This is a genomic window from Streptomyces sp. NPDC058650 (genome assembly GCF_042717315.1).
Lineage (GTDB): Bacteria > Actinomycetota > Actinomycetes > Streptomycetales > Streptomycetaceae > Streptomyces.
Genome location: NZ_JBHXRL010000001.1, coordinates 618,166 through 705,994, shown reverse-complemented (window position 1 = coordinate 705,994; position 87,829 = coordinate 618,166). Strand labels below are relative to the sequence as shown.

The following is an 87,829-nucleotide window of genomic DNA, read 5'->3' as shown; positions in this document are numbered from 1 at the left end:
CCGCCACGGTCGTCACGGTTGAAGCCACCCGACGGACGGTCGTCACGACGGAAGCCACCCGAGGACGGACGGTCGTTGTCGCGACGGAAGCCACCGGACGGGCGGTCGTTGTCGCGACGGAAGCCGCCACGGTCGCCACCGCGGTCGCCGCCACGGTCACGGCGCTCGAAGTTGCCGCGATCGTCGCGGAACGCCGGGCGCTCCTCACGGCGCTGCTCCTCGGCGCGAGCGACACGCTCGGCCTCGACGGCAGCGGCCGCGACCTCGGCCTCGGCGGCCTCGGTCACCTCGGCGACAGCGGCCTCCGGGTCCTCGCCGCGCTCACGGGCGGCGCGGGCCACCAGACGGTCGGCCTCCTCGCGGAGCTCGACCGCGCGGCGCTGGAGGCGCTCCAGCTGCTTGGTCAGGTCGACGACCTCGCGCTCGGCCTGCTTGGCCGAGTTGTTCGCGGAGTCGGCCTGGACCTCGGTCAGCGAACGGGCGCCGGTGATCTCGGCGACCTCGGGGTCGAAGGCGCCGCCACCGCCGACGAGGTGACGCGAGGCGTCGACGCCCGCGTCCTCCATCAGCCGGAAGATCTGACGGCGCTGGTGCGGCAGGGCCAGGGAAACCACGACACCGGAGCGGCCGGCACGGGCGGTACGGCCCGAGCGGTGCAGGTAGTCCTTGTGGTCGCCGGCCGGGTCCACGTTGAGGACCAGGTCGATGCCGTCGACGTGGATGCCTCGGGCGGCGACGTCGGTCGCCACGAGGGCGTTGACGTAGCCCTTCTTGAAGTCCTCCAGGACGCGGGTACGGGCGCCCTGCGTCATGCCGCCGTGCAGCGCGTCGGCCTTCACGCCGGAGTCGCACAGCTGCTCGGCGATGCGGTCGGCGCCCAGCTGGGTGCGGACGAAGATGATCGTGCGGCCCTTGCGGGCGGCGATCGCCGCGGTGACCGGGGCCTTGTCCTTCGGCTTCACGACGAGGACGTGGTGGGTCATGGTCGTGACGTTGCCCTGCGCGCTGTCGACCTCGTGCGTGACGGGGTCGGTCAGGTAGCGCTTGACCAGGGTGCCGATCTCGTTCTCCATGGTGGCGGAGAAGAGCATGCGCTGGCCGCCGCCGGGGATCTGGTCGAGCAGCTCGGTGACCTCGGGCAGGAAGCCCAGGTCGGCCATCTGGTCGGCCTCGTCGAGGACGGCGATCTTGACCTGCTCCAGGGAGCAGGCGCCGCGGTTGATGATGTCGCGCAGACGGCCCGGGGTGGCGACGAGGACGTCGACGCCGCGCTCCAGGGCGTAGATCTGGTTGCCCATCGACGTACCGCCGCAGACGACCTTCATCTTGAGGCCGAGCACGTCGCCGTACGGCTGGAGGGCGTCCGCGACCTGCATCGCGAGCTCACGCGTCGGCGTGAGGATGATGCCGCGGGGCTTCTTCTTCTCGGTGTGACCCTCGGCCAGGCCGGCGAGCAGCGGCAGACCGAACGAGAGGGTCTTGCCGGAGCCGGTACGGCCACGGCCGAGGATGTCCTTGCCGGCCAGGGCGTCCGGGATGGTCGCGGCCTGGATCGGGAAGGGGGTCGAGACGCCGTTCTGCGCGAGCTTGCGCACGACGCCCTCGGGCAGACCGAGGTCGCTGAAGGTGATCGTGGGCTCGGCGGGCTCCTCGTCGGCCTCGGCGGAGTCCTCGATGTCGTCGGCGTCGTCGGCGTAGGCGACGTCGTCGAAGTCGGCGGTGGTGTCGTCGGTGTCGACGACGGCCTCGGCGGGGGCCGCAGCCTCGGTGAAGACGGTCTCGGTGGCCTCTACGGCCTCGACGATCTCGTCGTTCTCGGGCATGACGGCGTGGTCAGAACTGAAAATGGACATGCGAAATGCGAAACCTTCCGGAGTCTCGGCACGCGCCCGTCAACTCCGTGAATTCGCAAATCGACCGCCTCAATGCGGTCAGCCACGGCTAGGGAGAGTACGCGCCACACGGCGCTCTTCTGTGTCGGCGCCGGGCAATGGGATCAAACGATCTACTACCATACGCACCCTCCCCCGCCTATGGCAAACCGGACTCGGTCACACCGGTCCGACCTGCGGAGATGCCGCCGGCTCCGAGGGCGCTCCCGGCCCGTCCGCCGCCCCCATCGCACCCAGCTGGGTCTCGGGTCCGGGGGTCGGCGGATCGGTCGGATTCGAGGTCGGCTCCGGCGTCGGTTCCGGGGTGGGCTCCGGGGTCGGCTCCGGCGTCGGGGGCTCGGTCGGGTTCGGGGTCGGCTCCGGCGTCGGCGTCACCGCGCCGCCACCCGGGCCACCGGCCCCGCCGCCGTCGCCACCGCTCCCCGCGCCGCCGTCACCGCTGCCGCCGCCGCTGCCGCCGCTCGCACCGTTCCCGCCGCTCCCCCCGGCCGTGCCGTTCCCGCCGTTCCCGCCGCTCCCGCCGTCGACAGGGCCCCCACCCGAGCCCTGCTGACCGCCTGCGGCGCCACCGGCTCCGCCGCCCGTCTGCCCGGGCTTCGGGGACACGCCGATACCGGCAGGGCCCTCCGAGGGCAGCGACACGCCCGGCGAGGGCTTCGCGGAGGCCGTCGGCGAACCGCTCGGCACCGCGGACTTCCCGCCGCCGTCCGCGTCGGGCCCGCCCTTCTCCGGGCTCCCGTCCCAGGAACCGCCGCCCCCGTCCTGGAGTCCGCCGCCGCCGGCGGCCTCGGCCGCCACACCGCGCTTCCCCCCGGACGCGCCGGGCGTCGGCTTCGCCTCCTCGTCACTCACGCTCATACAGCCGCTCAGACCGGCGCAGGCCGCGACGGCCAGCGCGGCGGCGGCCCATCTCACACGGGTGGGCAAACGGGTGGGCAAATGGCGCACGGGGGCACCTCCAGGGACACAACAGGCAGGAACGGAACGCGTTGCCCTGCCCAACTCCCTTTTGCGCGCAAGGGACACGCCTCGGCTCAGCCGTAGCCCAGCGCGTGCAGCCTCTCGTCGTCGATGCCGAAGTGGTGGGCGATCTCGTGGACCACCGTGATCTCGGTCTCCGCGACCACGTCCGCGCGTGACTCGCACATCCGCAGCGTCGGCCCCCGGTAGATCGTGATCCGGTCCGGCAGCACCCCGGCGTACCACTCGCCGCGCTCCGTCAGCGGCGTCCCCTCGTAGAGCCCGAGCAGCTCGGGATCGTCCGGGGCGGGTTCGTCCTCCACGAACACCGCGACGTTGTCCATCAGCCGGGCGAGTTCCGGTGGGATCCGGTCCAGGGCCTCGGCGACAAGTTCCTCGAACTCCTCGCGCGTCATCTCCAGCACGCGCCCATTGTCCCCCCGTCAGAGGGACTCGCCGGGGGTACGCGGAAACCGTTTTGGCGATCGCGGCCGACATCCCATATGCTTCTCACGTCCCCGACGCGCTGAGAAGCGCCCCGGCGGGCCCTTAGCCCTCATCGTCTAGTGGCCCAGGACGCCGCCCTTTCAAGGCGGTAGCACGGGTTCGAATCCCGTTGGGGGTACGCAGTAACGTGTGCGAGACTTGTCTCGCACATTGCAAGGCTCTGTGGAGCAGTTGGTTAGCTCGCCACCCTGTCAAGGTGGAGGTCGCGGGTTCAAGTCCCGTCAGAGTCGCTGAAGCTGGAAACAGCTTCGTGGCTGGGTAGCTCAGTTGGTACGAGCGATCGCCTGAAAAGCGATAGGTCGCCGGTTCGACCCCGGCCCCAGCCACAAACAGAAGGCCCCGTTCGAAAGAACGGGGCCTTCGTCGTTTCCCCGCACGCACGCGCACTCCCGGACACCGGACACCCGAGTACGGGGAAGGGGCCCGCGCCCCTTCCCCGCGTACGGTCACACCTCCTCGCGCTCCCCCGTACGGCTCCCCCGCCGGCCCCGCACCACGAGCGCCACCGCCACCACGGCCACCACCGCGACGAGCAGCGCCCAGTCCGGCACCGCGCGTCCCAGCTCGGCCACCCGCTCCTCCACCGCGAACGACTCGTCCACCGAGAGCAGCCCCGGCAGCGCGGTCGTCCCGTCGAAGACCAGGAAGAGCGTGCCGAGGGCGATGAAGAACAGGCCCGAGAGGACCGAGGTCGAGTGGAGCGTGAGGGGGCCCACCCGGAGCGGCCGGCCACGCAGCCAGCGCCGCCCGCCCAGGTCGTACCGCTCCCAGAGCAGCGCGAGGACGAACAGCGGGACCGCCATGCCCAGCGCGTACACCGCGAGGAGCAGACCGCCGTACGCCGGGCTGCCGCTCAGCGCCGCCACCGTCAGGACACTGCCCAGGATCGGACCCGCGCAGAAGCCCGCGAGGCCGTAGACCAGCCCGAGGGCGTAGACGGACAGCGCCGACGTGGGCCGGATGCGGCCGCTCGCCTCGGCGATGCGGCGGGAGGCGAAGCCCAGGCCGAGGATCTGGAGGACGCCGAGCCCGATGATCAGCCAGCCGCCGACGGTCACCAGGAGGTCGCGGTTGCCGTAGAAGAACCGGCCCGCGAGGGATCCGGCCGCGCCCAGCGGGACGAGGGTGGTGGCCAGGCCCGCGTAGAGGATCCCGGTCCTCGCCACCAGCTTCGCGCGCGTGTCGATCGAGTACGCGAAGAAGGCCGGCAGGAGCAGGGCGCTGCACGGGCTGAGGAGGGCGAGCAGGCCGCCGAGGAAGGCGGCGAAGTACCCGATGCCGGAGGTCACTGCCCGGCCTTCGCGGGCTTTGCCGCCGCCTTCGCCGCCGCCTCGATGGCCTCGGTGAAGGTCTCCAGGGGCTGCGCTCCCGCGATCGGACGGCCGTTGACGAGGAAGGACGGGGTGGAGGTCGCGCCGAGCGCGTACCCCTGCTCCTGGTCCTTGCGGACGGCCTCGCGGGCCGCCGTCCCGTCGGTGTCCTTCGCGAACCGGGCCGCGTCGGGGACGCCGGCCTCCTTCGCGAGGGCCGCGAGCCGGTCCTTCCCGAAGCCCTTCTCCTTGGCCCCCTCGGCGTACGCGGCCTTGTGGAACTCCCAGAACCGGCCCTGTCGCCCGGCCGCCCAGGAGGCGCGGGCGACGGCCTCCGACTCCTCGCCGAAGATCGGGAAGTTCCGCCACTCGATGCGCAGGGTGCCCTCGTCCACGTACTTCTTCACGAGGACCGGCTCGGTGTCCCGGGCGAACTTCCCGCAGTAGCCGCACTTGAAGTCGGCGTACTCGATGAGGACGACGGGCGCGTCGGCCCGGCCCAGGGCGAGCTTGTCGGCGGCGTCGCGGCGCGCGTACGCCTCCAGCTCGGGATAGACGCCGGCGGACGGGTCGGCGGAGACCTCGGCGACGGCGGACGAGCCGCCCGCGCCGCCGGCGGACGGCGCGGTGGCGGTGTACGAGACGACGCCGAGCAGCACGGCGGCGGCCGCCACCCCGGAGACGATCACGATCGGCTTGGACTTGGACATGCGGAAGCGCTCCTGAGGAGGAAAGGGAGAAGGAGAAGGACGGCGGAGTGCGGCCGTCCGTCTACACCCTCATCAGGGTCGACAGCTCCACCGGTGTCGGCGCCACGCGCTCGGGCGGCTCCCGGCCCGGCGCCGTCCCCCGCCCCTCCGGCTCCCCGTGCCGGACCGCGCACGGCGTCCGGTCGGCGGCCAGCGCGGGCAGCAGCTCCGCGAAGCCGTTGGCCCGCGGCGGTACGACGGGACCCGGGGCGCCGGTGTCGGCGGCGTGGCCCGGGTCGCAGCCCGGCACGACGGCGACCGCGACGGCCTGGGCCCCGGGCGGCGCGGCAGAAGCGGACACCGTCACCGTCCCGCACACCAGCAGGCACAGCACCAGACCCGCCAGCGCCGCGAAGGCCGCCGGCGCGCGGGTGGTGCGGAACATGGCGATACCTCTCGGGTCCGGTCGACGTGCCCGAAATAGTACGCACCCCCCACCCGGAAATCGGTTCGCCGCTTCTCGTCCGCAGGTGCGATCCTGGGATCCGTATGTCTACTTCCTTCGCCGCCCTCCAGTCCGTCCTGGCCGAGGTCTCGCTGCGGGACTCCCACCGGCTCGGCCGCCGTCTCGAAGGCGCCCGCCGCATCCGTAAGCCCGAGGCCCGTGAGGCCGTCCTGGACGAGATCGCCGCCGAGGCGGCCAAGGCCAAGGAGCGCGTCGACGGGCGCGCCTCTCGCGTGCCCGCGATCACGTACCCCGAACAGCTGCCCGTCTCGCAGAAGAAGGACGAGATCCTGGAGGCGATACGCGACCACCAGGTCGTGATCGTCGCCGGTGAGACGGGTTCCGGTAAGACCACCCAGATCCCGAAGATCCTCCTGGAGCTCGGCCGCGGCGTCCGGGGCATGATCGGGCACACGCAGCCCCGCCGGATCGCCGCCCGCACGGTCGCCGAGCGGGTCGCCGAGGAGCTGCGGACCCCGCTCGGCGAGGCCGTCGGCTGGAAGGTCCGCTTCACCGACCAGGTGAGCCCGGACGCGACCTTCGTGAAGCTGATGACGGACGGCATCCTGCTCGCCGAGGTCCAGACGGACCGCGAGCTGCGCGCCTACGACACGATCATCATCGACGAGGCCCACGAGCGGTCCCTCAACATCGACTTCCTGCTCGGCTACCTGGCCCAGCTGCTCCCGAAGCGCCCCGACCTCAAGGTCGTCATCACCTCCGCGACGATCGACCCGGAGCGTTTCTCCCGCCACTTCGGCGACGCCCCGATCGTCGAGGTCAGCGGACGTACGTACCCGGTCGAGGTCCGCTACCGGCCCCTCCTCGAGGAGGACTCCGAAGAGTCGGACCGGGACCAGATCACCGCGATCTGCGACGCCGTGGACGAGCTCCAGTCCGAGGGCCCGGGTGACGTCCTCGTCTTCCTCTCCGGTGAGCGCGAGATCCGGGACACCGCGGACGCGCTCCTGAAGCGGAACCTCCGGAACACCGAGGTCCTCCCCCTCTACGCCCGCCTGAGCCACGCCGAGCAGCACCGCGTGTTCCAGGCCCACTCCGGCCGCCGGATCGTGCTCGCCACGAACGTCGCCGAGACCTCCCTGACCGTCCCCGGCATCAAGTACGTGATCGATCCGGGCACCGCCCGCATCTCGCGCTACTCGCACCGCACCAAGGTCCAGCGCCTGCCGATCGAGGCGGTCAGCCAGGCCAGCGCCAACCAGCGCAAGGGCCGCTGCGGCCGTACGTCGGACGGCATCTGCATCCGCCTCTACTCGGAGGACGACTTCCTGTCGCGTCCGGAGTTCACGGACGCCGAGATCCTCCGTACGAACCTGGCCTCCGTCATCCTCCAGATGACCGCGGCGGGCCTCGGCGACATCGAGAAGTTCCCCTTCATCGACCCGCCGGACCACCGCAACATCCGGGACGGCGTGCAGCTCCTCCAGGAACTCGGCGCCATCGATCCGGCCGAGAAGGATCCGAAGAAGCGGCTCACCCCGCAGGGCCGGAAGCTCGCCCAGCTGCCCGTGGACCCGCGGCTCGCCCGCATGGTCCTGGAGGCGGACAAGAACGGCTGTGTCCGCGAGGTCATGGTGATCGCGGCGGCGCTCTCCATCCAGGACCCGCGCGAGCGGCCGTCCGAGAAGCAGACGCAGGCCGATCAGCAGCACGCCCGCTTCAAGGACGAGGCGAGTGACTTCTCCGCCTACCTGAACCTGTGGCGGTACGTCCGCGAGCAGCAGAAGGAGCGGGGATCCAGCTCCTTCCGCCGGATGTGCAAGCAGGAGTACCTGAACTTCCTGCGCATCCGCGAGTGGCAGGACATCTATACGCAGCTGCGGACCGTCGCGAAGCAGCTGGGCATCCATGTCAACGAGGAGGACGCGCCGGAGCAGTCCGTCCACGTCTCCCTCCTCGCCGGCCTGCTCTCGCACATCGGTCTGAAGGACGTCAAGGAGGGGGCGAAGAACGACTACCTCGGCGCCCGCAGCGCCAAGTTCGCGCTCTTCCCCGGTTCCGCGCTCTTCAAGAAGCCCCCGCGCTTCGTCATGTCGGCCGAGCTCGTGGAGACCTCGCGCCTCTGGGCCCGGGTGAACGCCCGGATCGAGCCCGAGTGGATCGAGCCGCTCGCCGAGCACCTGACGAAGAAGACGTACAGCGAGCCGCACTGGGAGAAGGACCAGGCGGCCGTGATGGCCTTCGAGAAGGTGACGCTGTACGGCGTGCCGATCGTCGTCGACCGCAAGGTGAACTACGGCCGGATCGACCCGGAGGTCTCCCGCGACCTGTTCATCCGGAACGCGCTGGTCGAGGGCGACTGGCGCACCCACCACAAGTTCTTCGCCGACAACCGCAAGCTCCTCACCGAGGTCGAGGAGCTGGAGCACCGCGCCCGGCGCCGGGACATCCTCGTCGACGACGAGACGCTCTTCGACTTCTACGACAAGCGCGTCCCCGAGCACGTCGTGTCCGGCGCCCACTTCGACTCCTGGTGGAAGCACAAGCTCCACGAAGGAGGCGCTGCGGCGGAGTTCCTGGACTTCGAGCGCGAGATGCTCATCAACGAGAAGGCCGCCGGGGTCACCAAGGACGACTACCCGGACTCCTGGCGGCAGGGCCCACTGAAGTTCCGGGTGACGTACCAGTTCGAGCCGGGCGCGGACGCCGACGGCGTGACCGTCCACGTCCCGCTCCAGGTGCTCAATCAGGTGACGGACGAGGGCTTCGAGTGGCAGATCCCGGGTCTGCGCGGCGAGGTCGTCACCGAGCTGATCCGCTCCCTGCCCAAGCCGATCCGCCGCCACTACGTGCCCGCGCCGAACTTCGCGACCCGCTTCCTGGACGCGGTCGTCCCGGTGCAGGAGCCGCTGGCGGGCGCGCTCGCCCGCGAGCTCCAGCGGATGGTCGGCGTCCCGGTCACCGCCGAGGACTTCGACTGGGCGAAGGTGCCCGAGCACCTCAAGGTCACGTTCCGGATCGTCGACGAGCGGCGCCGCAAGCTCGCCGAGGACAAGGACCTGGAGACGCTGCGCCTCCAGCTGCGCCCCAAGGCCCGTAAGGCCCTCTCGCAGGCCGCCGCGGCGGCGACGGCCGGCCCGGACGGCTCCGGGCCCTCCCTGGAGCGCACGGGGCTCACGGAGTGGACGATCGGGACGCTCACGAAGGTCTTCGAGACCAAGCGGGGCGGCCAGCCGGTCAAGGCGTACCCGGCGCTGGTGGACGAGGGCGCGACCGTCGCCGTACGGCTCTTCGACACGGAGGCCGAGCAGGCTCTGGCGATGTGGCGGGGCACCCGGAAGCTGATCATGCTGAACATCCCGGTGAACCCGGCGAAGTTCGCCTCGGACAAGCTGACCAACCAGCAGAAGCTGGCCCTGTCCTCGAACCCGCACGGCTCGATCCAGGCCCTCTTCGACGACTGTGCCACCGCCGCGGCCGACAAGCTGATCGCCGACCACGGCGGCCCGGCCTGGGACGAGGAGTCCTTCCGGAAGCTGTACGACAAGGTCCGCGCGGACCTGGTGGACACGACGGTACGGACGGTGGGCCAGGTCCAGCAGATCCTGGCGGCCTGGCAGGCCTGCCAGCGCCGGCTCAAGTCCACCAACAGCCTGGCCCTGATCAACAACCTGACCGACGTGCGCGAGCAGCTGGCCTGGCTGATGCCGGCGGGCTTCGTCACCCGGACGGGGCTCAAGCGGCTCCCGGACCTGATGCGCTATCTGGTGGCGGTGGACCGGCGGCTCCAGCAGATGGCGACCGGCGTCCAGCGGGACACCACCCGCATGGAGAAGGTCCACGAGATGCTCGACGAGTACGCGTGGCTGCTCGAACAGCTCCCGAAGGGCCGCCCGGTGCCGACGGAGGTCACCGACATCCGCTGGATGATCGAGGAGCTGCGGGTGAGCTACTTCGCGCACGCGCTGGGCACGGCGTACCCGGTCTCGGACAAGCGGATCGTGAAGGCGATCGACGCCGCGGCGCCCTGACCGCCGGCGAGTCCGGCGGTGAGTCCGGCGGCGGACCGGCGGTGAGTTCGACCAGACCGCTGACCTGCTGTACAGTCTTCCTCGCAGCCACTTACGAGGGGCTGCGAGCAAGGACCTGTGGAGCAGTTGGTTAGCTCGCCACCCTGTCAAGGTGGAGGTCGCGGGTTCAAGTCCCGTCAGGTTCGCTTTCCCGAAGGCCCGCATCGCGAGATGCGGGCCTTCGTTGTGTTCCCGTGTATTGACGGCGCGGGGCGCCCGCCGGTACCCCGGAGTCAGGGAATCGGGGGACCGCAGCGGAGGGGGTCGCACATGGCAGCGGCGTCGGCGGCACGACACGACACGCGAGCGCTGCTGCGCGCCCATCTGGCGGCCGCTTCCCGGTACGGACACCTCACCCGCCACTGCGTGGTCTGCCATCGCCTCCAGCGGCTCGTCATGGAGTTCCCGGAGCCCGAGGGGCCGGAGCCGACGGCAGAGGACGAAAGTCCCACCGACCCGTGACCAACGGCGGCTTGGAAGCGATCCCCGAAGTGGCAGGCTGTTGATTGGCAAGGCTTCACCAGTGTGACGGGTGTCACCGAAGGAGTTTCAAGAACCCCTTCACTTACACCCCTCCTACACCAGCCCGATTTAATATGTGCAATTGCACCACCTCCCGCAGAGTGGCGCCAGGCACAAAAAAGATCGCGCCAGACCCGGCGGAGTCCAGCGCGATCGTTGACGAAGGCCTGTTGGGGCAGGATTCCGTCGGCAGTACTAGGGGTGGGCGACCGGATTGGGGGATCCGGACAGGCCCGGTGTTACAGGGTGCTGCGGGGTGTTGAGCGAGCCTCAGGCCTCGCTGCGCTGCTGCGGAATACCCGCGAGCAGAGCGCGAACCTCGGCCTCGCGGTAACGACGGTGCCCACCCAGGGTGCGGATGGACGTGAGCTTGCCCGCCTTCGCCCAACGGGTCACCGTCTTCGGGTCCACACGGAACATCGTGGCAACCTCGGCAGGGGTCAGCAGCGGCTCGGCATCAGGGGTGCGAGCGGTCATGAGCGGCCTCCTCGGGAGAACCGAACCAATCTCGGTTCTTTCCTCTAAATTCTGCACCTTGACCCGCCTTGCCCGAAATGGCAGAAGCGGGCCGAGTCGGTTATAGGACGAACGGCTTGTCCTCGGCACTACAACTACACCATCCGTCCAGCCACGTCGGCCAAACCGATGGAATTGCCCTCGCAGGTGTTCATCAGCGGCGGAAGTCGATGGACCATGCCATAACGGACAGTCACGCGTCTGTGACGATCAGTCACAGGGCGATCAGGAGTCCTCAGACCCCCCATAGAGTGCAATGCTGAGCGTTCCGCCCATACTTGGACGGAAGGAACCCTCCCCGGACTCCTTGTCCTATTTTGGCACGAGGATGGGTGATGGACGCAAGGGTGCGTTAAGTGCTGTCCGTCACGCTTGAGCCAAAGGCCCGGATCAGGACCAACGTCCTCGACCTCCCCGTGCCGAAAGACCCCGGCGCGCGGAGCGCGCCGAGAAGCCCCCGGAGCCGTCGGGTCCGGATGCCTGAAGATCATTTACCCCAGCCGGACATGTCTTGTCGATGGCGACCTGACGAAGATGCCCGACTGATGTCAGTTCGCGCCCCGCAGGTCCCTGACGACCCGCCAGCGCTCCGCGAGCCGCCCGTACACCTCACCGGCCCGCTCGCCGTCCCCCGCCCTGAGCGCCGCGATCCCCTCCGCCATCTCCGCCGCCGACCGCTCCGCCGCCAGCCACTCCTCCGCGACCGCGTGCACCAGGCCACCGAAGTCCAGCTCCACGAGCGCCCGCGGATGGAACTCCTCCAGCCAGCGGCCCACGTCCACCAGGCCCTCCGTCATCGGGCCCTCCTCGATCGACTCCCGCAGGGCCCGCAGCGCCCGCGCGAGCCGCCGCCGCGCCTGCGCCATCGTCGTCCGGTAGCGCAGCACCGGCGCTGCCTCGGGGCCGCCCGGCTCGTACCGCCGGTCCTCGTCCCCGAAGAGCGCGAACCAGCGCAGCGGCACCTGCCAGACCGCCGTACGGATCCACGGCCGCGCGTCGGGGTTCCTGCTCAGCCACCGTTCGTAGTCGCCGGCGATCTGAGACCGCACCACCGGCGGCAGCATGGCGTCGAGCACCGGCCCCGGGTAGCCGTCGGCCATCAGCTCCTCGACGGCCAGCCAGCTCCGCAGCCGGGTCCGCCACGGACAGATCACCACCACCCCGTCCAGGTGTGCGACGAAGGCCTCCGCGCTCTCCTGGACCGGCACCGGCACCGGGGGCGTCGGCAGCAGGTCGGCGAGCGAGCGCCGCAGCTCCTCCTGCGCCCCGGGAGTGCGCGGCCGGCGGGCGTACCGGGACCAGTGGCTCCGCTCCGGCTCGGGGAACGCGGCCAGCGGCTCGTAGACCCGCAGATAGGACGCGTAGGGGACGAGGACCGAGGAGGCGACCGTCATGCCGCGAATCCTTCCACGGAGGTACTCCGGGAGGGGGTGATCCCGAAGGACAGGGGGTGATCCTGAGCACTGCGGCCGATCTACGCACAGGTAGCACTTACTCTCTTGCCGAACTGGTCCTCCCCCACCCGCAGGGAGGGCCGCAACCGCCGCCTCGTACTTGGGAGTCACCACCGTGACCGATGTGACCGGCGCTCCTGTCGTTCCCGCAGACGTGCTGCACACCCTGTTCCACTCGGAGCAGGGTGGCCACGAGCAAGTCGTGCTCTGCCAGGACCGCGCCACCGGCCTCAAGGCCGTCATCGCCATCCACTCCACCGCCCTGGGCCCGGCCCTCGGCGGGACCCGCTTCTACCCGTACGCCACCGAGGCCGAGGCGATCGCCGACGCGCTCAACCTCTCGCGCGGCATGTCGTACAAGAACGCCATGGCCGGCCTCGACCACGGCGGCGGCAAGGCCGTCATCATCGGGGACCCCGAGAAGATCGAGCCGAGTCAGAAAACAGCGCTGCTGCTCGCCTACGGGCGCATGGTGGCCTCCCTCGGCGGCCGCTACGTGACGGCCTGCGACGTCGGCACCTACGTGGCCGACATGGACGTCGTCGCCCGCGAGAACCGGTGGACCACCGGCCGGTCCCCCGAGAACGGCGGCGCCGGCGACTCCTCGGTCCTCACCGCCTTCGGCGTCTTCCAGGGCATGCGCGCCTCCGCGCAGACCCTGTGGGGCGACCCGACGCTGCGCGGCCGCAAGGTCGGCGTCGCGGGCGTCGGCAAGGTCGGCCACTACCTCGTCGAGCACCTCCTGGAGGACGGCGCCGAGGTCGTCGTCACCGACGTGCGCGAGGAGTCGGTCCGCCGGATCACCGACAAGCACCCGCAGGTCTCCGTCGTCGCCGACACCGACGCGCTGATCCGTGTCGAGGGCCTGGACGTCTACGCGCCCTGCGCGCTCGGCGGCGCCCTGAACGACGAGACCGTGCCCGTGCTCACCGCGAAGATCGTCTGCGGCGCGGCCAACAACCAGCTCGCGCACCCCGGTGTCGAGAAGGACCTGTCGGACCGCGGGATCCTCTACGCGCCCGACTACGTGGTCAACGCCGGTGGCGTGATCCAGGTCGCCGACGAGCTGCACGGCTTCGACTTCGACCGCTGCAAGGCGAAGGCCACGAAGATCTTCGACACCACGCTGGCCATATTCGCACGTGCGAATGCGGACGGAATTCCGCCGGCCGCGGCGGCCGACCGGATCGCCGAGCAGCGGATGGCGGAGGCCCGACGGGGCTGAGCCCCGGCCCGGCCGCACGGAGGATCGGCCCGCCGTCGGCGAGACTTCGCTCACGCCGCTCGGCGGGTCGGGCCTCCAGAAGAGGTTAAAATCGCGATTGACCAGCGAGGAAAGGGCGCCTCGCGGGTTCTGTACCGAGGTATGTGATGCGCACGGCGTACCGTAGAGCCGAGGAAACAGGTACCGTTGAAGCCCTACGGGCCGGTCTCTCTGTCGAGAGCCCGTTCCGAATCATGAACGCGTGTCAAGACTCTGGGGTCATCGAGCCCCGTCACCGAGGGGGTCGAGCCATGGGGCGCGGCCGGGCAAAGGCCAAGCAGACCAAGGTCGCCCGCCAGCTGAAGTACAGCAGCGGCGGGACTGACCTGTCGCGTCTGGCCAATGAGCTGGGCGCTTCGACTTCGAACCAGCCGCCGAATGGCGAGCCGTTCGAGGACGACGACGAGGAAGACGACCCGTACGCGCAGTACGCGTCTCTCTACGACGACGAGGACGAGGACGAGGACGACGAGTCCGGTCCATCGTCCCCACGTCGCGCTTGACCTTCTGAATCACCGAAACCCGGTCCGGTTACACCCGGCCGGGTTTCCGTGCTGTCCTGCTCCGCACGGGCGTACGGACCGGATGTACGGACCGGATGTCCGGATGTACGGACATACGACAGAGGCCCGGCAGCACCCCCTGAGGGGTGCTGCCGGGCCTCTGTCCACTTCCTACTTGGCGTAGTCCCCGACCAGCTCCGCGCCCGTCGTGTGCGCGCCGCGCTCGGTGATCTCGCCCGCGACCCAGGCCTCGACCCCGCGGTCCGCGAGGGTCGTCAGGGCCACGTCCACAGAGTCGGCCGGCACGACGGCCATCATGCCGACGCCCATGTTCAGGGTCTTCTCCAGCTCCAGGCGCTCCACCTGACCGGCCTTGCCGACCAGGTCGAAGATCGCGCCGGGGGTCCAGGTGGAGCGGTCGACCGTGGCGTGCAGGCCGTCCGGGATCACCCGGGCCAGGTTGGCGGCGAGACCGCCGCCCGTGATGTGGCTGTACGCGTGGACGTCCGTGGTCCGGGTGAGGGCCAGGCAGTCCAGCGAGTAGATCTTGGTGGGCTCCAGGAGCTCCTCGCCGAGGGTCCGGCCGAGCTCCTCGACCCGCTGGTCCAGGGTCATGCCGGCGCGGTCGAAGACCACGTGCCGGACGAGCGAGTACCCGTTGGAGTGAAGACCCGAGGAGGCCATGGCGATGACCGCGTCCCCCGTACGGATGCGATCGGCGCCGAGGAGGCGGTCGTGCTCCACGACACCCGTGCCGGCGCCGGCGACGTCGAAGTCGTCCGGGCCGAGGAGGCCCGGGTGCTCCGCGGTCTCGCCGCCGACCAGGGCGCAGCCGGCGAGGACGCAGCCCTCGGCGATGCCCTTGACGATGGCGGCGACCCGCTCGGGGTGGACCTTGCCGACGCAGATGTAGTCGGTCATGAAGAGCGGCTCGGCGCCGCAGACGACGATGTCGTCCATGACCATCGCGACCAGGTCGTGGCCGATCGTGTCGTACACGCCCATCTGGCGGGCGATGTCGACCTTCGTGCCGACGCCGTCGGTCGCCGAGGCGAGCAGCGGACGCTCGTAGCGCTTGAGGGCGGAGGCGTCGAAGAGACCGGCGAAGCCGCCCAGGCCCCCAAGGCCCGCGACTTCCGCGCGCTGCGTCTTCTTCACCCACTCCTTCATGAGCTCGACGGCGCGGTCGCCCGCCTCGATGTCGACGCCCGCGCTCGCGTAGCTGGCGCCGCTTCCGGCACTGGTGGACTCAGACATGCTGAAGAACTTTCGTGTCGTACTGCGGGGTGTGCAGCGGGGTCTTACGGGCGGCGCAGGGCGTCGGAGGCCGCGGTGGCGGCCGGTCCCGCGGCCAGCTCGGTCTCCAGGAGCTGCTTGCCGAGGAGCTCGGGGTCCGGGAGCTCCATCGGGTACTCGCCGTCGAAGCAGGCACGGCAGAGGTTCGGCTTCTGGATCGTGGTCGCCTCGATCATCCCCTCCAGGGAGATGTACGAGAGCGAGTCCGCACCGAGCGACTTGCCGATCTCGTCGATCGACATGCCGTTGGCGATCAGCTCCGCGCGGGTGGCGAAGTCGATGCCGAAGAAGCAGGGCCACTTCACCGGCGGCGAGGAGATCCGGATGTGGATCTCGGCCGCGCCGGCCTCGCGGAGCATCCGGACGAGAGCGCGCTGGGTGTTGCCGCGGACGATCGAGTCGTCGACGACCACCAGGCGCTTGCCCTTGATGACTTCCTTGAGCGGGTTCAGCTTCAGCCGGATGCCGAGCTGGCGGATGGTCTGGGAGGGCTGGATGAAGGTGCGCCCGACGTAGGCGTTCTTCACCAGGCCCGCGCCGAAGGGGATGCCCGAGGCCTCGGCGTAGCCGATGGCGGCCGGGGTACCGGACTCCGGAGTCGCTATCACCAGGTCGGCGTCGACCGGCGCCTCCTTCGCGAGGCGGCGGCCCATCTCCACGCGGGAGAGGTAGACGTTCCGCCCGGCGATGTCGGTGTCGGGGCGAGCCAGGTACACGTACTCGAAGACGCAGCCCTTGGGCTTCGCTTCCGCGAATCGCGAGGTACGGATGCCGTTCTCGTCGATCGCGATCATCTCGCCCGGCTCGACCTCGCGGACGTAGCTGGCGCCGCAGATGTCGAGGGCGGCGGACTCGGAGGCGACCACCCAGCCGCGCTCCAGCCGGCCGAGGACCAGCGGGCGGATGCCCTGCGGGTCACGGGCCGCGTAGAGCGTGTGCTCGTCCATGAAGACGAGGGAGAAGGCGCCCCGGACATCGGGAAGGACCTTGGCGGCACCCTCCTCGATGGTGAGCGGCTTGCCCTCGTCGTCGACCTGGGCGGCGAGGAGCGCCGTCAGCAGGTCGGTGTCGTTGGTGGCCGCGACACGAGTGGAGCGGCCTTCCTTCTTGGGCAGGTCGGCGACCATTTCGGCAAGCTGCGCCGTGTTCACCAGGTTGCCGTTGTGGCCGAGCGCGATCGAGCCGTGGGCGGTCGCCCTGAACGTCGGCTGCGCGTTCTCCCACACGGACGCCCCGGTGGTCGAGTAGCGGGCGTGACCGACCGCGATATGACCTTGGAGGGAACCGAGAGAGGTCTCGTCGAAGACCTGGGACACGAGGCCCATGTCCTTGAAGACGAGGATCTGGGAGCCATTGCTCACCGCGATACCCGCGGATTCCTGGCCCCGATGCTGGAGGGCGTAGAGCCCGAAGTACGTGAGCTTTGCGACCTCTTCACCCGGAGCCCAGACACCGAAGACGCCACAAGCGTCCTGGGGGCCTTTCTCTCCGGGGAGCAAGTCGTGATTGAGTCGACCGTCACCACGTGGCACGTTTCCGAGTGTAGACGGGCTCGCCCACTGGTCCGAATTGAAGAAAAGCGGGCCCTGTGCCACTCGTGCGATCGCACGAAATGATCATCTCCGACTTGGAGGGGCCTACAAGGCAGGCGCGGGAAGGGATTCCGCCTCCGGGCCCCCCATGAGCAGACGCTCGTACCAGCCTTCGAAGGCCCCCGCGATGTGACGGAGTGCACCTCTTTTTTGGGCTCGGTCCACCTCCGGGGCGCCCGAGCCGGGCTCACCCGCTGGTCCCCGGGGGAGGGACGGGCTGCTCCCCTACGGGGTGGCCGTGGCCGTGAGGCCCTCGCCCGAGGCGTCGGTGAGGGTCAGGGTGCGGTGGTCGAGGCGGTAGGTGAGCGGGCCGTCGAGGAGCTCGTACAGCTTCGTCTCCAGCTCCATCTCCGCGCTCGCGCACATCATGCGGGTGGTCGCCGCCGGTCCCTCGACCGTGAGGGTGGTGCCGTCGACGCGGGCGGTGGCGGCGAAGTTGTTGCAGCCCAGATTGCCGGCGACCCGGCCGTCCTCGCCGAGCGTGAAGCGCGCCTTGCTCCCGCTGCCGGCGGGCAGCGAGGCGGCCGTGTCGCCGGAGACGAGGGAGTCGACCTTCCAGGTGGTGCCGCGCAGCGGGGCGCCCGGCTCCGAGGCCAGTTCGAGGTCGTTCCGGCCGTCGGCCGACACGAGGGTGAACCGTCCCCCCTTGATCGTGCCCGTGAGCGGGTCCGAGAAGGCCTTGAGCAGCTCCCGCTCGAAGCGCTCCCGGTCGCCGGGACAGCCGATCGCGGTGATCTCCTCCGGGGTGACGGTGAGGATGTCGCCGTTCACCTCGGCGGTGGCGCCGAAGTGGTTGCAGCCGGTGTTGCCCCGGGCGCGGCCGTCCTCCGTGAACGCGATGCGCGCGTCGGCGGGGGCGGTGGACCTGCGCCCGTCGACCGTCACGGCCTTGATCGACCAGTGCGTCCCGCCGACGGGCAGGCCGACACCGACGGTCCCGGCCGGCGCGGCGCCGGGACCCCGCTCGGTGCCGCAGGCGGTGGCAGTGGCGGTGAGGAGCAGGAGCGGGACCAGGGCGGCGAGGGCGCGTGGCTTCGGCATGGAGATGGGACGGGCCGGCCCCCGCGTCGGTTCCCTAGGACAGGACCGGCAGTACGTCGCTCAGGTCGGCGCGTTCGCCGCTCGCGCTCACGCGGGCCGCCTCCTTCTCCGTCGCCCACTCCGCGCGCCCGGTCGCGAGCCTGATCCAGGTCAGCGGGTCCGTCTCGACGACGTTGGGCGGGGTGCCCCGGGTGTGCCGGGGGCCCTCCACGCACTGCACGACCGCGTACGGCGGGATCCGCACCTCGACGGCGCCGCCGGGGGCCTTCGCCGCGAGGGCGTCGGCGAGCAGCCGGACGCAGGCGGCGAGGGCCTGCCGGTCGTACGGGATGGCGGCGCCGGTCGCCGCGTTCAGGTCGTCGGTGTGGACGACCATCTCGACGGTCCGGGTCACGAGGAAGTCGGCGAGGGTCATGGCGCCCAGGCGGGTCCGGACGAGCCGCTCGTCGGCGGCGCCCGCGACCCGCTCCTCGTACCGCGCGGCCGTCCGCGCGTACAGGCCCGCCAGGTCGGCCGTGTCGATCGCCCGGGTGTCCTCGTCGATGCCCGCGGCGGCCGTGGCGGTGGCCAGGGGCCAGTCGAGGAGGGTGAGTTCCCGCTTCGCCGGCTCGGGCTCGTCGAGGTTCCGCGCGACCGCTCCCACGGCCATCGTCACGTGGGCCGCCAGCTCCCGTACGGTCCACTCCCCCAGCCGGGTCGGCCTGGCGAGCTGCTCGGGCGTGAGCGCCGCCACCCCGTCCCGTACGTTCCCGAACTGGGCGAGCACGGCGGCCCGGGTCTTGGCGGAGTCGTAGCTGCGGGTGCGCTTCTTGGCCGGTGGCATGGGGGCGAGGGTAGCCGGAGACTGAAAGGGAGGGAGGGCTTCCCGCACACACCTCCACGCGCACGAGAGGGGTCGAGCAGCCATGGCTGAGCACCCTGACATCGCCTTGGTCCGCCAGGGCTTCGAGGCCTGGACCCGAGGGGACATGGAGACCGTCGGCACCCTGATGACGGCCGACTGTACGCACCACTCCCCCGGCAACAGCCAGATCTCCGGGCACTTCAAGGGCCGGGACAACATCCTCGCCATGTACGGAAAGATGTTCGAGCTCACCGGCGGCAAGATGCAGGTGAAGCTGGACAGCATCTCCGTCGACGGCCGCGGCCACGCGGTGGCGTCGAACAAGTTCTTCGCCGAGCGCGGTGACCGGGGCATCGAGATGAAGGGCGCGCTGATCTTCACGATCATGGGTGGCAAGATCACCGACATCGACGAGTGCGTCGAGGACATCGAGCAGTCCGACGCCTTCTGGGGTCAGGCGGAGGGCTGAGACTCCGCGACGGGCGCTGCCTCGAAGGTCGCACCGCTCGCCGGTACGCCGATCCCGGTCCAGGTGAACGGGACGCCCAGGCCCGTGTCCAGGTCCGGGCCGTCCATCAGCTGGAAGTGCACGTGGGGCTCGGTGGAGTTGCCCGAGTTGCCGCACCGGGCGAGTTCCTGGCCGGCGACGACCCGGTCGCCCGCCCGCACGGCCAGCGAGCCGCGCCGCAGGTGCGCGTACATCGCGTACGTACCGTCGCCGAGGTCGAGGACGACGTGGTTGCCGGTCACGCGGCGGGCGCCGGCGAGCGCGCGGACGGAGGACTCGATCAGGATCAGGTAGAGCAGCGCGGGCAGCGAGTTGCGGCTGAGGTGGTCGCGCTGGCCGTCCTCGGCGTGGACGACGGTCGCGTCGGCCACGGCGAGGAGGGGCGCGTCGAAGGCGGGGAAGTCCCGGTTGCCGCGGACCAGGGGCCAGAGCCAGGCGAAGGAGGGGCGCGGACGCTTCTCGTCCTCCTCCACGATGTCGATGGCGTACGTCTGGCCGAGGCGGTGCGTGCCGTGGCTCGGCGTCCGGTCGGCCGGGCTGTTGAGGGCCGACCAGAGGCCGGTGACCGGCGGGCCCACCTCGACCGTCTCCCGAGGTCGCGCCGCGAGCCGGCGGCGGGCGGTCGCGGAGATCGCGAGCCCGAGTCCGACGGCGGCGATCGCCGGCAGCCAGCCCGCCCAGTACGGGTAGGGCGGCTCGACGGCCACCGAGGCGAGCGCCTGCACGATGAACAGCAGCCAGAGTGCGCGGTGCAGCACGGTCATGGACTTGCGCGAAAGCATGGACGTTCCCCCTGGGTTCCCCTGTGTCGGTCCCGGTCCCGGGTCTCGGTCTCGGTCTTTACGGGCGGGCTGCGGTGAGCATCACCAGGAGCGGGACGACCCGCGCCCCGGGCACCTCGTAGCGGCCCCGGCCCGTCGTGTGGAGCCAGCCGGCGCCGGTGAGCTGCTTCAGGTGGTGGTAGATCTGGCCGGTCGTGCCGATCTCCGCCAGTTCCGCCAGCTCGGCTGCGGTGCGGCGGCCACCGAGGATCTCCCGCAGCAGCCGGAGCCGTACCGGATGACCGAGCGCCGCGAAGGAGTCGGCGGTCTCGGCCCACTCCTCGTCGAGCAGCCGCTCGGTGAGCGCGCCGAACTGCCACTCGTACCGCTCCTCGGTCGGCAGCCGGACCGAACCCGTGAACAGCACACCGCCGTCGGCGCCCTGCTCGCCCGCCTCGGCGAGCTCCGCCTTGAACCCCTCCAGGGCCCAGAGCGCGCTCTCCGTGGACGCGCGGCGGTCGGGTGCGGGGCGCTCGGCGCCCTCCAGGGCGGCCATGCGCCGTTCGAGTGCGGCGACCCGCTCTTCCAGCTCCATGACTCGGAGATTACGTAATTACGTAATCCCTTGCAAGCGGGAAACGGGAAAACCCCCGCCCGGAAGGGGCGGAGGTTTTCTCGGAAAGCGTCGGATCAGGCCAGCAGGGCCGGGATCGTCGCCTCGTGGGCCGTGCGCAGCTCCTCCAGGGAGAGCGCGAACTCGCCCTGGACGTCCACGACGTCACCGTCGACGACACCGATCCGGGTCGCCGGCAGACCCCGCGCACCGCACATGTCGGTGAAGCGGAGCTCCTCGCTGCGCGGGACGGCGACGACCGCACGGCCCGCCGACTCGCTGAAGAGGAAGGTGAAGGCGTCCAGGCCCTCCGGGACGACCAGACGCGCGCCGTTCCCGCCGCGCAGGCAGGACTCGACGACCGCCTGCACGAGACCGCCGTCGGACAGGTCGTGCGCCGCGTCGATCATGCCGTCGCGGGAGGCCGAGATCAGGATGTCGCCGAGCAGCTTCTCCCGGTCGAGGTCCACGGCCGGCGGCATGCCGCCGAGGTGCTGGTGGATCACCTCGGACCAGGCCGAGCCGCCGAACTCCTCACGCGTGTCGCCGAGCAGGTAGAGGAGCTGGCCCTCTTCCGCGAAGGCGATCGGCGTACGGCGGTTGACGTCGTCGATCACACCGAGCACGGCCACGACCGGCGTCGGGTGGATCGCGGTCTCGCCCGTCTGGTTGTAGAGCGAGACGTTTCCACCGGTGACCGGCGTGCCGAGCTGGAGGCAGCCGTCCGCGAGACCACGGGTGGCCTCGGCGAACTGCCACATGACAGCCGGGTCCTCGGGCGAACCGAAGTTCAGGCAGTCCGAGATGGCGAGCGGCTTGGCACCGGACGCGGCGACGTTGCGGTACGCCTCCGCCAGCGCGAGCTGCGCACCCGTGTACGGGTCGAGCTTCGCGTACCGGCCGTTGCCGTCGGTCGCCATGGCCACGCCGAGGTTGGTCTCCTCGTCGATACGGACCATGCCCGCGTCCTCGGGCTGCGCCAGGACCGTATTGCCCTGCACGAACCGGTCGTACTGGTCCGTGATCCAGGACTTCGAGGCCTGGTTCGGGGAGGAGACGAGCTTCAGGACCTGGTCCTTCAGCGCGGCGCCGTCCTGCGGCCGGGGCAGCTTGCCGGCGTCGTCGGCCTGGAGCGCGTCCTGCCACTCCGGGCGGGCGTACGGCCGGTGGTACGTCGGGCCCTCGTGGGCGACGGAGCGCGGCGGCACGTCGACGATCTGCTCGCCGTGCCAGAAGATCTCCAGGCGCTCGCCCTCGGTCACCTCACCGATGACGGTGGCGATGACGTCCCACTTCTCGCAGATCTCCAGGAAGCGGTCGACGTGCTGCGGCTCGACGATCGCGCACATGCGCTCCTGCGACTCGCTCATGAGGATTTCCTCGGGCGAGAGCGTCGCGTCGCGCAGGTGGACCTTCTCGAGGTCGACGTGCATGCCACCGGAGCCGGCCGAGGCCAGCTCGGACGTGGCGCAGGAGAGCCCGGCGCCGCCGAGGTCCTGGATGCCCGCGACCAGCTTCTCCTTGAAGATCTCCAGGGTGCACTCGATGAGGAGCTTCTCCTGGAAGGGGTCGCCGACCTGCACGGCGGGGCGCTTCGTCGGCTTCGAGTCGTCGAAGGTCTCCGAGGCCAGCACGGACACGCCACCGATGCCGTCGCCACCCGTGCGGGCGCCGTACAGGATCACCTTGTTGCCCGGGCCGGAGGCCTTGGCGAGGTGGATGTCCTCGTGCCTCATCACGCCGATGCAGCCGGCGTTGACCAGCGGGTTGCCCTGGTAGCAGGAGTCGAAGACGACCTCGCCGCCGATGTTCGGCAGGCCCAGGCAGTTGCCGTAGCCGCCGATGCCCGCGACGACACCGGGCAGCACGCGCTTGGTGTCGGGGTGGTCGGCCGCGCCGAAGCGCAGCGGGTCGACGACCGCGACCGGGCGGGCGCCCATGGCGAGGATGTCGCGGACGATGCCGCCGACGCCGGTGGCCGCGCCCTGGTAGGGCTCGATGTACGAGGGGTGGTTGTGCGACTCGACCTTGAAGGTGACCGCGTAGCCCTGGCCCACGTCGACGACGCCGGCGTTCTCGCCGATGCCGACGAGCATGGCGTCGTTCTCCGGGACCTTCTCGCCGAACTGCTTCAGGTGGACCTTGCTGCTCTTGTAGGAGCAGTGCTCGGACCACATGACGGAGTACATGGCGAGCTCGGCGCCGGTGGGACGGCGGCCCAGGATCTCGCGGATGCGCGCGTACTCGTCCTCCTTGAGGCCGAGCTCCTTCCAGGGCTGCTCGCTGTCCGGCGTCTCGCTCGCGTGCTTGACGGTGTCGAAAGCTCGGGGGTACGGGGGTCGCCCCCCGGAAGAAGGCAGCATCAGGCGTTGACCAGCTTCTTGAGGATCGAGGTGAAGAAACCGAGGCCGTCCGTCTTGCCGGTGCCGACCAGCGGCTCGACGGCGTGCTCCGGGTGCGGCATGAGGCCGACCACGTTGCCCGCGGCGTTGGTGATGCCCGCGATGTCGCGCAGCGAGCCGTTGGGGTTCACGTCCAGGTAGCGGAAGGCCACCCGCCCCTCGGCCTCGAGCTCGTCGAGCGTGCGCTCGTCGGCGACGTACCGGCCGTCCATGTTCTTGAGCGGGACCTCGATCTCCTGGCCCCGCTCGTAGTCGGACGTCCAGGCGGTCTCCGCGTTCTCCACCCGCAGCTTCTGGTCGCGGCAGATGAAGTGGAGGTGGTTGTTGCGCAGCATCGCGCCCGGCAGCAGATGGGCCTCGGTGAGGATCTGGAAGCCGTTGCAGATGCCGAGGACGGGCATGCCCGCCTTGGCCTGCTCGATGATGCTCTCCATCACCGGCGAGAAGCGGGAGATGGCTCCGGCCCGCAGGTAGTCGCCGTAGGAGAAACCGCCGGCCAGAACCACGGCGTCGACCTGCTTGAGGTCCTTGTCGCGGTGCCAGAGCGAGACGGGCTCGGCGCCCGCGAGGCGGGCGGCGCGCAGCGCGTCCTGGTCGTCGAGCGTTCCGGGGAACGTGACGACGCCGATGCGTGCGGTCACGACTCGACCTTCACGACGAAGTCTTCGATCACGGTGTTGGCAAGGAAGGTTTCGGCCATCTCATGGATGCGGGCGAGGGCGGCGTCGTCGACCGGCCCCTCCACCTCCAGCTCGAAGCGCTTCCCCTGACGGACGTCGGCGATTCCGGCGAATCCCAGGCGAGGCAGTGCACGCTGCACCGCCTGCCCCTGAGGGTCCAGAATCTCCGGCTTGAGCATGACGTCGACTACGACGCGTGCCACTGGCACTCCCGGTGGTGTGTTGCGTGGGCGGTTCCCTCAGCGTACCTGCCTCCAAATTCTACGCGGGTAGAGATCTGAAGGATCCTCCAAAGAGATCCACCAAAGACCCGTGAACGGACCGCCAACGGACCGCGAACACCACCCACCGCCCCACGCACACTCGCGCGCAAATTTCCAGCGAAATATCGCGGCCCCCAATCCGCCGGGACACGCTGAAACAATTGCCGGGGCTTCACAATGCGACGTCTACCGCTGTACAAAGGAATACAGAGGAAAGCAGCATTGTCCCGGCACAGTCGAACGGTCGGCATCGTCGCACGTCAGAGACGTCACAAGCGTCGTTCCGACCCCGGCGGCCGCAGGAAAGGACCGATATCCGTGGCTCAGCGTGTGGTGGTCACTCTCTCCGATGACATCGACGGCGGAGAAGCTGCTGAGACGGTCGCGTTCGCCCTCGACGGGAAGACGTACGAGATCGACCTGAATGCTGCCAATGCAAAGAAACTCCGCAAGACCCTCGCCCCCTACCTCGCCGCCGGCCGCAAGCAGCCGGCCGGAGCGAAGGGCGGGACGAAGGAGCGAGCGGGCGTCGAGACCTACACCCGGACCGCGCTCGCGCCCGACCCTGCGGCGGTCCGCGCCTGGGCGCAGTCCAACAAGATGGACGTGCCCGCGAGGGGCCGGATCCCGAAGAAGGTCTACGAGGCCTTCCACGCCGCGAGCTGACGCGCGGGGGCGGATTTGCATTCCACCCCCCATGATCCGCTAGAGTCTGGAACACGCCGAGGGGCGAGGCCGCAGGGCCGAACCTCACGCAGCGTGCGGGTGTAGTTCAGTAGTAGAACATCCCCCTTCCAGGGGGAAGGCGCAGTGTGCAATTCCTGTCACCCGCTCTGCATCGCATTACCAAGCACTCCGGTGCATCAGGTAGAGTGGTGCTCGCGCCGCCCAGTGAAAGCTGGTCGGAGGCATGCGGACGTGGCTCAGTTGGTAGAGCATCACCTTGCCAAGGTGAGGGTCGCGAGTTCGAATCTCGTCGTCCGCTCAGGAAGTCGAAGGCCCCGGTTCTCAGGAACCGGGGCCTTCGTCGTGTCCCCATGCCCTCGCTTCCCCGTGGCCCCCGTGGCGCCTGCTGCTCCCCATGACATTTGTCAGAAGCCGCGATGACAGCGCGCACTGCCGGCCGGCCCCGGCCGCCGGGAGCCTGGACACATGACCAACGCGATCGAAGCGGAAGGCCTGCGCCGCGGCTACTCCGGCGGCTTCGAGGCCGTGCGCGGCATCTCCTTCACCGTCCCCCAGGGCGAGATCTTCGCCCTCCTCGGCACCAACGGCGCCGGCAAGACCTCCACCGTCGAACTCCTGGAGGGCCTCGCCGCCCCCAGCGCCGGAACCGCCCGCGTCCTCGGCCACGACCCGTACCGCGAACGGGCCGCCGTCCGGCCCCGCATCGGGGTGATGCTCCAGGAAGGCGGCTTCCCCAGCGATCTGACCGTGGCCGAAACCGTACGGATGTGGGCGGGCTGCACCAGCGGCGCCCGACCCGCCGGCGAGGCACTGGAGGCCGTCGGACTCGGCTCCCGCGAACGGGTCCGGATCAAGCAGCTCTCCGGCGGCGAGCGGCGGCGCCTCGACCTCGCCCTCGCGCTCCTCGGCCGCCCCGAGGTCCTCTTCCTCGACGAGCCGACCACCGGACTCGACGCGGAAGGGCGGCACGACACCTGGGAACTGGTGCGGGCGCTGCGCGACGAGGGGACGACCGTGCTCCTCACCACGCACTACCTGGAGGAGGCCGAGTCCCTGGCCGACCGGCTCGCGATCATGCACCAGGGGCGGATCGTGCTCTCCGGCACCCCGGCCGAGGTCACCGCCGCCCGGCCCGCCCGGATCCGCTTCACCCTCCCCGAGGGAGTCGAGCCCGCCCGGCTGCCGCTCACGCTGAAGGCCGCCGCCCAGGGCCCGCGCGTGGAGATCCGTACGCACGCGTTGCAGGACGCGCTCGGCGAACTCCTCGGCTGGGCCCGCGAGGCGGGCGTACGGCTCCACGGGCTCGACGCCCGCTCGGCCACCCTCGAAGAGGCGTTCCTGGAGATCGCCTCCCGCACCGACGCCCTGGACGTGGACCGGGACGTGGACCTGGAGACCGCCCGATGAACGCGACCGCACGCCGGATGACCTCGCTGGGACGGGCCGAGCTCACCCTCCTCGGGCGGAACAAGAACAATCTCTTCATCGCCCTCCTCATGCCGCTGATGATGATCTTCGTACTGCGGTCCTCGCTCGGGCAGATGAGTTCGGACGAGCTGCCCGGCGGTATGGCGGGAACCACCGTCATCGGCGGGACGGGGCTGGTCCTCGTCCTCGTCGTCTACATGGGCCTCGTCTCCGCCCTCGTGGCCCGCCGCGAGGAACTCGTCCTCAAGCGGCTGCGCACGGGCGAGGCGACCGACCTGGAGATCCTCGGCGGCGCCGCGCTCCCGTCCGCCGCCATCGCGCTCATCCAGTGCGCCGTCCTCACGGTCGGCGGCGCCCTCGTCCTCGACGTCCCCGCGCCCCAGCGGCCGGACCTGCTCGTGCTCGGCCTGCTCGCCGCGATCCTGCTGCTCGCCGGACTGGCGGCCGCGACCACCGCCATCACGCGGAACGTCGAGAGCGCGGGCCTCACCACCCTGCCGTTCTTCCTGATCTCGGCCATGGGCTCGGGGCTGATGGTCCCGCTCGACGTCCTTCCGGACCTGGCCGCGAACATCGCCCGACTGCTGCCGTTCAGCGGAGTCATGGAGTTCGTCCGGGCCGGGTGGCTCGGCGTCGGCGACACCAAGGACCTCATGACCGCCGCTCTCACCACGCTGGCCTGGGGCGCCCTCACCGTGTTTGCTGTCCGCAGGTGGTTCCGCTGGGAACCCCGCAGGTGAATGAGGGACCGAAGGGAGTCCGGGCGCGTGTCCAGGCTGACGGGGTGGTGGACCCGGCGCGGCAGTGCGGCCAAGGTCGAGCTGTACACACGGTGGAGCTTCCACTTCTTCATGGTGATCGAGATCGCCGCCATCGGTCTGGTACCGGTCTCGAACGCCCGGTACAACCCGCTCGTCACCCCCCTCGGGCTCATGCTGACGCTGCTGGTCTGCGCGCACGCCGTGCTGAACGCCGTGCTCTCCTCACGCGCCCTGGACTGGGCCCTGGACCGGCGTGACCGGCCGGTGAGGCTCGCGACCGCGTTGACCCTCCTGACCGCCGTCGGTTCTCTGGCGGTGATCGCGCTGCGGGCCACCGGCGTGCTGGACGACCCCTCGATCGTCGCCGCCGTCGTCACCGGCCTGGTCACCTTCACCATGAGCGGCCTCGTGCTCTGCGTGCGCCGGCCCCGGCGCATGCTGTACGTCGTCCCGGCCGCCGGGCTCGCGACCGGCACCGCGGTCGTGGCGATGGGCATCCACCCGGGCGAAGGCCTCGGCTACGCGATCGGGATCACCCTGAGCGGTGGCGGGCTCGCCGCCGCCTGCGGCTTCTCCGCCTGGCTGATGAAGATCGTCTGGGAGCTGGAGCGCTCCCGGGACGTGCAGGCCCGGCTCGCCGTCGCCGAGGAGCGGCTGCGGTTCGGGCGGGACCTGCACGACATCCTCGGCCGGAACCTCTCGGTGATCGCCCTCAAGAGCGAGCTCGCCGTGCAGCTCGCCCGGCGGGAACGGCCTGAGGCCGTCGACCAGATGATCGAGGTGCAGCGCATCGCCCGGGAGTCCCAGCGGGAAGTGCGGGACGTCGTACGCGGCTACCGCGAGGCGGACCTGCGGGTGGAGCTGGAGGGCGCGCGGGGCGTCCTCGACGCGGCCGGGATCGACTGCGCCGTCGACTCCCCCTTCGCCTCCCCCTTCGCCTCCTCCGGCGGTTCCTCCGGCCGCTCCTCCCGGCTCGTGCTGCCCGGCGAGGTGCAGTCGGCGCTCGGATGGGTGGTCCGGGAGGCCACGACGAACGTACTGAGGCACGGGGACGCGCGGCGCTGCGCGATCGCCGTCCGCGAGAAGGAGGGTGCGGTGCTGCTGACGGTGGAGAACGACGGGGCGGGAAGCCCTTCCGGACCCGGCGGCCCGCCCGGTTCGGGGCTCGCCGGGCTTCGCGAGCGGCTCGCGGCCGTCGGCGGGACCCTGGAGGCCGGGCCCGGCGACGGCGGTACGTTCCGGGTGACGGCCCGGGTGCCCGTGCCCCGTACGGAGGTGACCGGGTGACCCCGCCCGTACGTCTCCTGCTCGCCGACGACGAGCATCTGATCCGCGGCGCTCTCGCCGCGCTGCTCGGCCTGGAGGACGACCTCGTCGTCGTCGCCGAGGCCGCGACCGGGCCCGAGGCGCTCGCCATGGCCCGCGCCCACCAACCCGACGTCGCCGTGCTCGATCTGCAGATGCCGGGCGCGGACGGTGTGACGGTCGCCACGGTCCTGCGGGACGAACTGCCCGGCTGCCGCACCATGATCGTGACCGGTCACGGCCGTCCGGGGCACCTCAAGCGGGCCCTCTCCGCCGGCGTCCGGGGCTTCGTCCCGAAGACCGTCAGCGCCCAGCGGCTCGCCGAGATCATCCGTACCGTGCACGCCGGAAACCGTTACGTGGACCCGGAGTTGGCGTCCGACGCGATCGCCGCGGGGGACTCGCCGCTGACCGCCCGGGAGGCCGAGGTCCTCGAACTCTCCGCCGACGGGGCGCCCGTCGCGGAGATCGCCCGGCGCGCCTCGCTCTCCCCCGGAACCGTCCGGAACTACCTCTCCTCGGCCGCCGCCAAGCTCGGCGCCGAGAACCGTCACACGGCGGTGCGTCTCGCGCAGGCGAAAGGATGGGTATAGTTGGCTCCGCGCTACGGCGCATGCGGACGTGGCTCAGTTGGTAGAGCATCACCTTGCCAAGGTGAGGGTCGCGAGTTCGAATCTCGTCGTCCGCTCCATGAAGAAGCCCCCCGGTCGATCCGACCGGGGGGCTTTCTCGTGCCTCGGGACCTCTAGAAGCCGTCGGACCAGGCCTTGCCGGTCAGCAGCTCGTACGCCTCCAGGTACTTGGCGCGCGTCGCGTCGACGATCTCCTGCGGGAGCGGCGGCGGCGGCGTCTCGCTCTTGCGGTCCCAGCCCGAGGCCGGGGACGTCAGCCAGTTCCGCACGAACTGCTTGTCGTACGAGGGCTGGGCGCGGCCCGGCTGCCACTGGGCGGCCGGCCAGAAGCGCGAGGAGTCCGGGGTGAGGACCTCGTCGGCGATGACGAGACGGTCGCCGTCCGGGGTGCTCTCGAAGCCGAACTCGAACTTGGTGTCGGCCAGGATGATCCCGCGCTCGCGGGCGATGTCCCGGGCCCGGGAGTACACGGCGAGGGTCGTCTGGCGCAGCAGCGCGGCCGTCTCGGGGCCGACCTGGCGGGCGACCTCCTCGTACGAGACGTTCTCGTCGTGGTCGCCGACAGCGGCCTTGGTGGCCGGGGTGAAGATCGGGGCGGGCAGCTCGGAGCCGTCGCTGAGGCCCTCGGGGAGCGCGAGGCCGCAGACCGTGCGGTCCGCGTCGTACTCGACGAGGCCGGAGCCCGTGAGGTAGCCGCGGGCGACGCACTCGACCGGGACCATGTTCAGCGACTTGCAGACCGTGGTGCGGCCGGCCCAGTCGGCGGGGGCGCCGGCCGGGAGCTCGGTGGAGAGGACGTGGTGCGGGACCAGGTCGGAGAGCCGGTCGAACCACCACAGGGAGAGCTGGGTGAGGACCCGGCCCTTGTCGGGGATCTCGGTCGGCAGGACCCAGTCGTACGCGGACAGACGGTCGCTCGCCACCATGACGAGGTCCCCTGCCTCGTTCCGGTACAGGTCGCGGACCTTGCCCGTGTGGAGATGGGTGAGGCCCGGGACCTGGACAGGTTCGGGCTTTTCTACGAATCCGGACACGGTTCCTCCGCGTAGGTTGATCCAGGAGCGTGTCCGATTCTCTCGCACATCCGGAGGGACCCGGCCGCCAGGCCCTGTGACTCCCCGCTCAGTCCCTCTTGCAGATCCGGTCGAGGAGGTTCGCGGTGGCGCGCTGGACCCGGGCGTCGACATGGCCCGGCCGGTCGAGCGCCGGAGACCAGGCGAAGGTGCCGGAGGCGAAGACCCAGGCACCGGACGGCGCCTTGTAGAGCGAGGTCTCCTGGTGGCGGACCGCTCCGTCGCCGTCCCGGTAGGGCGAGTGGGCCAGCAGGATGCGGCCCTGGTGCTCGGGGAGCGCGGTGCGCGGGAAGTAGCGGTCGGCCTCGCCCGCGACCAGGCCGGGGAGCTCGTCGCCGTCGCCGGCGCCGGTGGCCTCCCAGAGCCAGTGCTCGGCGTTCCGTACGACCATCGGGTGCGGTTCGGGCACCCGGCCCGCGTACTGGATGCCGAGGAGCCGCTGCTCGGGCCGGTCGACCTCGCGCCAGAGGGCGGGGCGGCCCGGGCCGCGCCGCTTGCGGCAGGTGAGGAGGCGGTCCGGCACCCCCGACGGCGACGGGCCCAACTCCACCTGCCAGTACATGGTGTTGGCGGAGAGGAAGACGAGGGACGTGCCCTGGTCGCGGGCGAGTTCGGCGGTGCGGCGCATCGGCGCCGACCAGTACTCGTCGTGGCCGGGGAAGACCAGGCCCCGGTAGCGGCTGGGGTCGACCCGGCCCGCGTGCAGGTCGCGGGTCTCCGCGTAGGCGAGGTCGTAGCCGTACCGCTCGGCCCAGCGGATGAAGTCGTAGGCGTGGCCGACGTGGAGGGGCAGGCCCGCGCCCGCGTAGGGGCGGTCGAAGGAGACGGTGACGGCCGCGTCCTCCTCGCCGAGCAGCCGGCCCTCCTCGTCCCAGGCGTGGTAGAGGCTGGCGCCGGTGCGGCCGTCCTCCGGATAGAGGTTGTACGCCTGCCAGGTCACGTCCGGGAGGACGAGGAGCAGGTCCGCCGGGTGGCTGTCCCGGACCGTGAAGGGGATGTGGGAGCGGTAGCCGTCGGCGGTGGTGAGGACGGCGACGTACGCGCCGATCGTCCAGTACGTCGGGACCTGGAGCCGCCAGGACTGCCACCAGTGGTGACAGGAGACCGTGCGGTCGGCGGTGAGCGGGGCGGGCTGGACGATCCCCGAGAGCCGCGGGCTCGTGGTGATCTTCGCGGCGCCGTCGCCGCCGTAGTGGCCGATCCGGTAGACGTCGACCAGGAACTGCTGCGGCGGGTCCACGGTGATGTGGAAGTCGATCGACTCGCCCGGCGCGACGGCCCCGGTCGAGGCGAAGCCCTTGATCTGCCGCCGGACGTCGTCGGCCGTGCGCGGGCCGCCGCTGCCGCCGCGGGCCAGGATCTCGTCCGCGTACCAGGGGACCATCTGGCCCGTGTCGTCGAAGTAGTTCTCCGAACCGCGGAGCCAGGGCAGCGGGCCCTGTCCGAAGGGATCGCTCACGGCGTGCGCCAGCGCGCCGGACTCCCACCGTCTGATCTGCTCGGCCCCCATGCTGCGCCCCTCCCTCGACTCCCCCGGTCGGCTGGTCAGTGCCTCTGGTTCTTGCCTTTGTCAGTGACGGTCTCCAGCACATCACATAACGCACGCACTCCGTCACCGTTCGTCGTGAATTGACGAGAGTGGAAGCCGGGGCTCCGGGTCGAGTGGTTCCGATGCGGCTCCGGGAGCGGTGTCCGGGGTGGTTCTGGGGGCGCGTCCGGGGGCGCGTCCCGGGGGCGCGTCCCGGGGGCGCTTCCCGGCGCTCCAGGGGCGCTTCCGGGGCGCGTTCAGACCAGGCGCACGGGCTTCTCCGGGCGGACTCCCGTGCGGGCGAGCCAGGCGCGCAGGGGCTCCGGGTCGCCGTCCTCGACGAGGGCGAGGACCCGGGGGCCGAGGTCCGCCGCGCGCTCGCCCCCGACGAGGAGGGCGGGGCCGTCGAGCCAGTCGAGGCCGGGGACGGCCTCCGCGGTGTCGACGGCCGCGCAGCAGACCATCGCGGTCACGTGGTCGGCGAGCAGGTCGCGGCCGGAACGGGGCGGCTGGAGCGGGAAGAGCGGCAGGGGCCCGTCCGGGCCGCTGACGACCGCGTGCGGGGTCTTGGCGCTCGGGGCCGTCGCCGCCGCCTTCGCCGCCTCGGCGGCGCCGGCGGCCGCGCGGGCCTCCCGGGCGGCCTCCTCCCGCGCGAGGAGCGCGCTGAGCGCGGCGGCGAGGGCGTCGGCGGCGGGGTTGGCGTGCGGCTCGTCGTCGAGGTCGTGGAGTGCTTGGAGGTCGTGCTCGGTCTCGGGGGCGTGGCCGGTCTCGGGGGCGTGCCTGGTCTCGGGGGCGTCGCTGGGCTCGGGGGCGTCGCTGGTCTCGCGGGCGTGCCTGGGCTCGGGGGCGCCGCTGATCCCGGGGGCGTGCCCCGTCTCGGGGGCGTGCCCGGCTTCGAGGGCGTGCCCAGGCTCGGCGTCGTGCCCCGTCTCGAGGGCGTGCCCCGTCTCGAGGGCGTGTCCGGCTTCGAGGGTGTGCCCGGGCTCGGGGGCGTGGTCGGGCCCGGGGTTCGCGAGCGGCGGCGTGGGGGGCTGCGGGGCGGACAGATGGGCCATCACGCGGGTCAGCGTCGGGCCGTCGGAGGCGGACGGGGACCCGGCGGCCGCGGCGGCGACGCCCAGCCGGTCGAGGACCTCGTGCAGCCGGGCCGCGTCCGTACGCCACTTCCGGTCGACGACCTCTTCCGGGTACTGGCTCCACTCCACCGGCGACCAGTCGGGGCCGGGCTCGGCCGGGCCGCCGTGGAAGAGGCGGGCGGCGAGCAGCGAGGCCGCCTCGTCGACCGTGCCCGGCTCCTCCAGGAGGTCGCAGGCCGGCCGCTCGCCGAGCCGGGAGGAGAAACCGTCCGCGAGCCGGTCGCGGCGGGAGAGCTCGGTCAGGGCGGAGACCACGCCCGCGTCGAGCTTGGCGGGCCAGCGGCCCATGCGCCAGGCGGGCAGCGCGACCCGGGTCAGGAGCCGGTCCCAGCCCGCGTAGGCCAGGCCGACCTGCTCCTGGGCGACGATCCGTACGCCGTAGTCCACGTTCTGCGCGCGCTCCGAACCGGCGGCGGCGACACCGCGCTCCATCTCGGCGACGTGCCCTCGGCAGGCGCGCAGCAGGACGCGGGCGACCTGCCCGACGCCGTGGGCGCCGAGTCGGCGGAGGGGGTCGAGCCCGGCGTTCTCGGGGACGGCGACGGCGGCGTCGAGGCCGCGGACGAAGCGGCGGGCGGCGGCTATGTCGGGGTGGGCGGCCGGTCCCGTACCGGCGACGACCGGGGCGAGGACCGCACGGAGCTCGGCGACCCGCATCCACCAGAGGAAGGGCGAGCCTATGACGAGGACGGGTGCCGCTCCGGCGTCGGACGTCCCGCCTCCGTGAGGGCCTCCGTGCTTGCGGTGGGCCCGGTGGGTGCGGTCCTCCAGCCAGCTGTCGCAGTCCGGCGTCAGGGCTATCGCGGAGGGGGCGGGGACGTCGAGCCGGTCGGCCAGGTCCCGCACGAGCCGGTACAGATCGGGGGCCCCGGCCTCGGAGAGCTCCACGGTGGGCGTGGCGGCCGGCCGGGCGCGGGCGACGACGAGGGCGACGGCCGTGGCGGCGAGGGCGACGAGGACCGCGAGGACGGTCACCACCCAGCGGGCGGTGTCCCAGCCGGTCCCGGTGAAGTGGCCGGTGACGCCGCCCGCGTACAGGACGACGGCCACCGCGGCGGGGAGCACGGCGACGCCGAGCGCCCTGCCTCGGACACGGAGGACGGCGAGGGCCCGGGAGCGCGCGGCGCGCGCACCCCACTCCTCGCCGACAACGGCACCGGTACCGGACACGCCGTCCATCACCCCCTCCTGCCCATGTCGGGACTGCCCCTATCGGGACTGCCTGTGCCTGTGGCGGTGTTGCTCACTCCCCCACTGTGGCACCCGCCCCTGACATCGCAATGCCGGTGGGCCAAGTGCCGGAACGCCTCCGCCGCACCCTAGTTGGGGTGGTGGCGGGCGTCATCCGGATGGCCGAGCCGTCACTCGATGGAATGGCTTTGGGCAAAGGTGATGGCGCTCGTGCGGCCGTACGGTTCACCGCACGGCCGCACGAAAGAACGGCGTGTCGCCGCGGGGGAATCAGGCCTCGGCGGCCTTCCGCGCGATGTCCGTACGGTGCTGCGAGCCGTCGAGCCGGATACGGCCGACCGCCGCGTACGCGCGCTCGCGGGCCTGCGCCAGGTCCGTTCCGGTGGCGGTGACCGAGAGGACCCGGCCGCCCGCGCTGACGATCGCGTCACCGTCCCGCTTCGTCCCCGCGTGGAGGACGTACGCGTGGGGGGCGTCCTGCTCCGCGATCGCGTCCAGACCCTCGATGGGGTCGCCGGTGCGCGGGGTCTCCGGGTAGTTGTGGGAGGCGACGACCACGGTGACCGCGGCGTCGTCGCTCCAGCTCAGCGGCGCCTGCTCCTCCAGGGTGCCGTTGGCGGAGTGCAGCAGGACGCCCGCGAGCGGGGTCTTCAGCCGGGCCAGGACGACCTGGGTCTCGGGGTCGCCGAAGCGCGCGTTGAACTCGATGACCCGGACACCGCGGCCGGTGATCGCCAGACCCGCGTACAGCAGGCCGGAGAACGGCGTGCCGCGGCGGCGCAGTTCGTCGACCGTGGGCTGGAGGACGCTGCCCATGACCTCGTCGACGAGCTTGGGGTCGGCCCAGGGCAGCGGCGAGTAGGCGCCCATGCCGCCGGTGTTCGGGCCCTCGTCGCCGTCGAGCGCGCGCTTGAAGTCCTGCGCGGGCCGGAGCGGGAGGACGGTGACACCGTCGGTGATCGCGAAGAGGGAGACCTCGGGGCCGTCGAGGTACTCCTCGATGACGACGCGGTCGCAGGCGAGGGCGTGCGCCCGGGCCTTCTCGACGTCCTCGGTGACCACGACGCCCTTGCCGGCGGCGAGGCCGTCGTCCTTGACGACGTACGGAGCGCCGAAGGCGTCGAGCGCCTCGTCGATCTCCTCGGGGGTGGTGCAGACGTAGCTGCGGGCGGTGGGCACGCCGGCGCCGGCCATGACGTCCTTGGCGAAGGCCTTGGAGCCCTCCAGCCGCGCCGCCTCCTGGGACGGGCCGAAGGCCGGGATGCCGGCCGCGCGGACGGCGTCGGCGACACCGGCGACCAGCGGGGCCTCCGGGCCGACGACGACCAGTTCGGCGCCGAGCTCGGTGGCGAGGCGCGCGACGGCTTCGCCGTCCAGCTGGTCGACGGGGTGCAGCTCGGCGACCTCCGCGATTCCGGCGTTGCCGGGCGCGCAGTGCAGAGCGGTGACGTCGGGATCGAGGGAGAGAGAGCGGCACAGGGCGTGTTCGCGGGCGCCGCCGCCGATGACGAGGACCTTCACGCCAGCCAGAGTAGCCCGCCGGCCGGGATGCCCCTTGTGCGGGCCACCGAGCGAGACAGCCCTAGTCGTTCGTGTATTCCTCCACAACGGTGGCTCCGAGCTCGCGCACGATCAGGTCGTGGCCGGAGAGGGCGGAGTCGACGAGGTCGGGATCGTCCTCCTCCGGCACGTCGTCCTCGGGCGCCACGGGCTGCGGCGCGGGCGGCGCGTACGCGGGCTCGGGGGCGTGCGCGGGAGCGGGGGCGAAACCGGGGGCGGACGCCTGCGGGAAGGCGGGACCCGGGGCGGGCCGGTCCTGTACGGGTGCGGGCTGCGGGGCCTGCTGGAAGGCGGGCGCGGGGGCCTGCGGCCGGCCGCCGCCGAAGTTGGCCGCGGCGGGCGGCGGATTGGCACCGCCCGAGGGGTCGATGATCGCCTCGACCCTCCACTGCACGTTGAACTGCTCGGAGAGGGCCTGCTTCAGGACCTCCTCGCTGCCGCTGCTCGCGAAGTTGTCGCGGGCGCCGGCGTTGAGGAAGCCGAGCTGGAGGGTGGTGCCGTCGAAGCCGGCCACCTGCGCGTTCTGGCTGAGCAGGATCCAGGTGAAGCGGCGCTTGTTCTTGACGGCTTCGAGGATCTGCGGCCAGAGGTTCCGCACCTGCGCCGTGTCTCCGCCACCGCCGCCGCCCGCGGGAGCCGGGGCCTGCGGCGCGGGCTGCGCCTGTACGGGGGCGGGGGCTGCCGGTGCCGGTGCCTGAGCTGTCGGGGCTGCCGGGGCTGCCGCACCGGGCCATGCGCCGGGCGCACCGCTGCCGGGGGCCGCGGCCCCGGGCCAGGCGCCGGGCTTGGACGCGGGGGGCTGGGCCTGCACGGGGGCGGCGGGAGCGGCGGGGACGGGTTCAGGCGCGGGGGCGACCTGTGCGGGCTGCACGGGCTGCATGCGCTGCGCGGGCGCCGGGGCGGGTGCGAGCGGGGGCGGGGCCATCGGGGTGTGGGCGTCGGGCCCGGGCACGTACCCCATGGCGGGCGTGGGCGGCGCTGGCGTGTAGACGGCCCCGGCCCCGACTCCGGCGCCGGACGCGGCCCCGCGCTCCAGCCGGTCGAGCCGCGCCTGGATGGAACGCTCGTCGTCGAAGGCGGCGGGCAGCAGCACGCGCGCGCAGATCAGTTCCAGCTGGAGCCGGGGCGAGGTGGCGCCGCGCATCTCGGTCAGGCCGGTGTTGACCAGGTCGGCGGCCCTGCTGAGCTCGGCGGCGCCGAAGACGGAGGCCTGGGCCTGCATGCGCTCGATGACGTCGACCGGGGCGTCGATGAGCCCCTTCTCGGCGGCGTCCGGCACGGCGGCCAGGATCACCAGGTCGCGCAGCCGCTCCAGGAGGTCGGCGACGAACCGCCGGGGGTCGTTGCCGCCCTCGATGACCCGGTCGACGACCTCGAACGCGGCGGCGCCGTCGCCGGCCGCGAAGGCGTCCACCACCGAATCGAGCAGGGACCCGTCCGTGTAGCCGAGGAGAGAGGTCGCCATGGCGTACGTCACACCGTCGTCGGCGGCACTGGCGAGCAGCTGGTCCATGACGGACATCGAGTCACGCACGGAGCCGGCGCCGGCGCGCACGACGAGCGGCAGCACGCCGTCCTCGACGGAAGCGCCCTCCTGCCCGCAGACCTGGCCCAGGTACTCCCGCAGGGTGCCGGGCGGCACGAGCCGGAAGGGGTAGTGGTGGGTCCGCGACCGGATGGTCCCGATGACCTTCTCGGGCTCGGTCGTGGCGAAGATGAACTTGAGGTGCTCCGGCGGCTCCTCGACCACCTTCAGGAGGGCGTTGAAGCCCGCCGAGGTGACCATGTGCGCCTCGTCGATGATGTAGATCTTGTACCGGCTGGACGCGGGCCCGAAGAAGGCCTTCTCCCGCAGGTCACGGGCGTCGTCCACACCACCGTGGGACGCGGCGTCGATCTCGATGACGTCGATCGACCCCGGTCCGTTCCGCGCGAGGTCGCGGCAGGACTGGCACACGCCGCAGGGCGTCGGTGTCGGACCCTGCTCGCAGTTCAGGCACCGGGCCAGAATCCGCGCACTGGTCGTCTTTCCGCAGCCGCGGGGCCCGCTGAACAGGTACGCGTGATTGACCCGGTTGTTCCGCAGGGCCTGCTGCAACGGGTCGGTGACATGCTCCTGCCCGATGACCTCGGCGAAGGACTCGGGGCGATAGCGGCGGTACAGCGCGAGAGACGACACGTATACGAGGTTATAGGCGTCCACCGACAACCCGGGAAAAACCACCGGGCGGGACCCTGCCGCCACCACCTCCGGCACCCGGCGGAATCCACCGCGCCCGGGAACGCAAGCGCCCCCCACGCACCCGCCAGAGCCAACTTACCCTTGCTGCCTTCCGGCCCTGGGGGAGTTCAGTCAGATAGCGCCGCGTGAGGGGCTCCGCCCAGCGTACCCGATCCCGGCAGCCCCACGCCCCACCCCCCCTCACACGCGCCCCGAGCCCCTCGAAACCTCCCTCGGGCCGTCCCGGGGAACCACCCTCGGCACCTCCCTCAGCACCTCCCTCGGCACCTCCCTAGAAACCACCCTGGAATCCCCCTCGACCACCCCTGACCACCCATGACCTCGCCTCGACCGCTCCACGACCTCCCCGCCCCTCCCGCCGCCTCTCCCGCCGCCTCCCCCTCTGCCTCTCCTCTGCTCACCTCGGGAGGGCCTCCCTCAGACCTCCGCCGGACCGCCGCCGGACCGCCGCCCCGACCGCTCATCACCCTCTCGTCGACCCGTGGCCGATCCCTGATCGAATCGAGTGATCGAATCGAGTTCGCGAGCACCCTCCTCGGTCATGTAATGTTCCGAGCGGAGGATTCGCCTAGAGGCCTAGGGCGCACGCTTGGAAAGCGTGTTGGGGGCAACCCCTCACGAGTTCGAATCTCGTATCCTCCGCCAGCTCAGAGGGCCGGATCGCGTCAGCGATCCGGCCCTCTGGCGTTGCTCCGCCGCGGGTTCCGTCTCATTCTCACGCGGACGACAGCCGCACAGGGCGGCTCGACGGCGCATACTGGTCGCAATGACAAAGCCAGCAGCACCGAAGCGCTACTTGCCGACCAGTCCCTTCAAGGCCCCGGTCGCCCCTCCGCCCAAGGAGTTCGCCGTGGGCGACCAGGTCACACACGACATGTACGGTCTCGGCCGAGTGATCGGCATCGAGGACGGAGTCGCAGCACTTGTCGACTTCGGCTCGCTGCAGGAGCGGATCCTGAGCCCGTACACCAAGATGAGCAAGCTGTAGGACCGCTGTGTCGACCACGGCACGGCACCCCCAGAGGGCCGGACCGCACCAGCGGTCCGGCCCTCTGGCATTTCCTGCGCCGCCCCGGAGGAGCTACACGGGGCAGGGGCGGTACTCGAGGCTGAGCTCACGGTCGACGGCGTGGCTCGTCCGCATGGAGGCGTCGATGACCTGCTGCCAGGAGCCGTACTTGGCGTACAGCTGATCAGCGTTCGGGCCGAGCGGGTTGCCGTACTTGGCGAGGTTCCGCTCCTCCAGGATGCGGACCTCCTCCGGGCTCATGCCCGCGCGAGTGATCTCCTTCGCCTGGTTCCGCATGTCGACCAGCTCCCTGGCGATCTCCTCGTCGGTGAAGCCCGCCTCACGCATGTTGGCCTCGGTACGGTGCATGTCCTCCAGGAGCCCGTGGTACCGCATCCGCGTCCGCTGGGCCTCGACCTTCTCGTCCATCGGCAGGACACGGATCCGGCACACGACGGGGTCCGTGCTGGGACAGGCGTCGTCGGCGGAGACCGGCCGGGCGAGCGGGGCGGTGATGATCGACCCGCACGACTCCGCCGCCGTGGCGACGGTGGTGCCGGCCGTGCCCAGGAGTGCTACCGCGGCCATGAACGGGAGCAGCGCGCGGCGCACGATGAGGGAAGAGGAGGGGGAGGAAGGGGAGGAAGGGGAAGGAAGGTGCATGCGCGCCACCCTGGCGAGGGCGCCGCACCCCTTCACGCAGGCGCACCGGTGATCACTCCTACGGGGACCCCGGATATCCGGGCGACCCCTCGCCCTACTTGTTCCGGCTCGCCCGCATGCCCGAAATCCGGCATTCACTCGCCGAACCCCGCCGCATCGAGGCCACGCTGCCGCGCGCGGACGACGCTCCGGGAGCCGTTCTCGTCCTCGTCATGCGCGGCGTCCCGGCCGAGGGGGCACCAGGACCAGCCGCGCAGCAAGCTCCCGCCCCCACCTCCCCGTACAGGCTCCGGCGGATCGGCAGGACGTCTCTAGGACTCGCGCACGACACGGTGGCGGAGGAGGACGGAACGGCCGTCGAACGTCCGGGTCTCCACCGGCTCCAGCTGGGTACGGCGCTCCGCGGGGCGGAAGGCCGGGGTACCGCCGCCGAGGAGCACGGGGTGGACGACCACCCGGTACTCGTCGACGGCGCCGTGCGCGCCGAGGTGGGCGGCCAGCTCGGCGCCGCCGAACAACACCAGGTTCTTGCCGGCCTCCGCGAGCGCCGTCAGCTCCTCGGCGACGTTCTCGGAGACGACGGTGGTGTTCCAGCCGAGGTCCTGGCCGGCGAGGGTCCGGGAGACCACGACCTTCGGGGCCTCACGCCAGACCGGCGCGAAGGCCAGGTCGTGCGGGTCCTGCGAGTACTGCTCGGCGTTCGGCCAGAAGCCGGACATCAGGTCCCAGACCTTGCGGCCGTAGAGGAAGACGGTGTCACCACCGGTCAGCTCGCCGGTGTAGGCGGAGAGCTCGGCGCCCATGGCCGGCCAGTCGAACTCGCCCTTCGGCCCGGCGATGAAGCCGTCGAGGGACTGGTGCACGAAGTGGATGATCCGGCCCATGAGGTCCTGCCTTCAGGTGACGCGCGCACCGCCCCTGCGGCCCGCTCTCGCCCTGTGGTCGATGCCGGCCGACGCCGCTCGACATCGGAGACGGGCTTCCGGCCGACTTTTTCCGACCCACCCGAGAGCAGCCCACCGGACCTCATCGTCTGGCGACGAAGGTGCTCGTGCGGCCAGGTTCCGGCGCGGACAGTTCCTGGCCACCGGATCGGCGAACGGCACGCCGGTAGCCGCCGGGCGCCGAGCCGTGGACGCGCTTGAAGGCAGCGGAGAAGGCGAACTCGGTGCCGTACCCGACCTGTTCGGCCACGGTACGGAGCGAGGCGTCCGTCGTCCGGAGCAGCCGCTCGGCGAGGGTCATGCGCCACCAGGTGAGGTACGCGAGGGGCGGACGCCCGACGAGTGCCGCGAAGCGGCGGGCGAACGGGGCCCGCGAGAGCCCGGCCTCCGCCGCGAGGCGCTGCACCGTCCAGGCGACGCCCGGTGACCGGTGCATCGCGTGCAGCGCGGCCGTGACCGCCGGGTCGCCGAGCGCGGCGGCCCAGCCGGAGGTCCCGGGCCCGACCTGGGCGGCCTGTTCGGCGAACCAGATGCGGAGGATGTAGAGGAGCAGCGTGTCCAGGAGGGCGGGCACGGCCGCGTCCGTCCCCAGCCCGGGCCGCCGCAGTTCGGCGGCGAGCAGCTCCACGGCCGCGGCCAGTTCGGGCGGGCGACCGGGCCGGGCGGCCGGCAGATGGATCAGGTCGGGAAGGCCGTGCAGCAAGGGGTGCGTACGGGAGGGGTCGAGCTGGTACGTGCCGCAGAGCAGCGCCGTGACGGGGCCGCCGAGGCCGGTGGGGTCGACGCGGTCGGACACGTAGGGGGAGGTCGAGGGGGTGGGGGCGCAGCCCTCGCCGGCCGTGGTGGTGCCACCGCCGAAGGTCTCGCGGTACGCGTCCCCCGAGGCGCGGCAGTCGGCGAGGAGATGACCGGTGCCGTGCGGCAGGAACACGACGTCGCCGACGGCCAGTTCGAGGTCGCCGGCGCTGGGCGACCGCAGCACGCAGGTGCCCTCCAGGACGACCTGGAACCCGGCCGATCCCGGCACGGTGGCGAAACGCTGCGCCCAGGGAGCGTGCCAGCGGACGGAGGCGGACCGGGGGCGGCCGGACCGCATCACGGCGATCACATCGCTCAGGACATCCATGGGTGGAGCCTAGCGAGACGCATGCGTATGAAGCAGGTGTCCAGACACATGGATCGTCTCGGTCCCCGCTCCTAGATTCACCCCATGACGACATCGAAGACATCGAAAACATCGACGACATCGCAGCCGCTGATGAAGGCCGCTCGAATCCACCAGTACGGCGACGCCTCCACGATCCGCTACGAGGACGCCCCTCGCCCCAGCCCGGCCGCGGACGAGGTGCTCGTACGGGTCGCGGCGACCTCCTTCAACCCGACCGAGACGGCCCTGCGCGGGGGCCTGCTGCACGGCTTCCTGCCGGTGGACCTGCCGTTCACGCTCGGCTGGGACGTGGCGGGGATCGTCACGGAAGTGGGGGCGGGCGTACGGGACTTCGCGATCGGCGACGGGGTCGTGGGCCGGCTGGACGGCGGGGCCGGGGCCGAGTACGTGGCGGCGCCGGCGAGGCTGCTGGCGGCCGCGCCGACATCCGTACCGCTCGCACACGCCGCCGCCCTGCCGGTGGCCGGCCTCACGGCGTGGCAGGCGGTCTTCGAGCACGGGCGGGTGCGGGAGGGGCTGCGGGTCCTCGTGAACGGCGCGGGCGGCGGAGTCGGCGGCTTCGTCACCCAACTCGCGTCCCACGCGGGCGCGGACGTCACGGCCACGGCGAGCGCGCGCAGCGCGGCGACGGTGCGGCGACAGGGGGCGCGGCGGGTCGTCGACTACACGACGACCCCACTGCCGGAGGGCCTCCGGTCCCCGGTCGACCTGCTGCTGAACCTGGTCCCGATGCCGCCGGAAGAGGCCGCGACACTGCCCCGCCTTGTCCGCCCGGGCGGCCACATCGTCTCGATAGCGACCCCGATCCCGGCGGACACGGGCAGGTCGGTGACGTCCCAGCACATGGTGGCCAGGAACGACGTGAAGCAACTGGAGGAACTGATCGCCCTGGTGGACGGCGGCGCGGTGACCTTGGACATCACCGAGACGCGCCCACTGGAGCAGGTGGCGGACGTCCACAGGTCGAGCGAGGTCGGGGGCGTGCGGGGGAAGGTGCTGCTGGTGCCGTGAGGGGTTCGTTCACCGGTTAGAGGGGTGATGCGCGGGAGGGACGTTCCTGCGGTCACCGGTGTGTAGTGATGCCGATACTTTCTGTGATGACCGATCCGGTTCGACCAAACAGGGGTTATCCATGAGGAAGTTGGCGACTGCGGTGGTGGCTGCGGGGCTGTTCTTTGGGGGGATGGGGGTGGCGGTTGCGGACTCGTGGCACGAGCTGAAGATGACCACGACGGGCGCCGAGTTCAAGGGTTCCTACATGTGGGAGCCCCAGCTCCAGAAGCACGGCGGGCTTCGCGTGAAGGGAAAGCTGAAGGACGTCATTGGGAACGACGGCCACAACGTCTACATCTACTCGAAGGTCCAGGGATACCCCTGGATCCGCACCAAGGGCGTCCAGAAGAAGACCGTTGACATCAACAAGGTCTTCTTCGACAGCGCGCTGCTGGTCACGCACCTCGTAGAGGTGCAGGTATGCCGCGACCGTGGATCCTTGCGGCCGGACAACTGCTCAGAGCTTCGAAAGTTCGAGCGCTAACAGTCGACGGTCCTGGGAGCCGTCGACCGGCGGCTCCCATCCACAGGGAGAGCGCACCACGATGGACGTCATCCTCCGCGCCGAGGGCGTGGATCTCTTCTACGGCACTCATCAGGCTGTCAGCAGTGCCGACTTCACGCTCAAGCGCGGCGAAGTGGCCGCCATCACGGGCAGTAGCGGATCTGGTAAGTCTTCCCTGCTGTACTGCCTCGCCGGGGTTCTCCCGCCTTCCAACGGCACAGTGTCCTTCGACGGGGTTCAACTCGCATCTCTCCCTGACGGAGAACTGAGCGCCTTGCGTCGTACGCGCTTGGGATTCGTCTTCCAGTACGGGGAGCTGTTGCCGGAGCTGACCGCCGAGGAGAACGCTGCCCTTCCCCTCCGGCTCGCGGGGATCAGCAAGACGCATGCCCATGCAATGGCTGGCCAAGTACTGGGCCGGCTCGGCATGGGCGACCTGGTACGACGCAGGACCTCCAAGCTGTCAGGTGGGCAGAGTCAGCGTGTGGCAGTGGCGCGGGCTCTAGTCCACCGACCGGATGTCGTGTTCGCGGACGAGCCGACCGGAGCCCTCGACAGTGCCAACGCAGCCGCTGTACTGAAGGAATTCCTCCATTTGGCACGCAGGCAGAAGACGGCCGTAGTCATCGTCACTCACGATTCCGAAGTCGCCGCAAAGGCCGACACGCAGTACACGATGTCGGACGGCGTCTTGGATCAGCGGGTGGCAGTGTGAATGCATTCGTCCTCGGGATGCACCTGCTGTGGGGAACTGATCGCAGGGGGCGGGTCCGCTTCCTGCTAATGACGCTCGGTTCCTCTCTCGGAGTGGCCTGTCTTGCCGCCGTTCTCACCATTCCGTCGATCCTTGCCGCGCACGACGCTCGCACTGCCGCCCGGGAAACCAGAATCGGTGAAGCCGGTAGTTTCGTTCACCTTGAGCGCAAGGATCCGTACGGCACGCAACCACTCCGCCGGGTCTTCGTCGCCCGAACAAATGCAGGACCAGCGCCTGTCCCCCCAGGCGTCGGCAGGCTCCCTGAAGCCGGCGAGGCCGTCGTGTCGCCCCGGCTGCGCGACATCCTCGTGGCCAACCCCAAGGCGACTGGCCTCGTGCCAGGACGTGTCACCAGCACAATCGGGTCGGAAGGACTGGGCAGCCCCGACGATCTGTACGCGTACATCGGCACAACACCTGCTGAGCTGTCCGGCGCGATCCCGCTAGACGGATTCGGCAGCGAGCACTCCTCACAAAGAATCATCGAGTCCTCGACCCTCAACATCCTGCGATTCACCCTCGGGTGCATCGTCCTGCTTCCGCTCGTCATCTTTCTCTCGGTCTGCGCACGGCTCTCCGGAGAATCTCGCGCCCGCCGTCTCGCCGCCCTTCGGCTCATTGGGCTCAGCGTGAAGGACACGCTGCGGGTCAACGCAGGGGAAAGCGTGGTCGCCGCGTTCGTGGGGTCCATGCTGGGGGTCGTCGGATATCTCGGCGTGAACGAGGTCATGGCACGGGTCGGGTTGCCGGGGCTGCATTGGTATGCGGCCGACGGGCGGCCCGAGGTTTCCACGGTTGCCTGGTGTCTGCTCGGTTGTCCGGCGCTCGCGTGGGTCGTGGGGCAGTTCAGCGCGCGACGAGCCGCCCTGTCGCCGATCAGCGTCCGTCGGACCGGGGAGCGCAAACCACCGAGGATCTACGGGACATTGCTGCTGATCCCAGGGCTCGGCGTCATCGGCGGGTACTGCGTGCTCAGTGTCATGGGGCGCGACCCCTCCGGGGGTTCTGCCAGTTCCCTGCTCGTTCCTGCCGCCGTGTTGTTGACGGGTGCCGGTCTCGTCTTCGGTTTGGCTCCGATTACTGCGTGGCTCGCGCGACGGCTGGCCGGGGTGGCGAAGTCACTGCCTGTGGCATTGGCGATGCGGCGTACGGAGGTCGATCCCGGGTCTTCCTTGCGGGTGGCGACCGGGCTCGTCCTGCTCGTGTTCGGAGCCTCGCTCACGCAGGGCGTGCTCGTCGAACTTGATCAAGTCAGTCGGCGCACGGCTCCGGTCCAGGAGTACAACATCAGCTTGAGTGAGCTCGGGCCTGCGCAGCGCCAGGCGTTAGCGAAAGTGCCGGGCGTGCGGACGGCACTGGTCTCGTACAGCTCCTGGGATCCGCTTGATGGGAGCGATGTCCCACACGCCAACCTTGTGGCCGCCACCTGCGCACAGCTCGCCGCGTACACAGAGCGCTCCACAGGTTGCGTGGACGGCAGGATCATGCAACTACGTGATGATCGCTCGACGTTCGAATACGACCCGAAGCCGGGAGAGCGCTACCCCTTTGCTTTGAAGGGAGGCCGGAAGGCGATGCTCACTGTGCCCCCCAAGCGGGTCGACGTGCACCCTTGGGACATCTCCGTCTTCGATTCGGGCGTGCTCCTCGTACCGCCCTCCCTCCTGCCCCCCAATCTGGCCGACGCCGACGGCACCCTCACCCTCGTCAGCGACTCCGACCCCGCCACCATCCGTTCCGTGCTCGACGGTGTCGGGGCCATCGCGCCCACCGCGTCCGTCGATCCCGTCGGGATCGTGATCGATTCGCTGGCGCAGCTCGCTGTGATTCGGAGTCTGCTGGGCGTCGGGATGGTGTTGGGGCTGGTCATCGGGGTTGCCGCGTTCGTCGTGTCCGTTGCCGATCGGGCGATGGAGCGGCGGGCTCAGGTGACCGCGCTCGCGTTGTTGGGGGCTCGGGCCGGGACCTTGCGGGTGGTGCAGGTCTTGCAGGTCGGGTTGCCGCTGGTCGTGGGGTTGGGGGCGGCGATCGTCACCGGGTGGCTCGCCGAGTCCAGCTATCTGATCACCGGGGGCGGCGCGGTCCACTGGGACTGGGAAGGGCTGCCGCTGCTCTTCGCCTGTGCCCTGGGCGTGCTGTGCGCCGCCGCCCTCGCCTCCGTACCCATGGTCCGGCGGCACATCGATCCCGAGCACATTCGGCGGGATTGATCTTGACGTCGGCGATGAGTTCCGGGTGACGTGGGGGTCGTACCTTCAGTTGCCCGCCTCACCCAGGAGATCGCCGTGGCCGAGAACAGCACCCCCAAGGGTCCCGCCAGCTACTTCCCCTCCATCGAGAAGAAGTACGGGCGGCCGGTCTCCGAGTGGCAGGAGATCATCCGTACCTCGCCGCTCACCAAGCACATGGAGCTCGTCTCCTGGCTCAAGGCCGAGCACGGGCTCGGGCACGGGCATGCCAATGCCCTCGTCGCCCACACCTTGGCCGAGGGCAAGTAGGGCTCAGGCCGCCAGGTCGTGGGCCGTGCGGCGGTGGACCCGCGGGGCCAGGGTCAGCGTGGCCACCGCGGCCGCCGAGCCCGCCACCAGGGCCGTCCACCACAGGGCGCCCGGGCCCAGGGTCGTGTAGGCGGCGACGCCCACGGTGAGGGCCGCGAAGCGGGCCACGCCCCAGGTCCAGCTGAAGGCGCCCTGGTAGCGGCCCCGGGCGTGCGCCGGGGCGAGGTTGGCGACGACTCCGGCGGCGATGCCGGCGACCACGACCTCGCCGAGGGACCAGACCACGACCGACACCGTGTAGCCGACGATCCCGTCGGCCAGGCCGGTGAGCGCGACGCCCACGGCGATCAGCAAACTGCCCGCGCTCTGCACCACGAGCTGCGGCAGCTTGGCCAGCCGGGCGGTCGCGAAGGGCTGGAGGGCCACCACGAGGACCGCGTTGACCGCCGCCATCGACCCGTACACCGCCGGGGAGAGGCCGCTGTCGCGGATCGCGAGCGGCAGGGCGACCTCGGTCAGCGAGTACACGAAGAGCTGGATGCCGAAGAGCGGGAGGAGGAGCAGGGCCAGGCGGTCGCGGAGGATCACGCCGTAGCCGATCCCGTCCTTCGGCTCGCCTTCCGTCTCTGGGGCCTTCGTGCGTGCCGGGTCCTTCAGGCGCGTCGCCACGACCACCGCGTACAGCAGCATCGAACCCGCGTCCACCGCGAACAGCAGCCAGTAGCCGTGGGCGGCGAGGAAGCCGCCCAGGACGCCCGCGACGGCGGTGCCGATGTTCACGCCCCAGCCGAACAGGGCGTACGCGCGCTGGCGGCGTTCGCTGTCGACCGCGTCGGCCAGCAGCGCGTACGCCGCCGGCGACACCGTGCTGCCCGCCGTGCTGATCAGCAGCGACGCCGCCGCCATCGTCCACACCCCGGGCGCCAGGAACAGCGCGCCCTGCGCCGCCGCCGCGCCGATCAGGCCGATCAGCATCGTCGGCCGGCGGCCGATGCGGTCGGCGAGGATGCCGCCGACGGCGGGGCCGATGAGGTTGCCCGCGCCGAGCGCGCCGAGGACGTACGAGGTGTCGGTGCCGGTCACTCCGCGCGAGGCGAGGAAGAAGACCAGGAACGGGGTGACGAGGTAGCCGAGGCGGTTGACGATCGTTCCGGCGAAGATCGTCCAGACGACGGGCGGGAGACCGCGGAAGGTGGAGGGCATGAGGGGAGCTTGGCGGTACTTGCGACTCCCTCTCCAATGATTAAGCTCAGGCCGAATCCATTCGATCCTTCATTCTTTCGATCCTTCGATCCTTCGGATCCTTCACGATGACCAGGGCGGTAACTCCATGGAATCCGGGCTCCGTTTCTCCGCCGCCGACCTCGCCCAGACCCGCTTCGCCGTCTCCCCCATGTGGGAGGTCGTCACCAGCTTCCGCCTGCTCGCCCGGAACTCCGACACCTCCCCCCACCGCCGCTGGGCCGCCCAGGTCCGCCCACGCCTCCTCCGGGCCGGACTCGGCCGCGGCTGGCTCGCCGCCCTCGTCCCCGCCCACGGCTACCTCGCCGACTTCCTCAACCCCACCCCCACCGGCCCCTTCCCCACCCTCGACGCCGAGCTCGACGCCGTCCGCCGCACCCCTCCCGGGCAGGTACGCGACGACCTCCGGCGCCTCGGGGCGGAAGGCGGCGACGAGCCCCGGCGGCGGCTGCTGCACGAGGCTCCCGAAGCCGCTCTCCGCAAGGTCGCCGACGAGGTCGACACGTACTGGGAGATCGCCCTCGCGCCCTACTGGGCCCGCATCCAGAAGCTCCTGGAGGCCGACGTCTTCCACCGGGCCCGCCAGGTCGCCGAGCACGGTTCGGCCAGGGTCCTGAGCGAGCTGCACGAGACCGTACGGTGGGACGACGGCACCCTGCGGCTCGTACGCCGCCACTGCGCGCTCACCCGCGACCAGTCCGGCTCCGGGCTGCTGCTCATCCCCTCCGCCTTCGCCTGGCCCCAGGTCCTCACCCGGTCCGTCCACCCCGACCCGCCCCAACTCGCCTACCCCGCCCGGGGAATCGGCACCCTGTGGGAACCCCGTACGACCGGCGCCACGGACGCCGTCGCCGCCGTCCTCGGCCGCTCCCGCACCCTGCTGCTCACCGAGCTCGACACCCCGGCCTCCACCACCCAACTCGCCACGCACTGCGGCCTGTCCGCCGCCGGCGTCTCCCAGCACCTCATCGCCCTGCGGAACGCCGGCCTCGTCACCGCCCACCGCAGCGGGCGCTCCGTCCTCTACGCCCGCACCGCCGTCGCCGACCAGCTCCTCCATCCGTAGCGGGGTCGGGGAGGATTCGGGGATGACTGGTTCTTTGGGGTTCCGCTGGTCCGATTCTTTGGGGTTCCGCTGGTCCGAGCGGGTCGTCGTGCGCGACCACGTGCGGCTGTCCTGTCGCGACTGGGGCGGCTCCGGGCCCGACGTACTCCTCCTCCACGGGCTCGCCGGGCACGCCGGGGAGTGGGACGCGACCGCCCGCGCCCTCCGGGACGCCGGATACCGGGTCCTCGCCCTAGACCAGCGCGGGCACGGCAGCAGCGAACGGCGGCCCGAGGACGTCTCGCGCGCCGCGTACGTCGCCGACGTGGTGGCGGTCGTGAGCGAACTCGGGCTGCACCGGCCCGTGTTGGTAGGGCAATCCCTCGGCGGGCACACCGCTCTGCTCACCGCCGCCGCCCATCCCGGGCTGCCGAGCGCCCTCGTCCTCGTCGAGGCCGGGCCCGGCGGGTCGAACCCCGGTGTGCAGGACGCCATCCGGGAGTGGTTCACCGCGTGGCCTGTGCCCTTTCCGTCGCGGGAGGCGGCCGTCGCGTACCTCGGCGGCGGGAAGCGGCCCGTCGGGGAGGGGTGGGCGAACGGGCTCGACGAGCGCGGCGACGGGCTGTGGCCGCGCTTCGACGCCGACGTCATGGTCCGGTCGCTCGACGAGAACGCCACCCGCTCCTTCTGGGACGCATGGGCGGCGATCACCTGCCCCACGCTCGCCGTCCTCGGTCAGGGCGAGCAGGGCGGGATCATCGGCGAGGAGGAGTACGCGGAGATGGCCCGGCTCCGGCCCGGGCTGCACGGGGTCAGCGTGCCCGGCACGGGGCACGACGTGCATCTGGAGCGGCCCGAGGTGCTGCACGCGGTGGTGACGGGATTCCTGGGCTGAGGGCGGGCGCGTCCGCCCTTGCCTTCGAGTGCACTCCACTTCCTAGAGTGCGGCGCATGCGCTATCGAACACTCGGCGGGACCGGGATCGACGTCAGCACCTACTGCCTCGGCACCATGATGTTCGGTGCCGTCGGCAATCCGGACCACGAGGACTCCGTACGGATCATCCATGCCGCCCTCGACCAGGGCATCAACTTCGTGGACACCGCCGACATGTACTCCGCCGGCGAGTCCGAGGAGATCGTCGGCAAGGCGCTGCGCGACGCCCGGCGCCGCGAGGCGACCGTCCTCGCCACCAAGGTGTACTTCCCGATGGGCGGCGAGGGGCCCAACAGGGGCGGTTCGTCCCGCCGTTGGATCACCCTCGCCGTCGAGAACAGCCTGCGGCGGCTCCGGACCGACTGGATCGACCTCTACCAGGTCCACCGGCCCGACCCCCGTACCGACATCGAGGAGACCCTCGACGTCCTCGGCGACCTCGTCACACAGGGGAAGATCCGGGCGTTCGGCTGCTCCACCTTCCCCGCCGAGGAGATCGTCGAGGCGCACGCCGTCGCCGAGCGGCGCGGGCTGCGCCGCTTCCGCTCCGAGCAGCCGCCCTACTCGCTGCTCGCGCGGGGCGTGGAGGCGTCCGTCCTGCCCGTCGCCCAGCGGTACGGGATGGGGGTGCTGACCTGGAGCCCGCTCGCGTCCGGCTTCCTCACCGGCCGGTACCGCAAGGGCGCACCGATCGACCTGACCAGCGGGCGGGCCGCGCTCACCCCGCACCGCTTCGACCCGTCGCTGCCCGTCAACGCCGCCAAGCTCGACGCCGTCGAGGAGCTCGTCGCGCTCGCGGACGAGATCGGGTGCAGCCTGCCCGAGCTGGCGCTCGCCTTCGTGACCGCGCACCCGGCCGTGACCTCCGTGATCATCGGGCCGCGCACGATGGAGCAGCTGGAGGGGCTGCTGAAGGGTGCGCCGGTGGTGCTCACGGACGAGGTCCTGGACCGGATCGACGCGATCGTGCCGCCGGGGACGAACCTCTACCCGCCGGACGGCGTCTGGCGTCCGCGCGCCCTCACCGAACCGGCTCTGCGGCGGCGGCCGTTGGAGGAGCGCGCGGCGGGCTGAGCGGGCCGCGTGGGGGGGCGCGGGGTGCCGAGTGGGCGGGTCGCGGGATCCGGCGGGGTGGGTCCCGCGGGATCCGGCGGCCTCCTTTCACGGCTCCTTCCACGCTGCGGGTCCTCGGCATGGAGGGCCGGATCGTCGGCGTCTGGGCGCAGCGGCCGGGCGGCGGGATCGTCCACCGGCTCCTGGCCGGCGTGGGCGGGGACGCGTGCGGGCGATCGGGGTGGAGGCGGCGCGACTGGCGGCCTGGGTGGGGGCGCACGGGTGGCGCCCCGGTTCCGCACCCCGCTGGAGCGGGAGCTCGCCGCGCCCTGAGCACCGGGACCTACGCGCTGTCACCGAGTCCGGGGACCCCCAGCTCGGCGAGGCCGTTGAGGACGAGGTCGACGCCGACCGCGGCGAGCAGCAGGCCCAGGAGCCGGCCGAGGAGCTCGATGGTGGTGCCCTGGGCGCGGCGCAGGACGCCGGCGAGGAGCAGGACGCAGGCCAGGTCGAGGCCGATGACGGCCGCGTAGGCGAGGACGACGGTCGAGCGCCAGCCGAAGGAGTCGCCGGAGGCGCCCCCGATGAGGATCGCCGTCATGGCGAGGGGGCTCACGACGTACGGCGTGAGCAACTCGCGCACTCCGCTGACCAGATCCGGGGCGTCCTGGCGGGGGGTGACGGGGCCGATGTGGAGGCCGAGGACGAGTCCGATGGCGTAGAGGAAGAAGATGATGCCGCCCGCGAGCATGAGCTCGGGCGTGCTGATGTGGAAGAGGTTGAGCAGCCACGGGGCCGTGATGCCGGTGCCCAGACCGACGAGGACGGCCAGACCCGAGGAGACGAGGGCGACGGAGCGCAGCTGGCGGGCGGGGTGGATCTGGGCGAGGCCGGCGAAGGAGAGGAGCACCTTGGGCGGGCCGACGACGGAGAAGAAGGCGATGAAGGCGGTGGCGAAGCTGAGTGCGTGCACCTTGGAATCATGGGACGGTCGGGTGATTTCTCCCGTCTTTCCGGCCTTTGCCCGCGCGGTGTCGAGAATCGCCCGTCGGCTCCGATTCTCCTGCGAGAGGCAGAACCGGCCACGGATGTGAGGAGGACGTCATGAAGTACCTGGTGATGGTGCAGGGCTCGCAGGTCGACTACGAGGCGATGGTGGGCCGCGGCTCCGCCGGGAGCCCTGCCTGGAACAAGGCGGACCTCAAGGCGATGTTCGAGCACATGAACGCGATCAACACCGAGCTGAACACCAGGGGCGAGATGCTCGACGGCCAGGGCCTCGCCGCCCCGTCCACGACCCGCTTCGTGACGGTGGACGGCGAGGGCAAGCCGGTCGTCACGGACGGCCCGTACGCGGAGACCAAGGAGGTCCTGGCGGGCTACTGGCTCCTCGACTGCGCCTCCCTGGACCGCGTCACGGAGATCGCCGCCCAGGTGGCCCGCTGCCCGGCCCCGGCCGGCTCCCCGGAGTACGCGGTGGTGATCCGCCCGGTCGACGAGTCCGGTCCGAGCCAGGACTGAGCCTGCGGCCCAGAGCCCCGAGCGCTCCCTCCGCAGGGCCCTCTCGGGGCTTCGGCTCACGTATTTCGTCCAGCTTTCACATTGCCTCCCCGACCTCCGGTTGCGGACGCTACGGTTCCCGTGAGGCGCACGTCACATCGCGAGGGTCCGGGGGGACGCATGCAGGAGATGTCCAAGGGTGCCAACATCGGGCTCGCCGCCCTCAGCGAGGACGCCGGGTCGGTGATCGTCAGCCTGAGCTGGAGCAGCGTCGCCGGCGACGGCGACGCGGATGTCTCCGTGCTGCTCCTCGATGGCGGCGGCAAGGTGCGCGGGGACACCGACTTCTACTTCTACAACCACCCCGCCGCCGACGACGGCAGCGTGCAACTGCTGGGAAAGGTCCCGACGGAGAACGGCAGCGAGGACCGGATCAGCCTGGACCTCACGGCGATCCCCTCGGACGTCGTCACGATCGTGGTGGCAGCGAGCCAGTACGGCGGTGCCTGCTTCGGCGATCTGGACGACCTGCGCATGGCCGTCACCGATCGCTCGGGTGAGGCTCTGCTCGGTTTCTCCATCACGGACGCCACTGTGGAGACGGCCTTCATCTTCGGTGAGCTGTACCGCCGGAACGACGAGTGGAAGTTCCGTGCCGTGGGGCAGGGCTACGAGACCGGTCTCAGCGGTCTCGCCACCGACTTCGGCATCACCGTCGTCGAGGACGACGAGGGTGACGAGCGCGCCGAGATCGAAGGGGACGGCGAGGGAAGAACGGCCGCGAACTCGGTCGTCGACGTCGCGGAGCACCCCGGCGGTCAGCTCGCTACGGCTACGGCTACGGCTACGGCTACGGCTACGGGGCCGGATGCCCGTACGGATACGGGTCCGGATGCCCGTACGGATACGGGAGCGGGCACGGCTCCGCAGGCCGCCGGCGCCGTCACCCTGCCGGCCCAGGCCACCTCCTCCGCCTCCGCCGACCGCGTCATTGCCGACCCGACCCCGCCCGGCGCGAAACCCGAACCCGCCCGGCGCCGGGGCACGCGGACGGCCAAGAAGAAGGTCACACTCCCGAAGGCCACGAAGAAGTCCCTGGCGGAGAACGAATCCTGGAAGCCCGCCCGGCTCTTCCCGGTCCCCTCCTACAAGAGCGACCGGGAGCGCGAGGTGCGCGCGACCTCGGTCCTGCTCTCCGTGATGGCGGAGGTGCCGGAGTTCGGCCGTCGTCTCACCGCGGGCTTCGGAGCCCCCGCAGGCCGGATGCAGACCTTCACCGAGGTGTCCCTCCCCCACGGCGACACCCCGAAGCGTCCGGACGGCGTCATCCGGGTGGAGCGGGCCGGGAAGCTCTGGACCGCGCTCGTGGAGACCAAGACCAACGGCAACCCGCTGAAGTCCGAGCAGGTCCAGAACTACATGGACATCGCCGCCAGGCGGGGGTACGAGGCCGTCATCACCCTCTCCAATGACGTGGCCCTGGAGGGAAGCCCACTCGTCGCCGTGAAGACCGACGGACGGCGCAAGCACAAGGTCTCGCTCTGGCACCTCTCGTGGGCCGAGGTAGCCCATCAGGCACAGATGCTGATCCGACACGAAGGCGTGGGCAACGCCGCCCACGCCTGGCTCCTACAGGAACTGCTCCACTACCTCCAGCACGAGAACTCCGGTTGTCACGGCTTCCAGAACATGGGGCCGTCGTGGGTGCCCGTGCGCAACGGCATCGACTCCGAGACCCTGTGCCAGGGCGACCCCCGCGCCGTGGAGGTCGTGGAGAGCTGGGAGCGACTGATCCGCCAGGTCTGTCTGCGTCTGGGCGGCGAGCTGGGGCAGAAGGCACTGCCGGTGCAACGGGCGAAGCGGGGCACCGACCCGAAGTCCCGGCGTACGGAACTCGCGGACCGGCTCTGCGAGGAAGGGAAGCTCACCGCGGAGCTGCGTGTCGACGGCGCGCAGAGCATCCTGGCCATCACGGCGGACCTCCGCACCGGGAAGATCCGTGCGTCCATCGACGTCCCCGCGCCCGAAGGCGCCTACCCTCTCTCGGTCGCGAAACGTCTCCTGCGGGTCCTGGACGAAGCCCCGGCCGATCTGCACGTGGAGACCCTCGTGGAAGGGCAGAGCGGGATCCGCGGAACCCTGGAGCGGCTGCGCCCGGAGCCCGGCGACCTGCTGCCCAAGGACGGCTCGGCCATCACCGGCTTCAGGCTGTCGCTCTTCAAGGGGATGGGCAGCAGTCGGGGCGGTACGGAGTCGGGGTTCATCCGCAGCATCGACGAGGCCGTCGACCGGTTCTACGCCTCAGTCGTCGCGCACGTGGGCCAGTTCGAGCAGCGGCGAACCGCCCGTAGCAGGGCCGCCGCCGACTCGTCCGGCGCTCGCTGAGGCCCCTCCCTCAGTGCACCCCGTGGGGGCCGCCCGTCGGGCGGGGGGTGCCGTGGGGGATGAGGAAGGGGGCCGTCAGGGCCGCTGTGGCGGCTGTGGCCGTGCAGAGCGTGAAGGCCGCCGTGAAGCCCGTCGGCGTCGGGGCCGTGGTGGCGGTGAGGGCGAGGGTGGAGACGGCGGCGACGCCGATGGAGCCGCCGACCTCGTGGAAGGTGTTGACGATGCCGGAGGCGAGGCCGGCCTCGTGCGGGGCGATCAGGCCGAGGGAGGTCGTGGTCGCCGCGACGAAGACCGCGCCGAGGCCGAAGGACGCCGTGGCGAGGGCGGGCAGGAGGGTCGCCCAGGGGTTGGCGCCGGGGGCCGGGAAGGTCAGCGGCAGGCAGCCCAGGGCCGCCAGGGCGAGGCCGCCGGTGGCACAGGCGCGCGGTCCCGCCGTCGTCACGAGGCGCGAGCCCAGGTGGGCGCCGATCGCGGTGGTGAGGGCGATCGGGAGGAAGAGCAGGCCGGTGCGGAAGGCCCCGAGGCCGTACACGTGCTGGAGCTGCATCGAGCCCAGGAAGAAGAAGGAGATCAGGAGCGCGGTCGCGACCAGCATGAGCAGTGAGCCCGCGACGACCGGGCGCCGCGTCAGCATCCTGAGGTCCATCAGCGGGGCGCTGCTCGCCCGCTCGACCGCGGCGAAGATCCCGTAGAGCACGAGCGCGCCGAGCAGCGGCAGCAGGGTCGCGGCGGAGGCCCAGCCGGAGTCGCCCGCCTGGACGAGGCCGTAGACGAGCGCGCCGGTGGCGGTGGTCACGAGGAGTGCGCCGGGCGCGTCCAGGCGGGCGTTCGTGCGCCCTGGCCTGTTGTGCGGCAGGACCTTCGGGAGCGCGGCCAGCAGGGCCAGGCCCACCGGGACGTTGACGTAGAAGATCCAGGGCCAGCCGGGGCCCTCGGTGAGGGCTCCGCCGAGCAGGACGCCCACGGCCGAGCCGGTGCCGCCGATCGCCGCCCAGGCTCCGAGGGCCTTGGCCCGCTCTGCGCCGTGGAAGGCGGTCGTGACGAGGGCGAGCGCGGCCGGGGAGAGGAGCGCGGCGCCGACGCCCTGGGCGATGCGGCCGCCGAGCAGGACGGGGGCGTTCGCGGCGAGGCCGCAGACCAGGGAGGCCGTCGTGAAGAGCGCGAGGCCGGTCAGGAGGACGCGGCGGGCGCCGAGGGCGTCGGCGAGCCGGCCGCCGAGGAGCATGAGTCCGCCGAAGCAGAGGGTGTACGCGGTGACGACCCAGGTCAGGGCGGTGCGTCCGAGGTCGAGGTCGGCGGAGAGGGCGGGCAGCGCGACGTTCACGACGGTGACGTCGAGGATCAGCATGAACTGGGCCGCGCAGATCAGCGCGAGGGCCGTCCAGCGGCGCGGGTGGGGTTGCGGGTGGGCATGGGTGTGGGCCGGCACGTCGAGGTCAGGTTTCATAACTGAACTGTACGGCACAGTACAGTTGAACTCAACGGTACAGTTCGGTTGTAGGGTGACGGGTATGAACGCGCAGCCCTCGGACGTTCCCGCCGCACCCAAGCCCGCACCCAGCGGAGCCCGCGCGGCCCGCAAGCGCCAGGCCGTCGTACGGGCCGCCCGTGACCTCTTCCTCCGCGAGGGCTTCGGCGTCGGCATGGACGCCATCGCCGCCGAGGCGGGCGTCTCGAAGGTCACCGTCTACAACCACTTCGGCAGCAAGGAAGCGCTCTTCACCGCCGTCGTCGCCGGCGCCCTCGACGAGCCCCTGTCCGCGGGAGGGGAGGCGGAAGGGCCGGACCTCGCGCTGCTCGTCGCCGCCGAGGGGCCCGACGCGCTCAAGGCCGCCCTCACCGACGCGGGCCGCGCCTGGGCCCGGGCCGTACGCACAGACGACGAGGGCCGCGCGCTGCGCACCCTCGTCGCCACCGAACTCCACCGCTTCCCCGAGCTGGGCCGCGCCTGGCGCGCCCACGGGCCGGCCGGCCACCACCCCGCCGTCGCGGACGCGCTGCGCGACCTCGCCGACCGGGGCCTCCTGGAGATCCCCGACCTGGAGGTCGCGGTCCTCCAGCTCTACTCGCTCCTCGTCTTCCCGCAGATGGTCTTCGAGCAGTACGGGACGGAGCTTGCCGAGGAGCTGAGCGAGCGGCTCGTCACGGACGGGGTCGAGATGTTCCTCCGCCGTTACGCCGCCTGAGCCTCGCTACGCCTCCTGACGCGGCCCCGCAAGCGTCGCCACTTCTCCCGACGCTTGCCCCGCAAGCGTCGCTACGCCCCCTGCCGCGGCCCCGCAAGCGTCGCTACTTCTCCTGACGCAGGCGGGCGAGCGTCGCGTCGAGGGTCGGCCCGCCGTTCTTCGTCGCCCGGTTGTACGGGAGCTTCCCGAGCATCAGCGCCATGCCGCAGGTGTCGGTGAGCGCCGAGAAGACGAGCCCGCCCGCGACGCCCGCCGAGAGCAGCTGGAACGCGGGGTGGACGAGGAGCCCCAGCCCGAGGCCGAGCAGGACGAGCGAGCCGGCCACGAGCCTGACCTGTCGGTCCATCGCCCAGACCGGCTTCGCCGGGGCGCCCGCCGGGCGGTCGAGGCCGTGCCCGCGGGCCGCCCAGCCGCTCGTACCGCCCGCGAGGTCGATCGCGGTGATGCCGTGCGCGGCGAGCCGGGCGCAGGCGTCGGCCGAGCGGCCGCCCGACTGGCACACGACGAGCAGCTCGCCGCGGGCCGCGGCCTCCCGGAGCTCGGGCACGGCCCGGCCGAGCCGGTCGAGCGGGACGTTGAGGGCCCCGGGGACGTGCCCGGAGGCGTACTCGCCGGGTGTCCGCACGTCGACGACGGTCAGCTCGGCCAGCCGCTCGCGGGCCTGGTCGGCGTCGAGCGAGAGGGGTTCATTCATCGCAGGTGTCATCCTTGGTCTTCGGCGTAGCCCCGTGCTGGGGAGTAAATTACCCCCTGGGGTATCTGTGGAGGAGTATTCGTGGAACTCGATCTCGCGGGCGCGGAGCTCAAGGCGGTACTGAACCGGCTGCGCCGGGCCCAGGGCCAGATCGCCGGCGTGATCCGGATGATCGAGGAGGGACGGGACTGCGAGGAGGTCGTGACCCAGCTCGCCGCCGCCTCCCGCGCCCTCGACCGGGCCGGGTTCGCGATCATCGCGACCGGGCTCCAGCAGTGTCTGACCGACATCGAGGACGGCCGGAAGAACGGCGAGGACCGCGACGCCATGCGGGCACGACTGGAGAAGCTCTTCCTGTCGCTGGCGTAGAGCCACGCGGAGCGGAAACGCCGAGCACCCCCGGGGATGTCCCCGGGGGTGCTCGGCGTTTCCGACACGAGTCCTCAGTCGTCCGCGAGGCCCTTCAGGCGCTTCGCGATCCGCGTCAGGCGCGCGCCCTGGTAGCGGGCGGCCTGGAGGACGCTCTCCTCCGGGGCGCCGTTGGCACCGGGGTGCGAGGTGCCGTAGGGGTTGCCGCCGGCCGCGTAGACGCTCGGGTCGGTGAAGCCGGGCGAGACGATGACCGAGCCCCAGTGGTGGAAGGTGTTGTAGAGCGCGAGCAGCGTCGACTCGTTGCCGCCGTGGACGTTGTGGGCGCTGGTGAAGGCGGTCGCGGGCTTGTCCGCCATGACGCCGCGCTGCCACAGGCCGCCCGAGGTGTCGACGTACTGCTTGAGCTGGGCGGCGACGTTTCCGAAGCGGGTCGGGGAACCCAGCGCGTACGCGTCGGCCCACTCCAGGTCGTCCAGCGTGGCGGTCTCCACGTCACCGGTGCGTCGACGTGGGCGCGCCAGGCCGGGTTCGCGTCGATCGCGGCGTCCGGGGCGAGCTCGGGCACCCTGCGCAGGCGCACGTCGGCGCCGGCCTTCCGGGCACCCTCGGCGACGGCCTGGGCGAGCTGATGGACGGCACCGGTGGACGAGTAGTAGATGACGGCGACCTTGACTGACATGACGAACCCCCTCAACCGGATTCTTTTCCGCTTCGATGCTCCGAGGTTAAACGGATGACTATCCGCTTTGCAAGGGCAGCGGGTATGCTCACATCGAGGAGCGACCGAGGGGGGACGCGAGCGCCGGCGAGTGCACGCAAGTGCACGCGAGCGAACGAACGACAGGAGTCGGCAATGAGCACGAGAGAACCGCGGGCCGGGGACGACGCCGCGGCGACGGCCGCGCCGATGCTCAGCCTGCTCCCCACCGGCGGCGGCAGCCCCGCCCCCGAGCGCGCCGACGCCGCCCGCAACCGGCGGAAGATCCTCGACGCGGCCGCCCGGATCGTCGCCGAGGACGGCCCCGAGGCCGTCACCATGAACCAGGTCGCCCACGCCAGCGGCATCGGCGTCGGCACCGTCTACCGCCGCTTCGGCGACGTCTCCCAGCTCCTGTGGGCCCTGCTCGACGACCGCGAGCGCCAGTTCCAGGAGGCGTACATGAGCGGCCCGCCGCCGCTCGGGCCCGGCGCCCCCGCCGCCGAGCGGCTCGACGCCTTCCTCGACGCGCTCGTCGACCGGGTCGGCGAGCAGCGCGAGATCCTGCTCGCCGCCCACTCCGCCGCGCCCCGCGCCCGCTACCACAGCGGCGCGTACCGGGTGATGCACACCCATCTCGCCCTGCTCATCGGCGACTTGAGGCCCGGCTCCGACGCCGCACTGCTCGCGCACCTGACGCTCGCGGCGTTCTCGCCGGACGTCATGCACCATCTGACGGTCGAGCAGGAGCTGTCGAGCGAGCGCCTGAAGGCAGGCGTGCGGGAGCTGCTGACCCTGCGGAACTGACGTTCCTCGGACCCCGAGTCCCGCGGAACCCCGTTGTACGCGATCGCCGGCGCCTCCCCCGCCCGCGCCACGTCGTCGACCCCCGAGCCCCTCGAAGGCCCCGAGCTCGTACGCGTGCAGCCCGCGAGCAACCCCGCCCGCTCCGTGGACGGTGGTGGACCCGGAGCGGGCCCCGGCCGCAGGATCGTGGCATGACCACGTATCTGATCCTCCACGGCTTCCAGAACCACCGCCCGCCGGGTCACTGGCAGCACTGGCTCGCCGGGGAGCTGCGGGCGCGCGGGCACGACGTGCGCTATCCGCAGCTGCCCGAGGCGGACGCGCCCGTCCTGGAGGACTGGCTCGCCGCCCTGGAGGAGCACGGGGAGCGGCCGGCCGACGGGGAGTTCGTGGTGCTCGCGCACAGCCTGTCGGTGCTGCTGTGGCTGCGGGCCGGGGAGCTGCGGCCGGCCGCCGACCGGGTGCTGCTCGTCGCCCCGCCCTCACCGCCGGTGACCGCGTCGATCCCGGCGATCGCCGCGTTCGCCGACGGGCTCGACCTCGCGGAGACGGGCGTACGGGCACGGCTCGTGTACGGGGACGGGGACCCGTACTGCCCCGAGGGCGCGGACGTCCACTACGGCACCCCGCTCGGCCTCGACACGGACCACGTCCCGGGCGGCGCGCACCTCGACCCCGACTCGGGGTACGGGGAATGGGCCTCGCTCCTGGAGTGGTGCGAGGACCCTGCGGTTCGGGTCAAGGGGCGGTAGCGGCGCGGGAGGAGGTCGTAGTCTCGGCCGGATGTACTCCGAGACCGCACCGTACGACCAGGGCCTGCTCGACGTGGGCGACGGCAACCTCATCCACTGGGAGGTCTCCGGCAACCCGGCGGGCCGGCCCGCGCTCGTCGTGCACGGCGGGCCGGGCTCCGGGTCCTCACCGCACAACCGGCGGTTCTTCGACCCGGCGGCGTACCGGCTCGTCCTCTTCGACCAGCGCGGCTGCGGGCGCTCCACCCCGCACGCGAGCGACCCGGCCGCCGACATGTCCGTGAACACCACCGCGCACCTGGTGGCCGACATGGAGCGGCTGCGCGAGCACCTCGGGATCGACCGCTGGCTTCTGTTCGGCGGCTCCTGGGGCTCCACTCTGATCCTGGCGTACGCGGAGGCGTATCCCGAGCGCGTGACGGAGATCGTCATCGTGTCCGTCACGACCACCCGCCGCTCCGAGATCGCCTGGCTGTACGAGGGCGCCGGCCGTTTCTTCCCCGAGGCCCACGAGCGCTTCCGGGCCGGGGCCGACGGGGCGCAGCCGGTGGGGGCGACGAGGGCGGACGGCCGGGTGGGAGCGGAGGAGCTGGTCAGGGCCTACTCCGCCCTGCTGAACCACCCCGACCGGGCCGTACGGGAGAAAGCCGCGGCCGACTGGTGCTCCTGGGAGGACGCGGTGCTCTCCATGGAGGGCAAGGGCACCCCGTACACCGACCGGGTCGACGACGCCAGGCTCGGCTTCGTGCGGATCTGCGCGCACTACTTCGCCCACGGCGCCTGGCTGCCGGAGGGCGCGCTGCTCCGCGACGCGCACCGGCTCGCCGGCATCCCCGGCGTCCTGGTCCACGGCCGGCTCGACATGGCCGGCCCGCCCACCACGGCCTGGGAGCTGTCCCGCGCCTGGCCGGACGCCGAACTGCACGTCATCGAGGACGCCGGGCACCTGGGCGGCGAACGGACCCGGGAGCTGATCCTCGCGGCCATGGACCGCTTCGCGATGGGGGTCCCCCCCTGCTCGGGCGAAGCCCAGAGCTCGCGGGAGGGTGAACCCACCAGGCGGGCGCCCGGCGGCGGCGAGATGATCGAAGCATGAGTTCCCAGGCAAGGCCCGAGATCCATCTCGCCCAGCAGCCCGAGGCCGACGCCCTGCTCGGGCGTTCGCCGCTCGCCGCGCTCGTCGGCATGCTCCTGGACCAGCAGGTTCCGATGGAGTGGGCGTTCTCCGGCCCGTACACGATCGCCTCGCGGCTCGGGGCGGACGACCTCGACGCACACGACATCGCCGCCCGCGACCCGGAGGAGTTCGCCGCGCTGCTCTCCGAGAAGCCGGCCGTGCACCGCTTCCCGGGGTCGATGGCCCAGCGCGTGCAGCAGCTCTGCCGCTTCCTGGTCGAGGAGTACGGGGGCGACGCCGAGGCCGTCTGGGCGGACGCGGCGACCGGGAAGGAGCTGCTCGCGCGGCTCCAGGCGCTGCCGGGCTTCGGGAAGCAGAAGGCGCAGATCTTCCTGGCGCTGCTCGGCAAGCAGTACGGGGTGCGGCCCACGGGCTGGCGGGAGGCCGCGGGGCCGTACGGCGAGCAGGACGCGTACCGCTCGGCCGCCGACATCACCGGGCCGGAGTCGCTCGTGAAGGTGCGCGCGCACAAGCAGGAGATGAAGGCGGCAGCGAAGGCGGCAAATGCCACCAAGGACCGCAAACCATCCGGGAATCGATAATTCCAGATGTCAATCCTGCTCAGGGTGACAGGAATTGCGCAGAACCTGTTCACAGAACCCCCCAGAGATCGCTAACTTCCCCTCAACCTCGTCCGTTTCGGGAAGGACTTCTGTGAACGCAACCCAGCGCCGTGCCGCGGCCATTCTGGCCGCTGCCGCCCTCGCCACCCCGCTGGTCCTCGCCTCTCCCGCCACCGCCGGCCAGGACCCCGCGGCCGCACCGGCCCGCGATGCCGCCAAGCTGGCGAAGAAGCTGGTCCGCGAGACGTCCGGCAAGGACGCCTTCAAGCACCTGCAGATGTTCCAGGCGATAGCCGACTCGTCCGGCGGCCACCGCGCGGCCGGCACGCTCGGGCACGACGCCTCCGCCGCGTACGTGTACTCGCAGCTCAAGAAGGCCGGCTACAACGTCTCGTACCAGAAGTTCGACTTCCTCTACACGGAGACGCTCGCCGAGAAGGGCTCCGTCGTCTCCCCGGCGCCCCGCACGCTCGACGTCAAGGCGATGACGTACACCAAGTCCACCCCGGTCGGCGGCATCACGGCGGCCCTCGCGGCCGTGCCCGTCGACGCCGACGGCACCACCGGCTGCGAGCCGGGCGACTACGCCTCCGGCACCTTCACCGGCAAGATCGCGCTGATCAAGCGCGGTGGCTGCTCCTTCGCGATCAAGCAGGAGCAGGCCGCCGCGGCCGGCGCCTCCGCCGCCCTCGTCTACAACAACGTCGAAGGCGTCCTCTCCGGCACCCTCGGCGACCCGGCCGCCGGAAAGCTCCCGACCGGCGGCCTCACCCTGGCCGAGGGCACGGCGCTCGCCGCCGACCTCGCCAAGGGCCCGGTCTCGCTCTCCCTGGAGATCCGCCAGCTCCAGGAGAAGCGTTCCACCAACAACGTCATCGCGGAGACGAAGGGCGGCAACGCCGCCAACACCGTGATGCTCGGCTCGCACCTCGACTCCGTCACCGCCGGCCCCGGCATCAACGACAACGGCTCCGGCTCCGCCGGTCTCCTCCAGACCGCCCTGGAGCTCGCCGAGTCGAAGGACAAGGTCCGCAACAAGGTCCGCTTCGCCTGGTGGTCCGCGGAGGAGAACGGCCTCCTCGGCTCCGACCACTACGTCAAGAACCTCACCGCGCTCGACAAGAGCGAGATCAAGCTCTACCTCAACTTCGACATGATCGCCTCGCCGAACTACGGCCTGTTCGTCTACGACGGCGACAACTCGGACAACGTCGGCGAGGGCGCGGGCCCCACGGGCTCCGCCCAGCTGGAGCGCGACATCACCGACTTCATGGACAAGCGCGGGGTCCCGAACGAGGGCACCGACTTCTCCGGCCGCTCCGACTACGGCCCGTTCATCAAGGTCGGCATCCCCTCCGGCGGCACGTTCACCGGCGCCGAGGGCATCAAGACCGCCGCCCAGGCCGCCAAGTTCGGCGGCACGGCGGGTGTCGCCTACGACGTGAACTACCACGCCAAGGGCGACGACCTGAAGAACGTCAACATGAAGGCCTTCGACGTGAACATCGACGTCATCGCCAACGCCGTGGGCACGTACGCCCACGACATCTCCTCCCTGCGCAAGCCGGTCGTCTCCGTCCCGACCACCGGCGGCGAGAGCAGCGGCGGCGGCCTGCACGACGACCACCACGAGGTCACCGAGTAAGTCACCGAGTAGGTCACGTCAGCGCTTTCGGCGGGCCGTCCCGAAGATCGAGCGGCTGATCTCCCGGCCCAGCTGGGTGCCGATCGACCGGGCGAGGGACGCGAACATCCCACTGCCCACCACCTGTTCGGCGAGCGAGGGCTCCGGCTTCGGAGCCCTCGCTCCCGCTTTCCCGGCCGCTTTCCCGGCCTCCTTTTCGGCCGCCTCCCCGGCCTCCTTCTCGGCCGCCGCCTCCAGTGCCGCCGCCTCCGCCGCCCGCTGCTCGGCCGTCAGCCTCTCGTACGCCGACTCCCGGTCCACCGCCTCCGCGTACCGCCCGTACAGCGGCGACCCCTGCACGGCGGCGTCCAGGGCGGCCGCGTCGATCGGGCCCATCAGCGACTCGGGGGCCCGCAGCCGGGTCGCCGCCACCGGGGTCGGGGCGCCCTTCTCGCTCAGTACGGTGACCACCGCCTCGCCCGTGCCGAGCCCCGTGAGCACCTCCTCCAGGTCGTACGCGGAGTTCGGAAACGTCCGCACGGTCGCCTTGAGGGCCTTCGCGTCGTCCGGGGTGAACGCGCGCAGCGCGTGCTGCACGCGGTTGCCCAGCTGGGCGAGCACGTCCGCGGGGACGTCCTTCGGCGTCTGCGTCACGAGGAAGATCCCGACCCCCTTCGAGCGGATCAGCCGGACCGTCTGCGTGATCGACTCCAGGAACGCCTTCGACGCCCCCTTGAACAGCAGATGCGCCTCGTCGAAGAAGAAGACCAGCTTCGGCTTCTCCAGGTCGCCGACCTCCGGAAGGTCGTTGAAGAGGTCCGCGAGCATCCACATGAGGAAGGTCGAGAACAGCTGCGGCTTGTCCTGCACGGCCGGCAGCTCCAGGACCGAGACGGTGCCCCGCCCGTCCGCCGCCGTCCGCAGGAACTCGCTCGTGTCGAACTCCGGCTCCCCGAAGAAGCCGCCCGCGCCCTGCTGCTCGAAGGCCGTGATCGACCGCAGGATCACCCCGGCCGTCACCGTCGAAAGACCGCCGATCCCCTTCAGCTCGGCCTTCCCCGTGTCCGACACCAAGAAGGCGACGACCGCCCGCAGGTCCTTGAGGTCGACCAGTTCGAGCCCCTTGGAGTCGGCGTAGTGGAAGATCAGGCCGAGCGACTGCTCCTGCGTCTGGTTGAGCTGGAGCACCTTCGAGAGGAGTACGGGGCCGAAGCTGGTCACCGTGGCGCGCACCGGGATGCCCGGGCCGATGCCCCCGAGCCCGTAGAACTCGCAGGGGAAGCCCGTCCCCCGCCACTCCTGGCCGACCTGGGCGGCCCGCTCCCGCACCTTCTCGCCGTCCTCCCCGGGGGCCGAGATCCCGGAGACGTCCCCCTTGATGTCGGCGAGGAAGACCGGCACGCCGTGGGCCGAGAGCTGCTCCGCGATCAGCTGGAGCGTCTTCGTCTTGCCGGTGCCGGTGGCTCCGGCGACCAGCCCGTGGCGGTTGAGCATCGGCAGCGGGATGCGGACCGGCGCGTCCGGGTGACATGCGCCGTCCCAGAGGAGCGCCCCCAGATCGAGTGCGGCTCCGGCGAAGGCGTACCCGGCGGCGATCTCGGCGGCGGGCCCGGCAAGGGGGGCGGGCGGCTGTGCGCTCTGCTCACTGACGCTCATGACGACACCTTGATTTCGCTTTTGTCACGGTTTGCACCAGCATCCCATCGCTCTCGCGTGGCTGCGCCGGGAGCCGCTCGCCCGGTAGGCTTTCCGTGTGATCTTCAAGCGCATCGGAAACGGAAAGCCGTATCCCGACCACGGCCGGGAAAGCACCCGGCAGTGGGCGGACGTCGCGCCGCGCCCGGTCCGCCTCGACCAGCTGGTCACCACCAAGGGCCAGCTGGACCTGGAGACGCTGCTCGCCGAGGACTCCACCTTCTACGGCGACCTCTTCGCGCACGTCGTGAAGTGGCGCGGCGATCTCTATCTCGAGGACGGACTGCACCGCGCCGTCCGCGCGGCACTGCAGCAGCGCCAGGTGCTGCACGCCCGCGTCCTGGAACTCGACTGACGTCTCAGGACGCCTCAGGCCTCTCGGGACCTCCCAGGACGTCCGAGTGACCCTTTCGGGGTCACTTCGCCCCCATCCGGACGCGATCACATGATCATCAAGTAGGCATCGCCGACGGGCGGCATTACGCTGCGTTCATGAGCATGCTCACTCCCCCCGGAATGGGCGGAAAGTACCGCATCACGGGGGATGTCTACCCGCGCATGCGCCGCCCCCACCGCCGGCGCAGGATCATCCTCGCGGCCGCGGCCTCCGTGGTCGTGCTCGGCGCGGCCGGCTGGGGCACGCTCCAGCTCGTCGAGGTCTTCTCCGGCGACGGCACGAAGACGACCGCCGGGAAGCAGGCCGACTGCAAACCCGTGGCCAAGGCGACGACTCCGCCCGTGGCCGCCCTCCCGAAGCCCGGCCAGATCACGGTCAACGTCTACAACGCGACCCCGCGCAGCGGACTCGCCAAGACGACCGCGGACGAGCTCAAGAAGCGCGGCTTCAAGATCGGCAAGGTGGGGAACGCTCCCGCCGCCTTCGACAAGAAGGTCCCCGGCGCGGGGCTGCTGCTCGGCGCGCCCGCGGCCACCAAGGGCGCCTTCCCGGTCCTCGGCACCCAGCTCAAGGGCGCCACGACCAAGACGGACACCCGGGGCACGGCGGACGTGGACCTGATCATCGGGACCGCGTTCAAGACGCTGTCCCCGAAGGCGACGGCGGACGCGGCCCTGGTCGCCCTGACCAAGCCCGCGCCCGTACCGACCGGAAAGTGCTGACGCACTCCCGAGGAACTGCTCGGGAGAGCCGGCTGCGTGACGACGCGACGGAGCCGGCCGGGTGATTACTCGGCCGAGTCGGCCGCGTGATTACTCGGCGGAGCCGACCGCGTGATTACTCGGCAGAGCCGGCTGCGTGATTACTCGGCAGAGCCGTACATGCGGTCGCCCGCGTCGCCCAGGCCCGGGACGATGTAGCCGTTCTCGTTGAGCCGCTCGTCGACCGAGGCCGTCACGACGGTCACCGGCGTGCCCGCGAGCTCGCGCTCCATGATCTCGACGCCCTCCGGGGCGGCGAGGAGCACGACCGCGGTCACGTCGTCGGCGCCGCGCTTGATCAGCTCCCGGATCGCCGCGACCAGCGTGCCGCCGGTCGCCAGCATCGGGTCCAGGACGTACACCTGGCGGCCCGAGAGGTCCTCCGGCATCCGCGTGGCATAGGTCGACGCCTCCAGCGTCTCCTCGTTGCGGATCATGCCCAGGAAGCCGACCTCGGCCGTCGGGAGCAGGCGGACCATGCCGTCGAGCATGCCGAGCCCGGCACGCAGGATCGGGACCACCAGCGGACGCGGGTACGAGAGCTTCACACCGGTCGTGGGAGTGACGGGGGTCTCGATGTCGACCTGCTCGGTCCGCACGTCCCTGGTGGCCTCGTAGGCGAGCAGGGTGACCAGCTCGTCGGCGAGACGCCGGAAGGTCGCGGAGTCCGTGCGCTTGTCGCGCAGGGTGGTGAGCTTGTGGGCGACCAGAGGGTGGTCGACGACGTGGAGACGCATGGCTCAACAGTAGCCCGCCCCGCACTGGCGTGGACCCACGCCGCTGGGGGAAGGTGGGGGCACAGGGACCCAGCGATGGGGTGGTGTGGCCGATGCCCGACCTGGAAGAACCGGCCGAGGAAGCCGCCGAGGGGGCGGCCGATCGGCCGGCACCGGAGACCGACGTGGAGCGCCGCAGGCGCCGCGCCCAGTTCCTCCGCGAGCTGAACGAGGCGAAGGCGCTGCGCGAGCGCGTACAGCCGCGGCGCGCCCGGGCCGCACGGATGCGCCAGGCCATGCGCATGCGGACCTTCCGCTGGTGAGACCGCCCGGCGCCGCCCGCCGTGCGCCCCCTGTGTGCGCCGGGGTCGCACGCCCGCCCGATGGCGGTGCCCTTCAGACTGATGCACGACGCAAGAGCCGAAGACCTCTCCTGAGCGCCCTGTTTCTGTCACGATGCCGATTGGGCGGGGCATCCGAAGCGCGCCGCCGGAACGTCACACCTCTGATCAGTGGGAGAGAGTCAGGTGTACATCGCCGCACTGCTCGCGCGCACCGAAGACGGGTGGGAAGCGAGCGACACGGAGCTCGACGACGTGGAGACCCTGTCGGATCTGACCGAGCTGGCCCGTGAGGCCTCGGACGACGACACGGTGATCGTCTACATCGAGCAGGAGGACGCGTGGTTCGGGATCGTCCGGATCGAGGGTGAGGAAGACCCTCGGATCTACGTCTCGGACGCCGCCGCCGCCGCCCGTTCCTCGTACGGGGAGATCCTCACCCGGGAGATCCTCGGCGACGACCTCGACGCCGAGCTCGACGAGCTGGAGTCGCTCGACCTGGACGGCACGGAGGACGGGGAGCCCCTCGCCGACGATGCCGACGATGACGACGACGAGCGGGCCGGCGCGGCCGCGGAGGCCGTGCCGTCCGCTCCCGTGGGCGACGCGCTGGTCCTCACGGACCTCGGCCTCTCGGAGCGGGAGCTCCGGGCGCTCGACAGCGACGCGCTCGCGGTGATCGTGGACGCGCTGGGCGCCGCGGAGGTCCTGGAGGCCGTCCGCTAGTGATCCACGCCGTCCCTGTCCCCGACCCCGACCCCGTGACACCCGGCGCCGATCCCGTACCGACGCCGGGTGCCGGACCCGTACCGACGCCGGGTGCCGGACCCGTACCGACGCCGGGTGCCGGGCCCGTGCCGAAGCCTGGACCAACGCCCGGCGCCGACCCCGTACGGGACCCCGTAAGGGATCCCTGGCGGGGCGCCATGCGGCTCGCTCTCGCCGAGGCCGACGCGGCCGCGCCCGCCGGTGACGTACCGGTCGGCGCGGTCGTGCTCGGCCCGGACGGCACGGTCCTCGCCCGCGCGCACAACGAGCGGGAGGCGGCCGGCGACCCGACCGCCCACGCCGAGGTCCTCGCCCTGCGGCGGGCGGCCGCGGCGACCGGGGAGTGGCGCCTGACGGGCTGCACGCTCGTCGTCACCCTGGAGCCGTGCGTGATGTGCGCGGGCGCCCTCGTCCAGTCGCGGGTCGAGCGGGTGGTCTTCGGCGCGCTCGACGAGAAGGCGGGCGCGGCGGGCTCGCTCTGGGACCTCGTACGGGACCGGCGGCTCAACCACCGCCCCGAGGTGATCCACGGCGTGCTCGGCGAGGAGTGCGCGGAGCAGCTGACGGCCTTCTTCCGCACGCGCTGACACCCGTCCTGACCTCGCCGGGGATACGGATTTCATCGCAGCGCCAGTTTCGGCTAAGCTCTCTCTCGGTAGCGTGTCCGAGCGGCCGAAGGAGCTCGCCTCGAAAGCGAGTGTGGCGCAAGTCACCGAGGGTTCAAATCCCTCCGCTACCGCTCTTGAGAACCGCCCCCGACCTGTGAAGAACAGGTCGGGGGCGGTTTCACGTTGACGGGACGTCAGTGGGCGCTCGGCGATCCTGAGCAGGAGCTTCCCGGTGCTCGCCCGTGAGGCCCTGAGGCCCTGAGGCCAGGAGACGGTGCGCCTCGGCGGTGACCGGAGCCGCCTGTCACGGCGTACGGGAAAGGCCCCGGTCCGCGCGAGTGGCGTGGGCCGGGGCCTTCTCCGTAGGACGGGGGGAACGGCATCGGGGGGACAAGCCGTTCCCCCCGATGAGAACCGGACCTACAAGTCCTGCGCCGCAGTCAGGGGGGAAGCCCGCGGCGCGGACCCCGCAGTGCGGGCCGGTTCCGAAAGCCCCTCGGATTCCTGCCAGATCCTCCGGGCTCGACATCCATACTGCTCGCCCGTCACTCTTCCGGGGGGCGGCGAAAGGCCTCGATCTCCGGGCCCTTGGTCCATAAAGGCTCGGTTAGAGTGGCGCGGTCGTACGGCGGGGACAGGGGAGGGCTGAGCAATGGGACAAGCGAGGAAGATCGCGCTGTACGCGGTCGCGGTCTTTGTGCTGTACACGATCATCAACTCCCCCGAGCGGGCTGCCGATCTCGTGGGAGTAGGGTTCGAAGGCATTGCCAGCGCTGCCCAGGGCGTCGGCGAGTTCATGACCGAACTCATCAACTAGGAGCCCTTCGTGATCCGCCATCTGGTCCTCTTCAAGCTCAACGAGGGTGTCAAGCGCGACGAGCCTCGCGTCGTCGCCGGTGTCGAGGCGTTCCGCGCGCTCGGCGCGCAGATCCCCGAGCTGAGGTTCTGGGAGTGCGACTGGAACATCACCGACCGGCCGATCGCGTACGACTTCGCCATCAATTCGGCCGTCGAGGACACGGACGCCCTCCAGCGCTACCTGGAGCACCCCGCGCACCAGGCGGGTGTCGCCCAGTGGCGCGAGTTCGCCACCTGGGTGATCGCCGACTACGCGTTCTAGCCACTCCCGGAGCAGTCGCGCCGTCGAGGCCCCCCGCCGCCATGGTGGGGGGCCTCGCGGAGTTCTGGCCTCCCCTTTTGCTCCATTATGCCCTCAACACGTGGCTATACGGTGCTTGCACACAGTGGACATGTCTTGTGATGCTATGACCGCTTTTGACGGATGAGTTGACCGTAGTTGACCCAGTCGACCAGCAAGACCAGCCAAAGGGGTGGCGTGAACGTGCCGGCCAGTACAGCGCCTCAAGTCCCGCCCCAGCACGAGGCAGGTGGGGCGGAGACCCCGCGGCCCCGCCCCCAGAGCACCCGCGGCGCCGACACCCGCGCCCTCACACAGGTGCTCTTCGGGCAGCTCAAGCACCTGGAACCGGGCACTCCGGAGCACCACCGGGTGCGCGGGGCCCTCATCGAGGCCAACCTGCCGCTGGTGCGGTACGCGGCGGCCCGCTTCCGCTCCCGCAACGAGCCCATGGAGGACGTCGTCCAGGTCGGCACCATCGGCCTGATCAACGCCATCGACCGCTTCGACCCCGACCGGGGCGTGCAGTTCCCGACCTTCGCCATGCCCACGGTCGTCGGCGAGATCAAGCGGTACTTCCGCGACAACGTCCGGACCGTGCACGTACCGCGCAGGCTGCACGAGCTGTGGGTCCAGGTGAACGGCGCCACGGAGGACCTGACGACCGCCCACGGCCGCTCCCCCACGACCGCGGAGATCGCCCAGCGGCTGCGGATCGGGGAGGACGAGGTGCTCGCCTGCATCGAGGCCGGGCGCTCGTACCACGCGACCTCCCTGGAGGCGGCGCAGGAGGGCGACGGGCTGCCAGGACTGCTCGACCGGCTCGGCTACGAGGACCCCGCGCTCGCCGGCGTCGAGCACCGGGACCTCGTCCGGCACCTGCTCGTCCAGCTGCCCGAGCGCGAGCAGCGGATCCTGATGCTGCGCTACTACAGCAATCTGACCCAGTCTCAGATCAGTCAGGAACTCGGCGTCTCGCAGATGCACGTGTCAAGGCTCCTCGCCCGTAGCTTCGCGCGTTTGAGATCCGCAAACAGAATCGAGGCGTAACCGGAACGGGTAGACCGGTTCGGAGCAGTTCTGCGGCACCCCAAATGCCGTACACCCCTTGTTTCCTGCGGAAATGCACCGTCTGCTTGTCGACAAGTCACTACAGCGTGTTGCCGACATGTGACATTCTGCTGGAACCGAGTTTGCCGCAGCCCCGCCGCCGGTATTCAGGTGGAGGCTGCGTTCCTCAGATGGTCGCGGCCACCGCGACCGTCCGCGACCTCAAGGGGGTGGCATGTCCACAGAACTGGGCAGCTCGAAGGTGCTCACGCTCACGCCCGTTCCCGTGCCCACGCAGACGACGGCTCCGACCGCGGCCGAAAGCTCCGCGGGGAGCTCCGCGGAAACCGCCGTGGTGAGCGTCGTCGACACCGTGGAGAGCACGGCTCCGCCGCTGCCCGCCACGTCCGGCACCCTCGACACCCGCACCCTCTCGCGCTCCCTGTTCCTGCGGCTGCGCGCCCTCGCCGACGAAGGCGCCGCCACCGACAGCCCGGAGCGGACCTACGTCCGCGACACCCTGATCGAGCTCAACCTCCCCCTCGTGCGGTACGCGGCGGCCCGCTTCCGCTCCCGCAACGAGCCGATGGAGGACATCGTCCAGGTCGGCACGATCGGCCTGATCAAGGCGATCGACCGCTTCGACTGCGAACGGGGCGTGGAGTTCCCGACGTTCGCCATGCCCACGGTCGTCGGCGAGATCAAGCGGTTCTTCCGCGACACGTCCTGGTCGGTGCGGGTGCCGCGCCGGCTCCAGGAGCTGCGGCTCGCCCTCACCAAGGCCAGCGACGAGCTCGCGCAGAAGCTCGACCGCTCCCCCACCGTCCCCGAACTCGCCGCCGTCCTCGGGGTGTCGGAGGAGGACGTCGTCGACGGCCTCGCCGTGGGCAACGCGTACACCGCCTCCTCGCTCGACTCCCCCTCGCCCGAGGACGACGGCGGCGAGGGCTCCCTCGCCGACCGCCTCGGCTACGAGGACACCGCGCTCGAAGGCGTCGAGTACCGGGAGTCGCTCAAGCCCCTGCTCGCCAAACTGCCGCCCAGGGAGCGGCAGATCATCATGCTGCGCTTCTTCGCCAACATGACCCAGTCGCAGATCGGCGAGGAGGTCGGCATCTCCCAGATGCACGTCTCGCGGCTGCTCACCCGCACCCTCGCCCAGCTGCGCGAGGGCCTCATCTCCGACTGATCGTCCGGGCGGACTTCCCGAAAAGCACGTCTTGTTGACGCTCTGTCAGCCAGACTGTGGCCCATGAGGCGAAGGAAGCCGGGACTCGTGGCGGTGGCGCTCTGCCTCGGCGGGGCGCTGACCGCCTGCGGTGGCGGAGGAGACGGCGAGGGGTACGCGGCGGTCGGCGCCGGCCCCTTCCCGAGAGGCGCGGTCGCCCCCTCGGGCGCGGTCACGCTGGTCCCCCTGGACAGCAGCCCCACGGCGAGCGGGACGACATCCAGTACGTCGTCACCGGCGCCTGCACCGTCTTCGCCGTCGCCCCCGTCCTCCCTGTCGCCGTCATCGTCGTCATCGTCGTCATCATCGGATGCGGCGGGCGGGGGTGCGGCGCCCGCTTCCGGGACCTCCGGTACGTCCGGCGGCTCGGGCTCTTCCGGTACGGAGTCGGGTACGGCTCCGGTGACCTCCGCGCCCGGCAGCTCCGCCACCTCCGGTACGGCTCCGGGGACCGGCGGCGGCACCCCGTCCCGTACCCCCTCCAGCCCTCCCGGGACCACGCCCGCGCCCGGCACCGGCGGCCCCGGTCCCACGTCGGCCCCGCCCACGAGACCGGGCCCATCGCCGTCCCCTACGCCCCCGCCCGCGCCCGCCCTGCTCACCGTCTCCGCGCCCGTCCTCGCGGACGCCGACCGGCGCTGGTGCGAGCAGGTGACCGTCACCTTCCGGAACACCGGTGGCACGGCTGCCCGTTCGGGCACGGTCACCTTCGCCACGCACGTCATCGGCGCCCTCGGCGTCGACTGGGCGACGGTCACCTCCAGCCGGCCCCTGCCCGCGCCGATCGCCGCCGGGACGGCGCGGACGCAGACGTACCGCGTGTGCGTGGACTCCTGGCGGGTGCCGCTGGGCATGCGGATCGACACCCAGCGGGTCACCGTCAGCTGGCAGTGACCGGGAAGCGCACCCCGGTCAGGCCCTCCGACACCTCCCACAGCCGGCGTCCCGTGCCGGCCTCGGCCGCCGCGCGGCGCACGCGGGTCGGCGCGCCCCGCGGCTCGGCCGGACCGTCCGGGCCGGTGAACTCGACGCCCGCCACGTCCGGGGCGACGTCCGCCACGCCGCCATGAGATGCGGCACCGGGTGGGTTCCTGCCGCACCGCGCCGGAACAAGTACCGGTCTCACCTGCGCCCCACAGGCTGACACCGCCAGTCCGGCGGCCTTGGCGACGTTGACCGCCGCCAGACGTGGTCCCGCCGCGCGTCCGCCGGCAAAGACGGGCCGGGTCCGCGTGACGCGGACCCGGCCCGTCCGGGGTGTGCTGTAGGGACGAGCGGTCAGCCCAGGGCCAGCCAGGCGACGGCCGCCAGGACGGCGATCACCGCGACGACGCCGACGATCAGGCCGACGCGCGGCCCGGCCGCCGCCGCCGCCGGGACCGCGGCCTGCGGCTGCTGCCGCTGCGGAGCACCCTCGTCGACGAAGGCGCGGAACATCTGCGTGCTGCCGGCGGGGTCATAGCCCTCGGGGCCCTGCCCCTGGGGTGCCTGGCCCTGGCCGTACGGTGCTTGGGGGTTGTGTGCCATGAGCCAGGACCCTAGCGAAGTGCGGGTGGAGGGCCCAAGCCCGTCGCCCCTCCCCCTCGGCCCCGACCTCACCCCGACCGCCCTTTGCCGATTCTTTAGCGCCGTTTGACCGTTTTAGTTTGCCTGAAGCAACCATCCATCTCTATCGTTGCCCTAAGCAACAACATCCATGGAGTGCCCGATGGAACCGACGGACCCGACGGATCCGATGAACAGAGGCAGACGCTACGAGAACCTCGCCCGCCAGGTGAGCGCGATCGGAGCGGTGAAGCGCGGACTCGCGCGGACCCTGCCTGCCGAGTGCCCCGGCGGGTCCGCCATCGTCCTCGCCCTGCTCCACCACCACGGGGACATGCGGATCGGCCGCGTGTCCGAACTGATGGCCGTCGACATGTCGGTCAGCAGCCGCCACGTGGCCCACACCGTGGACCGCGGCTGGGTCGAGCGACTGCCCGACCCCGCCGACAAGCGCTCCCGCACCCTGCACCTGACCTCCGCGGGCGAGTCCATGCTCGCCGTCCTCGACCGACGGCTGACGGACATGCTCGCCCGCACCCTCGCCGAGTGGTCCGACGACGACGTCGAACTGCTCACCGACCTGCTTGCCCGCCTCCGCGACTCCTTCGGGGACTGCCGGGCCCACCACGCTTGAGAACGAAGGAAGTTGATGGCTACCACCACACCTGCCACCGGTGTGCGCGGCGGGAGCGCCCAGCAAGGGGACACCGCCACCGGCGGCGCCCCGATGACGCACCGGCAGATCATGGAGGCGCTGTCCGGCCTGCTGCTCGGCATGTTCGTCGCCATCCTGTCCTCGACGATCGTCTCCAACGCCCTCCCCCAGATCATCACCGACCTGGGCGGCGGCCAGTCCGCGTACACCTGGGTGGTCACCGCCGCGCTCCTTTCGATGACCGCGACCACCCCGCTCTGGGGCAAGCTCGCGGACCTCTTCTCGAAGAAGCTGCTCGTCCAGATAGCCCTGATCATCTACGTGGCGGGCTCGGTCGTCGCCGGTCTCTCGCAGAGCACCGGCATGCTCATCGCCTGCCGTGTCGTCCAGGGCATCGGCGTCGGCGGTCTGACCGCCCTCTCCCAGATCATCCTGGCCGCGATGATCGCCCCGCGTGAGCGCGGGCGCTACAGCGGCTACCTCGGCGCGACCTTCGCCGTCGCCACCGTCGGCGGCCCGCTGCTCGGCGGCGTCATCACCGACACCGACTGGCTCGGCTGGCGCTGGTGCTTCTACGTCGGCGTGCCCTTCGCGTTCATCGCGCTGGTCGTCCTGCAGAAGACCCTCAAGCTCCCCGTCGTGAAGCGCAAGGTCAAGGTCGACTGGGCCGGCGCCTTCTTCATCAGTGCCGCCGTCTCCCTGCTCCTCGTCTGGGTCACCTTCGCGGGCGACAAGTACGACTGGATGTCCTGGCAGACCGCCGCCATGGTGCTCGGCTCGATCGCGCTCGGCGGGATCTTCGTGCTCGTCGAGTCCAAGGCGAGCGAGCCGATCATCCCGCTCCGCCTCTTCCGCAACCGCACGATCACCCTCGCCTCGCTCGCCTCGCTCTTCGTGGGTGTCGCGATGTTCGCCGGTACGGTCTTCTTCAGTCAGTACTTCCAGCTGGCGCGGAACGAGTCGCCGACGATGTCCGGCGTCCTCACCATTCCGATGATCGCGGGTCTGTTCGTCTCGTCCACCGCCTCCGGCATGATCATCACGAAGACCGGCAAGTGGAAGGCGTGGCTGGTCAGCGGTGGCGCCCTGGCCGCCGGCGGGCTCGGGATGCTCGGCACGATCCGCTACGACACGACGTACTGGCACATCGCGATCTTCATGGCGGTCCTCGGCCTCGGCCTCGGCATGATGATGCAGAACCTCGTGCTCTGCACCCAGAACCAGGTGGACCCCGCCGACCTCGGCGCCGCCTCCTCCGTCGTCACCTTCTTCCGCTCCCTCGGCGGTGCGATCGGCGTCTCGGCGCTGGGCGCGGTCATGGCCCACCGGGTCACGGACTACGTCAAGGAGGGCCTGGCCGAGCTCGGCCCGAAGGCCGCCGGCGCCATGGGCCAGGCCGGCTCGGGCGGCGGGATCCCGGACATGGACAAGCTGCCGGGCCCGATCCGTACGGTCATGGAGAGCGCGTACGGACACGGCGTCGGCGACGTCTTCCTCTACTCGGCGCCGTTCGCGCTGCTCGCCTTCGTGGTGACCCTGTTCATCAAGGAAGTCGCCCTGAAGAGCGGCACGGCGACGGCTGACGACAAGTAAAAAGACTCCCGGCCGCGCTTCGAGCGGAGGCGCGGCCGGGTCGGGAACGGAGCGGCGGGCAGGGGACGGCCCGCCGCTCCGTCATTTTCCGGTTTCACGGGAAACCATCGCCTCGATGCCGGCGACCAGGACGTCCAGGGCGTAGGCGAAGTCCCGGTCCCACATCTCGGTGACGCTGCCTTGCGAGGCCCGCGCGTCGAGGATCTCCGCCATGGGTTCGATGGCGTCCACGAAGCCCGGGTTGTCGCGGAAGGCCTTGACGGACTCCACGTAGAAGTCGTCCTGCGACATCCCGGCCTCCGCCGCACGCCGCCCGAACTGGGACTCGATCGTCCCGTAGCCGTACACGAACTGGAAGACCGCCGACGTCGCGCTGGGCTGACGGTCGATCGGCAGGCCGGTGTCCCCCATCGCCTCCTGGATCTTGCCGCCGACGGCGATCGCGTGCGGGCCGATGTTCAGGTACTGCCCGGCGCTCGGCGACATCCACGGGTGGCGGACCAGCATCCGGCGGTATCCCAGGGCGAGCACCCGGATCATGTCCCGCCAGCCGTCGGCGGCTTCGACCGCCGCGAGGTCGAACTCGCCGTACACGCTGTCCATGGCGAACTCGATGATGTCGTCCTTGGTGTCCACGTACCAGTACAGGGACATCGCGGTGACGTTCAGCGCGGCCGCGAGCTTGCGCATCGAGAGCCCGGCCAGGCCCTCCTCGTCGAGAATCCGGATCGCCGCGGCAACGATCCGGTCCCGGTCGAGCCCGGCCGGACCGCCGCCGCTGCGGGGGGCCCTCGCCTCCAGCCAGACGCTGGAACGCGCCGGGTTCTTGGCCCGTTCGGCTGCCTTGACCATCGCGTTCCTCCGTCTGTCAGCGGTCCGTCCCCATGCTAAGCAGCGGTCTCGACCCGGTCCGCCGCCTCGGCCGCCCGCGCGGCCGCCGCCTCCGTCCGCTCGGCCCGCCTGAGCAGGGCCGCGGCGACCAGACCGCCGGCGAAGACGGCGATCGCGCCGACCAGCTGGCTGGTCTGGAGGCCCGAGGCGAAGGCGTCGGAGATCTCCTGGCGCTCGGCCTCGCTGCCCGCGGCGGCGAGGGCGGCGGGAAGTGAGGTCGCGGTGACGGCGACGAGGGCCGCGAAGCGGGCGTTGAGCACGGCTCCGAGGACGGCGACGCCGAGGCCGTTGCCGAACTCGGCGAGGGTGCCGTTGATGCCGGCGCCCACGCCCGCCTTCTCCGGCGGGATCGAGCTCATGATCGCGTTGGCCATGGCCGGGGACGAGACGGCGATGCCGCCGCCCATCAGGACCAGGCCGAGCAGCATGCCCCAGTAGCTGCCGTCCGTGCCGCCGCCGAGCAGCGAGATCGAGGTGAGGCCGCCGGCGACCAGGGTCATGCCGAGGACGACGGTGGGCGGGGTGCCGAGCTTCATGACGATCCGCGGACCGATGCCCGTCAGGTTGAGGGCGACGATCGTCAGCGCGAGCGGCGCCATCCGCAGACCCGCCTCAAGGGGCTCGTACCCGAGCACGAACTGCAGGTGCTGGGTGAGCAGGAAGAGCGAGCCGCCCATGCCGAACACGACCAGGATCGAGCCGCCGATGGCGCCGACGAACTTCTGGTTGCGGAAGAAGTGCATGTCGAGCATCGGGTACGGAGTGTGGAGCTCCCACAGCGCGAAGGCGCCGAGGCCGAGGAGGCCGATGACGGCCGGGACGAGGACCTCGGCGGAGAGCCAGCCGTGCTCGGGGCCGGTGATGATCGCGTACACGACGGCCGTCATGCCGATCGTGGAGAGCAGCGCGCCGAGCAGGTCGGGGCGGTCGCCCTGCGGGTTCTTGGACTCGGGGACCAGCTTGAGGACGGCGACGAGCGCGAGGACCGCGACCGGGATGTTGATGAGGAAGATCATTCCCCACCAGAAGTGGTTCAGGATCACGCCGCCGATCAGCGGCCCGCCGGCGAAGCCGAGCGAGGCGACCGTGGACCAGAGCGCGATGGCCTTGACGCGCTCGGAGTCGTCGAAGATCTGCATGACGACGGCGAGGGTGGTGGTCATGAGGAGCGCGCCGCCGACGCCCATGCCCGCACGGGCGGCGATCAGCTGCGTGGTGGAGTCGGCGAGGCCGGCGGCGAGCGAGCCGAGGCCGAAGAGCACGAGGCCGGCGGCGAGGAGCTTCTTGCGGCCGTAGCGGTCGGCGGCGTTGCCCGCGCTCAGCAGGAGGCCGGACTGGACGAGCGAGTACGCGTTGATCATCCACTGGATGTCGGCGGTGGTCGCGTCGAGTTCGGAGGTCAGCGAGGGGATGGCGACGCTGAGCACGGTGTTGTCGAGCAGCACGGTGAGCTGGGCGAGGCAGATGACACCGAGGATCAGCCAGCGCTGCGGGTGACCGCCGGTGGCTGTCTGGTCGGTCGCGGCGGTCGGGGCCGTCATGGCAGGACTCCTTGTACGGTGTACGGGACTGGGTCTCGTACACCGTACAAGGACTCTCGTACGCTGTATAGCGATTACTTCGTCGCAGTCAGGTCGTAGAAGGTGGCACCGCCGATCGTGACCTTCTCGAAGGTCTCCGCGACCCAGGTGGAGATCTCCGAGTTTCCGGCGGGACCGCCGCCGCCCATGCGGCCGGTGGTGCCTTCGCCCGTGCCGCCTTCGCTGCCACCGGCTTCGCTGCCGCCGGCTTCGCTGCCGCCGATGAAGTAGTGGATCTTCCCCTCGGCGACGTACTGCTGGAACTGGGCGAGCGTCGGGGACGGGTCGCTGCCGTTGAAGCCGCCGATCGCCATCACGGGCTTCTCGGTGGCGAGCTGGTAGCTGGCCGCGTTCTGGGCGCCGACCGTGGCCGCGACCCAGGTGTACGCGTCGGCGTCCGCGAGGAGCGCGGCCTTCGCCTCCGTACCGACGCTGGCGCCGTTGAGGAGACCGCCCATGCCGCCGCCACCGCCCATGCCACCGCCGCCGGGGCCGCCTTCACCACGGGTCGCGCCCTGGGGCATGCCTTGCGGCGTTCCCTGGGGCGGGGTGCCGCCGCCGGTGCCGCCGGGCATCTGGCCCTGGCCGCCGCCCTGGCCGTCGGGCATCTGGCCCTGGCCCTGGCCCTGGCCGCCCTGTGGCATCGCACCCATCTCGAACATCCGGCCGCCAGGGCCGCCCGGGCCCCGGCCGCCCATGGCGCCGCCCGACGGGCCCGCCGTGACGATCGAGCCCTGGTGTCCGGAGCCCAGTGTCTCCAGGGTGTACGCGAACGGGCCCGCGAGCCCCGCCGCCAGGCCGAGGCCCGCCACCGCGAGCCCGAACCGGCGGTCGATCCGCCCGGCGAACAGCAGCCCGAGCGCGGCCACCGCGCCCGCCGCCAGGACCGCCCAGCGCAGCCACGGCAGCCAGTCCGGCGTACGGCCGAGGAGCGTCCAGGCCCACACCGCCGTCGCCGCGACCGTCACCGCGAGGGCCGCCGAGGCGAGCCACCGCGTGCGCTCCTCCCAGAGCACCGCCGCACCCATGCCGACGAGCGCCGCGACGTACGGGGCCAGGGCCACCGTGTAGTACTCGTGGAAGATGCCGGCCATGAAGCTGAAGACGGCGAGCGTGATCAGCAGCGAGCCGCCCCACACCAGGAACGCCGAGCGCGCCGTGTCCGTCCGGGGCGCCCGCCAGGTGACGACGAGCCCCGCGACGAGCAGGACCAGCGCCGCCGGGAGCAGCCAGGAGATCTGACCGCCGACCGCGTCATTGAACATCCGGCCGATCCCGGTCTCGCCCCAGCCGCCGCGCTGGCCACCGCCGCGGCCGCCGCCGCCGACGCTGCCGGTCTCGTTGCCGTTGATCCGGCCGAGGCCGTTGTAGCCGAAGGTCAGCTCAAGGAAGCTGTTGTTCTGCGAGCCTCCGACGTACGGGCGGGAGGCCGCGGGCCACAGCTCGACCAGGGCCACCCACCAGCCCGCCGACACGACCATCGCGAGTCCGGCGAGGGCCAGACGGCCGATGCGGCGGCCGATCGCGCCCGGCGCGCACACTCCGTAGACGAGCGCGAGCGGCGGCAGGATCAGGAAGGCCTGGAGGGTCTTCGCGAGGAACGCGAACCCGAAGGCCACCCCAGCCCAGACCAACCACTTCGCCGCGCCCTTCTCCTGCTCCAGGGCGCGCAGCAGGCAGTACACCGCGACCGTCATGAGCAGCGCGAGCAGCGCGTCCGGGTTGTTGAAGCGGAACATCAGCGCGGCGACGGGCGTCAGCGCGAGCACCGCGCCCGCGATCAGCCCCGCGCCCGCGCTGAACCGGCGCCGGACGGCCGCGTACAGCACGGCGACCGTGGCCACGCCCATCAGCACCTCGGGCACCAGGATCTGCCAGGAGCCGAGGCCGAAGAGGCGGACGGAGAGCGCCATCGGCCAGAGGGCGGCCGGGGGCTTGTCGACGGTGATGGCGTTGGCCGCGTCGAGGGAGCCGAAGAAGAAGGCCTTCCAGCTCTCGCCGCCCGCCTGGACGGCCGCCGAGTAGAAGGAGTTGGCGTAGCCGGAGGCGCTCAGGTTCCAGAGGTAGAGCGCGGTGGTCACGGCGAGCAGGCCGAGGAAGGCGGGCCGGACCCAGGAGGCGTCCTCGGCGCGCCCGCGCCAGAGCCGGGCGAGAGGGCCGCCACGGGACGGCGCGGCGTGGGCCGCGGTGGACATGGTGGTCATCGGGCGTTCCTTGAGGAGGTCTGCGGGGTGGTCCGCTCGGGGAAGACCCAGAGCCGGAAGAGGAGGAAGCGCAGGACGGTCGCGGCGAGATTGGCGACGATCAGGACGGCGAGCTCCGTGGAGTGCGCCGGATCGCCGGTCGCCGCGCCCAGTGCGGCGAGTGAACCGCTCGTCAGGGCCAGGCCGATGGCGAAGACCACGAGCCCCTGCGCCTGGTGGCGGACGGCCCGGTCCCGGCCCCGGACGCCGAAGGTGAGGCGCCGGTTGGCCGCCGTGTTGGCGACGGCCGAGACGAGCAGGGCGCCGGCGTTGGCGAGCTGCGGGCCGACGCCGAGCCGGAAGGCCGAGTACAGCGCGACGTAGAAGAGCGTGGACAGCGCGCCGACCACGCAGAAGCCGACGAGCTGGCGCGCGAGACCGCCCGGCACTCCGCTGAGGTCACGGTCCCTGGGGTCGTCCCCGAAGGGCCGGGCCAGCCGGTCGAGGGGCAGCGAGCCGGTCGCCAGGGCCCGCCCGACCCGCCACACGCCCCTGAGGTCGTCGGTGGCCGTCTTCACGATGTGCACGGTCGAGTCGGGGTCGTCGACCCAGTCGACCGGCACCTCGTGGATACGGAGCCCGGCCCGCTCGGCAAGGACCAGCATCTCGGTGTCGAAGAACCAGCCGGTGTCCTCGACCATCGGGAGGAGCCGCTCGGCGACGTCCCGCCGTATCGCCTTGAACCCGCACTGGGCGTCGGAGAAGCGGGCGGCGAGCGAGCCGCGCAGGATGAGGTTGTACGCCCGGGAGATGAACTCCCGCTTCGGCCCGCGCACCACCCGCGAGGAGCGGGCCAGCCGGGAGCCGATCGCCAGGTCCGAGTGGCCCGAGATGAGCGGCGCGACCAGCGGGAGCAGCGCGTTCAGGTCGGTCGACAGGTCGACGTCCATGTAGGCGAGGACGGGCGCGTCCGAGGCGGACCAGACCGTCCGCAGCGCCCGGCCGCGCCCCTTCTGTTCAAGCCGTACGGAGCGGACCTCGGGCACCTCGTCGGCGAGGGCCGCGGCGACGGCCGGCGTCGTGTCGGTGGAGGCGTTGTCGGCGACGGTGATGCGGAAGCCGTACGGGAAGGTCCGGAGGAGGTGTTCGTGGAGCCGGCGGACGCACGGCTCCAGGTCCTTCTCCTCGTTGTAGACGGGAATCACCACGTCCAGGACGGGCCTTCCGGCGACGCTCACCGGCAGGTGCTCCCGGGCGGGTAGGGCGCCGGGAGTCCCGGACGCGGGGCCCGCGATCGTTGGGGTTCGCATGCCGACGACACTCGCGGGGGCCGCTGTCACGGCTGTGTGACGAGCCTGTGCCCTCGCTGTGAGTCCCGCTGTGCGTCCTTCTCAGCAGGCAGCCGGACGGTGAAGACGGTCCGGCCGGGGGCGCTCACGACGCTCACGTCGCCGCCGTGGGCGAGGGTGACCGCGCGCACGATGGCGAGGCCGAGGCCGGTGGAGCCGGCGTGCCGGGAGCGGGAGGCGTCGCCGCGCGCGAACCGCTCGAAGACGGAGGGCAGGAGCCCGGGCGGGATGCCGGGCCCGTCGTCCTCGATGTCCACGAGCGCGCTCGGCCCGTCCGACCGGACGCGGGCGGTGACCTGCGTGCCGGGCGGGGTGTGGGTCCGGGCGTTGGCGAGGAGGTTGACGAGCACCTGCTGGAGGCGGGCGCCGTCGGCCCGTACGGTCACGGCCTCGCCGTCCGCGGGCAGTTCGAGGCGCCAGTGGTGCTCGGGCCCTGCGGCACGGGCGTCGCTCACGGCGTCCACCACGAGGGGGACGGCATCGGTGCTCTCGTACGAGAGCGGGCGTCCGGCGTCGAGCCGCGCGAGCAGCAGGAGGTCCTCCACGAGCCCCGTCATCCGGGTCGCCTCGGACTCGATCCGGCCCAGCGCGTGCCGGGTGTCGGGCCCGCACTCCTCCCGGCCGCGCCGGGTCAGCTCCGCGTACCCCCGGATCGAGGCGAGCGGGGTCCGCAGCTCGTGGCTGGCGTCCGCGACGAACTGCCGGACCCGGGTCTCGCTCTGCTGACGGGCGTCGAGGGCCGAGTGGACGTGGTCGAGCATCCGGTTGATGGCCGCGCCGACCTGGCCGACCTCGGTCCGCGCATCGGCCTCCGTCTCCGGGACCCGCTGATGGAGCGCCACCTCGCCGCTGTGCAGCGGGAGCTGGGCGACCTGGCCGGCGGTGGTGGCGACCCGCCGCAGCGGGCGCAGCGCCACCCGGACCAGCACGGTCCCGGCGATGGAGGCCGCGACGAGCCCGGCGCCGGTGACGCTCAGCTCGACGAGGACAAGGGTGGAGAGGGCGTCCTCGACCTCGGTGAGCGGGATGCCGGTGAGGAACGAGCCACGTTCCCCGGAGGCGTACTCGACCCGGTAGGACCCGAGGCCGCCGGGCAGTTCGACGGTGTGCGGCTCGCTGTCGCGGGGGACGGCGGCGAGCGCGGCCCGCTGGGCCGCGTCGAGCGCCGTGGTCCGGACGTTCCGCCCGAACTCCCCGGCGTCCTCGGACGCGGCCTCCGCCGAGTACCCGGCCGTGGTCATCTCGCCGTCCACCAGGTCGGCGCCGAGGGTGCCGATCGGGGCGCCGGGCCCTTGGACGAAGGCGAGCCGGTCCTTCACCAGGCCCGGGTCGGGCATGCCGGGGAGGGAACCCCTGGCGACCGGCGGGCCCGAAGCCCGCATCGAGACGCTGTTCAGCTGCTCGTCGGCCTGGTCGTACAGGTACGAGCGGAAGGCGATGGTCGTCACCGTCCCGATCACGGCCGCGACGACCGCGATCAGCGCGACCGCCGAGACGACCAGCCGGGTGCGCAGCGACCACGGCCGCCGACGTCGTACGGGCACGGGCGCTACTCCCCCGGCTTGATGAGGTACCCGGCCCCGCGACGGGTGTGGATCATCGGCGCACGGCCCGCGTCGATCTTCCGGCGGAGGTAGGAGATGTAGAGCTCGACGACGTTGGCCTGGCCGCCGAAGTCGTACGACCAGACGCGGTCGAGGATCTGCGCCTTGCTGAGCACCCGGCGCGGATTGCGCATGAGGTAGCGCAGCAGCTCGAACTCGGTGGCGGTGAGGTGGATCGAGTCCCCGCCCCGGGTGACCTCGTGGCTGTCCTCGTCGAGGGTGAGGTCCCCGACGGCGAGCAGCGATTCACTGCGCGCCTGTGCGGCGCCGGACCGGCGGATGAGGCCGCGCAGCCGGGCGACCACCTCCTCCAGGCTGAAGGGCTTGGTGACGTAGTCGTCGCCGCCGGCGGTGAGCCCGGCGATCCGGTCCTCGACGGCGTCCTTCGCCGTCAGGAAGAGGACCGGAACGTCCGGGAGCTCGCGCCGGATCGAGCCGAGCAGGCTGAGCCCGTCGGCGTCGGGGAGCATCACGTCGAGGATCACGGCGTCGGGCCGGAACTCGCGTACGGAACGCAGGGCGGCGGCGCCGTCGCCGGCGCTTCGCACCTGCCAGCCCTCGTAGCGGAGGGCCATGGAGAGGAGCTCGGCGAGCGAGGCCTCGTCGTCGACGACGAGGACGCGGACGGCGGTGCCGTCGGCACGGAGCATGTCGGCGCGGGTGCCGGGGCGGCGTGTGGTGACGGTCATGGGCACACGCTCTCCACCGCCGCTGAGAGCCCTCTTTCCCTTGCCTGTGAATTCCCTGAGAAAGGACCTCGGGCGGCCTCAGGGGTGTTTCACGTGAAACAACGCGGCGCCGTTCTCGTACAGGACGCGCCGCATCCAGTCGTCCCCGAGCCCGAGGCGTTCGAGGGCGTGGAGCTGGTGGACGTACGGGTAGGGGATGTTCGGGAAGTCGGAGCCGAGGAGGATGCGGTCACCGAGGTCGGCGAGCCGCCCGAGCTCCGCCGTCGGGAAGGGCGCGAGCCGCTCGCTGAAGTCGGTGAAGGCCATGGTGGTGTCGAGGCAGACGCCCTCGTACCGCTCGGCCATGGCGAGGAACTCGCCGTACTCGGGCATCCCCATGTGCGCGACGATCACGCGCAGCCGGGGGTGGCGGGCGAGCAGCCGCCCCATGGGCTCCGGGCCGGTGAAATTCCCCGGAGTGGGACCGGAGCCGCAGTGGACGACGGCGGGCGTACCGCTCTCGGCGAGGGTTCCCCACACGGTGTCGAGCAGCGGGTCCGTCGGGTCGAACCCGCCGACCTGGAGGTGGACCTTGAAGACGCGGGCGCCGGCGTCGAGAGCCTCGTGGACGTACGCGTCGGCGCCCGGCTCGGGAAAGAAGGTCGCGGTGTGCAGACAGTCGGGGGTGCGGGCGGCGAAGTCGGCGGCCCAGGCGTTCAGCCAGGCGGCCATGCCGGGCTTGTGCGGGTAGAGCATCGCGGTGAAGGCGACGGCCCCGAACCCGCGCAGGATCGCGAGCCGGCGGTCCTCCTCCTCGCGGTAGGTGATGGGCCACTCCAGGCCCGTCAGGGGGCCGGCGGAGTCGAAGTAGGCCCAGACCTTATCGAGGACGTTCTGCGGCATGAAGTGCGTGTGCACATCGACGAGCCCGGGAATCCCGAGCCGCGCGACTATTGCCCGGATGTCGTCGCTCTCGCTACTCCCGCTCAAAGCTGTAACTCCGTTCGACTTTGCCGATGTGGACGCTGTAGCTCTCGTACCAGTGCTCCCGCCCGTACGCCTTGGCGGCCTGGTGCTCGGTGTCGAGGCGCCAGGCGTCGAGGGAGTCGAGGTCGCGGAAGTAGGCGACGGTGATGCCGATGCCGCCGGGGGTGCGGGCGTACTCGTAGCCGAGGAACCCGGGGATGTCCTTGACGATCTCCTGCATGCGGGAGGAGGTCTCGGCGTAGCCCTCGGGCGCGTCGGGACGAACGGACGTGAACAGGGCGGTGTAGTAGGGCGGTTCCAGGCCAGCCACCAGCTTCTGGGTCATGTGATCACCCTCGTCGGGACCGGGCCGGGCTGTCCACGGTCGCAGGCCAAAGGGATCCAAGACTTTACGAAGCGTCAGAAGAGCTCGCCCTGAGCACTCTCGGGCTCCGCGACGACCAAGGAAGCCACCGGCACCGAGAATGCCTCTCGTTCCCCAGCCGCCCGGAGGGCCCATCCCCCCATGAGCCGGGTGTCGAGGACGACGCAACGCCCGCCGGGATCGAGCAGGTGCAGATCCGGACCGGCGGCGGCGAGCAGCCGCCCGGTGACGACACCACCGTCGACGAGCTCGGTGACCGTCCCGCCGAGCGGCGGCAGCCCGTCGAGGTGGAAGGCCCCGGCATGGTCGCGGGCGACGAAGTCCAGCGGCTCCAGGGTCTCCGTCCACCCACCGACCGCCCGCGCGCGCTGGTGCAGCTCCTGGACCTCCCGGGCACGGTCCTCGACGGGGGGCAGGGCGTGCCGTACGGCCCGCTTCCGCTCGTACGCGATCCGGTCGGGGACGCCGAGCGCCTGCCGCAGCACTTCCTCGGTCCGGCGCGCGGCCATGAGTGGCCCCCGCCCGAGCCAGCTGAAGGCGACCGCCCCCTGCTCCAGGAGCCGGGCCTCGCCACGGGCCTCGGCGGTGATCCCGACCTTGGTCATCCCGGGCCCGAACCAGGCGAGATAGACGCGGTACGGCTGCGGATCGTCCAGCAGGGTGTCCGCCGCGACCGAGTGCGCCCGGTCGAGCCGCGCACACTCGGCGCACCGCCCGCCGGTGGCCCGCCCGGACACGACGGCCTCCAGGGGGCAGGGATTGTCCCGGGCCCCGGGACACCGACGCACCCCGACGGCCCGAAAGGCAAGCACTTGCCCATGGCCGAGGGCGCTGACCCTCCCACCCCGCCACCGCAACCCGGGCACCCCACCACTCCACCCGAGCCCCCGACACCACCACTCCACCGGCCCACGCCTCCCTACCCTGCTGTGGCATCCAGTCTCCGCCACATCCGGTCCCCACCCCCGGGCCGGGGACGGGGACGGGGAAGAGAATGCGGCTCAGGGCAGGACGTAGATCCGGGCACCGTCGGGGTCCGGAACACCCACTTCACGCATGCAGCCGCGCTCCAGAAGGATCCGGACGCAGTCGTGGACGCGCTCGCCGGACAGACCGGTCCGGAGGGTGACGTCCTGGGGCCGATAGCGGACCCCGCCCCGCACGAGCGCGGGCGCGAGACAGCAGGCGACGGTCCGGGTGTCGCCGGTGATGGCCCAGGACTCGACGAGCTGGTGCGGGGTGAGCGCGACGACGGCGGCGCCGGTGCGCTGCCGGGGCACCGCGAGACGCGCAAGGGAGTCGGCGGCCCTTGCGAGGTTCTCGCGTGTCTCGCGGAGCAGCTCCGCGCGGTCGGTGTACTCGTCGTACGCGGCGTGCACGGCGGCCTGCTCGTCGAACTCGCCCTCCAGCCGTACGAGCGCGTCGACGAGGTCCGGCGGCAGGAGGAACCCTGCGCGGACCGGCGAGGGTTCGAGCCCGTAGCCGCCGTCCCGCTGGACCGCCGTCACGACCTCCGCGACCCACGCCCGGAACGGCCCGGCCTCCGGTCTCCGGCACGCGCCCACGAGCTGGACGAGCCCCGGAACGTTCACCATCCGCGCCGAGGACCTGACGCCGCTGAGGGCGAGTATCGCGGCACTCCCGGCGAGCTCCCCCGCCCCCGCCAGGCACCCTTCGGGCAGCACCACCGTCCGCAGCGCCTCCCGCGTCCCCGCGTACCCGAGCCGCTTCGCCACGTCCACGACCGGGAACCAGTGCGTCCCGTCCGGCGCGGTCAGCCGCCGAAGACGCGCCCCGGTGGCGACGTACACCATGTCATCGATGTCGATCGCATCCATCGATCATCACCTCCGCCTCGCAAGCTAGGCCGAGGGCATATTCAACTGACATGCAAATCAGACAGGTTCACCCAAAAGGGGAAGACCCCCGAGATTCCCGAGGGCCTTCCTCCTCACTTCGCCGACTTCGCGGGCATCGCCTACTTCGCGACGAACTGCGTAAGGATCGCCTGCACCTCGTAGATGTCGACGCCCTTGGTGAAGGTCTTCTGGACGGGCATGGCGTTGCCCGAGATCCAGATCTTCAGCTCGGCGTCGAGGTCGAAGGTGCCGGCGGTCTCGACGGCGAAGTGCGTGATGCTCCGGTACGGGATCGAGTGGTACTCGACCTTCTTGCCGGTGATGCCCTGCTTGTCGACGAGCACCAGGCGCCGGTCGGTGAAGAAGATCGTGTCGCGGATCAGCAGGTACGCGGCGTGCACCTGCTCCCCCTGCCCGAGCAGCCGCGCGAAGTCCTGCTGCGCCTGCGCCGGATCGATCGCGTGCGCGTTCCCGAAGAGCGCCATGTCCCAACCCCCACTGATGAAGAGAAAGAACGATCATC

85 protein-coding genes, 9 tRNA genes, 1 other RNA gene and 1 pseudogene are annotated in these 87,829 nt (G+C 71.4%); 50 read left to right on the top strand and 46 right to left on the bottom strand.

From position 1 onward, the window contains the following. The 3 genes from ACFWWU_RS03480 to ACFWWU_RS03470 all read right to left on the bottom strand — a co-directional run. A partial coding sequence (locus ACFWWU_RS03480) for a DEAD/DEAH box helicase (RefSeq protein WP_384138270.1) occupies positions 1-1,853 on the bottom strand: 1,853 nt, incomplete at its 3' end. A 198-nt stretch (positions 1,854-2,051) separates the two neighbouring features. After that, positions 2,052-2,819, bottom strand: coding sequence for a hypothetical protein (locus ACFWWU_RS03475; protein WP_384138268.1), 768 nt, complete (start codon positions 2,817-2,819; stop codon positions 2,052-2,054). A gap of 107 nt (positions 2,820-2,926) precedes the next feature. Then, on the bottom strand, positions 2,927-3,277 hold the full coding sequence (locus tag ACFWWU_RS03470; protein ID WP_024756838.1) for a metallopeptidase family protein: 351 nt from the start codon (positions 3,275-3,277) through the stop codon (positions 2,927-2,929). Between the two features lie 127 nt (positions 3,278-3,404). Here ACFWWU_RS03470 and ACFWWU_RS03465 point away from each other — a divergent pair. The 3 genes from ACFWWU_RS03465 (at position 3,405) to ACFWWU_RS03455 (ending at position 3,685) form a co-directional block, all read left to right on the top strand. After that, positions 3,405-3,477 (top strand) — tRNA-Glu (locus ACFWWU_RS03465). Between the two features lie 38 nt (positions 3,478-3,515). Beyond that, positions 3,516-3,589, top strand: a tRNA-Asp gene (locus ACFWWU_RS03460). 22 nt (positions 3,590-3,611) lie between these two features. Next, positions 3,612-3,685, top strand: a tRNA-Phe gene (locus tag ACFWWU_RS03455). A 120-nt stretch (positions 3,686-3,805) separates the two neighbouring features. Here ACFWWU_RS03455 and ACFWWU_RS03450 read toward each other — a convergent pair. The 3 genes from ACFWWU_RS03450 to ACFWWU_RS03440 all read right to left on the bottom strand — a co-directional run bounded on the left by ACFWWU_RS03450 (position 3,806) and on the right by ACFWWU_RS03440 (position 5,803). After that, positions 3,806-4,648, bottom strand: coding sequence for a cytochrome c biogenesis CcdA family protein (locus ACFWWU_RS03450; protein ID WP_384138266.1), 843 nt, complete (start codon positions 4,646-4,648; stop codon positions 3,806-3,808). Then, the gene (locus ACFWWU_RS03445) at positions 4,645-5,379 is read right to left on the bottom strand and encodes a DsbA family protein (protein WP_384138264.1); all 735 of its coding nucleotides are present in this window, start codon (positions 5,377-5,379) and stop codon (positions 4,645-4,647) included. The genes ACFWWU_RS03450 and ACFWWU_RS03445 overlap by 4 nt, the downstream gene beginning before the upstream one ends. A gap of 61 nt (positions 5,380-5,440) precedes the next feature. After that, entirely contained in the window at positions 5,441-5,803 is a 363-nt protein-coding gene (locus tag ACFWWU_RS03440) for a hypothetical protein (protein ID WP_384138262.1), read from the bottom strand. 104 nt (positions 5,804-5,907) lie between these two features. Between ACFWWU_RS03440 and hrpA the strand changes: the two genes are divergently transcribed. From hrpA to ACFWWU_RS03425, 3 genes are all read left to right on the top strand, one after another. Then, a complete protein-coding gene (hrpA, locus tag ACFWWU_RS03435; protein WP_384138260.1) occupies positions 5,908-9,855 on the top strand; it encodes an ATP-dependent RNA helicase HrpA in 3,948 nt (1,315 codons plus the stop codon). Between the two features lie 111 nt (positions 9,856-9,966). Further along, a tRNA-Asp gene (locus ACFWWU_RS03430) sits at positions 9,967-10,040 on the top strand. Positions 10,041-10,164: 124 nt separating this feature from the next. Continuing rightward, a complete protein-coding gene (locus tag ACFWWU_RS03425) occupies positions 10,165-10,356 on the top strand; it encodes a DUF6274 family protein (RefSeq protein ID WP_384138258.1) in 192 nt (63 codons plus the stop codon). Positions 10,357-10,686: 330 nt separating this feature from the next. Here the strand turns inward: ACFWWU_RS03425 and bldC are convergent, their stop codons facing one another. Next, positions 10,687-10,893, bottom strand: coding sequence for a developmental transcriptional regulator BldC (bldC, locus tag ACFWWU_RS03420; RefSeq protein ID WP_003949541.1), 207 nt, complete (start codon positions 10,891-10,893; stop codon positions 10,687-10,689). A 587-nt stretch (positions 10,894-11,480) separates the two neighbouring features. After that, positions 11,481-12,326: a hypothetical protein gene (locus ACFWWU_RS03415; RefSeq protein WP_384138256.1), complete on the bottom strand. Its 846-nt coding sequence runs from the start codon at positions 12,324-12,326 to the stop codon at positions 11,481-11,483. Between the two features lie 175 nt (positions 12,327-12,501). Between ACFWWU_RS03415 and ACFWWU_RS03410 the strand changes: the two genes are divergently transcribed. Together ACFWWU_RS03410 and ACFWWU_RS03405 are read left to right on the top strand one after the other, a co-directional pair. Continuing rightward, positions 12,502-13,611 carry a Leu/Phe/Val dehydrogenase gene (locus tag ACFWWU_RS03410; protein ID WP_384138254.1) on the top strand — a complete coding sequence of 370 codons (1,110 nt, stop codon included), beginning with the start codon at positions 12,502-12,504 and terminating at the stop codon, positions 13,609-13,611. 290 nt (positions 13,612-13,901) lie between these two features. After that, complete coding sequence (locus ACFWWU_RS03405; RefSeq protein WP_024756846.1) at positions 13,902-14,153, top strand: DUF3073 domain-containing protein; 252 nt, start codon at positions 13,902-13,904, stop codon at positions 14,151-14,153. Positions 14,154-14,324: 171 nt separating this feature from the next. On the opposite strand, the gene purM is transcribed toward ACFWWU_RS03405, so the two are convergent. The 4 genes from purM to ACFWWU_RS03385 all read right to left on the bottom strand — a co-directional run bounded on the left by purM (position 14,325) and on the right by ACFWWU_RS03385 (position 18,905). After that, entirely contained in the window at positions 14,325-15,410 is a 1,086-nt protein-coding gene (gene purM, locus ACFWWU_RS03400; RefSeq protein ID WP_329622183.1) for a phosphoribosylformylglycinamidine cyclo-ligase, read from the bottom strand. Positions 15,411-15,454: 44 nt separating this feature from the next. After that, on the bottom strand, positions 15,455-16,981 hold the full coding sequence (gene purF, locus ACFWWU_RS03395; protein ID WP_384138251.1) for an amidophosphoribosyltransferase: 1,527 nt from the start codon (positions 16,979-16,981) through the stop codon (positions 15,455-15,457). A gap of 285 nt (positions 16,982-17,266) precedes the next feature. Beyond that, on the bottom strand, positions 17,267-18,082 hold the full coding sequence (locus ACFWWU_RS03390) for an META domain-containing protein (protein WP_384138249.1): 816 nt from the start codon (positions 18,080-18,082) through the stop codon (positions 17,267-17,269). 34 nt (positions 18,083-18,116) lie between these two features. Next, positions 18,117-18,905, bottom strand: a complete 789-nt coding sequence (locus ACFWWU_RS03385; protein WP_384138247.1) for a sterol carrier family protein — start codon at positions 18,903-18,905, stop codon at positions 18,117-18,119. 82 nt (positions 18,906-18,987) lie between these two features. Here ACFWWU_RS03385 and ACFWWU_RS03380 point away from each other — a divergent pair, with 82 nt between their 5' ends. Further along, complete coding sequence (locus ACFWWU_RS03380; RefSeq protein WP_384138245.1) at positions 18,988-19,395, top strand: nuclear transport factor 2 family protein; 408 nt, start codon at positions 18,988-18,990, stop codon at positions 19,393-19,395. On the opposite strand, the gene ACFWWU_RS03375 is transcribed toward ACFWWU_RS03380, so the two are convergent. The 5 genes from ACFWWU_RS03375 to purS form a co-directional block, all read right to left on the bottom strand. Next, entirely contained in the window at positions 19,380-20,216 is an 837-nt protein-coding gene (locus ACFWWU_RS03375; protein ID WP_384138243.1) for a M23 family metallopeptidase, read from the bottom strand. The genes ACFWWU_RS03380 and ACFWWU_RS03375 overlap by 16 nt on opposite strands. A gap of 58 nt (positions 20,217-20,274) precedes the next feature. Continuing rightward, the gene (locus ACFWWU_RS03370) at positions 20,275-20,790 is read right to left on the bottom strand and encodes an ArsR/SmtB family transcription factor (protein ID WP_384138241.1); all 516 of its coding nucleotides are present in this window, start codon (positions 20,788-20,790) and stop codon (positions 20,275-20,277) included. Between the two features lie 95 nt (positions 20,791-20,885). Next, on the bottom strand, positions 20,886-23,171 hold the full coding sequence (purL, locus tag ACFWWU_RS03365; RefSeq protein WP_384138239.1) for a phosphoribosylformylglycinamidine synthase subunit PurL: 2,286 nt from the start codon (positions 23,169-23,171) through the stop codon (positions 20,886-20,888). Beyond that, positions 23,171-23,851 carry a phosphoribosylformylglycinamidine synthase subunit PurQ gene (purQ, locus tag ACFWWU_RS03360; protein WP_024756855.1) on the bottom strand — a complete coding sequence of 227 codons (681 nt, stop codon included), beginning with the start codon at positions 23,849-23,851 and terminating at the stop codon, positions 23,171-23,173. The genes purL and purQ overlap by 1 nt, the downstream gene beginning before the upstream one ends. Then, complete coding sequence (gene purS / locus ACFWWU_RS03355) at positions 23,848-24,093, bottom strand: phosphoribosylformylglycinamidine synthase subunit PurS (protein ID WP_015035032.1); 246 nt, start codon at positions 24,091-24,093, stop codon at positions 23,848-23,850. The genes purQ and purS overlap by 4 nt, the downstream gene beginning before the upstream one ends. 378 nt (positions 24,094-24,471) lie before the next feature. Here purS and ACFWWU_RS03350 point away from each other — a divergent pair, with 378 nt between their 5' ends. The 8 genes from ACFWWU_RS03350 (at position 24,472) to ACFWWU_RS03315 (ending at position 29,025) form a co-directional block, all read left to right on the top strand. Then, positions 24,472-24,819 (top strand): Lsr2 family protein, encoded by a 348-nt coding sequence (locus ACFWWU_RS03350; protein ID WP_384138236.1) that lies wholly within the window; start codon positions 24,472-24,474, stop codon positions 24,817-24,819. A 95-nt stretch (positions 24,820-24,914) separates the two neighbouring features. Continuing rightward, positions 24,915-24,986 (top strand) — tRNA-Gly (locus tag ACFWWU_RS03345). A 79-nt stretch (positions 24,987-25,065) separates the two neighbouring features. Further along, positions 25,066-25,138, top strand: a tRNA-Gly gene (locus tag ACFWWU_RS03340). Positions 25,139-25,305: 167 nt separating this feature from the next. Next, positions 25,306-26,247 (top strand): ABC transporter ATP-binding protein, encoded by a 942-nt coding sequence (locus ACFWWU_RS03335; RefSeq protein ID WP_384138234.1) that lies wholly within the window; start codon positions 25,306-25,308, stop codon positions 26,245-26,247. Then, positions 26,244-27,008: an ABC transporter permease gene (locus ACFWWU_RS03330; RefSeq protein WP_384138232.1), complete on the top strand. Its 765-nt coding sequence runs from the start codon at positions 26,244-26,246 to the stop codon at positions 27,006-27,008. Before ACFWWU_RS03335 ends, ACFWWU_RS03330 begins: the two co-directional genes overlap by 4 nt. 27 nt (positions 27,009-27,035) lie before the next feature. Beyond that, positions 27,036-28,316 (top strand): sensor histidine kinase, encoded by a 1,281-nt coding sequence (locus ACFWWU_RS03325; protein ID WP_384138230.1) that lies wholly within the window; start codon positions 27,036-27,038, stop codon positions 28,314-28,316. Then, complete coding sequence (locus tag ACFWWU_RS03320; protein ID WP_384138228.1) at positions 28,313-28,927, top strand: response regulator; 615 nt, start codon at positions 28,313-28,315, stop codon at positions 28,925-28,927. Before ACFWWU_RS03325 ends, ACFWWU_RS03320 begins: the two co-directional genes overlap by 4 nt. Positions 28,928-28,949: 22 nt before the next feature. Further along, positions 28,950-29,025: transfer RNA gene (locus ACFWWU_RS03315), tRNA-Gly, on the top strand. Positions 29,026-29,079: 54 nt separating this feature from the next. Here ACFWWU_RS03315 and ACFWWU_RS03310 read toward each other — a convergent pair. The 6 genes from ACFWWU_RS03310 to ffs form a co-directional block, all read right to left on the bottom strand. Then, positions 29,080-30,000, bottom strand: a complete 921-nt coding sequence (locus ACFWWU_RS03310) for a phosphoribosylaminoimidazolesuccinocarboxamide synthase (RefSeq protein ID WP_384138226.1) — start codon at positions 29,998-30,000, stop codon at positions 29,080-29,082. 88 nt (positions 30,001-30,088) lie between these two features. Beyond that, positions 30,089-31,549, bottom strand: a complete 1,461-nt coding sequence (locus tag ACFWWU_RS03305) for a N,N-dimethylformamidase beta subunit family domain-containing protein (protein WP_384138224.1) — start codon at positions 31,547-31,549, stop codon at positions 30,089-30,091. Between the two features lie 275 nt (positions 31,550-31,824). Continuing rightward, positions 31,825-33,882 carry a hypothetical protein gene (locus tag ACFWWU_RS03300; RefSeq protein ID WP_384138222.1) on the bottom strand — a complete coding sequence of 686 codons (2,058 nt, stop codon included), beginning with the start codon at positions 33,880-33,882 and terminating at the stop codon, positions 31,825-31,827. Between the two features lie 282 nt (positions 33,883-34,164). After that, positions 34,165-35,415: a phosphoribosylamine--glycine ligase gene (gene purD, locus ACFWWU_RS03295; RefSeq protein ID WP_384138220.1), complete on the bottom strand. Its 1,251-nt coding sequence runs from the start codon at positions 35,413-35,415 to the stop codon at positions 34,165-34,167. A gap of 61 nt (positions 35,416-35,476) precedes the next feature. Beyond that, positions 35,477-37,633 (bottom strand): DNA polymerase III subunit gamma and tau, encoded by a 2,157-nt coding sequence (locus ACFWWU_RS03290; RefSeq protein ID WP_384138218.1) that lies wholly within the window; start codon positions 37,631-37,633, stop codon positions 35,477-35,479. A 102-nt stretch (positions 37,634-37,735) separates the two neighbouring features. Continuing rightward, an RNA gene (gene ffs / locus ACFWWU_RS03285) (signal recognition particle sRNA small type) lies at positions 37,736-37,834 on the bottom strand. 419 nt (positions 37,835-38,253) lie between these two features. Here ffs and ACFWWU_RS03280 point away from each other — a divergent pair. Both ACFWWU_RS03280 and ACFWWU_RS03275 read left to right on the top strand, forming a co-directional pair. After that, positions 38,254-38,341: transfer RNA gene (locus tag ACFWWU_RS03280), tRNA-Ser, on the top strand. 121 nt (positions 38,342-38,462) lie between these two features. Next, positions 38,463-38,684, top strand: coding sequence for a hypothetical protein (locus tag ACFWWU_RS03275; RefSeq protein ID WP_384138216.1), 222 nt, complete (start codon positions 38,463-38,465; stop codon positions 38,682-38,684). 93 nt (positions 38,685-38,777) lie between these two features. Here ACFWWU_RS03275 and ACFWWU_RS03270 read toward each other — a convergent pair whose 3' ends face one another. The 3 genes from ACFWWU_RS03270 to ACFWWU_RS03260 form a co-directional block, all read right to left on the bottom strand. Beyond that, positions 38,778-39,293, bottom strand: coding sequence for a hypothetical protein (locus tag ACFWWU_RS03270; RefSeq protein WP_384138214.1), 516 nt, complete (start codon positions 39,291-39,293; stop codon positions 38,778-38,780). 386 nt (positions 39,294-39,679) lie between these two features. Continuing rightward, complete coding sequence (locus ACFWWU_RS03265; RefSeq protein ID WP_384138212.1) at positions 39,680-40,252, bottom strand: dihydrofolate reductase family protein; 573 nt, start codon at positions 40,250-40,252, stop codon at positions 39,680-39,682. Positions 40,253-40,394: 142 nt separating this feature from the next. After that, on the bottom strand, positions 40,395-41,438 hold the full coding sequence (locus ACFWWU_RS03260; protein WP_384138210.1) for an AraC family transcriptional regulator: 1,044 nt from the start codon (positions 41,436-41,438) through the stop codon (positions 40,395-40,397). 84 nt (positions 41,439-41,522) lie between these two features. Here ACFWWU_RS03260 and ACFWWU_RS03255 point away from each other — a divergent pair, with 84 nt between their 5' ends. From ACFWWU_RS03255 to ACFWWU_RS03235, 5 genes are all read left to right on the top strand, one after another. Then, positions 41,523-42,491 carry an NADP-dependent oxidoreductase gene (locus ACFWWU_RS03255; protein WP_384138208.1) on the top strand — a complete coding sequence of 323 codons (969 nt, stop codon included), beginning with the start codon at positions 41,523-41,525 and terminating at the stop codon, positions 42,489-42,491. Between the two features lie 121 nt (positions 42,492-42,612). After that, complete coding sequence (locus ACFWWU_RS03250) at positions 42,613-43,017, top strand: hypothetical protein (RefSeq protein ID WP_384138206.1); 405 nt, start codon at positions 42,613-42,615, stop codon at positions 43,015-43,017. 61 nt (positions 43,018-43,078) lie between these two features. Further along, complete coding sequence (locus ACFWWU_RS03245) at positions 43,079-43,753, top strand: ABC transporter ATP-binding protein (protein ID WP_384138204.1); 675 nt, start codon at positions 43,079-43,081, stop codon at positions 43,751-43,753. Continuing rightward, positions 43,750-46,005, top strand: a complete 2,256-nt coding sequence (locus ACFWWU_RS03240) for an FtsX-like permease family protein (RefSeq protein WP_384138202.1) — start codon at positions 43,750-43,752, stop codon at positions 46,003-46,005. Before ACFWWU_RS03245 ends, ACFWWU_RS03240 begins: the two co-directional genes overlap by 4 nt. A 75-nt stretch (positions 46,006-46,080) precedes the next feature. Next, a complete protein-coding gene (locus tag ACFWWU_RS03235) occupies positions 46,081-46,293 on the top strand; it encodes a DUF4287 domain-containing protein (RefSeq protein ID WP_384138201.1) in 213 nt (70 codons plus the stop codon). 3 nt (positions 46,294-46,296) lie between these two features. Here the strand turns inward: ACFWWU_RS03235 and ACFWWU_RS03230 are convergent, their stop codons facing one another. After that, positions 46,297-47,496 carry an MFS transporter gene (locus tag ACFWWU_RS03230; protein WP_384138199.1) on the bottom strand — a complete coding sequence of 400 codons (1,200 nt, stop codon included), beginning with the start codon at positions 47,494-47,496 and terminating at the stop codon, positions 46,297-46,299. A 127-nt stretch (positions 47,497-47,623) separates the two neighbouring features. On the opposite strand from ACFWWU_RS03230, the gene ACFWWU_RS03225 reads away from it, so the two are divergent. From ACFWWU_RS03225 to ACFWWU_RS03215, 3 genes are read left to right on the top strand one after another with little or no spacing between them, the layout of a single operon-like run. After that, positions 47,624-48,601, top strand: a complete 978-nt coding sequence (locus ACFWWU_RS03225; protein WP_384138197.1) for a DUF5937 family protein — start codon at positions 47,624-47,626, stop codon at positions 48,599-48,601. A 22-nt stretch (positions 48,602-48,623) separates the two neighbouring features. Continuing rightward, positions 48,624-49,475, top strand: coding sequence for an alpha/beta fold hydrolase (locus ACFWWU_RS03220; protein ID WP_384138195.1), 852 nt, complete (start codon positions 48,624-48,626; stop codon positions 49,473-49,475). A gap of 56 nt (positions 49,476-49,531) precedes the next feature. Next, entirely contained in the window at positions 49,532-50,590 is a 1,059-nt protein-coding gene (locus ACFWWU_RS03215) for an aldo/keto reductase (RefSeq protein ID WP_384138193.1), read from the top strand. 322 nt (positions 50,591-50,912) lie between these two features. Here ACFWWU_RS03215 and ACFWWU_RS03210 read toward each other — a convergent pair whose 3' ends face one another. Further along, complete coding sequence (locus ACFWWU_RS03210) at positions 50,913-51,542, bottom strand: MarC family protein (RefSeq protein ID WP_384138191.1); 630 nt, start codon at positions 51,540-51,542, stop codon at positions 50,913-50,915. 131 nt (positions 51,543-51,673) lie between these two features. Here ACFWWU_RS03210 and ACFWWU_RS03205 point away from each other — a divergent pair, with 131 nt between their 5' ends. Further along, complete coding sequence (locus ACFWWU_RS03205; RefSeq protein ID WP_384138189.1) at positions 51,674-52,090, top strand: YciI family protein; 417 nt, start codon at positions 51,674-51,676, stop codon at positions 52,088-52,090. A gap of 159 nt (positions 52,091-52,249) precedes the next feature. Further along, on the top strand, positions 52,250-54,454 hold the full coding sequence (locus ACFWWU_RS03200) for a TerD family protein (RefSeq protein WP_384138187.1): 2,205 nt from the start codon (positions 52,250-52,252) through the stop codon (positions 54,452-54,454). A 10-nt stretch (positions 54,455-54,464) separates the two neighbouring features. Here the strand turns inward: ACFWWU_RS03200 and ACFWWU_RS03195 are convergent, their stop codons facing one another. Continuing rightward, positions 54,465-55,901, bottom strand: coding sequence for an MFS transporter (locus ACFWWU_RS03195; RefSeq protein WP_384138186.1), 1,437 nt, complete (start codon positions 55,899-55,901; stop codon positions 54,465-54,467). Between the two features lie 64 nt (positions 55,902-55,965). Here ACFWWU_RS03195 and ACFWWU_RS03190 point away from each other — a divergent pair, with 64 nt between their 5' ends. Further along, a complete protein-coding gene (locus tag ACFWWU_RS03190; RefSeq protein ID WP_384138184.1) occupies positions 55,966-56,640 on the top strand; it encodes a TetR/AcrR family transcriptional regulator in 675 nt (224 codons plus the stop codon). A 103-nt stretch (positions 56,641-56,743) separates the two neighbouring features. Here ACFWWU_RS03190 and ACFWWU_RS03185 read toward each other — a convergent pair whose 3' ends face one another. Beyond that, positions 56,744-57,334 carry a rhodanese-like domain-containing protein gene (locus ACFWWU_RS03185; protein WP_384138182.1) on the bottom strand — a complete coding sequence of 197 codons (591 nt, stop codon included), beginning with the start codon at positions 57,332-57,334 and terminating at the stop codon, positions 56,744-56,746. 81 nt (positions 57,335-57,415) lie between these two features. Between ACFWWU_RS03185 and ACFWWU_RS03180 the strand changes: the two genes are divergently transcribed. Then, complete coding sequence (locus ACFWWU_RS03180) at positions 57,416-57,703, top strand: metal-sensitive transcriptional regulator (protein WP_141299218.1); 288 nt, start codon at positions 57,416-57,418, stop codon at positions 57,701-57,703. Positions 57,704-57,777: 74 nt separating this feature from the next. On the opposite strand, the pseudogene wrbA reads toward ACFWWU_RS03180, so the two are convergent. Next, positions 57,778-58,385: pseudogene (gene wrbA, locus ACFWWU_RS03175) on the bottom strand (NAD(P)H:quinone oxidoreductase). Between the two features lie 174 nt (positions 58,386-58,559). On the opposite strand from wrbA, the gene ACFWWU_RS03170 reads away from it, so the two are divergent. The 6 genes from ACFWWU_RS03170 (at position 58,560) to ACFWWU_RS03145 (ending at position 63,347) form a co-directional block, all read left to right on the top strand. Then, positions 58,560-59,210 (top strand): TetR/AcrR family transcriptional regulator, encoded by a 651-nt coding sequence (locus ACFWWU_RS03170; protein WP_384138180.1) that lies wholly within the window; start codon positions 58,560-58,562, stop codon positions 59,208-59,210. 33 nt (positions 59,211-59,243) lie between these two features. After that, positions 59,244-59,405 carry a hypothetical protein gene (locus ACFWWU_RS03165; RefSeq protein ID WP_384138178.1) on the top strand — a complete coding sequence of 54 codons (162 nt, stop codon included), beginning with the start codon at positions 59,244-59,246 and terminating at the stop codon, positions 59,403-59,405. After that, positions 59,402-59,962 carry an RBBP9/YdeN family alpha/beta hydrolase gene (locus ACFWWU_RS03160; protein ID WP_384138176.1) on the top strand — a complete coding sequence of 187 codons (561 nt, stop codon included), beginning with the start codon at positions 59,402-59,404 and terminating at the stop codon, positions 59,960-59,962. Before ACFWWU_RS03165 ends, ACFWWU_RS03160 begins: the two co-directional genes overlap by 4 nt. A 31-nt stretch (positions 59,963-59,993) precedes the next feature. Then, entirely contained in the window at positions 59,994-61,058 is a 1,065-nt protein-coding gene (gene pip, locus ACFWWU_RS03155) for a prolyl aminopeptidase (protein ID WP_384138174.1), read from the top strand. Further along, positions 61,055-61,681 carry an HhH-GPD-type base excision DNA repair protein gene (locus ACFWWU_RS03150; protein ID WP_384138172.1) on the top strand — a complete coding sequence of 209 codons (627 nt, stop codon included), beginning with the start codon at positions 61,055-61,057 and terminating at the stop codon, positions 61,679-61,681. Before pip ends, ACFWWU_RS03150 begins: the two co-directional genes overlap by 4 nt. A 112-nt stretch (positions 61,682-61,793) precedes the next feature. Beyond that, complete coding sequence (locus tag ACFWWU_RS03145) at positions 61,794-63,347, top strand: M28 family metallopeptidase (RefSeq protein ID WP_384138170.1); 1,554 nt, start codon at positions 61,794-61,796, stop codon at positions 63,345-63,347. Between the two features lie 18 nt (positions 63,348-63,365). On the opposite strand, the gene ACFWWU_RS03140 is transcribed toward ACFWWU_RS03145, so the two are convergent. Then, positions 63,366-64,982 (bottom strand): helicase HerA-like domain-containing protein, encoded by a 1,617-nt coding sequence (locus ACFWWU_RS03140; protein ID WP_384138168.1) that lies wholly within the window; start codon positions 64,980-64,982, stop codon positions 63,366-63,368. Positions 64,983-65,079: 97 nt separating this feature from the next. On the opposite strand from ACFWWU_RS03140, the gene ACFWWU_RS03135 reads away from it, so the two are divergent. Further along, positions 65,080-65,376: a type II toxin-antitoxin system VapB family antitoxin gene (locus ACFWWU_RS03135; protein ID WP_055642348.1), complete on the top strand. Its 297-nt coding sequence runs from the start codon at positions 65,080-65,082 to the stop codon at positions 65,374-65,376. A gap of 137 nt (positions 65,377-65,513) precedes the next feature. Further along, the gene (locus ACFWWU_RS03130) at positions 65,514-66,140 is read left to right on the top strand and encodes a LytR C-terminal domain-containing protein (RefSeq protein WP_384138166.1); all 627 of its coding nucleotides are present in this window, start codon (positions 65,514-65,516) and stop codon (positions 66,138-66,140) included. 140 nt (positions 66,141-66,280) lie between these two features. Here the strand turns inward: ACFWWU_RS03130 and upp are convergent, their stop codons facing one another. Continuing rightward, the gene (upp, locus tag ACFWWU_RS03125) at positions 66,281-66,916 is read right to left on the bottom strand and encodes a uracil phosphoribosyltransferase (protein WP_024756127.1); all 636 of its coding nucleotides are present in this window, start codon (positions 66,914-66,916) and stop codon (positions 66,281-66,283) included. A 92-nt stretch (positions 66,917-67,008) separates the two neighbouring features. Between upp and ACFWWU_RS03120 the strand changes: the two genes are divergently transcribed. From ACFWWU_RS03120 to ACFWWU_RS03080, 9 genes are all read left to right on the top strand, one after another. Next, a complete protein-coding gene (locus ACFWWU_RS03120; protein ID WP_384138164.1) occupies positions 67,009-67,218 on the top strand; it encodes a hypothetical protein in 210 nt (69 codons plus the stop codon). A 204-nt stretch (positions 67,219-67,422) separates the two neighbouring features. Then, positions 67,423-67,962: a hypothetical protein gene (locus tag ACFWWU_RS03115; RefSeq protein ID WP_384138162.1), complete on the top strand. Its 540-nt coding sequence runs from the start codon at positions 67,423-67,425 to the stop codon at positions 67,960-67,962. A gap of 200 nt (positions 67,963-68,162) precedes the next feature. Next, the gene (tadA, locus tag ACFWWU_RS03110) at positions 68,163-68,591 is read left to right on the top strand and encodes a tRNA adenosine(34) deaminase TadA (RefSeq protein WP_317597384.1); all 429 of its coding nucleotides are present in this window, start codon (positions 68,163-68,165) and stop codon (positions 68,589-68,591) included. Positions 68,592-68,658: 67 nt separating this feature from the next. After that, positions 68,659-68,743, top strand: a tRNA-Ser gene (locus ACFWWU_RS03105). Between the two features lie 521 nt (positions 68,744-69,264). Beyond that, a complete protein-coding gene (locus tag ACFWWU_RS03100; RefSeq protein ID WP_317597382.1) occupies positions 69,265-69,429 on the top strand; it encodes a hypothetical protein in 165 nt (54 codons plus the stop codon). A 9-nt stretch (positions 69,430-69,438) separates the two neighbouring features. Continuing rightward, positions 69,439-69,732 (top strand): Dabb family protein, encoded by a 294-nt coding sequence (locus ACFWWU_RS03095; protein ID WP_384138160.1) that lies wholly within the window; start codon positions 69,439-69,441, stop codon positions 69,730-69,732. A gap of 222 nt (positions 69,733-69,954) precedes the next feature. Continuing rightward, a complete protein-coding gene (locus tag ACFWWU_RS03090; protein WP_384138158.1) occupies positions 69,955-70,800 on the top strand; it encodes an RNA polymerase sigma factor SigF in 846 nt (281 codons plus the stop codon). A gap of 235 nt (positions 70,801-71,035) precedes the next feature. Further along, entirely contained in the window at positions 71,036-71,989 is a 954-nt protein-coding gene (locus ACFWWU_RS03085; protein WP_384138157.1) for an RNA polymerase sigma factor SigF, read from the top strand. 441 nt (positions 71,990-72,430) lie between these two features. Further along, positions 72,431-72,922 (top strand): hypothetical protein, encoded by a 492-nt coding sequence (locus ACFWWU_RS03080; protein ID WP_384138155.1) that lies wholly within the window; start codon positions 72,431-72,433, stop codon positions 72,920-72,922. Here ACFWWU_RS03080 and ACFWWU_RS03075 read toward each other — a convergent pair. Then, the gene (locus ACFWWU_RS03075) at positions 72,909-73,088 is read right to left on the bottom strand and encodes a hypothetical protein (protein ID WP_384138154.1); all 180 of its coding nucleotides are present in this window, start codon (positions 73,086-73,088) and stop codon (positions 72,909-72,911) included. The two genes, ACFWWU_RS03080 and ACFWWU_RS03075, sit on opposite strands and share 14 nt — an antisense overlap. A 218-nt stretch (positions 73,089-73,306) precedes the next feature. After that, positions 73,307-73,555, bottom strand: a complete 249-nt coding sequence (locus ACFWWU_RS03070) for a hypothetical protein (protein WP_384138153.1) — start codon at positions 73,553-73,555, stop codon at positions 73,307-73,309. A gap of 208 nt (positions 73,556-73,763) precedes the next feature. On the opposite strand from ACFWWU_RS03070, the gene ACFWWU_RS03065 reads away from it, so the two are divergent. Both ACFWWU_RS03065 and ACFWWU_RS03060 read left to right on the top strand, forming a co-directional pair. Further along, on the top strand, positions 73,764-74,207 hold the full coding sequence (locus tag ACFWWU_RS03065) for a MarR family winged helix-turn-helix transcriptional regulator (protein WP_384138151.1): 444 nt from the start codon (positions 73,764-73,766) through the stop codon (positions 74,205-74,207). A gap of 15 nt (positions 74,208-74,222) precedes the next feature. Then, the gene (locus tag ACFWWU_RS03060; RefSeq protein WP_384138149.1) at positions 74,223-75,821 is read left to right on the top strand and encodes an MDR family MFS transporter; all 1,599 of its coding nucleotides are present in this window, start codon (positions 74,223-74,225) and stop codon (positions 75,819-75,821) included. Positions 75,822-75,902: 81 nt separating this feature from the next. On the opposite strand, the gene ACFWWU_RS03055 is transcribed toward ACFWWU_RS03060, so the two are convergent. The 11 genes from ACFWWU_RS03055 to ACFWWU_RS03005 all read right to left on the bottom strand — a co-directional run bounded on the left by ACFWWU_RS03055 (position 75,903) and on the right by ACFWWU_RS03005 (position 87,791). Beyond that, positions 75,903-76,673, bottom strand: coding sequence for a TetR/AcrR family transcriptional regulator (locus ACFWWU_RS03055; protein WP_384138148.1), 771 nt, complete (start codon positions 76,671-76,673; stop codon positions 75,903-75,905). 35 nt (positions 76,674-76,708) lie between these two features. Continuing rightward, positions 76,709-78,253, bottom strand: a complete 1,545-nt coding sequence (locus ACFWWU_RS03050; RefSeq protein ID WP_384138146.1) for an MFS transporter — start codon at positions 78,251-78,253, stop codon at positions 76,709-76,711. 74 nt (positions 78,254-78,327) lie between these two features. Then, the gene (locus ACFWWU_RS03045; protein ID WP_384138145.1) at positions 78,328-80,496 is read right to left on the bottom strand and encodes an ArnT family glycosyltransferase; all 2,169 of its coding nucleotides are present in this window, start codon (positions 80,494-80,496) and stop codon (positions 78,328-78,330) included. Then, positions 80,493-81,785: a glycosyltransferase gene (locus tag ACFWWU_RS03040; RefSeq protein WP_384138143.1), complete on the bottom strand. Its 1,293-nt coding sequence runs from the start codon at positions 81,783-81,785 to the stop codon at positions 80,493-80,495. Before ACFWWU_RS03040 ends, ACFWWU_RS03045 begins: the two co-directional genes overlap by 4 nt. 26 nt (positions 81,786-81,811) lie before the next feature. Continuing rightward, complete coding sequence (locus tag ACFWWU_RS03035; RefSeq protein WP_384138141.1) at positions 81,812-83,368, bottom strand: sensor histidine kinase; 1,557 nt, start codon at positions 83,366-83,368, stop codon at positions 81,812-81,814. Positions 83,369-83,373: 5 nt separating this feature from the next. Further along, a complete protein-coding gene (locus ACFWWU_RS03030; protein WP_384138139.1) occupies positions 83,374-84,117 on the bottom strand; it encodes a response regulator transcription factor in 744 nt (247 codons plus the stop codon). 78 nt (positions 84,118-84,195) lie between these two features. Then, positions 84,196-85,086 (bottom strand): amidohydrolase family protein, encoded by an 891-nt coding sequence (locus ACFWWU_RS03025; protein WP_384138138.1) that lies wholly within the window; start codon positions 85,084-85,086, stop codon positions 84,196-84,198. Then, positions 85,073-85,408, bottom strand: coding sequence for an antibiotic biosynthesis monooxygenase family protein (locus tag ACFWWU_RS03020; protein WP_384138136.1), 336 nt, complete (start codon positions 85,406-85,408; stop codon positions 85,073-85,075). Before ACFWWU_RS03020 ends, ACFWWU_RS03025 begins: the two co-directional genes overlap by 14 nt. A 74-nt stretch (positions 85,409-85,482) precedes the next feature. Further along, positions 85,483-86,352, bottom strand: a complete 870-nt coding sequence (locus ACFWWU_RS03015) for a DUF2797 domain-containing protein (protein ID WP_384138134.1) — start codon at positions 86,350-86,352, stop codon at positions 85,483-85,485. 96 nt (positions 86,353-86,448) lie between these two features. Then, a complete protein-coding gene (locus ACFWWU_RS03010) occupies positions 86,449-87,285 on the bottom strand; it encodes a Bro-N domain-containing protein (RefSeq protein WP_384138132.1) in 837 nt (278 codons plus the stop codon). A 140-nt stretch (positions 87,286-87,425) separates the two neighbouring features. Then, on the bottom strand, positions 87,426-87,791 hold the full coding sequence (locus tag ACFWWU_RS03005; protein ID WP_384138130.1) for a PH domain-containing protein: 366 nt from the start codon (positions 87,789-87,791) through the stop codon (positions 87,426-87,428). Between the last annotated feature and the right edge of the window lie 38 nt (positions 87,792-87,829).

Bases quoted from the DNA above. Each gene is read 5' to 3' on its own strand.
- ACFWWU_RS03445 (WP_384138264.1), bottom strand. From the start codon at position 5,379: ATGTCCAAGTCCAAGCCGATCGTGATCGTCTCCGGGGTGGCGGCCGCC.
- ACFWWU_RS03440 (WP_384138262.1), bottom strand. From the start codon at position 5,803: ATGTTCCGCACCACCCGCGCGCCGGCGGCCTTCGCGGCGCTGGCGGGT.
- hrpA (WP_384138260.1), top strand. From the start codon at position 5,908: ATGTCTACTTCCTTCGCCGCCCTCCAGTCCGTCCTGGCCGAGGTCTCG.
- ACFWWU_RS03425 (WP_384138258.1), top strand. From the start codon at position 10,165: ATGGCAGCGGCGTCGGCGGCACGACACGACACGCGAGCGCTGCTGCGC.
- bldC (WP_003949541.1), bottom strand. From the start codon at position 10,893: ATGACCGCTCGCACCCCTGATGCCGAGCCGCTGCTGACCCCTGCCGAG.
- ACFWWU_RS03415 (WP_384138256.1), bottom strand. From the start codon at position 12,326: ATGACGGTCGCCTCCTCGGTCCTCGTCCCCTACGCGTCCTATCTGCGG.
- ACFWWU_RS03405 (WP_024756846.1), top strand. From the start codon at position 13,902: ATGGGGCGCGGCCGGGCAAAGGCCAAGCAGACCAAGGTCGCCCGCCAG.
- purM (WP_329622183.1), bottom strand. From the start codon at position 15,410: ATGTCTGAGTCCACCAGTGCCGGAAGCGGCGCCAGCTACGCGAGCGCG.
- ACFWWU_RS03390 (WP_384138249.1), bottom strand. From the start codon at position 18,082: ATGCCGAAGCCACGCGCCCTCGCCGCCCTGGTCCCGCTCCTGCTCCTC.
- ACFWWU_RS03385 (WP_384138247.1), bottom strand. From the start codon at position 18,905: ATGCCACCGGCCAAGAAGCGCACCCGCAGCTACGACTCCGCCAAGACC.
- ACFWWU_RS03380 (WP_384138245.1), top strand. From the start codon at position 18,988: ATGGCTGAGCACCCTGACATCGCCTTGGTCCGCCAGGGCTTCGAGGCC.
- ACFWWU_RS03375 (WP_384138243.1), bottom strand. From the start codon at position 20,216: ATGCTTTCGCGCAAGTCCATGACCGTGCTGCACCGCGCACTCTGGCTG.
- ACFWWU_RS03370 (WP_384138241.1), bottom strand. From the start codon at position 20,790: ATGGAGCTGGAAGAGCGGGTCGCCGCACTCGAACGGCGCATGGCCGCC.
- purL (WP_384138239.1), bottom strand. From the start codon at position 23,171: ATGCTGCCTTCTTCCGGGGGGCGACCCCCGTACCCCCGAGCTTTCGAC.
- ACFWWU_RS03335 (WP_384138234.1), top strand. From the start codon at position 25,306: ATGACCAACGCGATCGAAGCGGAAGGCCTGCGCCGCGGCTACTCCGGC.
- ACFWWU_RS03330 (WP_384138232.1), top strand. From the start codon at position 26,244: ATGAACGCGACCGCACGCCGGATGACCTCGCTGGGACGGGCCGAGCTC.
- ACFWWU_RS03305 (WP_384138224.1), bottom strand. From the start codon at position 31,549: ATGGGGGCCGAGCAGATCAGACGGTGGGAGTCCGGCGCGCTGGCGCAC.
- ACFWWU_RS03300 (WP_384138222.1), bottom strand. From the start codon at position 33,882: ATGGACGGCGTGTCCGGTACCGGTGCCGTTGTCGGCGAGGAGTGGGGT.
- ACFWWU_RS03275 (WP_384138216.1), top strand. From the start codon at position 38,463: ATGACAAAGCCAGCAGCACCGAAGCGCTACTTGCCGACCAGTCCCTTC.
- ACFWWU_RS03270 (WP_384138214.1), bottom strand. From the start codon at position 39,293: ATGGCCGCGGTAGCACTCCTGGGCACGGCCGGCACCACCGTCGCCACG.
- ACFWWU_RS03265 (WP_384138212.1), bottom strand. From the start codon at position 40,252: ATGGGCCGGATCATCCACTTCGTGCACCAGTCCCTCGACGGCTTCATC.
- ACFWWU_RS03260 (WP_384138210.1), bottom strand. From the start codon at position 41,438: ATGGATGTCCTGAGCGATGTGATCGCCGTGATGCGGTCCGGCCGCCCC.
- ACFWWU_RS03255 (WP_384138208.1), top strand. From the start codon at position 41,523: ATGACGACATCGAAGACATCGAAAACATCGACGACATCGCAGCCGCTG.
- ACFWWU_RS03250 (WP_384138206.1), top strand. From the start codon at position 42,613: ATGAGGAAGTTGGCGACTGCGGTGGTGGCTGCGGGGCTGTTCTTTGGG.
- ACFWWU_RS03245 (WP_384138204.1), top strand. From the start codon at position 43,079: ATGGACGTCATCCTCCGCGCCGAGGGCGTGGATCTCTTCTACGGCACT.
- ACFWWU_RS03230 (WP_384138199.1), bottom strand. From the start codon at position 47,496: ATGCCCTCCACCTTCCGCGGTCTCCCGCCCGTCGTCTGGACGATCTTC.
- ACFWWU_RS03225 (WP_384138197.1), top strand. From the start codon at position 47,624: ATGGAATCCGGGCTCCGTTTCTCCGCCGCCGACCTCGCCCAGACCCGC.
- ACFWWU_RS03220 (WP_384138195.1), top strand. From the start codon at position 48,624: ATGACTGGTTCTTTGGGGTTCCGCTGGTCCGATTCTTTGGGGTTCCGC.
- ACFWWU_RS03215 (WP_384138193.1), top strand. From the start codon at position 49,532: ATGCGCTATCGAACACTCGGCGGGACCGGGATCGACGTCAGCACCTAC.
- ACFWWU_RS03205 (WP_384138189.1), top strand. From the start codon at position 51,674: ATGAAGTACCTGGTGATGGTGCAGGGCTCGCAGGTCGACTACGAGGCG.
- ACFWWU_RS03200 (WP_384138187.1), top strand. From the start codon at position 52,250: ATGCAGGAGATGTCCAAGGGTGCCAACATCGGGCTCGCCGCCCTCAGC.
- ACFWWU_RS03195 (WP_384138186.1), bottom strand. From the start codon at position 55,901: ATGAAACCTGACCTCGACGTGCCGGCCCACACCCATGCCCACCCGCAA.
- ACFWWU_RS03190 (WP_384138184.1), top strand. From the start codon at position 55,966: ATGAACGCGCAGCCCTCGGACGTTCCCGCCGCACCCAAGCCCGCACCC.
- ACFWWU_RS03185 (WP_384138182.1), bottom strand. From the start codon at position 57,334: ATGAATGAACCCCTCTCGCTCGACGCCGACCAGGCCCGCGAGCGGCTG.
- ACFWWU_RS03170 (WP_384138180.1), top strand. From the start codon at position 58,560: ATGAGCACGAGAGAACCGCGGGCCGGGGACGACGCCGCGGCGACGGCC.
- ACFWWU_RS03160 (WP_384138176.1), top strand. From the start codon at position 59,402: ATGACCACGTATCTGATCCTCCACGGCTTCCAGAACCACCGCCCGCCG.
- pip (WP_384138174.1), top strand. From the start codon at position 59,994: ATGTACTCCGAGACCGCACCGTACGACCAGGGCCTGCTCGACGTGGGC.
- ACFWWU_RS03150 (WP_384138172.1), top strand. From the start codon at position 61,055: ATGAGTTCCCAGGCAAGGCCCGAGATCCATCTCGCCCAGCAGCCCGAG.
- ACFWWU_RS03140 (WP_384138168.1), bottom strand. From the start codon at position 64,982: ATGAGCGTCAGTGAGCAGAGCGCACAGCCGCCCGCCCCCCTTGCCGGG.
- ACFWWU_RS03130 (WP_384138166.1), top strand. From the start codon at position 65,514: ATGAGCATGCTCACTCCCCCCGGAATGGGCGGAAAGTACCGCATCACG.
- upp (WP_024756127.1), bottom strand. From the start codon at position 66,916: ATGCGTCTCCACGTCGTCGACCACCCTCTGGTCGCCCACAAGCTCACC.
- ACFWWU_RS03120 (WP_384138164.1), top strand. From the start codon at position 67,009: ATGCCCGACCTGGAAGAACCGGCCGAGGAAGCCGCCGAGGGGGCGGCC.
- tadA (WP_317597384.1), top strand. From the start codon at position 68,163: ATGCGGCTCGCTCTCGCCGAGGCCGACGCGGCCGCGCCCGCCGGTGAC.
- ACFWWU_RS03100 (WP_317597382.1), top strand. From the start codon at position 69,265: ATGGGACAAGCGAGGAAGATCGCGCTGTACGCGGTCGCGGTCTTTGTG.
- ACFWWU_RS03085 (WP_384138157.1), top strand. From the start codon at position 71,036: ATGTCCACAGAACTGGGCAGCTCGAAGGTGCTCACGCTCACGCCCGTT.
- ACFWWU_RS03070 (WP_384138153.1), bottom strand. From the start codon at position 73,555: ATGGCACACAACCCCCAAGCACCGTACGGCCAGGGCCAGGCACCCCAG.
- ACFWWU_RS03065 (WP_384138151.1), top strand. From the start codon at position 73,764: ATGAACAGAGGCAGACGCTACGAGAACCTCGCCCGCCAGGTGAGCGCG.
- ACFWWU_RS03060 (WP_384138149.1), top strand. From the start codon at position 74,223: ATGGCTACCACCACACCTGCCACCGGTGTGCGCGGCGGGAGCGCCCAG.
- ACFWWU_RS03055 (WP_384138148.1), bottom strand. From the start codon at position 76,673: ATGGTCAAGGCAGCCGAACGGGCCAAGAACCCGGCGCGTTCCAGCGTC.
- ACFWWU_RS03050 (WP_384138146.1), bottom strand. From the start codon at position 78,253: ATGACGGCCCCGACCGCCGCGACCGACCAGACAGCCACCGGCGGTCAC.
- ACFWWU_RS03045 (WP_384138145.1), bottom strand. From the start codon at position 80,496: ATGACCACCATGTCCACCGCGGCCCACGCCGCGCCGTCCCGTGGCGGC.
- ACFWWU_RS03040 (WP_384138143.1), bottom strand. From the start codon at position 81,785: ATGCGAACCCCAACGATCGCGGGCCCCGCGTCCGGGACTCCCGGCGCC.
- ACFWWU_RS03030 (WP_384138139.1), bottom strand. From the start codon at position 84,117: ATGACCGTCACCACACGCCGCCCCGGCACCCGCGCCGACATGCTCCGT.
- ACFWWU_RS03020 (WP_384138136.1), bottom strand. From the start codon at position 85,408: ATGACCCAGAAGCTGGTGGCTGGCCTGGAACCGCCCTACTACACCGCC.
- ACFWWU_RS03010 (WP_384138132.1), bottom strand. From the start codon at position 87,285: ATGGATGCGATCGACATCGATGACATGGTGTACGTCGCCACCGGGGCG.
- ACFWWU_RS03005 (WP_384138130.1), bottom strand. From the start codon at position 87,791: ATGGCGCTCTTCGGGAACGCGCACGCGATCGATCCGGCGCAGGCGCAG.